114 protein-coding genes, 3 tRNA genes, 2 pseudogenes and 1 riboswitch (2 of these 120 cut by a window edge) are annotated in these 110,033 nt (G+C 64.8%); of the genes and pseudogenes, 63 read left to right on the forward strand and 56 right to left on the reverse strand.

The window, feature by feature from the left end; translation table 11 throughout:
* From pheT to Q0330_RS03850, 14 genes are all read right to left on the reverse strand, one after another.
* Positions 1–111: the 5' portion of a phenylalanine--tRNA ligase subunit beta gene (gene pheT, locus Q0330_RS03785; RefSeq protein WP_299474693.1), read on the reverse strand. It extends 2,295 nt beyond the left edge of the window; 111 of the gene's 2,406 nt are visible here — the first part of the coding sequence; it begins with the start codon at positions 109–111; the stop codon falls past the left edge of the window.
* A 93-nt stretch (positions 112–204) separates the two neighbouring features.
* Positions 205–690, reverse strand: coding sequence for a hypothetical protein (locus Q0330_RS03790; protein WP_299474696.1), 486 nt, complete (start codon positions 688–690; stop codon positions 205–207).
* Positions 691–818: 128 nt separating this feature from the next.
* The gene (locus Q0330_RS03795; RefSeq protein ID WP_299474699.1) at positions 819–1,253 is read right to left on the reverse strand and encodes a DUF6173 family protein; all 435 of its coding nucleotides are present in this window, start codon (positions 1,251–1,253) and stop codon (positions 819–821) included.
* A gap of 189 nt (positions 1,254–1,442) precedes the next feature.
* Positions 1,443–2,936 (reverse strand): PQQ-dependent sugar dehydrogenase, encoded by a 1,494-nt coding sequence (locus Q0330_RS03800; protein WP_299474702.1) that lies wholly within the window; start codon positions 2,934–2,936, stop codon positions 1,443–1,445.
* A 215-nt stretch (positions 2,937–3,151) separates the two neighbouring features.
* Positions 3,152–4,969, reverse strand: a complete 1,818-nt coding sequence (locus Q0330_RS03805) for an ABC transporter transmembrane domain-containing protein (protein WP_299474705.1) — start codon at positions 4,967–4,969, stop codon at positions 3,152–3,154.
* A 57-nt stretch (positions 4,970–5,026) separates the two neighbouring features.
* Positions 5,027–5,665 (reverse strand): 5'-methylthioadenosine/S-adenosylhomocysteine nucleosidase, encoded by a 639-nt coding sequence (locus Q0330_RS03810; RefSeq protein ID WP_299474708.1) that lies wholly within the window; start codon positions 5,663–5,665, stop codon positions 5,027–5,029.
* A gap of 13 nt (positions 5,666–5,678) precedes the next feature.
* Positions 5,679–5,764, reverse strand: a tRNA-Leu gene (locus Q0330_RS03815).
* A gap of 99 nt (positions 5,765–5,863) precedes the next feature.
* Positions 5,864–6,847, reverse strand: coding sequence for an ABC transporter substrate-binding protein (locus Q0330_RS03820; protein ID WP_299474711.1), 984 nt, complete (start codon positions 6,845–6,847; stop codon positions 5,864–5,866).
* Between the two features lie 3 nt (positions 6,848–6,850).
* Complete coding sequence (locus tag Q0330_RS03825) at positions 6,851–7,588, reverse strand: ABC transporter ATP-binding protein (protein ID WP_299474714.1); 738 nt, start codon at positions 7,586–7,588, stop codon at positions 6,851–6,853.
* The gene (locus Q0330_RS03830) at positions 7,585–8,340 is read right to left on the reverse strand and encodes an ABC transporter permease (RefSeq protein WP_299474717.1); all 756 of its coding nucleotides are present in this window, start codon (positions 8,338–8,340) and stop codon (positions 7,585–7,587) included. The genes Q0330_RS03825 and Q0330_RS03830 overlap by 4 nt, the downstream gene beginning before the upstream one ends.
* 37 nt (positions 8,341–8,377) lie before the next feature.
* The gene (locus Q0330_RS03835) at positions 8,378–8,989 is read right to left on the reverse strand and encodes a YkoF family thiamine/hydroxymethylpyrimidine-binding protein (RefSeq protein ID WP_299474720.1); all 612 of its coding nucleotides are present in this window, start codon (positions 8,987–8,989) and stop codon (positions 8,378–8,380) included.
* A riboswitch (TPP riboswitch) is annotated at positions 8,982–9,092 on the reverse strand. Its footprint overlaps the gene before it by 8 nt.
* 71 nt (positions 9,093–9,163) lie before the next feature.
* A complete protein-coding gene (locus tag Q0330_RS03840; protein WP_299474723.1) occupies positions 9,164–10,786 on the reverse strand; it encodes an FGGY-family carbohydrate kinase in 1,623 nt (540 codons plus the stop codon).
* A 121-nt stretch (positions 10,787–10,907) separates the two neighbouring features.
* Positions 10,908–14,042 carry an efflux RND transporter permease subunit gene (locus Q0330_RS03845; protein WP_299474725.1) on the reverse strand — a complete coding sequence of 1,045 codons (3,135 nt, stop codon included), beginning with the start codon at positions 14,040–14,042 and terminating at the stop codon, positions 10,908–10,910.
* A gap of 23 nt (positions 14,043–14,065) precedes the next feature.
* Complete coding sequence (locus tag Q0330_RS03850) at positions 14,066–15,214, reverse strand: efflux RND transporter periplasmic adaptor subunit (RefSeq protein ID WP_299474728.1); 1,149 nt, start codon at positions 15,212–15,214, stop codon at positions 14,066–14,068.
* Positions 15,215–15,775: 561 nt separating this feature from the next.
* Here Q0330_RS03850 and Q0330_RS03855 point away from each other — a divergent pair.
* The 4 genes and pseudogenes from Q0330_RS03855 to Q0330_RS03870 all read left to right on the forward strand — a co-directional run.
* Entirely contained in the window at positions 15,776–16,753 is a 978-nt protein-coding gene (locus Q0330_RS03855) for a GSCFA domain-containing protein (RefSeq protein WP_299474730.1), read from the forward strand.
* A gap of 8 nt (positions 16,754–16,761) precedes the next feature.
* Positions 16,762–17,562: a hypothetical protein gene (locus Q0330_RS03860; protein WP_299474732.1), complete on the forward strand. Its 801-nt coding sequence runs from the start codon at positions 16,762–16,764 to the stop codon at positions 17,560–17,562.
* 221 nt (positions 17,563–17,783) lie between these two features.
* Positions 17,784–18,044 (forward strand): transposase, encoded by a 261-nt coding sequence (locus Q0330_RS03865; protein ID WP_299474734.1) that lies wholly within the window; start codon positions 17,784–17,786, stop codon positions 18,042–18,044.
* Positions 18,045–18,125: 81 nt separating this feature from the next.
* A pseudogene (locus tag Q0330_RS03870) lies at positions 18,126–18,266 on the forward strand (transposase); the annotation flags it as partial.
* Positions 18,267–18,402: 136 nt separating this feature from the next.
* Here Q0330_RS03870 and Q0330_RS03875 read toward each other — a convergent pair.
* From Q0330_RS03875 to def (Q0330_RS03895), 5 genes are all read right to left on the reverse strand, one after another.
* A complete protein-coding gene (locus Q0330_RS03875) occupies positions 18,403–19,821 on the reverse strand; it encodes a tyrosine-type recombinase/integrase (protein ID WP_299474736.1) in 1,419 nt (472 codons plus the stop codon).
* 87 nt (positions 19,822–19,908) lie between these two features.
* Positions 19,909–19,982 (reverse strand) — tRNA-Gly (locus Q0330_RS03880).
* Positions 19,983–20,022: 40 nt separating this feature from the next.
* On the reverse strand, positions 20,023–20,916 hold the full coding sequence (gene fmt, locus Q0330_RS03885) for a methionyl-tRNA formyltransferase (protein WP_299474738.1): 894 nt from the start codon (positions 20,914–20,916) through the stop codon (positions 20,023–20,025).
* Positions 20,917–20,925: 9 nt separating this feature from the next.
* Positions 20,926–21,429, reverse strand: coding sequence for a peptide deformylase (gene def / locus Q0330_RS03890; RefSeq protein WP_299474740.1), 504 nt, complete (start codon positions 21,427–21,429; stop codon positions 20,926–20,928).
* Positions 21,429–21,956: a peptide deformylase gene (gene def, locus Q0330_RS03895; RefSeq protein WP_299474742.1), complete on the reverse strand. Its 528-nt coding sequence runs from the start codon at positions 21,954–21,956 to the stop codon at positions 21,429–21,431. The genes def (Q0330_RS03890) and def (Q0330_RS03895) overlap by 1 nt, the downstream gene beginning before the upstream one ends.
* A gap of 71 nt (positions 21,957–22,027) precedes the next feature.
* Here def (Q0330_RS03895) and Q0330_RS03900 point away from each other — a divergent pair, with 71 nt between their 5' ends.
* The 8 genes from Q0330_RS03900 to Q0330_RS03935 all read left to right on the forward strand — a co-directional run bounded on the left by Q0330_RS03900 (position 22,028) and on the right by Q0330_RS03935 (position 27,728).
* Complete coding sequence (locus tag Q0330_RS03900) at positions 22,028–23,209, forward strand: MalY/PatB family protein (protein ID WP_299474744.1); 1,182 nt, start codon at positions 22,028–22,030, stop codon at positions 23,207–23,209.
* A 9-nt stretch (positions 23,210–23,218) separates the two neighbouring features.
* A complete protein-coding gene (locus Q0330_RS03905) occupies positions 23,219–23,791 on the forward strand; it encodes a L,D-transpeptidase family protein (RefSeq protein ID WP_299474746.1) in 573 nt (190 codons plus the stop codon).
* Between the two features lie 195 nt (positions 23,792–23,986).
* Positions 23,987–24,610, forward strand: coding sequence for a CDP-diacylglycerol--glycerol-3-phosphate 3-phosphatidyltransferase (gene pgsA / locus Q0330_RS03910; RefSeq protein WP_299474749.1), 624 nt, complete (start codon positions 23,987–23,989; stop codon positions 24,608–24,610).
* A 2-nt stretch (positions 24,611–24,612) separates the two neighbouring features.
* Positions 24,613–24,858 (forward strand): molybdopterin converting factor subunit 1, encoded by a 246-nt coding sequence (gene moaD, locus Q0330_RS03915; RefSeq protein ID WP_299475265.1) that lies wholly within the window; start codon positions 24,613–24,615, stop codon positions 24,856–24,858.
* Positions 24,858–25,295 carry a molybdenum cofactor biosynthesis protein MoaE gene (locus tag Q0330_RS03920; protein WP_299474751.1) on the forward strand — a complete coding sequence of 146 codons (438 nt, stop codon included), beginning with the start codon at positions 24,858–24,860 and terminating at the stop codon, positions 25,293–25,295. Before moaD ends, Q0330_RS03920 begins: the two co-directional genes overlap by 1 nt.
* Positions 25,286–25,798, forward strand: a complete 513-nt coding sequence (locus tag Q0330_RS03925; protein WP_299474753.1) for a hypothetical protein — start codon at positions 25,286–25,288, stop codon at positions 25,796–25,798. The genes Q0330_RS03920 and Q0330_RS03925 overlap by 10 nt, the downstream gene beginning before the upstream one ends.
* A gap of 51 nt (positions 25,799–25,849) precedes the next feature.
* Positions 25,850–27,220, forward strand: coding sequence for a glutamate--cysteine ligase (locus Q0330_RS03930; protein ID WP_299474755.1), 1,371 nt, complete (start codon positions 25,850–25,852; stop codon positions 27,218–27,220).
* 7 nt (positions 27,221–27,227) lie between these two features.
* Complete coding sequence (locus tag Q0330_RS03935; protein ID WP_299474757.1) at positions 27,228–27,728, forward strand: hypothetical protein; 501 nt, start codon at positions 27,228–27,230, stop codon at positions 27,726–27,728.
* Here the strand turns inward: Q0330_RS03935 and Q0330_RS03940 are convergent.
* A complete protein-coding gene (locus Q0330_RS03940; protein WP_299474759.1) occupies positions 27,725–28,540 on the reverse strand; it encodes a uracil-DNA glycosylase in 816 nt (271 codons plus the stop codon). The two genes, Q0330_RS03935 and Q0330_RS03940, sit on opposite strands and share 4 nt — an antisense overlap.
* A 101-nt stretch (positions 28,541–28,641) precedes the next feature.
* On the opposite strand from Q0330_RS03940, the gene Q0330_RS03945 reads away from it, so the two are divergent.
* The 7 genes from Q0330_RS03945 to Q0330_RS03975 all read left to right on the forward strand — a co-directional run bounded on the left by Q0330_RS03945 (position 28,642) and on the right by Q0330_RS03975 (position 34,391).
* Positions 28,642–29,607 carry an aspartate carbamoyltransferase catalytic subunit gene (locus Q0330_RS03945; RefSeq protein WP_299474762.1) on the forward strand — a complete coding sequence of 322 codons (966 nt, stop codon included), beginning with the start codon at positions 28,642–28,644 and terminating at the stop codon, positions 29,605–29,607.
* Positions 29,600–30,169: an aspartate carbamoyltransferase catalytic subunit gene (locus tag Q0330_RS03950; RefSeq protein ID WP_299474765.1), complete on the forward strand. Its 570-nt coding sequence runs from the start codon at positions 29,600–29,602 to the stop codon at positions 30,167–30,169. Before Q0330_RS03945 ends, Q0330_RS03950 begins: the two co-directional genes overlap by 8 nt.
* A gap of 97 nt (positions 30,170–30,266) precedes the next feature.
* Complete coding sequence (gene pyrC / locus Q0330_RS03955) at positions 30,267–31,529, forward strand: dihydroorotase (RefSeq protein ID WP_299474767.1); 1,263 nt, start codon at positions 30,267–30,269, stop codon at positions 31,527–31,529.
* Positions 31,526–32,110 carry a glycerol-3-phosphate 1-O-acyltransferase PlsY gene (gene plsY / locus Q0330_RS03960; protein WP_299474768.1) on the forward strand — a complete coding sequence of 195 codons (585 nt, stop codon included), beginning with the start codon at positions 31,526–31,528 and terminating at the stop codon, positions 32,108–32,110. Before pyrC ends, plsY begins: the two co-directional genes overlap by 4 nt.
* A 63-nt stretch (positions 32,111–32,173) precedes the next feature.
* Positions 32,174–32,908, forward strand: coding sequence for an alpha/beta fold hydrolase (locus tag Q0330_RS03965; RefSeq protein WP_299474770.1), 735 nt, complete (start codon positions 32,174–32,176; stop codon positions 32,906–32,908).
* A gap of 129 nt (positions 32,909–33,037) precedes the next feature.
* A complete protein-coding gene (locus tag Q0330_RS03970; RefSeq protein WP_299474772.1) occupies positions 33,038–33,805 on the forward strand; it encodes a VacJ family lipoprotein in 768 nt (255 codons plus the stop codon).
* Positions 33,795–34,391, forward strand: a complete 597-nt coding sequence (locus Q0330_RS03975) for a phospholipid-binding protein MlaC (RefSeq protein WP_299474774.1) — start codon at positions 33,795–33,797, stop codon at positions 34,389–34,391. The genes Q0330_RS03970 and Q0330_RS03975 overlap by 11 nt, the downstream gene beginning before the upstream one ends.
* A gap of 81 nt (positions 34,392–34,472) precedes the next feature.
* Here the strand turns inward: Q0330_RS03975 and Q0330_RS03980 are convergent, their stop codons facing one another.
* Complete coding sequence (locus Q0330_RS03980) at positions 34,473–36,830, reverse strand: transglycosylase domain-containing protein (RefSeq protein WP_299474776.1); 2,358 nt, start codon at positions 36,828–36,830, stop codon at positions 34,473–34,475.
* A 266-nt stretch (positions 36,831–37,096) separates the two neighbouring features.
* On the opposite strand from Q0330_RS03980, the gene amt reads away from it, so the two are divergent.
* Positions 37,097–38,434 (forward strand): ammonium transporter, encoded by a 1,338-nt coding sequence (gene amt / locus Q0330_RS03985; RefSeq protein WP_299474778.1) that lies wholly within the window; start codon positions 37,097–37,099, stop codon positions 38,432–38,434.
* A 73-nt stretch (positions 38,435–38,507) separates the two neighbouring features.
* Here amt and Q0330_RS03990 read toward each other — a convergent pair whose 3' ends face one another.
* Positions 38,508–39,506: a polyprenyl synthetase family protein gene (locus Q0330_RS03990; RefSeq protein WP_299474780.1), complete on the reverse strand. Its 999-nt coding sequence runs from the start codon at positions 39,504–39,506 to the stop codon at positions 38,508–38,510.
* Positions 39,507–39,578: 72 nt separating this feature from the next.
* Between Q0330_RS03990 and Q0330_RS03995 the strand changes: the two genes are divergently transcribed.
* The 3 genes from Q0330_RS03995 (at position 39,579) to Q0330_RS04005 (ending at position 40,763) form a co-directional block, all read left to right on the forward strand.
* The gene (locus tag Q0330_RS03995; protein WP_299474782.1) at positions 39,579–39,788 is read left to right on the forward strand and encodes a DUF2007 domain-containing protein; all 210 of its coding nucleotides are present in this window, start codon (positions 39,579–39,581) and stop codon (positions 39,786–39,788) included.
* Complete coding sequence (locus Q0330_RS04000; RefSeq protein WP_299474784.1) at positions 39,781–40,533, forward strand: methyltransferase; 753 nt, start codon at positions 39,781–39,783, stop codon at positions 40,531–40,533. The genes Q0330_RS03995 and Q0330_RS04000 overlap by 8 nt, the downstream gene beginning before the upstream one ends.
* Positions 40,534–40,598: 65 nt before the next feature.
* Positions 40,599–40,763 carry a YdcH family protein gene (locus tag Q0330_RS04005; protein ID WP_299474786.1) on the forward strand — a complete coding sequence of 55 codons (165 nt, stop codon included), beginning with the start codon at positions 40,599–40,601 and terminating at the stop codon, positions 40,761–40,763.
* 90 nt (positions 40,764–40,853) lie between these two features.
* Here the strand turns inward: Q0330_RS04005 and gcvA are convergent, their stop codons facing one another.
* From gcvA to Q0330_RS04025, 4 genes are all read right to left on the reverse strand, one after another.
* Complete coding sequence (gcvA, locus tag Q0330_RS04010) at positions 40,854–41,783, reverse strand: transcriptional regulator GcvA (protein ID WP_299474788.1); 930 nt, start codon at positions 41,781–41,783, stop codon at positions 40,854–40,856.
* A gap of 261 nt (positions 41,784–42,044) precedes the next feature.
* Positions 42,045–42,770: an acetoacetyl-CoA reductase gene (phbB, locus tag Q0330_RS04015; RefSeq protein WP_299474790.1), complete on the reverse strand. Its 726-nt coding sequence runs from the start codon at positions 42,768–42,770 to the stop codon at positions 42,045–42,047.
* Between the two features lie 89 nt (positions 42,771–42,859).
* Positions 42,860–44,032 carry an acetyl-CoA C-acetyltransferase gene (locus tag Q0330_RS04020; protein WP_299474792.1) on the reverse strand — a complete coding sequence of 391 codons (1,173 nt, stop codon included), beginning with the start codon at positions 44,030–44,032 and terminating at the stop codon, positions 42,860–42,862.
* Positions 44,033–44,221: 189 nt separating this feature from the next.
* The gene (locus Q0330_RS04025) at positions 44,222–45,040 is read right to left on the reverse strand and encodes an EAL domain-containing protein (RefSeq protein ID WP_299475268.1); all 819 of its coding nucleotides are present in this window, start codon (positions 45,038–45,040) and stop codon (positions 44,222–44,224) included.
* Positions 45,041–45,134: 94 nt separating this feature from the next.
* On the opposite strand from Q0330_RS04025, the gene Q0330_RS04030 reads away from it, so the two are divergent.
* The gene (locus Q0330_RS04030) at positions 45,135–45,710 is read left to right on the forward strand and encodes a DNA-3-methyladenine glycosylase I (protein WP_299474794.1); all 576 of its coding nucleotides are present in this window, start codon (positions 45,135–45,137) and stop codon (positions 45,708–45,710) included.
* Here Q0330_RS04030 and Q0330_RS04035 read toward each other — a convergent pair.
* Entirely contained in the window at positions 45,688–46,230 is a 543-nt protein-coding gene (locus Q0330_RS04035; protein ID WP_366518298.1) for a TlpA disulfide reductase family protein, read from the reverse strand. The two genes, Q0330_RS04030 and Q0330_RS04035, sit on opposite strands and share 23 nt — an antisense overlap.
* A gap of 24 nt (positions 46,231–46,254) precedes the next feature.
* Here Q0330_RS04035 and argH point away from each other — a divergent pair, with 24 nt between their 5' ends.
* The 6 genes from argH to mscL all read left to right on the forward strand — a co-directional run bounded on the left by argH (position 46,255) and on the right by mscL (position 52,414).
* On the forward strand, positions 46,255–47,658 hold the full coding sequence (gene argH / locus Q0330_RS04040) for an argininosuccinate lyase (protein WP_299474797.1): 1,404 nt from the start codon (positions 46,255–46,257) through the stop codon (positions 47,656–47,658).
* Complete coding sequence (locus Q0330_RS04045; RefSeq protein ID WP_299474800.1) at positions 47,655–47,801, forward strand: hypothetical protein; 147 nt, start codon at positions 47,655–47,657, stop codon at positions 47,799–47,801. The genes argH and Q0330_RS04045 overlap by 4 nt, the downstream gene beginning before the upstream one ends.
* Positions 47,791–48,042, forward strand: coding sequence for a DUF2834 domain-containing protein (locus Q0330_RS04050; protein ID WP_299474803.1), 252 nt, complete (start codon positions 47,791–47,793; stop codon positions 48,040–48,042). Before Q0330_RS04045 ends, Q0330_RS04050 begins: the two co-directional genes overlap by 11 nt.
* Positions 48,042–49,310: a diaminopimelate decarboxylase gene (gene lysA / locus Q0330_RS04055; RefSeq protein ID WP_299474806.1), complete on the forward strand. Its 1,269-nt coding sequence runs from the start codon at positions 48,042–48,044 to the stop codon at positions 49,308–49,310. Before Q0330_RS04050 ends, lysA begins: the two co-directional genes overlap by 1 nt.
* A gap of 65 nt (positions 49,311–49,375) precedes the next feature.
* Positions 49,376–51,853 (forward strand): DUF4175 family protein, encoded by a 2,478-nt coding sequence (locus Q0330_RS04060; RefSeq protein ID WP_299474809.1) that lies wholly within the window; start codon positions 49,376–49,378, stop codon positions 51,851–51,853.
* A gap of 150 nt (positions 51,854–52,003) precedes the next feature.
* The gene (mscL, locus tag Q0330_RS04065; protein ID WP_299475274.1) at positions 52,004–52,414 is read left to right on the forward strand and encodes a large-conductance mechanosensitive channel protein MscL; all 411 of its coding nucleotides are present in this window, start codon (positions 52,004–52,006) and stop codon (positions 52,412–52,414) included.
* Positions 52,415–52,498: 84 nt separating this feature from the next.
* Here the strand turns inward: mscL and ald are convergent, their stop codons facing one another.
* Positions 52,499–53,614: an alanine dehydrogenase gene (ald, locus tag Q0330_RS04070; protein ID WP_299474812.1), complete on the reverse strand. Its 1,116-nt coding sequence runs from the start codon at positions 53,612–53,614 to the stop codon at positions 52,499–52,501.
* Between the two features lie 154 nt (positions 53,615–53,768).
* Here ald and Q0330_RS04075 point away from each other — a divergent pair, with 154 nt between their 5' ends.
* Complete coding sequence (locus Q0330_RS04075; protein WP_299475277.1) at positions 53,769–54,227, forward strand: Lrp/AsnC family transcriptional regulator; 459 nt, start codon at positions 53,769–53,771, stop codon at positions 54,225–54,227.
* 1 nt (position 54,228) lies between these two features.
* Here the strand turns inward: Q0330_RS04075 and Q0330_RS04080 are convergent, their stop codons facing one another.
* Positions 54,229–54,729 carry an META domain-containing protein gene (locus Q0330_RS04080; RefSeq protein WP_299474816.1) on the reverse strand — a complete coding sequence of 167 codons (501 nt, stop codon included), beginning with the start codon at positions 54,727–54,729 and terminating at the stop codon, positions 54,229–54,231.
* A 302-nt stretch (positions 54,730–55,031) separates the two neighbouring features.
* On the opposite strand from Q0330_RS04080, the gene Q0330_RS04085 reads away from it, so the two are divergent.
* Genes Q0330_RS04085 through rnr form a run of 4 tightly spaced genes read left to right on the forward strand, consistent with a single transcriptional unit; the run spans position 55,032 to position 59,696 of the window.
* Entirely contained in the window at positions 55,032–55,805 is a 774-nt protein-coding gene (locus Q0330_RS04085) for a sulfite exporter TauE/SafE family protein (protein ID WP_299474819.1), read from the forward strand.
* A 24-nt stretch (positions 55,806–55,829) separates the two neighbouring features.
* Entirely contained in the window at positions 55,830–56,972 is a 1,143-nt protein-coding gene (gene dapE, locus Q0330_RS04090) for a succinyl-diaminopimelate desuccinylase (RefSeq protein ID WP_299474822.1), read from the forward strand.
* Positions 56,969–57,382 carry a GNAT family N-acetyltransferase gene (locus Q0330_RS04095; RefSeq protein WP_299474825.1) on the forward strand — a complete coding sequence of 138 codons (414 nt, stop codon included), beginning with the start codon at positions 56,969–56,971 and terminating at the stop codon, positions 57,380–57,382. The genes dapE and Q0330_RS04095 overlap by 4 nt, the downstream gene beginning before the upstream one ends.
* Before the next feature lie 58 nt (positions 57,383–57,440).
* Positions 57,441–59,696, forward strand: a complete 2,256-nt coding sequence (gene rnr, locus Q0330_RS04100) for a ribonuclease R (protein WP_299474829.1) — start codon at positions 57,441–57,443, stop codon at positions 59,694–59,696.
* Here the strand turns inward: rnr and Q0330_RS04105 are convergent.
* Both Q0330_RS04105 and Q0330_RS04110 read right to left on the reverse strand, forming a co-directional pair.
* Entirely contained in the window at positions 59,693–60,016 is a 324-nt protein-coding gene (locus Q0330_RS04105) for a VOC family protein (RefSeq protein WP_299474832.1), read from the reverse strand. The genes rnr and Q0330_RS04105 overlap by 4 nt on opposite strands.
* Before the next feature lie 46 nt (positions 60,017–60,062).
* Entirely contained in the window at positions 60,063–60,467 is a 405-nt protein-coding gene (locus Q0330_RS04110; protein WP_299474835.1) for a group III truncated hemoglobin, read from the reverse strand.
* Between the two features lie 79 nt (positions 60,468–60,546).
* Between Q0330_RS04110 and Q0330_RS04115 the strand changes: the two genes are divergently transcribed.
* Positions 60,547–61,536, forward strand: a complete 990-nt coding sequence (locus Q0330_RS04115) for a hypothetical protein (RefSeq protein ID WP_299474838.1) — start codon at positions 60,547–60,549, stop codon at positions 61,534–61,536.
* Here Q0330_RS04115 and Q0330_RS04120 read toward each other — a convergent pair.
* Entirely contained in the window at positions 61,487–62,371 is an 885-nt protein-coding gene (locus Q0330_RS04120) for a DMT family transporter (protein ID WP_299474841.1), read from the reverse strand. The two genes, Q0330_RS04115 and Q0330_RS04120, sit on opposite strands and share 50 nt — an antisense overlap.
* A gap of 148 nt (positions 62,372–62,519) precedes the next feature.
* Here Q0330_RS04120 and queF point away from each other — a divergent pair, with 148 nt between their 5' ends.
* Complete coding sequence (gene queF / locus Q0330_RS04125) at positions 62,520–62,981, forward strand: preQ(1) synthase (RefSeq protein WP_299474844.1); 462 nt, start codon at positions 62,520–62,522, stop codon at positions 62,979–62,981.
* Here the strand turns inward: queF and Q0330_RS04130 are convergent.
* Positions 62,978–63,808 (reverse strand): DUF6635 family protein, encoded by an 831-nt coding sequence (locus Q0330_RS04130; protein WP_299474847.1) that lies wholly within the window; start codon positions 63,806–63,808, stop codon positions 62,978–62,980. The genes queF and Q0330_RS04130 overlap by 4 nt on opposite strands.
* A 225-nt stretch (positions 63,809–64,033) precedes the next feature.
* Between Q0330_RS04130 and ileS the strand changes: the two genes are divergently transcribed.
* A complete protein-coding gene (gene ileS / locus Q0330_RS04135) occupies positions 64,034–66,934 on the forward strand; it encodes an isoleucine--tRNA ligase (protein ID WP_299474850.1) in 2,901 nt (966 codons plus the stop codon).
* Positions 66,935–66,985: 51 nt separating this feature from the next.
* Here the strand turns inward: ileS and Q0330_RS04140 are convergent, their stop codons facing one another.
* Entirely contained in the window at positions 66,986–67,930 is a 945-nt protein-coding gene (locus tag Q0330_RS04140) for a hypothetical protein (RefSeq protein ID WP_299474853.1), read from the reverse strand.
* Between the two features lie 78 nt (positions 67,931–68,008).
* Between Q0330_RS04140 and Q0330_RS04145 the strand changes: the two genes are divergently transcribed.
* Positions 68,009–68,218, forward strand: coding sequence for a hypothetical protein (locus tag Q0330_RS04145; RefSeq protein ID WP_299474856.1), 210 nt, complete (start codon positions 68,009–68,011; stop codon positions 68,216–68,218).
* A gap of 177 nt (positions 68,219–68,395) precedes the next feature.
* Here the strand turns inward: Q0330_RS04145 and Q0330_RS04150 are convergent.
* Positions 68,396–68,479 (reverse strand) — tRNA-Tyr (locus Q0330_RS04150).
* A 132-nt stretch (positions 68,480–68,611) separates the two neighbouring features.
* On the opposite strand from Q0330_RS04150, the gene rlmB reads away from it, so the two are divergent.
* The 3 genes from rlmB to Q0330_RS04165 all read left to right on the forward strand — a co-directional run bounded on the left by rlmB (position 68,612) and on the right by Q0330_RS04165 (position 70,514).
* A complete protein-coding gene (rlmB, locus tag Q0330_RS04155) occupies positions 68,612–69,412 on the forward strand; it encodes a 23S rRNA (guanosine(2251)-2'-O)-methyltransferase RlmB (RefSeq protein ID WP_299474859.1) in 801 nt (266 codons plus the stop codon).
* 41 nt (positions 69,413–69,453) lie between these two features.
* Positions 69,454–69,909 (forward strand): YHS domain-containing (seleno)protein, encoded by a 456-nt coding sequence (locus Q0330_RS04160; protein WP_299474862.1) that lies wholly within the window; start codon positions 69,454–69,456, stop codon positions 69,907–69,909.
* A 185-nt stretch (positions 69,910–70,094) separates the two neighbouring features.
* Positions 70,095–70,514: a CoA-binding protein gene (locus Q0330_RS04165; RefSeq protein ID WP_299474865.1), complete on the forward strand. Its 420-nt coding sequence runs from the start codon at positions 70,095–70,097 to the stop codon at positions 70,512–70,514.
* On the opposite strand, the gene Q0330_RS04170 is transcribed toward Q0330_RS04165, so the two are convergent.
* The 4 genes from Q0330_RS04170 to Q0330_RS04185 are packed head-to-tail and all read right to left on the reverse strand — an operon-like array spanning position 70,515 to position 74,526.
* Positions 70,515–71,825 (reverse strand): FAD-binding oxidoreductase, encoded by a 1,311-nt coding sequence (locus tag Q0330_RS04170; protein WP_299474868.1) that lies wholly within the window; start codon positions 71,823–71,825, stop codon positions 70,515–70,517.
* A 39-nt stretch (positions 71,826–71,864) separates the two neighbouring features.
* Positions 71,865–73,226 (reverse strand): glutamine synthetase family protein, encoded by a 1,362-nt coding sequence (locus Q0330_RS04175; protein ID WP_299474871.1) that lies wholly within the window; start codon positions 73,224–73,226, stop codon positions 71,865–71,867.
* Positions 73,223–73,828, reverse strand: a complete 606-nt coding sequence (locus Q0330_RS04180; RefSeq protein WP_299474874.1) for an FMN-binding negative transcriptional regulator — start codon at positions 73,826–73,828, stop codon at positions 73,223–73,225. Before Q0330_RS04180 ends, Q0330_RS04175 begins: the two co-directional genes overlap by 4 nt.
* On the reverse strand, positions 73,828–74,526 hold the full coding sequence (locus tag Q0330_RS04185; protein WP_299474877.1) for a type 1 glutamine amidotransferase: 699 nt from the start codon (positions 74,524–74,526) through the stop codon (positions 73,828–73,830). Before Q0330_RS04185 ends, Q0330_RS04180 begins: the two co-directional genes overlap by 1 nt.
* A 90-nt stretch (positions 74,527–74,616) precedes the next feature.
* Here Q0330_RS04185 and Q0330_RS04190 point away from each other — a divergent pair, with 90 nt between their 5' ends.
* The 11 genes from Q0330_RS04190 to Q0330_RS04240 all read left to right on the forward strand — a co-directional run bounded on the left by Q0330_RS04190 (position 74,617) and on the right by Q0330_RS04240 (position 83,848).
* Entirely contained in the window at positions 74,617–75,396 is a 780-nt protein-coding gene (locus Q0330_RS04190) for an ATP-binding cassette domain-containing protein (protein WP_299474880.1), read from the forward strand.
* A gap of 22 nt (positions 75,397–75,418) precedes the next feature.
* Entirely contained in the window at positions 75,419–76,198 is a 780-nt protein-coding gene (locus Q0330_RS04195) for a transporter substrate-binding domain-containing protein (protein WP_299474883.1), read from the forward strand.
* A gap of 47 nt (positions 76,199–76,245) precedes the next feature.
* Positions 76,246–77,124 (forward strand): ABC transporter permease subunit, encoded by an 879-nt coding sequence (locus Q0330_RS04200; protein ID WP_299474886.1) that lies wholly within the window; start codon positions 76,246–76,248, stop codon positions 77,122–77,124.
* Positions 77,121–77,945, forward strand: coding sequence for an ABC transporter permease subunit (locus Q0330_RS04205; protein WP_299474889.1), 825 nt, complete (start codon positions 77,121–77,123; stop codon positions 77,943–77,945). Before Q0330_RS04200 ends, Q0330_RS04205 begins: the two co-directional genes overlap by 4 nt.
* On the forward strand, positions 77,946–79,280 hold the full coding sequence (locus tag Q0330_RS04210) for a glutamine synthetase family protein (RefSeq protein WP_299474892.1): 1,335 nt from the start codon (positions 77,946–77,948) through the stop codon (positions 79,278–79,280).
* A 107-nt stretch (positions 79,281–79,387) separates the two neighbouring features.
* Entirely contained in the window at positions 79,388–80,401 is a 1,014-nt protein-coding gene (dusA, locus tag Q0330_RS04215) for a tRNA dihydrouridine(20/20a) synthase DusA (protein WP_299474895.1), read from the forward strand.
* Positions 80,398–81,204, forward strand: coding sequence for a sulfite exporter TauE/SafE family protein (locus Q0330_RS04220; RefSeq protein WP_299474898.1), 807 nt, complete (start codon positions 80,398–80,400; stop codon positions 81,202–81,204). Before dusA ends, Q0330_RS04220 begins: the two co-directional genes overlap by 4 nt.
* A 10-nt stretch (positions 81,205–81,214) precedes the next feature.
* On the forward strand, positions 81,215–82,546 hold the full coding sequence (gene aroA / locus Q0330_RS04225; RefSeq protein ID WP_299474901.1) for a 3-phosphoshikimate 1-carboxyvinyltransferase: 1,332 nt from the start codon (positions 81,215–81,217) through the stop codon (positions 82,544–82,546).
* Positions 82,547–82,613: 67 nt separating this feature from the next.
* The gene (locus Q0330_RS04230) at positions 82,614–82,991 is read left to right on the forward strand and encodes an NADH:ubiquinone oxidoreductase subunit NDUFA12 (RefSeq protein WP_299474904.1); all 378 of its coding nucleotides are present in this window, start codon (positions 82,614–82,616) and stop codon (positions 82,989–82,991) included.
* Between the two features lie 27 nt (positions 82,992–83,018).
* Complete coding sequence (locus tag Q0330_RS04235) at positions 83,019–83,471, forward strand: outer membrane lipid asymmetry maintenance protein MlaD (protein ID WP_299474907.1); 453 nt, start codon at positions 83,019–83,021, stop codon at positions 83,469–83,471.
* Positions 83,468–83,848, forward strand: coding sequence for a DUF2155 domain-containing protein (locus Q0330_RS04240; protein WP_299474910.1), 381 nt, complete (start codon positions 83,468–83,470; stop codon positions 83,846–83,848). Before Q0330_RS04235 ends, Q0330_RS04240 begins: the two co-directional genes overlap by 4 nt.
* Here the strand turns inward: Q0330_RS04240 and aat are convergent.
* From aat to hisA, 7 genes are all read right to left on the reverse strand, one after another.
* Entirely contained in the window at positions 83,812–84,441 is a 630-nt protein-coding gene (gene aat / locus Q0330_RS04245) for a leucyl/phenylalanyl-tRNA--protein transferase (protein WP_299474913.1), read from the reverse strand. The genes Q0330_RS04240 and aat overlap by 37 nt on opposite strands.
* Positions 84,438–85,787, reverse strand: a complete 1,350-nt coding sequence (gene accC / locus Q0330_RS04250; RefSeq protein WP_299474916.1) for an acetyl-CoA carboxylase biotin carboxylase subunit — start codon at positions 85,785–85,787, stop codon at positions 84,438–84,440. Before accC ends, aat begins: the two co-directional genes overlap by 4 nt.
* Positions 85,788–85,794: 7 nt before the next feature.
* Positions 85,795–86,319: an acetyl-CoA carboxylase biotin carboxyl carrier protein gene (gene accB / locus Q0330_RS04255; RefSeq protein WP_299474919.1), complete on the reverse strand. Its 525-nt coding sequence runs from the start codon at positions 86,317–86,319 to the stop codon at positions 85,795–85,797.
* Positions 86,320–86,537: 218 nt separating this feature from the next.
* Complete coding sequence (locus Q0330_RS04260; protein ID WP_299474922.1) at positions 86,538–86,861, reverse strand: phosphoribosyl-ATP diphosphatase; 324 nt, start codon at positions 86,859–86,861, stop codon at positions 86,538–86,540.
* Positions 86,858–87,619 carry an imidazole glycerol phosphate synthase subunit HisF gene (hisF, locus tag Q0330_RS04265; protein WP_299474925.1) on the reverse strand — a complete coding sequence of 254 codons (762 nt, stop codon included), beginning with the start codon at positions 87,617–87,619 and terminating at the stop codon, positions 86,858–86,860. Before hisF ends, Q0330_RS04260 begins: the two co-directional genes overlap by 4 nt.
* Positions 87,620–87,658: 39 nt before the next feature.
* A complete protein-coding gene (locus Q0330_RS04270) occupies positions 87,659–87,844 on the reverse strand; it encodes a hypothetical protein (protein ID WP_299474928.1) in 186 nt (61 codons plus the stop codon).
* Between the two features lie 16 nt (positions 87,845–87,860).
* Positions 87,861–88,580, reverse strand: coding sequence for a 1-(5-phosphoribosyl)-5-[(5-phosphoribosylamino)methylideneamino]imidazole-4-carboxamide isomerase (hisA, locus tag Q0330_RS04275; RefSeq protein ID WP_299474931.1), 720 nt, complete (start codon positions 88,578–88,580; stop codon positions 87,861–87,863).
* Between the two features lie 161 nt (positions 88,581–88,741).
* Between hisA and Q0330_RS04280 the strand changes: the two genes are divergently transcribed.
* The gene (locus tag Q0330_RS04280) at positions 88,742–89,125 is read left to right on the forward strand and encodes a DUF2147 domain-containing protein (protein WP_299474934.1); all 384 of its coding nucleotides are present in this window, start codon (positions 88,742–88,744) and stop codon (positions 89,123–89,125) included.
* 36 nt (positions 89,126–89,161) lie between these two features.
* Here the strand turns inward: Q0330_RS04280 and hisH are convergent, their stop codons facing one another.
* Genes hisH through Q0330_RS04300 form a run of 4 tightly spaced genes read right to left on the reverse strand, consistent with a single transcriptional unit; the run spans position 89,162 to position 92,453 of the window.
* The gene (hisH, locus tag Q0330_RS04285) at positions 89,162–89,797 is read right to left on the reverse strand and encodes an imidazole glycerol phosphate synthase subunit HisH (RefSeq protein WP_299474937.1); all 636 of its coding nucleotides are present in this window, start codon (positions 89,795–89,797) and stop codon (positions 89,162–89,164) included.
* Complete coding sequence (hisB, locus tag Q0330_RS04290) at positions 89,797–90,381, reverse strand: imidazoleglycerol-phosphate dehydratase HisB (RefSeq protein ID WP_299474940.1); 585 nt, start codon at positions 90,379–90,381, stop codon at positions 89,797–89,799. The genes hisH and hisB overlap by 1 nt, the downstream gene beginning before the upstream one ends.
* A gap of 45 nt (positions 90,382–90,426) precedes the next feature.
* Entirely contained in the window at positions 90,427–91,782 is a 1,356-nt protein-coding gene (locus Q0330_RS04295) for a potassium transporter TrkG (protein WP_366518299.1), read from the reverse strand.
* Between the two features lie 17 nt (positions 91,783–91,799).
* Entirely contained in the window at positions 91,800–92,453 is a 654-nt protein-coding gene (locus tag Q0330_RS04300) for a TrkA family potassium uptake protein (RefSeq protein ID WP_299474943.1), read from the reverse strand.
* A 194-nt stretch (positions 92,454–92,647) separates the two neighbouring features.
* Here Q0330_RS04300 and Q0330_RS04305 point away from each other — a divergent pair, with 194 nt between their 5' ends.
* From Q0330_RS04305 to Q0330_RS04315, 3 genes are all read left to right on the forward strand, one after another.
* Positions 92,648–94,381, forward strand: coding sequence for a BCCT family transporter (locus Q0330_RS04305; RefSeq protein ID WP_299474946.1), 1,734 nt, complete (start codon positions 92,648–92,650; stop codon positions 94,379–94,381).
* Positions 94,382–94,493: 112 nt separating this feature from the next.
* Positions 94,494–94,955, forward strand: coding sequence for a hypothetical protein (locus tag Q0330_RS04310; RefSeq protein WP_299474949.1), 462 nt, complete (start codon positions 94,494–94,496; stop codon positions 94,953–94,955).
* A 17-nt stretch (positions 94,956–94,972) separates the two neighbouring features.
* Positions 94,973–95,326, forward strand: coding sequence for a cell division protein ZapA (locus Q0330_RS04315; protein ID WP_299474952.1), 354 nt, complete (start codon positions 94,973–94,975; stop codon positions 95,324–95,326).
* 19 nt (positions 95,327–95,345) lie between these two features.
* On the opposite strand, the gene purF is transcribed toward Q0330_RS04315, so the two are convergent.
* The 3 genes from purF to radA form a co-directional block, all read right to left on the reverse strand.
* Complete coding sequence (gene purF, locus Q0330_RS04320) at positions 95,346–96,833, reverse strand: amidophosphoribosyltransferase (protein ID WP_299474955.1); 1,488 nt, start codon at positions 96,831–96,833, stop codon at positions 95,346–95,348.
* Between the two features lie 125 nt (positions 96,834–96,958).
* The gene (locus tag Q0330_RS04325) at positions 96,959–97,573 is read right to left on the reverse strand and encodes a CvpA family protein (protein WP_299474958.1); all 615 of its coding nucleotides are present in this window, start codon (positions 97,571–97,573) and stop codon (positions 96,959–96,961) included.
* Positions 97,574–97,615: 42 nt separating this feature from the next.
* Positions 97,616–98,980 carry a DNA repair protein RadA gene (gene radA, locus Q0330_RS04330; RefSeq protein ID WP_299474961.1) on the reverse strand — a complete coding sequence of 455 codons (1,365 nt, stop codon included), beginning with the start codon at positions 98,978–98,980 and terminating at the stop codon, positions 97,616–97,618.
* A 182-nt stretch (positions 98,981–99,162) separates the two neighbouring features.
* On the opposite strand from radA, the gene Q0330_RS04335 reads away from it, so the two are divergent.
* On the forward strand, positions 99,163–100,476 hold the full coding sequence (locus Q0330_RS04335; protein ID WP_299474964.1) for a lipoprotein-releasing ABC transporter permease subunit: 1,314 nt from the start codon (positions 99,163–99,165) through the stop codon (positions 100,474–100,476).
* On the forward strand, positions 100,469–101,149 hold the full coding sequence (locus tag Q0330_RS04340; protein WP_299474967.1) for an ABC transporter ATP-binding protein: 681 nt from the start codon (positions 100,469–100,471) through the stop codon (positions 101,147–101,149). The genes Q0330_RS04335 and Q0330_RS04340 overlap by 8 nt, the downstream gene beginning before the upstream one ends.
* On the opposite strand, the gene Q0330_RS04345 is transcribed toward Q0330_RS04340, so the two are convergent.
* Complete coding sequence (locus Q0330_RS04345; protein WP_299474970.1) at positions 101,146–102,888, reverse strand: chloride channel protein; 1,743 nt, start codon at positions 102,886–102,888, stop codon at positions 101,146–101,148. The two genes, Q0330_RS04340 and Q0330_RS04345, sit on opposite strands and share 4 nt — an antisense overlap.
* Positions 102,889–102,915: 27 nt before the next feature.
* Here Q0330_RS04345 and Q0330_RS04350 point away from each other — a divergent pair, with 27 nt between their 5' ends.
* The 4 genes from Q0330_RS04350 (at position 102,916) to aspS (ending at position 107,733) form a co-directional block, all read left to right on the forward strand.
* The gene (locus Q0330_RS04350; protein ID WP_299474973.1) at positions 102,916–104,295 is read left to right on the forward strand and encodes an FAD-linked oxidase C-terminal domain-containing protein; all 1,380 of its coding nucleotides are present in this window, start codon (positions 102,916–102,918) and stop codon (positions 104,293–104,295) included.
* 140 nt (positions 104,296–104,435) lie between these two features.
* Entirely contained in the window at positions 104,436–105,227 is a 792-nt protein-coding gene (locus tag Q0330_RS04355) for a GH25 family lysozyme (protein ID WP_299474976.1), read from the forward strand.
* On the forward strand, positions 105,200–105,898 hold the full coding sequence (locus Q0330_RS04360; RefSeq protein ID WP_299474979.1) for a CPBP family intramembrane glutamic endopeptidase: 699 nt from the start codon (positions 105,200–105,202) through the stop codon (positions 105,896–105,898). Before Q0330_RS04355 ends, Q0330_RS04360 begins: the two co-directional genes overlap by 28 nt.
* Before the next feature lie 59 nt (positions 105,899–105,957).
* Positions 105,958–107,733 (forward strand): aspartate--tRNA ligase, encoded by a 1,776-nt coding sequence (aspS, locus tag Q0330_RS04365; protein ID WP_299474982.1) that lies wholly within the window; start codon positions 105,958–105,960, stop codon positions 107,731–107,733.
* 572 nt (positions 107,734–108,305) lie between these two features.
* Here aspS and Q0330_RS04370 read toward each other — a convergent pair.
* A pseudogene (locus tag Q0330_RS04370) lies at positions 108,306–108,446 on the reverse strand (IS5/IS1182 family transposase); the annotation flags it as partial.
* Between the two features lie 39 nt (positions 108,447–108,485).
* Positions 108,486–110,033, reverse strand: the end of a protein-coding gene (locus Q0330_RS04375) for a YDG domain-containing protein (protein ID WP_299474985.1). It continues 6,516 nt past the right edge of the window; the window shows 1,548 of its 8,064 coding nt (coding positions 6,517–8,064); the start codon falls outside the window, past its right edge; the stop codon is at positions 108,486–108,488.

Raw genomic sequence — 110,033 nt, forward strand, 5'->3', positions numbered from 1 at the left:
ATCGACGATCTCTTCGATCTCAAGACCGAGATCGGTCAGGACCCGCCCGATTTCCTCGACAGAGGCATCGGTGTCCAGATGGTCCTTCAGCCAGGACAGAGTGAATTTCATGTCTCGATTCCCATGCGTTTCGCGCCGGCGGCGGTTGCCGGTCCCTTAACCCATGGCAAAGCGGAATGGTAGGGCCGCGACCGGTTTTGGCGATCAGGTAAACAGGCCGATGGTGGCAAAAATGGCCACGGCAACCAGCCAGACCGGCTTGTTCTGCCGCGCCGCCGCCCCGATACCCAGGCAGGGCACGGCCAGGAACCAGGGCCAGTGATGCGCCATCGCCGCCGCCGCACCCGCCGTCTGCGCCGGCGCGATCAGCGCCAGGACATAGCTGATCAGCGCCAGCCCCCCGAAATAGCAGGCCGCCCCGATACCCAGATCCAGCACCTGACGCTCAACCTTCGGGGTGTTCCAGCGGTAATTGCCGCGCAGATGGGTCCGGGTCAGCGTGATCAGCGTCACCACCAGAAAGCAGCCCGCCGAGATCCCGAGGATCGGCAGCAGAAAGGCCCGCGTGACCGAGATCGCCGCAGTGGCGTCACGCCCCGCCGAGACCGCATCGACCAGCCCGAACAGGCTGATCGCGGTCATGAAGGCGATCGCATAGAGGGTCAGCGTCAAGGATCTGGTATCGGTCATGCGGGCTCCTGTTCGCGCAAGGGCTGGCTCGGTTCGGGGCAGAATAGCGATGTGCCGCGCGGCTGTCATCTGCCGCCAAGCCATTGCGGCAAAACCCTTTGTGATCTGCCCGGCAAAGCAGCAGGGCGTCAGATATCGGCACCGAAGCCGATGCGATAGGGTTCCTGTTCGGCCACCGGCGGCACCGCCAGCAGCATGAAGTTCAGCTGCGAGACATGCTGGACCACGGCCACCTGCTTGTCGCCATCGAGAAGCCCGTAAAATTCGATGATATTCGGATTGCGATAGCCCATGCCACGCACATGGACCGCACTGTCGCCGCCGAAATTGCCGAGACGCATCCCGAGTTCGTAATCCTCCGGCAGCGTCGACTGGAAATCCTTCACCCGCAGAAGCAGGTGGTTGAACACCTCCTCTGCGGCATGAAGCGAGGCCTGATCGGCCTCGTCCCCCTGCGGCCAGAGATCTTCGGCAATGGCCGGAACCGGAATCATCTGCACGGGCGACGGCGCTGCTTCGGGCGGGGCGGGTTGCTTCGTGTTCTTCCTGGGTTTCTTGCTCATCATGTCCTGCGCTTGTGTCCGTTCATGAGGATGCACATAAGCGGCGCCGGAATTGAAGGGCGGAATGGCAGTCGTGCGGTGATCGCCCTGTTTGCCGCCAATGCCGGGGCCCGGCATCCTCCTCAAACGCAGGGCATGGAACCGGAATTGACTCCGCAGGTCATGGCATGATCTCCACGCCGCAGGCGCTTAGCGCAGCAAGGGCAGCAGACCCATCAGTTCAGCGATTTGCTCGTCTGCCAGATCCTGATCGGGCATGGCGGTGCCGGGCGCGAAATCCTGGGGCGAGCGCAGGAATTTCTCCAGCGAATCGAGGTCCCAGGTGCTGCCCTGCTTCTCCATCAGCGCAGAACTGTATCGTGCGTAATCGCTGGCCGAAGCGATCGGGCGACCGACGATCCCATGCAGATAGGGTGCGTCTGCGGTCGAGGTCGGGCTGTTCACATTATGGCAGGAACCGCATTCCGACAAAGCGGTCATGTTCGTCACCAGCCCGGTCTCCGAACGCGCCATTTCAAGGTCGTCGATCGGGTTCAGCAGGATGATCTTGCCACTGTCGGTCAGCAGAACCATCTCCTTGCCGATAATGTCGAGATCGCGGATGCGGTCACCGATATAGATCGGCTCGACATAATCGCCGCCGTCCCATTTGCGCACCCGCAGCAGCGTCCGTGCCCGCAGCGAGGAGACCATCAGGTCGCCGTCCCAGGCCGGGTGGAAATCGTGGATGTGGATCAGCGCACTGACGCCGGGATTGGGCATGAAGGCGATCAGCGGCGGGGTGTATCCACCATGGACCGCGCCCGGATCTATCGGCTGCTGGGGGAAGGTATAAGCGCCGTATTTCGTGCCCATCGAGACATAGGGCCAGCCGTAATTCCTGCCATCCTCGATCAGGTTGAGCTCATCCCCGCCTTTCGGGCCGTGTTCGGTGGCAATGATCTCTCCATCGGGGGAAATCGAAAGGCCCTGCGGGTTGCGATGCCCGGTCGAGACGATGCGGCTTTCGCCGGTCTGCATATTGACGCGCAGGATCTTGCCCAGGTCGGAATCGGGGTCCTGGGCGGGGGGAATCGGCCCCTCGAACACATTGCTGATGCCGTTCAGGCTGTAATCGCCAATGGTGACGATCAGATCGCCGGTTGCCGGATCATAGGCCATGGCGCCGCCGCCTGAGCGCATTGAATGACCGTTGCGCAACGTGAAGCTGGTCGAGCGGAAGAACGGCTCGTCGATCCGCAGCAGCGGGTCCGGGCCCGGCTCCTTCGGCGGGGTGAAACGGCTGATCACCAGGGCCTTGTTATAGCCGGTGCGGTCTTCCTGCCCGTAAGAGACGAACCATTGGCGCGTCCCGTCGATGTCCACCGAAAGCAGGTCATAGCTGTCATCGAGGGCGGTTCCGTCCGGCCGGACCAACCGGCCGACCTGCTGCAGGCAGTCGGGCGAATCGCAGCTGTCGGTGTCGATGCGGAACAGGGTTCCGTTCTCGGTCAGAATCACCGCCTCGGAGCCGCCGTCGCTGGCGATGGCCAGCAGCGGCATCGGCTTGCCATTGGCGTCGGTCACCAGCACTTCGCGTTGATGCAGCGGCAGGATGGTCGAATCCAGAAGCGTCCTGTCGGACATGTCGAGATTCAGGGTCGGGGCGGTCTCGACAGGATCGTCAGGCGTCAGCAGACGCACGGTTTTAACGATTCCTTCGAAAATGAAATTCTTCCTCAAACCGGAATAGAGGCCGACGGAAAAGCTAATGGAAAATGTCAGAAAAAGGACGATTGCGATGACTAGATAACGGCGCATGACACAGAGACCTCGGATTACACTGGAACCCGCCAATCATTACGCAAAATAATAAATAAATCAAATTTTGTATCTATTACAGTATGTTGTATGATTTATCATATATTGGCAGCGATCTTGTCATCCCCTGCCGAAATCGTGCCATCGGTGAATTGCAGCCGGGCCAGTCGGGCGTAAAGACCGCCATGCGCGACCAGTTCATCATGGGTGCCCTGGGCGACGACGCGGCCCTCGTCGAAGACGACGATACGGTCGGCCTTCTTCACCGTGGCCAGCCGGTGCGCGACGATGACCGTGGTGCGGTCCAGGGCCAGTTGGTCCACGGCCTGTTGCACCGCATGTTCGGATTCGGCATCCAGCGCCGAGGTCGCCTCGTCCAGCAGCAGCACCGGGGCGTCGCGCAGGATGGCGCGGGCGATGGCGATACGCTGCTTCTGGCCGCCCGACAGCATCACCCCACGCTCGCCGACCTGGCTGTCGTAACCTTCGGGCAGGGCCATCAGGAATTCATGGGCATGGGCGGCGCGGGCGGCGGCCTCGACCTCGGCATCGCTGGCCTCGGGGCGGCCGAAGCGGATATTCTCGCGCGCGGTGGTGGCGAAGATCACCGGGTCCTGCGGGACAAGTGCGATGGCGTCGCGGAAATCGGCGCGGGCCATGTCGCGCAGGTCGATCCCGTCCAGCGTGACCTCGCCTGATTTCGGGTCCCAGAAGCGCTGGATCAGTTGGATCACCGTGGTCTTGCCGGCACCCGAGGGGCCGACCAGGGCCACCGTTTCGCCGGGGCGGATGTCCAGATCGACATCGCGCATCGCCGATTGATCGGGGCGCGAGGGATAGTTGAAGCTGACATTCTTCAGCGCAACCGCGCCCTTGACCGGGCGGGGCAGGGCCTTGGGCCGGGCCGGATCGGCGATGGCATCGCCTGCGGCCAGCAATTCGGCCAGCCGCTCGGTCGCGCCGGCGGCGCGTTGCAATTCGCCCCAGATCTCGGACAGGGCGCCGACGGCACCCGCAACTAGCACCGCGTAGATGACAAATTGCACCAACTCGCCCACCGTCATCAGCCCGGCCTGCACGTCGCGCGCGCCGATCCACAACACCCCGATCACGCCCGAGAAGATCAGGAAGATCACGATTACGGTCAGCACCGCCCGGGTGCCGATGCGCTTGCGGGCCGAGATGAAGCTTTCCTCGGTCACGCGGGCGAAATCGGCGCGGGTCGCGGCCTCATGGGTGAAGGCCTGCACCGTCTGCGCCGATTGCAGCGCCTCGGCGGCCATGCCGGAAGATGCCGCGATCCAGTCCTGGTTTTCGCGCGCCAGCACCCGCAGCCGCCGGCCCAGCCCGATGATCGGGACCAGGATCACCGGCACCAGCAGCAGCACCAGCCCGGTCAGCTTGGCCGAGGTCAGAAACAGCATGACCAGCCCGCCGAACATCAGCAGCACATTGCGCAGCGCCACCGAGACCGAGGAGCCAATGACCGAGAGGATCACCGTGGTGTCGGTGGTGATCCGGCTGACGATCTCGCCGGTCATGACGCGCTCGAAGAATGCCGGCGACAGGCCGATCACGCGGTCGAAGACGGCCTTGCGGATATCGGCCACGACCCGCTCGCCCAGCCGGGTCACGAGGTAATAGCGCAGCCCCGTCCCCACAGCGAGCGCGGCGACAATGGCCATGGCGGCGCCGAAATATTCGTCCAGCAGCAGCGAGCCCATGTCGAAGCCATCGACCACCCGGCGCACGGCCAATGGCAGGATCAGGCTGATCCCGGCGGTCAGGATCAGCGCGCCGAGCGCGGCGATAGCCATGCCGCGATAGGGCCGAACGAAGGGCCAGAGCGCCGAGAGCGCCCCCATGCGTCTGCTTCCGGGGCGGTCGTTCTGGGTGGAAATGGGTGCGCGCGCCATGCCTGCCTGTCCTTGCGTTGCCTTCGCTTTAGGCGCGAAGCGGCGGGCCGGCAACCGTCAAAGCCCGACCGCCCCAGAGGACAAATGGTCGCGCAACAGGTCCACGGCATCGGCCAGCCGCCCGTCGATCACGTCGAGATAGCGTGTCCAGTCGCCGATATGGGCCAGTTCCTCGGCCCCGTCCGAAATCCCGCGCAGGGCGACAAGCGGCAGGCCGAATTGCTGGCAGGCGCGCTGCACGGCAAAGCTTTCCATATCGACCATATCCTCGGCGATATCGGCATAGGCCGCGCCCGAAACGACATTGCCGCCGGTCGACAGGCTGGCGGTCGGGATATCGGGGATGCGGATCGGCAAAGACAGCGTCGCTGGCAGGTCGAGAAGCGGCGTGATGCCCTTCTCGAAGCCGAGCGGCGAGGCGTCGATATCGCGCCAGCTGACCGATGCCGCCTGATAGATCGCCCCCTGTTCCAGCCGTGCCGATCCAGCCGAACCCAGCGAGACGACAAGGCGCGGTAAGCGCCCCTCGGTCTGCAGGCGGGTCAGCGCCATGCCCATGGCCAGTGCCGCCTCGATCGGGCCGATCCCGGTCATCAGCGGGGTGAAACGCGATTTCAGCGCCGGGCCGTATTCGGCCTCGGCGGCCATGACGAACAGCGTCGGCACGCCGCCCAGATCTGTGACGAGATCGGTCATGGCCGGTCCTGACTGGTGCGGGCCGCGGGACTCGAACCCGCACGGCCTTGCGGCCCAGAGATTTTAAGTCTCATGCGTCTACCATTCCGCCACGCCCGCAACCATCTGAAAAGGCGATAAATTCCACCTTAACGCCGGCGAATCTAGCATGTCGGGCGGCAAGGGCAAGGCGAAGTGCTGTCTTTTCCGCGCCCGCGCCTATCGTGCCAGATATTCGTTGCTGAACCAGCCCGAGACATCGGGCGCTTCCGTCAGCGCCGCGCCGGAGGCGTCGCGCAGCGCGCCGGCGTCGAACAGGAAGGCCGCCAGTTCGGCCAGCAATGCGCCATCGACCAGCCCGATGGGCTCTCCGGGCTGGTGCAGGTATTCGCCCTCGACAAGAACTTCCATCGAGGCATGGACCAGTTCGGCATTGGACAGCATCCCGCCCGTGGCTGCGATCAGCAGATCCGCCGCCTCGGCCGGATTTTCATTGGCGAAGGCATAGCCGCGCTGCACCGCCTGCACAAAGGCGGCGGCGGCTTCGGGATGGGCGGCAAGCCAGCTTTCATTGCCGGCCAGCAGCGTGGTCTGCTGGTCGGGGATGCCGTAATCGGCATAGGCGAAGGCACCTTGCGGGCGGCCTTCCAGTTCCGCCTGGACGCCTTCCCAGGGATAGATCTCCAGCGTGAAATCGACCTGACCGTTTGCCAAGGCCTCATAGGCCGAGGTGCCGAGCGTGACGCTGTCATATTCGCCCTTGCCGCCGGCATTGCGGATCATGGTGCCGACAAGCGCGCCCTCCCAGGCGCCGCCGAAGCCGGCATAGATCTTGCCATCCAGATCGGCGGGGCTGACGATGTCGTCGCGCCGGCCATCGAAGACCAGCCAGCCGGTTTCCTTCTGCACCACCGCATAGACCAGTTGCAGATCGGCCCCCGCCGCGCGTTGCTGGCTGAAGCTGACGGTGCCGACAATGCCGAACTGGGCCACCCCCGCCGCCACCAGCGTGCCCGCCGAGGTATCGGCATAGGGCAGGATATCGACATCCAGCCCGGCCTGATCGAACCAGCCCTTTGCCTCGGCCACATAAAGCCCGACATGGTTGGTATTCGGCGTCCAGTCGAGGGCGACGGACAGCTTTTCCGCGGCTGCTGCGGGCAGGGCGGCAAGGATGAAGGCGGCGGGCAGGAAGTGGCGCATGGGTCAGTCTCCGGAAGTGGCGAAAATCGTGTCGAGGATCTGTTGTTCGATGGCCTGTGCCGCCTCGGGCAGGGGGCGGCCAAGGCGGGGCCGGGGGGCGGTCACGGCGAATTCGGCGATGACGCGGGCCGGGCGCGGCGACAGCACATAGATGCGATCCGACAGTGCCACCGCCTCGCGCACATCGTGGGTGACGAGCAGCGTGGTCCAGCCCGCCGCTTGCCAGCGCTGCTCGAACCAGAGCTGGATGCGACTGCGGGTCAGCGCGTCTAGCGCGCCGAAGGGTTCATCCAGCAATTGCACCGGGCGGCCCTGGATGACGGTGCGCAAAAGCGCCGCGCGCTGGCGCATACCGCCGGAAAGCTGCGCGGGAAGGTGGCGCTCGAAGCCCTCAAGGCCGAATTCCACCATCATCGGTGCGGCCTTGGCGCGGGCCTCTCGGCGCGGCAACCCTTCGATTTCCAGCCCAAGGGTGACATTGTCGATGATCCGCCGCCAGGGCAGCAGCGCATCGCGCTGCGGCATGAAGGCGAAGGCCCCGGACTTGGCGTCGGGATGCTCGATCAGGCCCCGGTCGGGGGCGATCTCTCCGATCAGCAGCCGCAAGAGCGTGGACTTGCCGCAACCCGAGGGGCCGAGGATCGACACGAATTCGCCCGACCTCACCGAGAGCGACAGCCGGTCCAGCACCGGCACCCCGTCGAGGCTGAGCGAGAGGTCCTCGATACGCAGCCCGCTCATCTTGCGGTTCCCGCATGTTGCCAGCCAAGCGCGGCGCGCTGCAGCGCCACGACCAGCCCGAAAAGCAGCAGCGTCAGCGCCGAGCTGACGGCGACGGCGGCCAGCATCAGGTCGGGCCGGAAGCTGTTCTTGGCGTTCAGGATGACGATGCCGATCCCGGCCCGCGCCCCGGCATATTCGGCGAAGATCGCGGCGACGACGGCATAGGTGACGGAGATACGCAGCCCGGCAAAGAAAAAGGGCAGGGCCGAGGGCAGGCGGGCGCGGCGAAACACGCCCGCGCGCGTGGCACCCATCGAGCGCAGGAGCGCCTCGATCTCACCCTCGGTCGAGGCATAGCCGTCCACGAGCGCCACCAGCATCGGGAAGAAGGTGACAAGCGCCACCAGCAGGATCTTCGGCGTCAGATCGAAGCCGAACCACAGCACCATCAGCGGCGCGATGGCCACCAGCGGCAGGGTCTGACTGACCACGAAGACCGGAAACAGCGCCCGGCGCAGGCGCGGCGCGAAATCCAGCACCACCGACAGAATGAATGCCGTGGCGATGGAGACGGCAAAGCCCAGAAGCGTGGCGCGCAGCGTCGGCAGCAGGTTCTGCCACAGCAGCGACCGGTTCGCCGCGATCTGCTGGGCCACCCGAGAAGGCGCCGGCAGCACCAGCGGCGAGATCCCGGAAAGCCGGACGTAAGCTTCCCAGAGGGCGAGGGCGGCAGCAATGCTGAGACATGCGGGCAAGGCGCGCGCCAGCATCCCACCGCCTGCCTGCGGCAAGGGGGCGGGCATCGGATCAGCCCGAGGTCGAGGGGCTGTTGGCCGAGACGGTCAGGTCCAGCGTGACATGGCCTTCGGGCGGGCCGAAGCGACAGAAGGCCTGCTCCAGCGTGGCGAAGACCGGGCCGGCATCGCCGCCGATCCGGGTGCAGAAATTCTTCGCCCGGTCGAAGCAGCCGCTGGCCTTCAGGAACTCGATGCAGCCGTTGATCTCGGTCATATGCGCGCCCATGCCGAGCACATAGAGCGAGAATTGCGCCCGTGCCGCCTCGCCGGTGCGGCGGGCCTTGCGCACCGCTTCCAGCGCCGCCTGCTGGCGATGCGCCAATGGCTCGTTCGGTGCGGAAAGCGCGGCGGTCTGGCAGATCGGATCGTCCGGTTCGCCCGGGCAGCCGCGCGACAGCGTGCAGCGCAGCACGACATGATGGCCCGAGGCCGCGGCGGAAATATAGACTTCGCGCAGGGCGGGAAACAGCGTTTCGGGAGGGCCGACGATCAGGGTCGAGACATCATCGGTTTCGATCCTGAGCAGCTTGCGCCAGGGGTCAAGTGCCTTCAGCGAGGACAGGATGACGGGAACGAAAGCGTCCGTCATCGGATAAAGGGATACCTGTGCGCCGACGAACATTTCGCCTCCTTGCTCCGCTGGCATGATCCAGATCAGCTTGAGGGTCCGAAGGCATGCGCCCCCATCTCAGCCGCGGCATTACGCGACACCCCTGGAATGGTGGCCTATCGACCACAGGGCGGCGGGGCTGTCAATCCGTGCCGGTCCCGCAGCGGCGATTTTCGCGCCCCGCGTTCAGACCCGGCTGGCGGCGCGGGCGGTGTTCTGCAGGGCTTCCCAGATGCGATAGCGCGCCTCGTGGCGGGCGGCCACCTCGCCGCCCTTCGGCGGGTAAAGTCGCGACAGCCGCGACATCGCCCCCATCGCCGTCGGCAGGTCGGGATAGACCCCGCCCGCCACCGCGCCCAGCATGGCGGTGCCCAGAAGGACCGGCTCCTCGCTTTCGGTGCCGGCGAATTCGATGCCCGAGGAATCGGCCAGAAGCTGGCGGATCATGTCCGAGCGCCCGGCACCGCCGCTGATGACCACGCGCCCGACCGGGGCACCGGCACGGGTCTGGGCCTCGACGATCTGGCGCAACCCGTAACCGATGCCGCAGATCCCGGCGACGTAAAGCGCAATCAGGCTGTCCAGCCCGCGCTCGACACCCAGACCTGCAATCACCGCCCGCGTGTCCGGGTCGGCATGGGGCGAGCGGTTGCCCATGAATTCCGGCACCACATGCAGCCCGCGCGCCAGATCGACCGGATCGCCGGTCGCGGCACGCGCCTCGGCCTCGGCCTCGGTCGCCAGCCAGGCCGGCAGCGACAGGCCGGCGGTGCGGGCCATGGCCTCGGCCTCGGGCGAAAAGGGATGCAGGCCGATCAACTGGTCGATGGCCGCGCCTGCCGCCGATTGCCCGCCCTCGTTCAGCCACATGCCCGGCACCATGCCCGAGAAATAGGGGCCCCAGACGCCGGGCACGAAGACCGGCTCGCGGGTCGAGGTCATCATGCAGGAGGAGGTGCCGAAGACATAGCCAAGCGTCGGCTCCGCGCCGCCGCCGCCTTCGGCGCCGACGGTGCCAAGGCCGCCGGCATGGGCGTCGATCAGCCCGGTGCCGACCGGGGTTCCCGGTGCCAGCCCCAGATCCGCCGCCGCTGCCTCGGTCAGCCCCCGCCCAAGCGGCGCGCCGGCCTCGCGCACTGCCGTGCCGATGCGCGCAAAGCCCTCATCGGCCAGTTCCCCCAATCCGATCTGCCGGAAATAGCTGGCATCCCAGCCGCCATCATGGCCGAGATAGGTCCATTTGCAGGTCACCGTGCAGATCGAGCGCGCCAGATCGCCCGAGGCCTTCCAGGTCAGGAAATCGGTCAGGTCCATGAATTGCCAGGCCCGGGCGAAGATCTCGGGCCGGTTTTCCTTCAGCCAGAGCAGCTTCGGCGTCTCCATCTCGGGCGAGATGCGACCGCCGACGAAATCCAACACCCGATGGCCCAGACGGTTGATCCGCGCCGCCTGCTCGCGGGCGCGATGATCCATCCAGACCATGATATTGCGCTCGGGATGGGTCGGATCGCCGACCGGCAGGGGCGCGCCACCCTCGCCCAGCACCACCAGCGAGCAGGTGGCGTCGAAACTGATCCCGCGGATCTGGCCGGCCGCGATCCCGGCTTCGGCCACCGCACCCCGCGTTGCGGCCGAGACGGCGCGCCAGATATCCTCGCCCGATTGCTCGACGATGCTGCCGGCGTCGCGATGGGTGGCAATGTCCTGCTTCGCGGTGCCCAGCAGGACGCCCTGCCGGTCGAAGACCCCGGCCCGCGCGCTGCCGGTGCCGACATCGACGCCGAGAAGATAGTCGCTGCGCTCCGCCATCGCATCCCTCCTGCGCTGCCCGCCGGGATTGTCTAGCACGGGCCCGGCGGGCTGCGCCACATCCCCCGGGGCAGTTCGCTTAACGCGCATTCCCTGATCGATTGCGCCGCCGGATGGCCGGTCAGATCACCGGCGGGGTGCGGCCCTTGTGGAACTTCTCGCGCAGCCCCTGGATCAGCTTGAAGAAGACCGGCCCGAAGATCGACCCGGCAAGCGCCGCCGCGATGGAGCCGCCGAAGACCGCAAGCCCCAGCGACACCCGGCTGGCCGAGCCAGCGCCCGAGGCGATGACCAGCGGATAGACCCCGATGGCGAAGGCCAGCACGGTCATCATCACCGGGCGGAAGCGCAGCCTGGCGGATTGCATCGCCGCCTCGTGCAGGTCCAGTTCTTCCGCTTCGCGCTGCTGCTTGCCGAATTCGACGATCAGGATCGCGGTCTTGGCCGCCAGTGCGATCAGCATCAACAGCCCGATCTGGCCGTAAAGGCTCAACGGCTCGCCGGCCAGCGTCAGCGAGATCAGCGCCCCCAGCACCGCGAAAGGCACGGTCAAGAGCACCGCGAGGGGCGTCAGAAAGCTTTCATACAATGCGGCGAGGAACAGGAAGGTGATGACCAGGCTCAGCCCGAGCGCGATGGGGACGGCATTGCCGGACCTGCGTTCCTCCAGCGACGAGCCGGTCCATTCATAGCGGAAGCCTTCCGGCATGGTCGCCATCGCCACGTCTTCCAGCCGGGTCATGGCATCGCCGGAACTGAAGCCGCCGCCGGTATTCGGCACCCCGGTGATGGTGGCGGAATTATAGGTATTATAGCGATACATGACATCCGGCCCCAGCGTCGGCTTCGGCGTGATCAGCGCCGACAGCGGCACCAGCTCGGCCTTGTCGTTGCGCACATAAAGCGTGTCGAAGGCGCGTTCGTCCTGGCGGAACCCGGCATCGGCCTGCAGCATGACCTTGTAGGTCTGGCCGAACATGTTGAAGTCGTTCACGTAAAGCTGGCCAAGCTGGGCCTGCAGCGCCAGGAAGATATCCGAGATCCTGACCCCCAGCGTCTTCGCCCGCACCCGGTCGATTTCAAGGTCCAGCTGCGGCGAATCGGCCTTGAAGCTGGAATAGGCAAGCGTCAGCTCGTCGGTCTGGTTGGCGGCAGGCAGGACCGACGCCAGTGCATCGGTCATCGCCTGCGGGCCGCGTCCCTGGGTGTCTTCCAGCACGAAGGACAGGCCCGCGACGACGCCGAGGCCGGGAATGGCGGGTGCGCCGAAAACGATGGTCTGAGCCTCGGGATAGGCGGCGAATTCCTGGGTGAATTTCTTCTCCAGATAGGCCTGCTCGGATTCCGGGGTCTTGCGTTCCTCCCACGGCTTAAGCTTGACGATGATCATCCCGGCATTGGATTGCAGCGCGTTGTTGATGATCGAGAAGCCGTTGACGGACAGCACGTTTTCCACCGCCTCGTCCTTGCCGATGGTTTCGGTGATGCGGTCCATGATCTTCTCGGTCCGGGTCAGCGAGGCACCGCTGGGCAGTTGCACGTCGACCATGAAGAAGCCCTTGTCCTCGGTCGGCACGAAGCTGGTCGGGACGGTGGTGAACAGCCAGAACATGCTGGCAAACAGCGCCGCAACCACGGTAATGGCGATCAGCGCGTGGCGGCACAGGAAATCGACCAGCGTCACATAGCGCGCGGTGATCCAGCCGAAGCCCGCGTTGAAGCCCCGGATCAGCAGGTTCGGATGCATCCCCGGCTTCATCAGCACCGATGCCAGCGCCGGGCTGAGCGTCAGCGCATTCACCATCGAGATCAGCACCGAGACCGTCAGCGTCGCCCCGAACTGGCTGAACATGCGCCCGGTCAGCCCGGGCAGCAGCAGCGTCGGCCCGAACACCGCCGCCAGCACCAGCGAGGTGGCGACGATGGGGCCGGTGACCTCGGTCATCGCCTTCTGCGTGGCCTCGCGCGGACTCAGTTCCGGGTTTTCGTGCAGGATGCGCTCGACATTCTCGACCACGATGATGGCGTCGTCGACGACGATGGCGATGGCGAGGATCAGCGCGAACAGCGTCACCGTGTTGATGGTCATGCCGAAGGCGTAAAGCACCGCCAGCGTCCCGATGATCGAGACCGGCACCGCGATGGTCGGGATCAGCGTCGCCCGGACCGAGCCGAGAAACATATAGGTCACCGCGATCACCAGGGCGATGGTGAACAGCATGGTGATGACGGTTTCTTCCAGCGAGGCCTGAATGAACAGCGTCGAATCGTGGCCGATGACGTAATCGAGCCCTTCGGGGAAGAAGGCTTTCAGCTCCTCCATCTTGTCGCGCACCGATTTCGCCACCTCCAGCGAATTCGCATCGCTCAGCTTGTAGATCGCCATCAGCACGCCCGGCGCGTTGTTGAATTCGCCGTAACCCTTGTAGGCGAAGGCGCCAAGCTCGATCCGGGCGACATCGCGCAGGCGCACGACCGACCCGGCCTCGCTGGCGAGAAGGACGATGTTGCCGAACTCCTCCTCGCTCGCCACCCGGCCCTTGGTGGTCAGGACATATTGGAACTCGGTCGTCTCGGGGTTCGGGGGCGCGCCCAACTGGCCGACCGCTGCCTGCACGTTCTGTTCCTTGATCGCGGCGATGACGTCGTTGACGGTCAGGTTGTGATTGGCCAGTTGCACCGGGTCCAGCCAGGCGCGCAGCCCGTAATCCAGCGCGCCGATATTTTCCGCCGCGCCGATGCCGGGCAGGCGGCCAAGCTCGCCCTCGACATTGATGGTGGCGTAATTGGACAGGAACAGCCCGTCGAAACGCCCGTCGGGCGAGATCAGGTTCACCACCATCAGGATATCCGGGTTGCGCTTGCGCACCCGGATGCCGCGCTGGCGCACCTCGGCCGGCAGCGCGGGTTCGGCAAGCGCGACACGGTTCTGCACATCCACCTGGGCCAGATCCGCATCGACGCCGACCGCGAAGGTGACGGTCAGCATGTAGCTGCCGTCGCTCGCGGCCTTGGATTCCATATAGACCATGCCCTCGGTGCCGTTGACCTGATCCTCGATGGGGGCGGCCACGGCGTCGATCACCGTCTGCGCATCGGCGCCGGGATAGTTAGCCCGGACCACGATCTTCGGGGCCGAGATGTCGGGATACTGGTCGATGGGCATGACCAGAAGGGTCAGCAACCCGGCCAGCGTGATCAGGGTCGAGATCACGAAGGCGAATTTCGGTCGGCGGATGAAGAATGCGGGTCCCATGGGCGTCTCCGTCTTCCGGCCTGTCAGCCTTCAAAGGGTTGCGGTGTCACCACGATGCCGGGCCGCATCTTCTGCAGCCCCTCGACAACCACCTGTTCGCCGCCCTCCAGCCCCTCCGAGACGGTCCAGTTCAGCCCATCGCGGATGCCCACGACGATATTGCGCCGCTCCACCGCGCCGTCGGCGCCGACGATCCAGACGTAATGGCCCTGCTGGTCCAGGCTGACTGCGCGCTGCGGCACCAGCGGTGCCTCGACCGGCTGGATGACCTGCCCGCGCAGGGTAACGTTCTGGCCCGGCAGCAGCACCCCGTCGGGATTTTGGAACAGCACCCGCCCGGCAATGGTGCCGGTGCTGGCGGCGGCGGTATTGTCCCAGTTCTCGAAGGTGCCGCGATGTTCATAGACGGCACCGCCGGGCAGGATGATCTCCAGTTCCAGCGGCGGGATTTCCGCGCCCGAAGCCTCAATCGGCAGGCGGCGGGCGAGGAAGCTGAAATAGAAGGCCTGATCGACCAGCCCGGTCGCATAGATCGGATCGAGCGAGACGATGGTGGCGATGAAGCCCGGCTGTGTCGGATCGCCCGGCGCGAAAAGATCGCCGACCGCATATTCCGGCGCCGAGATCCGGCCATCGAACGGGGCATAGACCTTGGCGTCCAGCAGATCGGCCTTGGCCTGGTCGATATGCGCCTTGGCGATATCCACCTGAGCATGGGCGACATCGGATTGGGCGCGGGCATATTCGACCTCGCGCGCCGAGACGGTGTTCTTCGCGGCAAGCTGCTCGGCCCGGTCGAGATCGAGATCGGCCTTCAGCGCCGTCGCCTCGGCCTGTTTCAGATTGGCTTCTGCCTGTGCCAGCGCGATCCGGTAATCGGTATCGTCCATCTCGACCAGCAGATCGCCCTTCTCGACGATGTCGCCGGCGGTGATGTGAAGCGCGGTGATCTGCGCCCGCAGCGTCGGCCGCAGCGACGCGGTATTGATCGCCTCGATCCGGGCCGGATGGGTGAAGGAGGGGCGGATGCTATCGATCTTGACTGCCTGAACCAGCGCAACCGGGCCGGGTGCGGTCCCGTCAGCCTGCTGAGCGGTCGCGCCGGGGCTTCCAATGGCGCCGAAAGCGAGAAACGTGGCGATAAAGATGATTATTTTGGGGTCAAGACGCATTGCCGCCTCGCTGCAATATGCGAAAAACATACTGATCAGTATAGCAAAAATGTGCCGAAGAACCGAGTCCTTTTGGCGGACTGGTGTCTTGTACCTAAAGCCGTTGAGGCATTATTCTTGCATCTTTCGCGATCAAATTATACAAAAGACCTTGAAAAAAAATCAATTCAAGGTTGATTTTCTTGGGTGCGTGATTGGTTGCTCGTAGACCTTGGATTGTGGCTGAAGAGCGATGCGTATGGGCGCTACGCAAAGATCAGCCTCGGGCCATGGTGAAGACGTGGCATCAACGCCTTCCAGAGATAGGGGGCTTACCCGGGATTCGCCTGATCGCGGAGGGGGGCGATGCTGACTGTGGATGAAATCGAGAAGATCAGCCATGTGCGTGGTGTGCTTGCCGTGCTAGCGCCGGGCGAATGCTGTCCAAGTCATATCAGCCTATGGCGAAAAATGCGTCAGGCTGATAGGCCAATTTACGTGTAGATTACTTCTGCGGGCTGAACAACAATCATGACCTCTCCGTATACGAGTCTTGCCGCCAGAGCATTCTGGAAGACTGCCGTGACCGAACGCGCGCCCCTTGATCCCGGCGACCTCTACCAGCCGAAATTCCCGATTCCTCCGAAAGCGTGGATCATGACTGCTGGAAGTTGTTTTGCCCAGCATATCGGTCGTGCGCTACGTGGCGCGAATATGAAGATCATGGATGCCGAAGCGCTACCTCGATTCGTTCCCGACGAGGTGGCGGAGACATACGGATATCGCCAATATTCCGCGCGTTACGGGAATATTTATACCGCCCGACAACTGGCTCAACTGCTGGCAGAGGCGAGGGGCGATTTTTCTCCAGCCGATCCGGTCTGGGAAAAGAACGGCCGCTATTTCGACTCGCAGCGCCCATCCGTCGAGCCTGACGGCCTAGAATCTCCCGATGAGGTACTGAGGCACCGCCAACATCATCTCAATCAGGTCGCCACGGCGATTCGGCGAACCGGCTTGTTCATCTTTACATTCGGCCTGACCGAAGCTTGGACCCATCGCGAATCCGGGACGGTCTATCCAACCGCACCCGGAACGCAGTGCGGAACCTACAATCCAGACCAACACGCCTTCGTGAATTTCGGATATCAGGAGATCATGAACGACTTCCTGACGGCTCGGCGGATCCTCAAACGCAGCAACAAGCGCATGCGGTTCATAATTACGGTCTCACCCGTCCCGTTGACCGCAACGGCCACGGGAAAGCACATCGAGGTAGCAAACAGCTATTCCAAATCCGTCCTTCGCGCTGTCTGCGGCCGGCTCGCCGACGATCACGACGACATCGACTACTTCCCCTCCTATGAGATCATTACTTCGCTTAACAACCGGGGCATCTACTATGCTGCCAACAAAAGGAACGTCACGCCAGAAGGGGTAACCCGAGCGATGGAGATGTTTCTGCACGCTCACGGTCTTTCGCAGCAAGCCGGACATTCCGACGACGAACAGCATGATCCGCATTGCGATGACGCTCTGTTGGAGGCGTTTGCAGGATGAGGCGCATATTGATCGTCGGCAACTCCCATGTAGGTGCTATCAAGCTCGGATGGGAAGCGGCTCCGCGTGACGACGTTGACGTCCGTTTCTTTGCCGCGCCACAGCGGACCTTTATCAGTCTGCGCCTGTCAGACGAGTTGCAGTTGGCGCTGCCGGACGAGATCAAGGATCGTCCTCGGCTTCCACATCGCAAAATCCTGACAGAGTTGAACGGGACCAACTCGGCCAACCTGGCAGAGTTCGATGACGTCATGCTGGTCGGCTGGCCATCCGGAGCGGATCAGCTTGCCGCGCTTGCTGTTTCCTGTCGGCTCGACGCATCGAATACATCACAACCCCGCAATACGCTGCTGTCCACTCCGGCGCGCAAGGCAATCCTCGAACGATTGGCACAGTCTCTGCGTCCGGCGGCTGAATTCGAGAAAATCGATTCTCCTCGACTCTACCTGCTGCCTCGCCCGACCCTCGCAGAGACCGCTCTTGCCTCTGATTACTGGGCCTATCGCAACTGGCGCACCCTGCAAAGGGAAGAAGCCTCGCTCCTTTCGCTGATCGAAGAGTTCGACGGTATTCGTCGCGAGGATCTTGGATCGGTCGGGATTTCCTACCTTGGTCAGCCGCCCGAAACGCGGATTCAACTGGGCGGAACGGCCGCCCAATTCCTTGCGCCTGACGCGGGGTATATCGATCCCAAGAAGCCCTCGCTGCGCGGCGATCACATCCACATGAACGCCACATATGGGCGCATTTGCCTTGATCGATTCTGGCAAGCTCTCGGATTGGAGGGCGAGCGCGCTCCTGCCGCTTGAAAATCAGCCAGTCCCAGCGCTCTTCGTCAAGATATCGACCCGACCCCGAGAACCTTCCGTAGGGCCTCATTGACCGGGACGTTCTTGCTGTCCTGAGTATCAAGCGAGGCGACCATATCAGGATCAATCATGAAATTCCTTTGTACCTTGCGACCGAAGTCGCCTAGGGATTGTGGGGATTCAGGATTTCCATTTTGGCGGAGATGTGATTCATACTTTGGATGGAACGCTTTGTCTTGACCGATGCCCAATGGGCGAAGATGGAGCCGCACTGCTTGGGTAAGGCGACGGACCCGGGTCGAAGCGGCAGGAACAACCGGCTTTTTGTGGAGGCGGTGTTGTGGATTGTGCGAACGGGCAGTCCATGGCGCGATCTGCCAGCGATGTTCGGTAACTGGAGCACGGCGTTCCGGCGCTTCCGCGATTGGCGAGAAGCTGATGTTTTCAAGCGAATTTTCGATGCCCTGTCGGAAGAACCGTAAGCGTTGTCTGGCGATCACCTTCTGCTGACGGGATAGATTTGCGACTTGGCTTCTGCGGGATTGCAGGAGGTGAGTTTCTCCATGGATGATACGAGAGAGTTTCTCCCCGGGTTTGAAGGGGAGATACCGGCTTCGGGACGGCGTCGGTGGCCGGATGCAGTGAAGGCGCGGATTGTGGCTGAAACCCTTCTGCCGGGGGCGAGCGTGAACAGCGTTGCGCGGCATTACGATTTACCGTCTTGGTCGATCACGCGGATGGCGTTGGTGTTGCCCGAGGGGCGGATGAAGGGTGGGCTGCATGGGACTGCCTGTCCGACGCCCGATCAACCGCCCCTGCGGATCACCTGCCAATGGCCGTCTATTCGTCGTCAGGTGGGCGGATGCCCAGCGCCTTGCTCAATGCCCTTGTCGTCTGGCGCAGCTTGCGCATCTCCCCGCCATATACTGCATCCCCCACGCCTTCGATGGCATGGCCGAGGATGAGGTTCTGATCCAGGGATGAAACCTCCGCTTCCACAAGAAGGTCTTTCATGTGGTGGCGGAGCGAATGGACAACGTGCTTGGGATCGGGCGTCACCCTGCGAACATGCTTCATCAGGGCAGCGGAAGCCGCGTCAGAGCCACGCTTGCGGCCATAGGACGGGAACAGCATCGGCCCCTCCTTGACCGACAGCAGCGCCTCCCGAGCGGCTTCCAGCGCATCCCCCACAAGCGGGACGACACGGCGCGAGGCATCGGTTTTCAGGGGTCGCACCGCATTGGGTTCAATCCTGACATGCGGGAACCGGGATGAAATATCCACGTCCGTGACCAGCAGGCCAGTTACCTCAGCGATCCTTGCCCCGGTCCCTTCGAGGATGCGCCATATCAGGGCCAGTTCCGGGCTGGCCAGCGACAGAACCCGGCCACGAACCTGCGTGAGAACCTGATCCGGCAGCGGATCACGTTTGTCCTCGCGCTTCTCCCGCGTGCCCTTGGCCGATCTGGCCACGGGAAGCTTGTTGAACGGGTTCAGGAACGCATCGGACAGGCTGAACTCGGTCTTGGCGTAATTGACCACAGCGGAAATGATGGACAACTCACGGGAAACCGTTGCAGGACTGACCTTCTCCCCGATGCCCCGCCCGGTTTCCTTTACCCGGTCAAGCATGTGATCCCTGACCTTCCGGGCATCCTCGCGTGTCAGCGTGGTCAGGATCGGATCGCGCCCGAGGGCGTCTATGGCCGAGCCTATGACCCGGTTGGCAAGCCCCACAACCCGGCTGTCCGTCTCTGCGTCATGTTCCCGCAGATGCTCCCTGCGGTAAAGCAGAAGGGCATCGTTCAGGGTGGGTGCGGGTGGCTTGTGGATGTCTGGCCCATTGCGCAGAAGGTTGACCGTGTGACGGTCCACAGGAAGAACGCCATACGGCATTCCCCCGGCATCGGGATAGTGGTCAAGGATCAGGTCGGCAGCGATGGAAAGCCCTTCCTCATCCGTCCCCGCAGCGATCATCTCGGCACGACGACGCAGGGCCTCCGCATAGGCTTCCCGCTCGGAGACGGTGCCTGACGACGCCCCTTCCATAAGAAGCAACCTTCTCCGGGCAGCCTCGATCTCCCGTTCCACGGTGGCATGATACTGGGGCCAAGCGGCGAGGGCCTCTTTCTCGGATACGCCCAGCTTCCGCTTGAACTCGCGCTTGGCGATGATGCCCGAAACGTCCTTCGGAACCCTTCTGCGGTATTGAAAGCTGCCCGTGCTCGTCCGTTCAATGTGCTTCAAGATCAGTCCCATGTGTGCCCCGTGTGTGTGGGGATGTGTGCCTGAACGGGGCGGATTGCACTGAAGTTATTGAAAAACTTGGCTGACCGGGTGGTCAATTGGAGCGGGTGATGGGAATCGAACCCACGTATTCAGCTTGGAAGGCTGCTGCTCTACCATTGAGCTACACCCGCGACGCCGACCCTTTTAGGGGTTGGCGGGGCCTCGCGCAAGTCAGTCCAGACGGGGCGGCAGGGTCAATCCGCGCAGAATCTCGGCGGCGGGCATCGGGCGCTTGCCGGCGCGCTGCGCTTCCAGCACTTCGATGACGCCCTGACCGCAGGCGATGCGGAAGCCGTCCAGCACCTCGCCGGGGCGTCCGGCACCGTCCACGCGTCGAGAGCGCAGCAGCTTCACCCGCTCGCCCGCGATCTCGCACCAGGCACCGGGAAACGGGGACAGGCCGCGGATCTGGCGGTCGATCTCCTCGGCCAGACGGGTCCAGTCGATGCGGGCCTCGGCTTTGTCGATCTTGCTGGCATAGGTGACGCCGGCCTCGGGCTGAGGAATGGCGGGCAGGGGCAGACGGGCCAGCACATCCACGATCAGGTCCGCCCCCATCGCGGCCAGCCGGTCATGCAGGTCGGCGGTGGTATCTGCTGCGTCGATATGGGTGCGCGTCTCGGCCAGCACCGGGCCGGTATCGAGGCCGGCTTCCATCTGCATGATGGCGATCCCGGTTTCGGCGTCGCCGGCCATGATGGCGCGATGGATCGGGGCCGCGCCCCGCCAGCGCGGCAGGATCGAGGCGTGGATATTCAGGCAGCCGAGGCGCGGCGCATCCAGCACCGGCTGCGGCAGGATCAGCCCGTAAGCCACGACCACGGCGAGATCGGCATTCAGCGCGGCGAATGCCGCCTGTTCCTCGGTGCCTTTCAGGCTGCGGGGGTGGCGGATCTCGATCCCCAGTTCTTCGGCGGCGGCCTGCACCGGAGAGGGGCGGGGCTTCTGCCCGCGCCCGGCCTCGCGCGGGGGTTGGGTATAGGCGCAGACGACCTCGTGCTGCGCGGCGACGGCTTGCAGGGCCGGGACCGAGAAATCCGGCGTTCCCATGAAGATGACGCGCATATCCGCCCCCTATCCGCGTTTCGCCAGCTTGGCCGATTTCGTCACCAGCATCTTGCGCCGCAAGGGCGTCAGGTGGTCGACATAAAGCCTGCCGTTCAGGTGGTCGATCTGATGCTGGACCGAGGTCGCCCAGAGGCCGACGAAGTCCCGGTCCTCGATCTCGCCCTGATCGTTCAGGAACCGCACCGTCACCGCGCGCGGCCGGCTGATCCGGGCCGAGACGCCGGGCAGGTTCGGACTGGCTTCTTCATAATCGCGGAACTGGACCGAGGCATGCAGAACCTCGGGGTTCGCCATGCGCACCGCTTGGCCGCGTTTTTCGGACGCATCGACCACGGCCAGCCGCAACATGATCCCGATCTGCGGCGCGGCAAGGCCGACGCCCGGCATCGCCTCCATCGTGTCGATCATGTCGTCCCAGATCATGCGGATCGATTCCGTCACCGCCTCGACCGGCTGGGCCGCGATATGCAGGCGGCGGTCGGCATAGAGCAGGAAGGGGCGGATGCTCATCAGGCCTGATCGCGGGCGCGTTCGCGCTTCAGCTTGACCATCTTGCGGGTGATCATCTGGCGGCGCATGGCGCTGATATGGTCGATGAACAGCACGCCATCGAGGTGGTCGATCTCGTGCTGGGCGCAGGTCGCCCAGAGCCCGTCGAATTCTTCCTGATGCTGCTTTCCGTCGAGGCCAAGCCAGCTGACCTTGACTGAGGCCGGGCGCGTCACCTCGGCATAATGGTCGGGGATCGACAGGCAGCCTTCCTCGTAGACGTTCTGGTCCTCGGATTCCCAGGTGATTTCCGGGTTGATCAGCGCCATCGGGCGCGGCTCGGCCTCGGGGTCGCGCTGCGCGTCCATGACGAACAGCCGGCTGAGCACGCCAACCTGCGGCGCGGCCAGCCCGACGCCGGGCGCGTCATACATGGTGGCCAGCATGTCGGCGGCCAGTTTCTCGATCTCGGGGGTGATGCGGGCCACGGGTTCGCAGACCTTCTTCAGGCGCGGATCGGGATGGAGGAGGATCGGGCGAATTGTCATGTTCGTGATCTAGGGCAAGGCTTGGCGCGGCGCAATAAGCGGCCTATCCATATGCGCATAAGGAGACCCACATGACCCTACCCGATTTCGACGAGATCATCGAACGCCGCGGCACCAATTGCAACAAATGGGACGACATGGAGGCGATCTATGGCGTGCCGGTGCAGGACGGGCTGGCAATGTGGGTCGCCGACATGGATTTCCGCCCGCCGGCGGCGGTGCAGGCGGCGCTGGAAGGGCTGATCGCCCATGGCGTCTATGGCTACCCGTCGCAGAACCCCGATTACCTGCCGGCGATCCGGTGGTGGATGCAGAACCGCCACGGATGGGAAGTCGATCCCGACTGGATCGTCACTGCGCTCGGGCTGGTGAACGGGACCGCGCTGGCGGTTTCGGCCTTCACCGATCCGGGGGATCGGGTGGTCCTGATGACCCCGGTCTATCACGCCTTCGCCCGCGTCATCCGCGCGCAGGGCCGCGAGGTGGCGGAATTCCCGCTTGCCGTCGAGGAGGGGCGTCATGTCTTCGACTGGCCGGCATGGGAAAAGCTGCTGACCGGGCGCGAGAAGATGCTGATCCTGTGCAGCCCGCATAATCCGGGTGGTCGCGTCTGGACCCGGCAGGAATTGCGCGAGGTCGCAGATTTCTGCAAGGCCCATGGCCTGCTTCTGGTCAGCGACGAGATCCATCACGATCTGGTCATGCCCGGCCACACGCATACCGTCATGGCCAAGGCCGCGCCCGAGATCGCCGACCGGCTGATCACGCTGACGGCGGCGACCAAGACCTTCAACCTCGCCGGAGCCCATGTCGGCAATGCGATCATCGCCGATCCGAAGCTGCGCGCCGCCTACAAGGCGCAGATGGCCGGGCTCGGCCTGTCCACCGGCATGTTCGGCACCGATATGGTCGCCGCCGCCTATTCGCCGGAAGGCGCGGCCTGGGTCGATGCGCTGATCCCCTATCTCGATGCCAATCGGCGGCTGTTCGACGCGGGCGTGAACGCGATCCCCGGGCTGCGCTCGATGCCGCTGGAGGCGACCTATCTGTCATGGGTCGATTTCTCGGGTACTGGCATGGCGCCGGATGAGGTGAAGGCACGGCTTGCAAAGGGTGCGAAGATCGCTGCGAATGCGGGCGAGACCTTCGGGCTGGGGGGCGAGGGCCATATGCGCTTCAACCTCGCCACGCCCCGCGCCAATGTCGAGGATGCGGTAACGCGGCTGCAATCCGCCTTCGCCGATCTGCAATAGAGGCGGGTCTTGCTGCGGTTTCTGTTCCTGCTGCTGATCGGCTGGCTGCTTTGGGCCATGTTCGGCCCGGCGCTGATGAACCGGCCCATCGGCCCCGATCCGACGCCGCCGATGGCGCGGCCGGAACGGCCGGTCACGCCCGATCTGAACCTGCCTCTGCAGGGTGATATAGACCGCATCCTGATCGAGAAGGGCGCGCGCCGGCTCAGCGTCTATCAGCAGGGCAATCTGGTGCGCGAATACCGCATCGCGCTTGGCTTCGCGCCGGATGGAGACAAGGTCCGGCAGGGCGACGGCAAGACCCCCGAGGGTGTCTTCAAGGTCGACCGCCGCAACGACCGCAGCCAGTTCCACCTGTCGCTCGGCCTCGATTACCCGCAGCCCGAGGACCGCAGGCGTGCCAGCGTGGGCGGCTATAATCCCGGCGGCGACATCTTCATCCACGGCCAGCCGAACCACATCGCCGAAGGTTACCGCGTCAAGGGCGACTGGACCGAGGGCTGCATCGCAATCGACAACCACCAGATCGACGAGCTTTTCGCCGCGACCCGCATCGGCACCGAGGTCGAGATCCGGCCATGAACATGCCGCCCGAGGGGATCGACATGACCGCTGTCATATTGCGTCCCGCGACGGATGACGACGCATGGGCCATGGCGGCGGTGCAGAACGCAACCCTCTGGGCGCGCTTTCGTGCGCCACCCTGTCCGCGCGCGGGAACATTGTCTTGATCTGTAGCCCCTTCCCGGCGCGCGGCTTAACCACTAGGTTATCGCCATGACCTGGACCGTGCCGAATATCCTGACCATCCTGCGGCTGCTGGCCGCGCCCGGCGTGCCGGTGATGTTTCTCTATTTCCATCGCCCCTGGGCCGATTGGGCGGCGCTGGCGCTGTTCCTGCTGGCGGCGATCACCGACTGGTTCGACGGCTATCTGGCCCGCGCCTGGAACCAGCAAAGCCGCTTTGGCGCGGCCATGGACCCGATTGCCGACAAGGCCATGGTGGTGATCGCGCTTGTCGTCATCACCGGCTATTCGGGCATGAACCCCTGGCTGATCCTGCCCGCGACGGTGATCCTGTTCCGCGAGGTCTTCGTCTCGGGCCTGCGCGAATCGCTTGGCGACAAGGCCACGCAACTGGCCGTCACCAAGATCGCCAAGTGGAAGACGACGACGCAGATGGTGGCGATCTCGGTCCTGTTTCTGGGCACCGGGCTGGCCTATGTCGAACATGGCCGCGCGCCGATGGTGGGCGAGGCCGAATTGCCCGGCGGCATGACCTGGTCGGCGGTCGCGACCTTTCTGGGCCTGATCCTGATCTGGATCGCCGCCGGGCTGACCGCCTGGACCGGCTGGGATTACTTCCGCAAGGCCATGCCCTTCCTGAGGGGACCGAAATGAAGCTGGATATCCTCTATTTCGCCTGGATCCGCGAACGCATCGGCGAGCCGAAGGAGCGCGTCGAGACCGGCGCCAGCACCGTGCGCGGGCTGGTCAACCAGTTGATCGCGCGGAATGAACGCTATGCGGCGGCGCTGTCCGACCTGAACTCCTACCGCGTCGCCGTCGATCAGGAACTGGTCGATTTCGACCACAGGATCGAACATGCGCGCGAGATCGCCTTCTTCCCGCCCATGACCGGCGGCTGATGCTGATCCGCATCCAGCCCGAGCCGTTCGAGATGTCCTCCGTGCTGGACGGGTTCGGGCAGGGCGCGGGGGCCATCGTCACCTTTTCCGGCCTCGTGCGCGACGATACCGGCCAGATGGTCGCGCTGGAACTGGAACATTACCCCGGCATGACCGAAAAGGCGGTGACCGGGATCGCCAGCCGCGCCGCCGCGCGCTGGAACCTGATCGACCTCGCCGTCATCCACCGCCACGGCCGTCTGAGCGTGGGTGCGCCGATCATGGCCGTCGCCACCGCCGCCCGCCACCGGGCCGAGGCCTTCGCCGCCGCCGAATACCTGATGGATTACCTGAAATCCCGCGCCCCCTTCTGGAAGCGAGAGATCGGCCCGAACGGCCCCGGCGCATGGGTTGCGGCGAAATCCGACGATGAGGATGCGTTGGCGCGATGGGACTGATCCGCCCGGAACTCGCCCGCTGGCTGGAACCGCGCCGGGAATTTCTGGCTGCCATCCTCTGCATGGCGCTGGCGGGCTGGGTCGGATCGCGGGGCGGCTGGTTCTTCGCGCTTCTGGGTTTCGCAGGCTTCGCGCTTTCTGCCGGCTGGCTTCTGGGAAGCTGGCGCCGCCTTGCCTTCCATCGCGAAATCGCCGCCCCCGGCGTCGTCGAGGTGGTGGAGGGCGAGATCCGCTATTTCGGCGCCCGCGCCATCGGCGGCACATTGGCCTTGCGCGAGCTCAGCGAAATCAGGCTGCTGCGCCTGAACGGCCACGACCACTGGCGGTTGAAGACACGCGGCGGCGAGGCGCTGCTGATCCCGGTCGAGGCGAAAGGCGCCGACCGGCTGGCCGATGCCTTCGCGGCGCTGCCGGGGTTGGATCTCGGGCGGGTCTCCGCCGCCCTGGCGCAGAAGGCTGGGCCGTCCTTGCGGATCGTCTGGGAAGCGCCCAAGTCGGGTTGACTTGGCCGGCTTGCCGCGCCACCTGTCACGAGAAGCAAACGAGGGTCCGAGATGTCCATTCCCCAGCAGGGCGGCGGCCCGATCGAACGGCGCGAACAGCTTGCCGAATATATCGCCTCGGGCGAGAAGCCGCGCGAGGACTGGCGTATCGGCACCGAGCACGAGAAATTCGGCTATTGCACCGACAGCCTGTTGCCCTTGCCCTATGACGGCCCGCGCTCGATCAAGGCGATGCTGGAAGGGCTGCAGCAGCGCTTCGGCTGGGAGCCGGTGCTGGAACAGGACAAGATCATCGGGCTGCAAAGGGGTGGCGCCAATGTCAGCCTGGAACCGGGCGGGCAGCTGGAGCTGTCCGGCGCGGCGCTGGAAACCATCCACCAGACCTGCGACGAAGTGAACCAGCACCTTGCCGAGGTCCGCGAGGTGGCCGAGAAGATCGGTGCCGGTTTCATCGGCCTCGGTGCCGCGCCGATCTGGCGTGCCGATCAGATGCCGATGATGCCGAAGGGGCGTTATGCGCTGATGACCCCCTATATGAAGACGGTCGGCACGCTTGGCACCGACATGATGTATCGGACCTGCACGGTGCAGGTGAACCTCGATTTCGCCTCGGAAGCGGACATGGTCCAGAAGCTGCGGGTGTCGCTGGCCTTGCAGCCGGTGGCGACGGCGCTGTTCGCGAATTCGCCCTTCCTCGATGGCAAGCCCAACGGCTATAAAAGCTGGCGTGGGCATATCTGGCAGAACCTCGATGCGGCGCGGACCGGGATGCTGCCCTTCGTCTTCGAGGACGGCTTCGGTTACGACCGATGGGTCGATTACGTCCTCGATGTGCCGATGTATTTCGTCTATCGCGACGGCAAGTATATCAACGCGCTCGGCCAGAATTTCCGCGATTTCCTGAAGGGCGAACTGCCGGCGCTGCCGGGCGAGTTGCCGACGCTGTCGGACTGGGCCGATCACATGACCACCGTCTTCCCCGAGGCGCGGGTGAAGAAATATATCGAGATGCGCGGTGCCGATGGCGGTCCGTGGCGCCGTCTTTGCGCGCTGCCGGCGCTGTGGGTCGGGCTGCTTTACGATCAATCCTCGCTGGATGCGGCCTGGGATCTGGTCAAGGGGCTGGACGCCGAAACCCGCGAAGGCCTGCGCCGCGCTGCTGCCAAGGACGGGCTTCAGGGCGAGGCGGGCGGCGTGAAGCTGCACGACCTGGCGCGCGAGGCGGTCAATATCGCCGAGGCCGGGCTGCGCGCCCGCGCCCGTCCCGGTGCCGGCGGGCTGGTGCCTGACGAGACCCATTTCCTGAACGCGTTGAAGGAAAGCGTCGAGACCGGGCAGGCACCTGCGGATGAGCTCCTCGCGAAATATCACGGCGAATGGCACGGAGATTTGACTCGCATCTACGGCGCGTATTCGTACTGATCGCGGCATGAGACTGAATATCCGATACCGCCTGATCCAGATCGTTGAATTCCTGCTTTGGCTGGGGGCCGCCGCCGGCCTTGGTCAGATCGCCTCGCGGCTGTGGAACATGCGCGATCAGGGCTGGCGGGCGATGCTGGATGTGGCCGTGCCGGGTCTTCTGGGCATCGGCGCGGGCATGGCGGGGCTGATCGTGCTGATCGGCATCTATCACAATACCCGCCGTAACGCCGATGCGATGGAGCGCCTTGCCAAGCAGGGGGCGGGCACCATGCGCCGCCTGCCCGGTGCCGCCCGGGCCGAGGTTGCAGCCGCCGCCGCGCAACCCGTCCAGCCCGTTCCCGTGACCCGCGCCGCCGTGCCGGTGGCACCGCCGGAACCGGCGCCGGTCATTCCCGATGTCGTGCCGGAACCCTTGCCCGAGCCTGTCATGCCACAAACCGCCGCACCAAGCGCATCTGCGCCGGTTCTGCGCGGCAATACCCGCAGGCTCGGTCCCGCTTCCTAAAGCTTAAGGCGATCCGCCAGCGACAGCAGGTCCGCCCAGGCTTCGCGCTTGGCGATGGGGTTGCGCAGCAGATAGGCCGGATGGGTCATCGGCAAAGCCGGGCGGCCAAAGGCTTCGGTCCAGTTGCCGCGCAGGCGCAGGATGCCTTCGCGGTTCAGGGCGGCGGCACAGGGCGTATTGCCCATCAGCAGGATGATCTCGGGATCGGCCAGTTCGACCTGCCGGCGCAGGAAGGGCAGGGACAGCGCGATTTCCTCGGGCGTCGGGCGACGGTTGCCGGGCGGGCGCCATTTCAGCACATTGCCGATATAGACCGCGCGCGTCGCATCCGGCACATCGCGGCCCATGCCGATGGCGCCCAGCATCCGGTCCAGCAATTGCCCGGCGCGCCCGACGAAGGGGCGGCCCTGCGCGTCCTCTTCCTCGCCCGGGGCCTCGCCGATGATCATCACCCGCGCCGCCGGATTGCCATCCGCGAAAACGAAGTTCCGCGCGCCCCGTTTCAGCGCCAACCCGTCATAGCGCGCCTGCGCCTCGGCCAGCATGTCGAGGCTTTGCGCCGCCTGTGCCAGCGCCTCTGCTTCGGCGATCAGCTCGCTGTCATCGGTGCGGGGCGCGACCGCCGGTTGCTGCGCGGTCGGGGTTGCGGCCGGCATGATCGGTGCGGGCTTCGGCGGCGGCGGCAGGTCCATGCGGTCGAGGGCCGCATCCAGCATCGGCTCGTCCACGCCAAATTCACGCTGCCATTCCAGCAGCGCAAGCGCCGTGGGGCCGTCGATCTCGACGCCGCGCCATGTCAGACCCGATTCCATGGCCCGAAACTAGGGCGCGACCCGTCCCGCCACAAGCCCGGCTCTTGCCGCGACCCGCCCGGTTTGCGATAGAGGATTGCAAGATCGCATAAGGGGTCCCGATGACATTCCGCGCCCGCCACCTGCTGGGGATCGAGCCCCTGTCGCCGCCCGAAATCACCTCCGTTCTCGATCTGGCCGAGACCTATGTCGATCTGAACCGGCGCACGATCAAACGCTCGGACGCGCTGGAGGGGATGACCCAGATCAACCTCTTCTTCGAGAATTCGACCCGCACCCAGTCCAGTTTCGAGCTGGCCGGCAAGCGGCTCGGGGCCGATGTGATGAACATGTCGGTGGCCCAGTCCAGCGTGAAAAAGGGCGAGACGCTGATCGACACGGCGCTGACGCTGAACGCCATGCATCCCGATCTGCTGGTCGTGCGCCATTCCCAGTCGGGCGCCGTCAACCTGCTGGCCGAAAAGGTGAATTGCGCGGTGCTGAACGCGGGCGACGGACGGCACGAGCATCCGACGCAGGCGCTTCTGGACGCGCTGACCATCCGCCGCGCCAAGGGCCGGCTGCACCGGCTGACCGTGGCGATCTGCGGCGATATCGCGCACAGCCGGGTCGCGCGCTCGAACCTGATCCTTTTGGGCAAGATGGAAAGCCGCATCCGGCTGGTCGGGCCGGCCACGCTGATGCCTTCGGGTGTCGCCGAATTCGGCTGCGAGGTCTATGAGGACATGCGCGAAGGCCTTGCCGATGCCGATGTGGTCATGATGCTGCGCCTGCAGAAGGAGCGCATGGATGGCGGCTTCATCCCCTCCGAGCGGGAATATTACCACCGCTGGGGGCTGGATGCCGAGAAGCTGGCCCATGCCAAACCCGACGCCATCGTCATGCATCCCGGCCCGATGAATCGCGGTGTCGAGATCGACGGCACCATTGCCGACGACATCAATCGCAGCGTGATCCAGGATCAGGTCGAGATGGGCGTGGCCGTGCGCATGGCGGCGATGGACCTTCTGGCGCGCAACCTGCGGGCCGAGCGTGGCCGCGCCCTGGCCGAGGGTGGCCATGCCTGATCCGCAGGATGCCCAATCCCTGCCCGAGACCAGCCGCCATCCCGGCTGGCAGGGCATTCTGGACGCGGATGAGCAGATCCTCTGGCAGGGTCAGCCCGACCGCCGCATCCGCATCGAATTCGACAATCTGCGCAATATCATGCCCGGCCTGTTCGCGGTCTGCTTCTCGCTGATCTGGATGTATCTGGCGGCGCAGGCCAGCATCGTCTTCGCGATGTTCGGCCTGATCTTCCTGTTCGCCGGTCTGCGTCAATTGTTCGGGCAGCTTCTCTGGAAGGCCTTTCTGCGCTCGCGCAGCTGGTACACGCTGACCGACCGCCGGGTGATCATCGCGACCGACGTGCCCTCGAAGGGGCGGCGGTTGGTCAGCTATCCGCTCGACCGTAATACGCTGGTGGAATTCGTGGCCGGCGACCCGCCCTCGATCCTGTTCGGCCCGGAAGGCGGTCGGCGTTTCGAGCGACCGGGTTTCCGCCATATCGCCGATGCCGAGACGGTGATGCCGCTGATCCGCCGGGTTCAGCAAAGCGGCCAGCCCCCGGTGGAGGAGGCCGGCGCGTGAAGATCGAGGAACCCGCCACTTATCGCCAGGTTTTCGAGGCCATCGTGGACGCGCCCGAGGTCTATGAACTGCTTCAACGCATCCAGAAGGACGTCGCATGATCCTGCATTTCACCAATGCCCGTCTGATCGACCCCGAAGCGGGAACCGACGCCAATGGCACGCTGACGATCGAGGCCGGCAAGATTGCCGCCCGCGACGGCGCGCCGCCCGAAGGGGCGAAGGTGATCGACTGTGCTGGCCGCTGTCTGGCCCCCGGCATTGTCGATTGGGGCGTGAAGGTGGGCGAGCCGGGCGAGCGGCACAAGGAATCCTATGCCAGCGCCGGGCGCGCGGCGGCGGCGGGCGGGGTCACGACCATGGTGGTGCGCCCCGATACACGCCCGCCGGTGGACAGCCCCGAAAGCCTCGATTTCGTGGCCAAGCGCAGCGCCGATTCCATCGTCCGGGTGCGGCACATGTCGGCGCTGACCAAGGCGCGCGAAGGCCGCGAGATGGTCGAAATGGCTTTCCTGCGCGATATCGGCGCCGTGGCCTTTACCGATGGCGTGCATGTGGTGGCCGATAACAAGCTGCTGAACCGCTGCATGACCTATGCGCGGGGCTTGGGCGCGCTGATCGTCGGCCATCCGCAGGATCCCGGCCTGTCGAAAGGGGCTGCGGCGACCAAGGGCAAGTTCGCGTCGCTTTACGGCATCCCCGATGTCTCTCCCCTGGCCGAACGGATGGGGCTGGAGCGCGACCTGACGCTGGTGGCGATGACCGGCGCCCGCTATCACGCCGACCAGATCACCACGGGTGAGGCGCTGCCGGCGCTGAAACGCGCGCGAAAGGCCGGGCTGGACGTGTCGGCGGGGATCTCGATCCATCACCTGACGTTGAACGAGTTCGATGTCGGCGATTACCGCACCTTCTTTCGCTTCACCCCGCCCCTGCGGGCCGAGAAGGACCGGCTGGCCATGGTTCAGGCGGTCGCCGATGGCGAGATCGACGTGATCGCCAGCTTCCACACCCCGCAGGACGAGGAATCGAAGCGCCTGCCCTTCGCCGAGGCCGCGCCGGGCGCGGTGGGCCTGCAGACATTGCTGCCGGCGGCGCTGCGTCTTTACCATCAGGGTGGGCTCAGCCTGCCGCAACTGTTCCGGGCCATGTCGCTGAACCCGGCCCGGCGGCTGGGGCTGGACGGGGGCCGGCTGGCAGCGGGTGCGCCGGCGGATCTGGTCCTTTTCGATGCCGATGCGCCTTTCTTGCTGGATCGTTTCGCGCTGGCTTCGAAATCGAAGAACACGCCCTTCGACGGTGCCCGGATGCAGGGCCGTGTCCTGGGCACATGGGTCGGCGGCGAGAGGGTCTTCGGATGAGTGCGGTGCTTTGGATCGTCATCGGCTATCTGATCGGCTCGATCCCCTTCGGGGTTGTCATCACCCGGGCGCTTGGCCTTGGCGATCTGCGCAGTATCGGTTCGGGTAATATCGGCGCCACCAATGTGCTGCGCACCGGCCATAAGGGCGCGGCACTGGCGACGCTGCTGCTCGATAGCGGCAAGGGGGCCATGGCGGTGCTGCTGGCGCGATATTTCGGCGGCGAGACCGCCGGGATTCTCGCGGGTGCTGCCGCCTTCCTGGGCCATTGCTTCCCGGTCTGGCTGGGCTTTCGGGGCGGCAAGGGCGTGGCCACCTTCCTTGGCACGCTGATCGCGATGCATTGGCCGGTCGGGCTGGCCGCTTGTGCGATCTGGCTGGCGGTCGCGGCGATCTCGCGGATCAGTTCGCTTTCGGCGCTTGTCGCGGCGGCCTCGGCACCGGTTCTGGCGCTACTGCTCGGGCGCGGGCAGGTGGCCTTGGCGGCGCTGTTCATGGCGGCGCTGATCTTCCAGCGCCATCACGCAAATATTACCCGGCTTTTGGGCGGAACAGAGCCTAAGATCGGTCGCAAGGGCTGAGGCAAGGGTATCCCGTTTGCGTCTCGCCCGCTTTTAACGATCCAGGCGAAGGAAGATGCGACGATGAAACATGTTCTGACGACGGCGATTATTGCGGCAGCGGCCCCGGCATTCGCGGGTGAGGCAGTCGATTACGCTTCAGGCGACCGGGAATTCGAAGGCTATCTGGCCAAGGCGGAAAGTCCAAAGGGATCGGTGGTGTTGATCCATGACTGGGACGGGCTGACCGATTACGAAAGACAGCGCGCCGATATGCTGGCCGAGCTGGGCTATAACGCTTTCGCCATCGACCTTTACGGCAAGGGCGTTCGCCCCGACACGCCGGACGGGAACCGGGCCGAGACCGAAAAACTCTATGGCGACCGCGAGCTAATGCGCACCTTGTTGAGTGCCGGGCTTGAGGCCGCGGCGGCAAACGATATTTCAACGCCGGTTGTCGCCGGCTATTGCTTCGGCGGGGCGGCGGCGCTGGAAATGGCGCGGATGCAGCCCGAAGGCGTGACCGGCTATGCGAGTTTCCATGGTGGGCTGGAGACGCCCGAGGGTCAGGATTACAGTGCCGCGAAAGCACCGATCCGGGTCTATCAGGGCGGCGCCGATCAGAGCCCGGACCTGGCCACATTCGCAGCCTTCCTGACCGAGCTGGAGACCGCCGGCACCCCCTATGAGGCCGAGGTCTATGCCGGCGCGCCCCATGCCTTCACAGTCTTCGGCTCGGACCGCTATCGCGAGGATGCGGACCAGAAAAGCTGGGCGAATTTCCTGACCTTCCTGGGCGAAGTCAATCCCGGCCCCTGAGCCGGGCTGGCCTGGCCATCGCAGGTGGGGACCTGTTCCATTACCCGGAACGGCCCCGATTCTGTCGCCCGACTTGTCGGCGCGGAGATCAGGGGCTATTCCGCCTTGAACCGTCACGAAGGCGGAAGAATGAGACAGGCCGATCCCGAAGGTGGCAATGAAATGCGAGCGAGACATGTCTTACCGGCGGTGCTGCTGCCTCTGTTTCTTGCAGGCTGCGCCTCGGCCCCGCCGGGCGAGGTCAACGACCCTTACGAGGCTGCCAATCGGCGGGTTCACGCCTTCAACAAGGGCTTTGACAGCAATGTCGTGAAGCCGCTGACCTCGCATGGCGGCGATGACGAGAGCAATGGCGAAAGCGCGATGCTACTGGTGACCAATGTCGGCGGCAATCTGGCGCTGCCGGGCAAGGTGGTTAACGGGCTTCTGCAGGGGCGACCGGCGCGCGCGGCGCAGAATGCCGGGCGGTTCATCGTCAATACCACCCTTGGCCTTGGCGGGTTGCACGACCCGGCCGGACAGGAATTCGGCCTGAACGAGGTCGATACCGATTTCGGCGAGACGCTGCATGTCTGGGGCGTGCCGGAAGGGGCCTATGTCGAATTGCCGCTGCTCGGCCCCTCGACCCAGCGGGATGCGGTCGGGAAGGTCGTCGATCTGGTCATCGACCCGGTCTATAACATAGCTGGCGAGCCAGAGGTCTATTACGCCTTCGGCCTTCGCGTCGGATCAAAAGCCGGTGAGCGGGCGCGTTTCGGGGATACGGTCGATTCGGTTTTGTATGACAGTGCGGACAGCTATGCACAGACGCGGCTGCTTTACCTGCAGCACCGCCGATACGAACTCGGAATGGAAGGCGAGGCTTATGACCCTTACGAAGACCCCTATGCAGACTAGCAGCCGGCGCGGTTTCCTGGGCCTTCTCGGTGCCGGTGCGGTCCTGATGGCGGCACCGGCCTGGGCGCTGAACACGGATCAGGCGCGCGCGCTTGTCCAGCAATCGCTGAACGAGGTCTATGCGGTGATCAATTCCGGCCGCCCGCCGGCACAGATGTACAAGGATTTCGAGGCGATCTTCGCCCGCTATGCCGATGTCGACGTGATCGCGCGTTCGGCGCTCGGCCCCAAGGCGCGGCAGGTCAGCGGACAGCAATTCGCCGCCTACAAGCAGGCCTTCCAGGGCTATATCGGGCGCAAATACGGGGCGCGGTTCCGCGAATTCATCGGCTCCAGGATCGAGGTGACCGGGGCGCGACCGATGAAATCCTTCTTCGCCGTGACCTCGATCGCCAAGCTGAACGGGCGGGCGCCGATGACGGTGGAATGGCATGTCTCCGACAAGTCGGGGCAAAGCAAGTATTTCAACATCATCATCGAAGGCGTGAACATGCTGGCCTCGGAACGGGCCGAGATTTCCGCCATGCTGGCTGCCAATGGCGGTGATATCGGTGCTTTGACGGCGGCCTTGCAGCGCGCAGGCTGAGTCGTCGCGAAGCTGCCCAGGGTTATGAATAGGCGCGCCCGATGGGGCGCGCCTATTGCTTTGTGCGCTGAGATGGCAGGCTCAATTCACCCCCTCGATGCCACGCAAGACATCAGCCAATGGATCGGCCCCGGCGCTTTCCGGGGCATTGGTGACGCCGCGACGACCTTCGGTCGTGCCAGCCGGGACCTGTTCGGAACGCGATTGCCCTGCCGGCTGAGAGGCCGTGACGGGCGTCACCTGTCCCAAGGCGGCGCTGAGCGCGTCGGCCAGCGGTTCCCCCGAACCCTGCACGACCGGCTGGCCGGCGGGTGCGGCGGGGCTGTCCCTCGCCATGTCGTTCAGCGCCGCGCTGAGCGCATTGGCAAGCGCATCGTCGCCGCGCACCGAGGGCGCCACACCGTCGCCGATCCGCGAACCCTCGTCGCCGACGAAGCGGCCGAGCGGCTCGTTCGGCAGACCCTCGTGGATTTCGGTCATCACCGCCTGCCAGATTTCAGCCGGCAGACCGCCGCCGGTCACGCCTTTCAGCGGGGTGTTGTCGTCATAACCCATCCAGACGCCGGTCACATATTGATCGGTGAAGCCGATGAACCAGGCGTCGCGATAGGACGAGGTGGTGCCGGTCTTGCCCGCCGCCTGGCGTTCGCCCAGCTTCGCGCGCCCGCCGGTGCCGTTCTGGATCACCTGCTGCATCATCGCGATCAGGTTGGCCGCCGCCTGCTGGGAAATGACCCGCTGCCCCATGCCGCCGCTCTGGGCGATCATCGGGCTGTCCTCGCCACGGATGCGCAGCTCGACCACGCCATAGGGGCGCACGGCGCGGCCACCGTTGCGGATGCCCGCATAGGCGCCGGTCATTTCCAGCAGCGTCGAATCGAAAACGCCGAGACCGAGCGAAGGCACGTTCGGCAGGTCGCTGCCGACGCCGAATTCCTCGGCGATGCGGATCACCGAATCCCGCCCGGCCTTTTCCTGCAGCCGGATCGTCGCCGTGTTCAGCGATTGCGACAGTGCCCGGGTCAGCGTCACATCGCCCGAATAGCGCCGGGTATAGTTCTGCGGCGACCAGTTGCGGATGGTCAGCGGGCCGTCATGGACGATGCTGTCGGCGGTCATCCCCTGATCGAGCGCGGCAGCAAAGACAAATGGCTTGAAGCTGGAGCCGGTCTGCCGCTTGGCCTGGGTGGCGCGGTTGAAGACGCCCTGAACGACGGTATCGCGCCCGCCGACCATGGCCCGCACCGCGCCATCGGCCGATAGCACGACCACGGCGGCCTCGGCCTTCGAGCCGTCGCGCACCTTTTCGTCGAAGATGCGTTTCATCGCCCGTTCGGCCGCCTGCTGCACCTTCTGGTCGAATGTGGTCAGGATGGTCACGTCTTCGGTGGTTTCGGTGGTCAGGAAGCCGGGGCCGGATTCCATCAGCCAATCGGCGAAATAGCCGCCGGCGCGGGCCTGGGCGGCCTGCGACAGCACCGCCGGATTGGCCTTGGCCTGTTCGAATTCCGCATCGGTGATCCGGTCCTGTTCGTGCATCAGGTTCAGCACGACACTGGCGCGGTCCTGTGCCCGCTGGATGTTCGAGGTCGGGGCGAAATAGCTCGGCGCCTTCAGCAGCCCGGCCAGCATCGCCGATTCGGCCACGGTGACGTCGCTGGCATGTTTGCCGAAATAACGCTCGGACGCCGCTTCGAAACCGCGCGCGCCGCCGCCCAGATAGGAACGGTTCATGTAGATGCCGAGGATCTCGTCCTTGGAATACTTGAGCTCCATGGCGAAGGAATAGGGGACTTCCTTGACCTTGCGCCACAGGCTCGATGTCCGGCACTCGGCCTCATAGGCGGCTTCGTCCTTCCAGCGGGTCGGATCGAAGGTTTCGCCAAGGCAGAGCAGTTTCGAGACCTGCTGGGTGATGGTCGAGCCGCCATTGCCCTCCAGCGGGCCGCGCCCCTCGGCCATGTTGATCTTGATGGCGCTGGCAATGCCGCGCGGGTCGATGCCGAGATGGCCGTAGAAGCGCTTGTCTTCGGTCGCGACCACGGCATTGCGCAGCGATGGCGCGATCTGGTCGGGGGCGGTGGTGCCATAGGTTTCGCCCCGCCAGGCAAAGACCTTGCCCTCGCGGTCGAGCATGGTGACACCGCCGCGCGCGCGCCCGTCGAAAAGCGCCGAGGCCTCGGGCAGTTGCGAATAATAATAGAAGGTCGCCAGTGCCACGATCAGGAAGACGGCCAGGACCGAGAACCAGACGGTGCGCCAGATCGCCTTCCAGATCAGCGAGATGAAGCCGGTGACCCCCCTCGTGATGGCGTTGCCGCGCCGCACGGGTGCGCGACGACCGGATTTGCCGCGCGGCGTCGTGCCGGAGGGTTTGGTCGGATTCGAATAACGCCGTTCGGCCACCACGGGGCGGCTCTTGCGGGGAGGTTGTGCCATGCCTGTATTCCTGCGCGACCGGCTTCCCCCGGCCTGATTGGCTGGCAGCATACACGAAGCAGGTAGGGATGCGAAGGCCCATGACCCGTATGTGATCTGCGCGTTTTTCGGGCAATCACACCGCAAATCGCCTGTTTTCTGGACGCTTATCGTTTCCGGGCCCCCGGCATACTGCTGAAGGCTTGAGCAGTTCGGCAATGATCCGCCTTTTTGGTGGCGAGAGCTGCCCGCTGCGGCGGTGGACCAGAACGAAAAGGTGAAGCCGAATGAGAAAGATCTTCCCCCTCGCAATTGCACTGGCGGTTGCTGCAGGTGCCGCACAGGCCCAGGATGCGGCGGCGACCGCCGCCGCTGCCGCGCCGCCGGCGGTCAGCGCAGATGTCGCCTATATCTTCAATACCCTTCTCTTCCTGATTGGCGGCTTCCTGGTCATGTGGATGGCCGCAGGCTTTGCCATGCTGGAAGCCGGTCTGGTGCGCTCGAAGAACGTCACCACGCAGCTGTTCAAGAACATCTCGCTTTTCGCCATTGCCGGACTCATGTTCTGGGTGGTCGGCTATAACCTGATGTATCCGGGCGATGCCTGGACGGTGCCGAATGTCATCGGCCAACTCTTCTCGCCCAAGTCCATCGACCCTGTCGGTGCCGGGAATGTCGAAGACGGCTATGCGGCGGGTTCGGACTTCTTCTTCCAGCTGATGTTCTGCGCCACCACGGCCTCGATCGTCTCGGGGACCCTGGCGGAACGTGTGAAGCTGTGGCCGTTCATGATCTTCACGGTCATCCTGACGGCCTTCATCTACCCGATCGAAGCATCGTGGGAGTGGGGTGCCGGCTGGCTGGACCAGCGTGGGTTCTCGGATTTCGCGGGCTCGACGCTGGTTCACGCCGCCGGTGGTTTTGCCGCCCTTGCCGGTGCCATTGTGCTGGGGCCGCGCCTTGGCAAGTATCGCGCCGATGGCCGGATGCAGCCGATGCCCGGTTCGAACCTGGCGCTGGCAACGCTTGGCACCTTTATCCTGTGGCTGGGCTGGTTCGGGTTCAACGGCGGCTCGCAACTGGCGCTTGGCAGCGTGAATGATGCCGCCGATGTCAGCCGGATCTTCGTGAACACCAATGCTGCCGCCTCGGCCGGGGTGATCGCCGCGATCATCACCACGCAGGTGATGTTCGGCAAGATCGACCTGACCATGGTGCTGAACGGCGCACTTGCCGGTCTGGTTGCCATCACCGCCGAACCTCTGACCCCTTCGATCTTCGCCGCGCTTCTGATCGGTGCCGTGGGCGGTGTCATCGCCGTGGTCGTGGTGCCGCTGCTCGACAAGCTGAAAATCGATGATGTGGTCGGTGCCATTCCGGTTCACCTCTGCGCCGGGATCTGGGGCACGCTGGTCGTGCCGGCGACCAACAGCGATGCGAGCTATGGGGTGCAGGCCCTTGGCGTCATCTCCATCGGTGCTTTCGTCTTCATCATCAGCTACGCCGCCTGGATGATCCTGAAGATGACCATGGGCATCCGCGTCGACCAGGAATCCGAGATCACCGGTCTCGATGTCAGCGAGATGGGTATGGAAGCCTATCCGGACTTCGTCCAAGCCAAGTAACCGGCCGGACCAGAACAGGAAAAAGCGCCGCAACCAAGGTTGCGGCGCTTTTTATTGTCAGAGAGGTTTTCGCTCAGGCGATTCGGGCGACGACGAAATCGGCCAGATCTTCCAGCATGTCGCGGATCGGATGCGCGGGCAGGGGGGCGAGTGCTGCGCGTGCCTTCGCCGCCCAACCGAGCGCATCCTCGCGCGCCGCCATCAGCGTGCCGTGCCGGGTCATGATCGACAGCGCCTGCTCAAGGTCGCCGTCGCGCTGATCGCCCTTCTCGATGGTGCGCTGCCAGAAGGCACGCTCCTCGGGGTTGGCCAGTGCCACCGCCTTGATGACCGGCAGGGTCAGCTTGCGCTCGCGGAAATCGTCGCCGGTATTCTTGCCGATCACCGCGCTCGATCCGCCGTAATCCAGCAGGTCGTCGGCGATCTGGAAGGCGATGCCAAGCGCGTCGCCGTAATCGAACAGCGCGCGCACCTGCGCCTCGGTTGCGCTTGCGATCACGCCGCCGACCTCGGTCGCGGCAGAAAACAGCGCTGCGGTCTTGCCGCGCACGACCTGCAGATAGATGCCTTCATCCGTCGCCAGATCCTGCGCGGCGGTCAGTTGCAGCACCTCGCCCTCGGATATCGTGGCCGAGGCGTTCGACAGGATCTCCAGCACGCGCATGACGCCGGTATCGGTCATCAGCTGGAAGGCGCGGGCCAGCAGGTAATCGCCCACGAGCACGCTGGACTTGTTGTCCCAAAGCAGGTTCGCCGTCGGCCGCCCGCGCCGTTGCAGGCTTTCGTCGACCACGTCGTCATGCAGCAGCGTCGCGGTATGGATGAACTCCACCGTTGCGGCCAGATGGACGTGATAGGGGCCGCCATAGCCGCAGAGCTTCGCCGCCGCCAGCGTCAGCATCGGCCGCAGCCGTTTGCCGCCGGCCTCGACCAGGTGCGCGGTGACCTCGGGGATGCGCGGCGCGTGGCGCGAGGCCATGCGTTCGCGGATCAGATCGTTGACCGCCGCCATTTCCGGCGCAAGCTCGCGCGACAGGCGGTCCATCGGGGTATCGGCAACGGCAGCGTCCATGGCAAATTCCTTTCCGTCACTGCACTTGCCACGCGATGGACAGCCGTGCAACTGCCCGCTAGCTTTTGGCGCATGAAAGAACTGCTCAGAACCACCGATCCGCTGCGCCTGATCCGGGCGCAGGACGTGCTGCGTGCCGATGGAATCGAAACCTACGCGCTCGACCAGCATATGAGCATTCTGGAAGGGTCGCTGGGAATTCTGCCGCGTCGGCTGATGGTCGCGGATCGCGATCATTTCATGGCCCAGTCCATCCTGCGAGAGCATGGTCTGAATGACTGAGACGCGGATCGACGATTTTCTGGGTGGCCGGTTGCGGATCGAGCAGCCGGCGAACGGCTATCGCGCCGGTGCCGATGCGGTCATGCTCGGCGCAGCCTGCCCGGCGGTGCCGGGGCAGACGGTGCTGGAACTGGGCTGCGGTGCCGGCGTGGCCTCGCTTTGCCTGGCCGCGCGGGTGCAGGACCTGCGCCTGACGGGGATCGAGCGCGACCCTGTTGCCGCCGCGCTTGCCCGCGCCAATGCCGCGCGAAACGGCATCGTCATGGAGGTTGTCGAGGCCGATCTGGCCGCCATGCCCGCCGGGCTGCGCGCGCAAGGCTTCGATCAGGTGATCATGAACCCGCCTTTCTTCGCCGCCGGCACCCGCTCGGCCAACAGCGCCCGCGCGGATGCACGGCACGAGGAGACCCCGCTTGCCGGCTGGATCGACGCCGGCCTGCGTCGTTTGCGTCCCGGTGGGCGGCTGACGATCATCCATCTGGCGGAACGACTCGATGCGATTCTTGGCGGCTTCGCGGGCCGCGCGGGCGATGTCGCAATCCTGCCGATCGCGGCGCGGCAAGGTCGTGAGGCCGGGCGGGTGATTCTCTCGGCGCGCAAGGGTGCGCGCGGTCCGCTACGTCTTTTGGCGCCCTTCATCATGCATGAAGGTGCGGCTCATATGGGTGATGCCGAAAATCTTACCGAGAATGCGCAGGCAATCTTGCGCCATGCCGCTGCATTGGTCCTGAAACCCGCTGAATGAGGGTGACAGATGCGAAGTTCTGTGATGCAATCGAGCTGTCAGAAAAGCGTTACAGGAGGACGATAATGACTGTCGATGCTCACATCGAGAGGCTCCGTGAGAGGCATGACAAGATCTCCAAGGCGGTCGAACAGGCGCAGCGTGCGCCGGGTGCGACGGATTTCGAGATCGCCGAGATGAAGAAGGAAAAGCTGCGCCTCAAGGAAGAGATTGCACGCCTGAACGCCTGAAGAATTCACCCCTTGTGGGACATCCGAACGAAGAAAGGCCCGCGTCTGGCGCGGGCCTTTTTCATTGGCACGGCTTCCCGACGCCGGATCTCACCAGTCGTCAAGGAATATTCGGCCTTCATGCATCGGATCCATCTGCGCGATCTCGGCATCCAGCCAGTCGCGGAAGGCGCGGATATGGGGCCGATCCTCCTGCCCCGAGCGACACAGGAAGCGGAAGGCGGCATTGCCGGTCAGCGACAGCGGAAAGGGCGCGACCAGCCGGCCTGCCGCCAGATGGTCATGGCTGACCGACCAGCGACCGATGATGATCCCGGCACCACCCACCGCCGCGTCGATGGCATGGTCGTGATGCGAGAAAGCAGCGCCGCCGGGCGGCGGTTTTCCCAGCCCGGCGGCGCGAAACCAGCCCGGCCAATCCGGCGTCGGCTTGATGAAGTCCAGGTCATGCATGTGCAGAAGCGGCGCGTCGTGCAGGCTTTCCGGGGTCGGAAAGCGTTCTGCCATCTCGGGCGACATCATCGGGGCGTGCCAGTCATGCGGCATCAGATCGTGGCAGACCTGCCCCTGCCCACCTGGCAATCCATAGCGGATGGCGATGTCGATGCCGTCGCGCTCCAGGTCCATCAGGCGCAGGCTGGCGACCAGGCGCAGTTCGATCTCGGGATGGGCGCGGGCGAAGCCGAACAATCGGGGCGACAGCCATTTCGAGGTGAAGGCAGGTCCCGCCGTCAGTACCAACCGCGTCGCCGAGAGGCTACGCTGTGCCTCGTGCCAGGCTGCTGCGATCTGCTCGAACCCGGCCCTTATGCCCGGCAGCAGGGTCTGGCCAAGCGGTGTCAGCGACAGGCTGCGATGCGCGCGCTGAAAGACCGGCTGTCCCAGATGCGCCTCAAGCTGCTTGATCTGAAAGGACAGCGCAGCCGGGGTCACATGCAGTTCTTCCGCCGCGCGGCTGAAGGAAAGGTGGCGGGCGGCGGCCTCGAAGGCGCGCAGGGCGGTCAGGGGCGGTTGGTCCATTGGCTCAAGATTTTCTTGAATGTTGGTGCAGAATATCTCGTTTGTCCGGGATAATCAAAGGCGCATAGAGTCAGGGCAGAAGAAATACTTGTTTGAAAGGCTTCCGTCATGCTTCAGATCCCGACCTCCCCCCGCCAGAAGCTGGCCTTTGACGAGGCTCACCGTCTGCGCCGCGAAGCCTTCGCCGCGCTGATCCATGCGGTCACGAGAAAGGCCGGCCCCCGTCCGGAGGCCGGCCCGAAACTGCCACGCCTTTGCGCGTCAGGAGAAGTATTGCGCCCCGTTTGCAGAGATTGTTGAGCCGGTGATGAAGCCGGCATCGTCCGAGGCGAGGAAGACGACGCAGCGCGCGATTTCCTCGGGCTCGCCCAGGCGGCCGACGGGGATCTGCGGGATGATGCGTTCGTTCAGCACCTTTTCCGGGATAGCGCGGACCATCTCGGTGCCGATATAGCCGGGCGCGATGGCGTTGATGGTGATCCCGGCCCGTGCGCCCTCCTGCGCCAGTGCGCGGGTGAAGCCGATATCGCCGGCCTTGGCGGCGGAATAGTTCGCCTGACCCGCCTGTCCCTTCTGCCCGTTGATCGAGCTGATGTTCACGATCCGCCCGAACTTTCGGTCGCGCATTCCGCCCCAGACCCCGTGGGTCATGTTGAACAACCCGGTCAGGTTGGTGTCGATGACCTCTTTCCACTGCTGGGGGGTCATCTTGTGGAACATGGCATCGCGGGTGATGCCGGCATTGTTGATCAGCACGTCGACCGGGCCGAGTTCGGCTTCGACCTGCTGGATGCCTGCCGCGCAGGCGTCGTAATCGGCCACATCCCATTTGTAGGTCTTGATGCCGGTTTCCGCCGTGAAGGCCTTGGCGGCGTCGTCATTGCCGGCATAGCTGGCCGCGACGCTGTAGCCCGCGTCTTTCAGTGCCTTGGAAATGGCCGCGCCGATCCCGCGCGAACCCCCGGTTACGATAGCTGTCCTGGACATGGTTCCCCCCTCCGTCGAATGAAGTCGTTGAAATATTGCTAACGTCTTGGTTAACAGCGCGCAAGATCATTGCGCGCCGCTTGGCGTTATCAGCGCTCGATGCAGAGGGCGACGCCCATGCCGCCGCCGATGCAGAGCGTGGCCAGACCCTTCTTGGCGTCGCGGCGGCCCATCTCGAACAGCAGGGTGTTCAGAATGCGCGCGCCCGATGCGCCGATCGGGTGGCCGATGGCGATGGCGCCGCCGTTCACGTTCACGATGGACGGATCCCAGCCCATGTCCTTGTTGACGGCCAGGGCCTGGGCGGCGAAGGCCTCGTTCGCCTCGACCAGATCGAGATCGCCGACCTTCCAGCCGGCTTTTTCCAGCGCCCGGCGGCTGGCCGGGATCGGGCCGGTGCCCATGATCGCCGGGTCGAGCCCCGCCGTCGCGTAGGAGGCGATGCGGGCCAGCGGCGTCAGGCCGCGACGCGCGGCCTCGTCTTCGGTCATGACCATGACGGCGGCAGCGCCGTCGTTCAGGCCCGAGGCATTGCCGGCCGTGACCGTGCCCTCCTTGGTGAAGGCCGGGCGCAGCTTCTGCATGGCCTCGATGGTGGCGCCGTCGCGGATATATTCATCCTCTTCGATCACCACATCGCCCTTGCGGCCCTTGACGGTGAAGGGAACGATCTCGTCCTTGAACTTGCCTGCCTTCTTCGCGGCCTCGGCCTTGTTCTGGCTGGCGACGGCGAATTCGTCCTGGGCGTCGCGGGTGATGCCCCATTGTTCGGCCACGTTTTCGGCGGTCTGGCCCATGTGGTAGTTGTTGAAGGCGTCCCAGAGGCCGTCCTTGATCATGGTGTCGATCATCTTCATGTCGCCCATCTTCTGCCCGCTGCGCAGATAGGCCGCGTGACCCGAAAGCGACATTGATTCCTGGCCGCCCGCCAGCACCACCTGCGCATCGCCGAGCATGACCTGCTGGGCGGCAAGGGCCACAGCGCGCAGCCCCGAGCCGCAGACCTGGTTCAGCAGCCAGGCCGGCGCTTCCTTGGGCAGGCCGGCATTGATATGGGCCTGGCGACCGGGGTTCTGGCCCTGGCCGGCGGTCAGGACCTGACCGAGGATGGTCTCGCTGACCTCGCCCGGGTCGATGCCGGCGCGCTTGACGACCTCTGCCAGAACCGCTGCCCCGAGATCATGCGCCGGGATATTGGCAAAAGATCCGAGGAAGCTGCCCACGGGTGTGCGGGCTGCGGAAACGATTACGGCTTTGGTCATGGATTTTCCCTCCGGTGAGCCTGGCTGGCAGGTGATATGCAGTCCACCTAACCATGCCCAAGTGAGACCCAGCGTCAAGGCGCGACCTGCATCACGCTGAAGGACCTTCCGTCGACAATGGGGGCGGTCAGCGCGGATGGCGGGGGTGAAACGGCGGCGCGTGCTGCCGTCGCAACGCGCGTCGTCCCGTCAGCGGCGCACGGCGTTCGGTGTCTTCCAGGGCGGTGTGATCGTCGGTGCGCCGAAATAATAGCCCTGCAGGCAATCGATCCCCATGCCGATCAGGTAGGCAGCGTCGTCTGCGGTTTCGACCGATTCGGCGACGGTGAACATGTCGAAGTGATGGGCAATCGCCTGCAATGCGGCGGTCAGAATCTGATTGTCCGGCTTGTCGGCGATGTTTCGAATGAACTGGCCGTCGATCTTGATCATGTCGAAATTGAATTCGCGCAGATAGCGGAAGGAGGTATGCCCGGCACCGAAATCATCCAGCGCAAAACTGACGCCGCGCCCCTGCAGGTCGCGCATGAAGGGGATCACCAGTTGCGGCATGTCCATGGCCGAGCTTTCCGTGACTTCGAGAATCAGACGCTCTGCAATTCGTTCGTCTTCGGCGAGGCCACGGCGCAATGTCTCCATCCAGACCGGATGCCCGATCGAGCGCGCCGACATGTTCACCGACAGCCGCAGCGTCGGATCCTGATGCAGCCCATGCAGGCCCAGCGCGATTGAGGCGCAATCGATCCGGCGACCAAGGTCGGTCGCCTCTGCCCCGGGCATGAAATCGCGCAGCGGCACGAAGCGACCGGAATCGTCGATGATCCGGATCAGCCCCTCGTGAAAGGCGATCAGGGCCGGTCGGTCTGCCTGTACGATCGGTTGATAGGCCAGAACGGCATCCCCCCGCGCCAGTGCATTTTGCACCGTGTCCAGCGTCAATCGCGTCTTGTAGTCGATCACATATTCAAGCGCCGAGCCTGCCACGTCGTTTTCCTGTCCTGCATCCATCATGACCGAGTCCTTGCTGTCTTCGTGCATCATGACCATGATGTCTTAACCCGGGGTGAAACCCGAACATTTTTCGCATAAAGGGTTAATATCAATGGTCGAACGCTGCGGTTGGTGCGGAACAGAGCCTCTCTATGTCGATTACCACGACAACGAATGGGGCGTGCCCGAGCGTGACCCGCGCGCACTCTGGGAAAAGCTGGTTCTGGACGGCTTTCAGGCGGGCTTGAGCTGGATCACCATCCTGCGCAAACGCGACAGCTTCCGCGAGGTTTTCGAGGGCTTCGACCCCGAGCGCGTCGCGGCCTGGGGTGAAAAAGATGTTGAAAATGCCCTGCAAAACCCCGGTATCATTCGCCATCGCGGCAAGATCGAGGCGACGGTGAAGGGCGCCCGGCTGTTTCTGGAGATCGAATCGGACAAGGGCTTCACGCCCTGGCTCTGGGGCTTCGTCGATGGGGCGCCGGTCCAGAACCGCTGGACCAGCCTGCCGGAAGTGCCGGCCTCGACCGATCAGTCGGTGGAGATGTCGAAGGCGCTCAAGAAGCGCGGCTTCAATTTCTGCGGACCGGTGATCTGCTATGCCTTCATGCAGGCGGTGGGCATGGTTAACGACCACATCACCACCTGCCATTGCCACGACAGGGTCAGGGCGCTGTCAGCTGGTTGACCACGGCCTTCGCCGTGTCGGATGCCCAGTCGGCCGGGCCCATCATGCGCGCGGCCTCGTTCCCGTCGCGGTCGATCAGGATCGTGGCGGGCATGGCGACGACGCCGAATTCGCGGGCCAGTTTCTGGCGCGGGTCCAGCAGAACCGGTAGCGCATCGATCTCGGCCTCGGTGAAGAACTTGTCGATTGCGGGCTGCGGGTTGCGTCCCGTGGCGATGGTGACGACCTGAAAATCCTCGCCCCCCAACTCCTTCTGCAGGCTGTTCAGCGCCGGCATTTCCTCTCGGCAGGGGGCGCACCAGGTGGCCCAGAAGTTCAGCAACACGACCTGTCCGGCATAATCGGCCAGGCTATGCTCGCCGCCCTCGGGGTCGGTGAATACGGTGCCCGAGACCGGCTCGCCATTGCCGGCGGCAAGCTCCAGCCCGCCGGCCTTGGCGGCGTCGAAGTCGATCTCGGCTGCGACACCCATGTTTGCACCGGCAGCAAGCGCCGTATAAAGGATCAGCAGACGCAGCATGTTCAACCTTTCGGACCAGACCTGATGACCGACGCCAAGACCCCCAAAGACACGGCAAACGCGATGTGGGGCGGGCGCTTTGCCTCTGGTCCCGATGCGATCATGACGGCGATCAACGCCTCCATCGGGTATGACCAGAGGCTTTACGCCCAGGATATCCGGGGCAGCCGGGCCCATGCCGCGATGTTGGCGGCCGAGGGCATCATCAGTCCTAGCGATGCCGAGGCGATCCGGGAAGGGCTGCTCACCGTTTTGTCAGAGATCGAGGGTGGCGATTTCCCCTTCAGCGAGGCGCTGGAGGATATTCACATGAATGTCGAGGCCCGCCTGAAGGAGATCATCGGCGAACCGGCGGGGCGGCTGCACACGGGCCGTTCGCGCAATGACCAGGTGGCGACGGATTTCCGGCTCTGGGTGCGCGATCAATGCGATGCGGCGATTGCCGGGCTGCGGGCGCTGATCGGCGCGGCGCTCGGTCAGGCTGAGGCCGGGGCGGATTGGGTGATGCCGGGCTTCACCCATCTGCAGACCGCGCAGCCGGTGACCTGGGGTCATCACATGATGGCCTATGTCGAGATGTTCGGCCGCGACCTGTCGCGTTTTCAGGATGCCCGCAAGCGGATGAACGAATCGCCCCTGGGTGCGGCGGCGCTTGCCGGCACCGGCTATCCCATCGACCGCCACGCGACGGCTGCGGCGCTGGATTTCGACCGGCCGATGGCCAATTCGCTGGATGCCGTCAGCGACCGCGATTTCGCGCTGGAATTCCTGTCCGCCGCGAGCATCTGCGCCGTCCACCTGTCGCGGCTGGCGGAAGAGCTGGTGATCTGGTCCTCGGCCCAGTTCCGTTTCGTCTCGATGTCGGACAAGTGGTCGACCGGGTCCTCGATCATGCCGCAGAAGCGCAACCCCGACGCGGCAGAGCTGATCCGCGCCAAGATCGGCCGTATCCTCGGCGCGACGGTGGCGCTGTTCACGGTGATGAAGGGCCTGCCCTTGGCCTATTCCAAAGACATGCAGGAGGACAAGGAACAGGTATTCGACGCCGCCGACAACCTGATGCTGGCGCTGGCGGCGATGGCGGGGATGCTCTCTGACCTGTCTGCCAATCGCGAAAAATTGGAGGCCGCGGCCTCGGCCGGGTTCTCGACCGCGACGGATCTGGCCGACTGGCTGGTGCGCGAGGCCGGGCTGCCCTTCCGCGAGGCCCATCACGTCACCGGCTCGCTGGTGGCGATGGCGGAAGACAAGGGCGTCGATCTGCCGGATCTGACCCTGACCGAGATGCAATCGGTCAACGCCGCGATCACCGAGGATGTGTTCAACGTGCTCGGCGTGCATAACTCGGTCGCGTCGCGGCAAAGCTATGGCGGCACGGCACCGGATCAGGTGCGTGCCCAGATTTCCCGCTGGAAGGAAAAGCTATGAAATACCTCGCCCTGATCGCCGCGCTGACGCTGGCCGCTTGCGGCGTCGATGGCGCGCCGCAGCGTCCCGAACAGCCGGCGCCGAAGCCCGGCGTTTCGGTCTCGGGCGATGGCCGCATCGGTGTCCGGGCGGATGGGCTTTGATCTGACGCCACTCAGAACCTGCTGGCTGCTGCTGGCGCTGATCGGCGCGGGCTTCGGACTGCGGATGGAGGCGCCGGACGCGACAGGGATCGTGGCGCTTGTCACGCTGGCCGTCTGGTGCCTGGCCGAGACCACGGTGCGCCGCAACTGGCTGGCCTTCCTGACCCTTCCGGCCATGGCGCTCGGCATCGGCTGTGCGCTGCCGCTTTATCTTTTCCTCCGCTCTCGCAGGATCGCCTGATGGATCACTTCAACTACAAGAATGGCGAGCTTCATGCCGAAGATGTCGCCCTGTCGCGGATCGCGGCAGAGGTCGGCACCCCGGCCTATGTCTATTCCTCGGCCACGCTGACCCGGCATTTCAACGTCTTCGGGCAGGCGTTGGAATGGGCGCCGGATCATCTGATCTGCTATGCGGTGAAGGCGAATTCCAATATCGCCGTGCTGAAATTGCTGGGCGATCTTGGGGCGGGGATGGACGTGGTCTCCATCGGCGAATATGCCCGCGCCCGCACCGCCGGTGTGCCGGGCGACCGCATCGTCTTTTCCGGTGTCGGCAAGACCCGGGACGAGATGCGGCTGGCGCTGGAAGGCGGCATCCGTCAGTTCAACGTCGAATCCGAACCCGAACTGCTGGCGCTGTCCGAGGTCGCATCCGGCATGGGCGGCGTGGCCCCCATCGCCATCCGGGTGAACCCGGATGTGGACGCCAAGACCCATGAGAAGATCGCCACCGGCAAGTCGGAGAACAAGTTCGGCATCCCCATCGCCCGCGCCCGCGAGGTCTATGCCGAGGCTGCCGCGCTTCCGGGGATCGAGGTCATCGGCATCGACATGCATATCGGCAGCCAACTGACCGATCTCGACCCTTACCGGCAGGCCTATGCCAAGATGGCCGACCTGACGCGTGCGCTGCGCACCGATGGCCATGACATCCGCCGGCTGGATATGGGCGGCGGCCTTGGCATCCCCTATCGCCGCGACAACAGCGCCCCGCCCCTGCCCATCGAATACGGGCAGGTGATCCGCGAGGCGGTGGGCGATCTGGGCTGCGAGATCGAGATCGAGCCGGGCCGCAATATCGCCGGCAATGCCGGCATCCTGCTGTCGCAGGTGATCTATGTGAAACAGGGCGAGGGCCGCGATTTCCTGATCCTCGACGCCGCCATGAACGACCTGATCCGCCCGGCCATGTATGGCGCGCATCACGATATCGTGCCGGTGATCGAAGCCGTGCCGGGGGCCGAGGTCTCGGCTTATGACGTGGTCGGGCCGATCTGCGAATCGGGCGATACCTTCCAGAAGGGCACCCAGCTTCCGCCGCCGAAGCCGGGCGATCTGATCGCCTTCCGCTCGGCCGGGGCTTACGGCGCGGTGATGTCCTCGGAATACAATTCCCGGCCGCTGATCCCGGAAGTGCTGGTCGATGGCGACCGCTTCGCCATTATCCGCCCCCGCCCGACGCTGGACGAGATGATCTCGCGCGAAGCCTTGCCGGATTGGTTCTGATCGGCACGAATCCCTTGCCGGCAGGCGTTTCTGGCCGCAGGATGGCGGGATAACAGGGCAGGCCCATGACCAAGGACAAGCAGAACCGGCGTCTTTCCCGCGCCCTGGCGCTGACTGGCGCCGGGCTGTGGTGGGAATCGCTGGCGCGTGCCTTCTGGCCCTTCGCCACGCTGGCGCTGCTGGCGCTTGCCGCGCTCAGCTTCGGGGCGATCGGTGCCCTGCCGGTTGCCGCGCGGCCCTATGCGCTGATCCTGGGCGGGCTGGTTCTGCTGGCTGCACTTGTCTGGGGCGCGTTCCGGTTCCGTCGCCCGGCCCGCGATGCGGCGCTGCGCCGCGTCGATGCGGTGCTGCCGGGGCGTCCGCTGTCGGCGCTTGCCGATGAACCCGTGCTGGGCGGCGATGGCGCGCTCTGGCGGGCGCATCAGGCGCAGATGGCGGAACGTGCGGCACAGGCGCGGGCCGTCGCCCCCGATGCCGGGATGAGCCGGCGCGATCCCTATGGGCTGCGGCTGGTCGGGCTGACCGCACTCGCCATGGCGCTTCTGTTCGGCAGCGCCGGGCAACTCGGGCAGGGCCTTGCCGCCCTTGCGCCACAGCGCGCGGCGGGGCCGGAGCCCGAGGCCGTTCCGGACGGGCTGGGCTGGGAGGGCTGGGCCGAGCCGCCACCCTATACCCGCAAGCCCACGATCTATCTCAACAATCTGCCCGAGGGCGAGGTGCTGGACCTGCCCGAAGGCAGCACGATCAGCCTGCGCCTTTACGGCGAGGATGGCGAGATCGGTCAGGATATCGGCACTGCCCTGCCGGCCAAGGATCCGCGCAGCCCTCAATTCCGGGTCGAGCGGAGCGGCGATCTGAACATCGGCGCGCGCCGGATCGGGGTCACCGTCCAGCCTGACGATCCGCCCAGCATCGCGCTCGGCCCGGCTGCCGAACGCCGTGCCGATGGCAAGCTGATCCAGCCCTTCAGCGCCAGCGACGATTTCGGCGTGACCGAGGGCGAGGCGGTCATCACGCTGGATCTGGCGAAGATCGACCGCAGTCACGGCCTTGCCATGGAGCCCGAAACCCGAGAGCCGATCCAGATCAAGCTGCCGCTGCGCAGCGTCCGGCCCGCGCTTGAGGGCCAGCTGAGCGCCGATCTGATGAAACACGCCTGGGCCAATCTGCCGGTCCAGATCCGCCTGAACGCCCGCGACGGCATCGGCCAGCAGGCACAGTCGCAGCCGCTGGCGATGGACCTGCCGGGGCGGCGCTTCTTCGACCCATTCGCCGCCGCCCTGATCGAGCTGCGCCGCGATCTCCTCTGGAACCGGCTGAATGCCGGGAATTCGGCCCAGCTTCTGCGCGCCATCACCTGGCAGCCGGAAGGTTTCGTCGAAGCCCCGATGCTGGGAGAGTTGCGCGCCGTCATTGCCGGCATGGAAACCGCCGATCTGACCGATGCGCAGCGCGATGCCCTGGCCGAGGCGCTGTGGCGCACCGCCATTCAGCTTGAGGATGGCGGGCTGGCCGATGCGCTGGAACGGATGCGCCGGGCGCAGGACAAGCTGGCCTCGGCAATGCGGCGCGGCGCCTCGCCCGACGAAATCAGCCGGCTGATGGAAGAACTGCGCCAGGCCACCGACGATTACCTCGACCGGCTGGCCGAGCAGGGCGAGAACGATCCGTCCGACCGCTTCAATCGCGGCCCGGTCCAGATGATGTCGGGCGACCAGATCCAGCAGATGATGGACGAAATCCAGCGCCTGATGAACGAAGGCCGCATGGCCGAGGCGCAGGCCCTGCTGGAGCAGTTCAACCGGATGATGGAGAACATGCAGGTGCGCCGCACCGAGGGCGAAGGGCAGGGCAGCGGGCGCGGCTCCTCCGGGCGCATGGCCGAAACCCTGCGCGAACAGCAGGATCTGGCCGACGAGGCGTTCCGCCAGATGCAGGACGAATGGCTGGGCCTTGGCGAACCGCAGGGGCAGGGCGAAGGTGAGGGCGAAAATGGCCAGGACCTCGCCGATCGGCAGCAACAGTTGCGCGACGATCTGGGGATGCAGCGCAGCCTGCTTCCCGAACGCGGCTCGCCCGACGGGCAGGATGCCGGCGATGCCATGGACCGTGCCGGTCGGGCGATGGAACAGGCCGAACAGGCCCTGCGCGAGGGGGATACCGCCGGCGCGCTCGACCGGCAGGCCGAGGCGATCGAGGCGCTGCGCGACGGCATCCGGGCGCTCGACCGGGGTGAGAATGCCGGCCAGCAGGGTCAGCAGGGCGAAAACGGGGCCCAGGCCCAGGGCGAAGATGGCCAGAACGGCGTGGGCGAGAATCAGGGAACCGCGCAGCGCGGCCTGGCCACACCACGCCGCGACCCGCTCGGTCGGGCTCCCGGCGGCTCTGGCAGCGGTCTTTCGACCGATGCGCCCCTGGCCGAGGGCGAGGATGGCAACAGCCGCGCCCGCGAATTGCAGGACGAAATCCGCCGCCGCCTCGGTCAGCGCGACCGGCCCGAGGGCGAACGCGACTATCTTGACCGATTGATCGACCTGTTCTGATGGAGGGTTCGCATCCTTCTTGCGGCGATGTTGCGATTGTCCCGCAAGGTCGAACAGTCTGGCGGTGGCTGGCACGGTGTCATGTCGTGCTTGATTTATTCGAGAAATACGCTAATGCGCCACATCCATGCGCGCGAACGAGGAAAGGTTATACGCATGATTAAAGAGTTCAAGGAATTCATTGCCAAGGGCAATGTCATGGACATGGCCGTCGGTATCATCATCGGCGCCGCCTTCACTGCCATCGTGACCTCTCTGGTTGACGACCTCATCAATCCCATCATCAGCCTGTTCACCGGCGGTATTGACTTCTCGTCGTTGAAACTCGCGCTTGGTGAGGGCGATAATGCCGCGACCTTCAATTATGGCAATTTCATCATGGCGGTGATCAACTTCCTGATCGTGGCCTGGGTGGTGTTCCTGCTGGTCAAGGCGGTGAACCGGGCGAAGACAGTCGCCATGGGCGAGCCGGAAGCGGCAGAAGAAGCCCCGGCTGGCCCGACGACGGAAGACCTTCTGGTCCAGATCCGCGACGAGCTGCGCAACCGCCCGAACGCCTGATCGGCACCCTGCAAAATGCGAAAGGCGCGCCGGAAACGGGCGCGCCTTTCTTGTTTCGACCAGCCTCTGCGGGTCTTCCCGAGTTCAGGCGATGACCGCCTCGGGCGTGACCGAGGGAATGCCAAGTGCCGCGCCGACCGGCGGCGAGGTAAGCTTGCCCTCATGCGTCGAGAGACCCGCGCGCAGATACGGGTCGTCATGGATCGCCTGCCGCCAGCCCTTGTCTGCCAGCGCCAGCACGAAGGGCAGGGTGGCATTGCCAAGCGCCTGCGTCGATGTGCGCGGCACCGCGCCGGGCATATTGGCGACGCAGTAATGCACGATCCCGTCGACCTCGTAGATCGGGTCCTGATGGGTCGTGGGATGCGATGTCTCGAAGCAACCGCCCTGGTCGATGGCCACATCGACCAGAACCGCGCCCGGTTTCATCGTTGCCAGTTGCGCGCGGCTGACCAGCTTCGGTGCCGCCGCACCCGGGATCAGGACCGCGCCGATCACCATATCGGCGCTTGGCAGCAGTTCCGCCGTGCCGGCAGCGGTGGCGTATTGGGTGGTCAACCGGCCCATGAAGATGTCGTCGAGATAGGACAGACGCGGAATCGACCGGTCGAGCACGGTGACATTCGCCCCCATCCCCGTCGCCACCCGTGCGGCGGCCGTGCCGACGACGCCACCACCGATGACAATGACATTTGCGGGCCGAACGCCGGGCACACCGCCCAGCAACACGCCTTCACCGCCATTGGCCTTCTGCAGCGCCCAGGCCCCGGCCTGCGGCGCCAGACGGCCCGCGACCTCGGACATCGGCGCCAGCAGCGGCAAACCGCCGCGCGCATCAGTCACGGTTTCATAGGCAATGGCGGTGACGCCGGAATTGAGCAGATCGCGGGTCTGATCGGGGTCGGGTGCGAGGTGAAGATAGGTGAACAGCACCTGTCCCCGGCGCAGCATGGCGCGTTCCAGTGCCTGCGGTTCCTTCACCTTCACGATCATGTCGGCGCGCGCGAAGACCGTCTGCGCATCCGGGGCGATCTCGGCCCCGGCCTCTACATAGGTGGCATCGGGATAGCCCGAGCCAAGCCCGGCGCCTGATTGGATCAGCACCTCGTGACCATGGGCGCGCGCCTCGCGCACAGCGTCGGGACGCATGCCGACGCGGAATTCCTGCGGTTTGATTTCTGTTGGGATACCTATCAGCATCATTACCTCCGGTTGTGGGCGGCCATCTGCGGGCCTTGGCTTCAGGCTGACACGATAGCGATGGAATTTCCTGCCTAACTTGTCCCGCGCAGATAAGTTTCTTTCAAAGAATCTTGCGTAATTTGTCAAAAACAACGAAGATTATTCTGTCATGATGGATATGGACGCGACAGACCGCCGGATTCTGGGGATTATTCAGAAGGAAGGCCGAATCACCAATGCCGAGCTGGCGGCACGGGTGAACCTGTCGGCATCCGCCTGTCACCGGCGCTTGCAGCGCCTTGAGCAGGACGGGGTGATAAGGGGATATGCGGCGCTTCTGGATCGCCGGAAACTGGCCGTGCCGACCACGGTGTTTGTCGAGATCACGCTGTCCGGTCAGGCGACCGAGTTGCTGGAGGCCTTCGAGCGCGCGGTCCGATTGATCCCGGATGTGCTGGAATGTCACCTGATGGCTGGGACGGCGGATTACCTGCTGAAACTGGCCGTCGCCGATACGGATGATTTTGCCCGCATCCACCGGGAATATCTGGCCCGCCTTCCCGGCGTGGCTCAGATGCATTCTTCCTTCGCGCTCAGGACCGTGGCCGAGACCACGGCCCTGCCGCTTTAGCTTATTGCGCCGCTGAAACGACGGGCGAGGCGGCTGCCGTCTGCGCCGGCTGCGAGTTCGGGTTCAGGTTGCGACCGATCGGGCCTTCTGCCGAGGCCAGGCGGCCATATTCGAAGGTCAGCGTGTCGGGACCGCCGGCGATGCGCAGCACACCGTCCTCATAGGTGATCCGGTTGGCGACACGCAGGGCGTTGAAGAACTTGGTTTCCTGATTGCTCCAGCGGCAGGTCTGGCCGGAAGTCTGGATCTCGCCGACGACGATGGTCGGCGGCGTGCCGGTGATCGGGGCGGCGAAGCTGTTGCAACCGGTGCGACCGGTGATCATGGTGGGGGCAAGCTGCATGGTGGTGTGGCGCACGCTCAGCACCTCGCCACCGATATTGAACAGCACGTAATCTCCGGTCGGTACGGTCGAATAGGGTTCGTCGGGCGTGACGGTCGTAGGCTCGCAAGCGGCAAGCGCGAGCGTCGCCAGCGCGGCAGCGGTCAATTGGCGAAACATGGCAGCGTCTCCGGGTTTTGAATCATTACGCATTGCAGCCGGGATTGCACCGGCACTTGCAATGGTCAACTCACTGATATGTCAGCCAAGACCGGCCAAGGCAATGCGATTCGGGCGCAAACCTGCCCCTCCTGCCGCATATTCAAGGGGCTGGACCGGTTAACGCGCTGATTTGACGCGCCGGGGCAGAAGGAGCGATGTCGAAGATCGTTACCGTCCTGTTGCATGGCTGCCACGTTTTCCGCCCCTGCCGCGCTGCTTTTGCCATTGCGGCGATCCGGCGCCGCGCTACTCTCCGCGCCATGTTCGGACTTGATCCCACGATATTCTGGTTCGTCTTCCTGGTGACGATCTTCGCCGGCTTCGTGAAGGGGGCGGTGGGCTTTGCCATGCCGATGATCATGATGTCGGCCTTCGCTTCGGTCCTGCGGCCCGAACAGGCGCTGGCGGCGCTGATCCTGCCGACGCTGGTGACCAATGTGCTGCAGGCCGGTCGGCAGGGCATTGGCGCGGCCTGGGGCTCGGTGAAGCGCTATCGCTGGCATATTGGCATGGTGGCGCTGTTCATCCTGGTCTCGGCCCCGCTGGTCAGGGTGGTGCCGCAGGGGCTGATGTATCTGCTGCTCGGGGTGCCGATCACCGGCTTCGCGCTCTGGCAATTGTCGGGCCGGCCGATGAAGCTGGATGTCCGGCACGAACGCCGCTTCGAGATCGTGACCGGCATCATCGGCGGGCTATATGGCGGGATGTCGGGGATATGGGGGCCGCCGCTGATCGTCTATCTGCTGTCCATCGGCGCCTCGAAGCAGGACCAGATGCGGGTGCAGGGCGTGGTTTTCCTGCTGGGTGCGGTGATCCTGACCGGGGCGCATCTGGCCTCTGGCGTGCTCAATCCGCAGACCCTGCCGCTTTCGGCGCTGCTGGTTCTGCCGGGCCTTTCCGGGATGCTGGCGGGCCTTTGGGTGCATGACCGGCTGAATGTCGCCCAGTTTCGCCGCTGGACGCTGGTGCTGCTGGCGCTGAGCGGGCTCAATCTGGTGCGGCGCGGGCTGGAAATCCTCATCGCCGACCGCTAGGCCTTATCCAAACGGGAGCCCGCCATGACCGACGCCGCCAAGCTGACCGCCGACCTGATCCGCTGCCCCTCGGTGACCCCGCAGGAGGGTGGCGCGCTGACGCTTCTGGCCAGCCTGCTGACAGCCGGCGGTTTCGAGTGCCATCGCATCGACCGCAACGGCACGCCGAACCTCTTTGCCCGCTGGGGCGAAAAGGGGGCCGAGAAGACCTTCGGCTTCAACGGCCATACCGATGTCGTCCCGCCCGGCGATGCCTCAAGCTGGACCCATCCGCCCTTTTCCGGCCATATCGACGAAGACGGCACGATCTGGGGCCGGGGCGCCACCGACATGAAATCCGGCGTTGCGGCCTTTGCCGCCGCCGCCGTGGATTTCGTGGCCCATACTCCGCCCGAAGGCGCCATCGTCATCACCGTGACCGGCGACGAGGAAGGCCCGGCCCGCGACGGCACCACCGCCATTCTCGACTGGATGGCCGAGGCCGGCGAAGCCATGTCGGTCTGTATCGTGGGCGAGCCCTCGAATCCCGAGACATTCGGCGAGATGATGAAGATCGGCCGGCGCGGATCGGTGACCTATCGCGTCACCGCGCGCGGCGTGCAGGGCCATGTCGCCTATCCGCATCGGGTGCGCAATCCCCTTCATGCGCTGTGCTGGTTTCTCGACGGGCTGGCCTCGACCCCGCTGGACGAAGGGTCAGATCATTTCGGACCGTCGACGCTACAGGTGACCACCGTCGATTGTGGCAATCCGGCCAGCAACGTCGTGCCGGAAACCGCACATGCCAGCTTCAACATCCGCTTCAACGACCTGCATACGCCCGAAAGCCTGGATGCCGAGATGCAGCGCCGCGCCGCCGCCATCAGCGCCGAAACCGGCGTGGCCATCCTGCTGACCCCGGATGTCGGCGCCGAAAGCTTCGTGACCGCGCCCGGCCCCTTCGTCGACATGGTCCGCCGTGTGGTCACGGACCAGACCGGGATCGAGCCGGAACTGTCGACCACGGGCGGCACCTCCGATGCGCGTTTCGTCAAGGACCATTGCCCGGTGGTCGAATTCGGCCTTGTCGGTCGCTTCATGCATGAGGTGGACGAGCGCGTCCCGGCAGAGCAGGTCCGCGCATTGCAGCGCGTCTATGCCGCGATCCTGAAGGAATATTTCGCATGAGGATCGAGGAGACCGAGGACCTGGCCTTGTGCCACGCGCTACGCCGAGCCGTCTTCATCGAGGAACAGGGGGTTTCCGAGGCCGAGGAGATGGACGATCTCGACCCTCAGGCGATCCATTTCCTGGGCTGGATCGACGGCAGGCCCGTCGCCACCGCCCGCATCTTCGTCGAGGGCGAGACCGGCAAGATCGGTCGCGTCTGCGTTCTGGCCGAGGCGCGCGGCACCGGCGCGGGCCTTGCGCTCATGCGGGCCACCATCGCCGCGCTGCGGGAACGTGGGGCGAAGACGGCCAAGCTGTCATCGCAGACACATGCGATGCCTTTCTATGAAAAGCTGGGTTTCGTGGCTTACGGGTCCGAATATCCCGATGCCGGCATTCCGCATCGCGACATGGTTCTGGAACTGTAACGCTGCCCGCGTATTGTTCCTGCAGATAGCCGGCTGAGCGGTCGGGGAAAGGACCGTCATGGCATTGCCGACGAAACAGCAGATCCTCGATTGGGTGGCCGAACATCCCGACGCGGCGTCGAAGCGCGACATCTCCAAGGCCTTCAACGTCAAGGGGCAGGAGAAGATCGAACTCAAGCGCCTGTTGAAGGAACTGGCCGGGGAAGGCCGGCTGGAACGTCGCCGCAAATCCTATCGCGATGCCGAACACCTGCCGCCGGTGACGGTGGTGCAACTGCTCGCCCCCGATGCCAGCGGCGACATGTTCGCGCGACCGCTGGAATATCGCGGCGACGGCCCGCAGCCCCGCATCCTGTTCCGCGCACGAGAGGCCGACCCGGCGCTTGGCGAAGGCGACCGCTTCCTGGCCCGGCTGATCGAAGAACGCGGCGAGGATCACGATTATATCGCCCGCCTGATCCGCCGCATCGGCGAGGCCAAGCACAAGATCGTCGGCATTTACCGCAAATCCGCCGAGGGCGGTCGTATCCTGCCCATCGACAAGGGCGCCGACCGCGAATGGCGCGTCCGCGAGGCCGACAGTCAGGGCGCGCAGGATGGCGAGCTGGTCGAGGCCGAGCAATCCGGTCCCAAGGGCCGGCTTGGTCTGCCGCAGGCGCGCGTCACCGACAGGCTCGGCGATCCCTCTGCGCCCAAGGCGGTCAGCCTGATCGCCATTCACCAGCACGGTATCCCCGACGACTTCCCCGATGCGGTGATCGCCGAGGCCGACGCCCAAAAACCCGCGACGATGAAAGGCCGCGACGACCTGCGCGACCTGCCGCTGCTGACCATCGACCCGGTCGATGCCCGCGACCGCGACGATGCCGTAGCCGCCATGCCCGATACCGATCCGAAAAACCCTGGAGGCATGGTCCTGTGGGTCGCCATCGCCGATGTCGCCCATTACGTCACCCCCGCCAGCCAGCTGGACCGAGAGGCGCGCAAGCGCGGCAATTCCACCTATTTCCCGGATCGCGTCGTGCCGATGCTGCCCGATGTGCTCTCGGGCGATCTGTGCAGCCTGCATGAAGGCGTCGATCGCGCCGTGATCGCGGTCCGGATGCGGATCGACGCGCAGGGCAACAAGATCGGCCAGAACTTCCATCGCGGCATGATGCGCTCGCGGGCCAGCCTGAATTACGAACAGGCGCAGGCCGCCATCGACGGCAGGCCGGACGAGATGACCGCACCGCTGCTGGACGGGGCGCTGAAACCGCTCTGGCAGGCCTACGATCTGCTGAAGGGCGCGCGGGCCCGGCGGCAGCCCCTGGATCTCGACCTGCCCGAACGCCAGATCGTGTTGGGGGATGACGGGCGGGTGCGCTCGGTCAATTTCAAGGAGCGTTTCGACGCCCACAAGCTGATCGAGGAATTCATGGTGCTGGCCAATGTCGCCGCCGCCGAGGAACTGACCCGCCTGAAACGCCCGCTGCTGTTTCGCGTCCACGAGGAGCCGAGCGCCGAGAAGCTGGATGCCCTGCGCGAGGTGGCGCAGGCCTCGGGCTTCGTGCTGGCCAAGGGGCAGGTGCTGCATACCAGCCATCTGAACCGCCTGCTGGCGCAGGCCGAGGGCACGGATTTCGACGAACTCATCAATATTTCGACGCTCAGGTCGATGACGCAGGCCTATTACAACCCGGAAAACTACGGCCATTTCGGGCTGGCTTTGAAGAATTACGCGCATTTCACCTCGCCCATCCGGCGCTATTCCGACCTGATCGTGCATCGGGCGCTGATCGCTGGCCATGGCTGGGGCAAGGACGGGCTGTCGGACTGGGATGTCGAGAACCTCTCGGACACCGCCACCCAGATCTCGAATACCGAGCGTCGTTCGATGGAGGCCGAGCGCGATACCACCGACCGTTATCTGGCCGCCTATCTGGCCGAGCGGGTGGGAAGCGAGATCACCGGCCGGATCAGCGGCGTGCAGAAATTCGGCGCTTTCGTGAAGCTGGACGGCACCGGCGCTGACGGGCTGATCCCGATCCGCGAGATCGGCCATGAATATTTCCATTACGACCGCGACGCGCAGATGCTGATCGGTGCCGATACCGGGGTCGAGATCGGCATCGGTCAGCGCGTCACCGTGCGCCTGGCCGAGGCCAGCCCGCTGACCGGCGGGCTGATCCTGGAACTGCTGGAACTCGACGGCGCGCCGGTCGCGCAGGGGCCGAAAGGCAAGCGCGGGCGGCCCGTGCGCCGCCGCCCGGCCTCGGTCAAGGCGAAAGCGAAGGCTGCGGCGAAGAAAGCGAAGCGCCAGCGGCGGGGTTAGGTTTCCGACCAGACCGCCATGGCGCTGCCGCCGGGTTCCAGGAATTCGAAGCGGCGGCCGCCGGGGAAAGCGTAGATCTCGCGCGTGATCCTGGCGCCGGCGGCGCTGACCTTGGCGAAGGCGGCTTCGAGGTCATCGGTTTTCAGGATCACCAGCGGCGGCGCCAGCGGTCCCGCCGCGATCCCGCCCGAGATGCCGGCATCGGCGAGTTCCTGATATTCGGGCCCGTAATCGTTGAAGGACCAGCCGAAGGCATCCGCGAAGAAGGTTTTGGTGTCCTCGATCTTCGGCGACGAAAATTCGATATAGTCGATCTGCATGGCGAATCCCCTGATGTTCGCCTTTTGTTTTGCGCCGCTTCGGCGCCTAACGCAAGACCGGCGGGCCGGGCTGGCGTTCGCGCAGATCCTCGACCCCCATGCGCAACCCGGCGCCGATGCGATGGGCAAGGGCCGACCAGGCGGCGGCCAGATCCTCGGGCAGGGTGCGGCGCAGGGTCTCGTCAAACAGCATCAGCCAGGGCGCGAAATGTTCGGCCCGAACGTCGCCCGCCTGCATATGGGTGCGCATCGGATTGCCGTCATAGCTGCGCTCGAACAGGATCGCATTGCGCCAGAAGCGGGCGATCTTTTCCTCATGCTCGGGCCAGTCGGCGACATGGCCGGCGAAGACCGGGCCAAGCACCTCGTGCCGGCGGATGGCGGCATAGAAGACCGCGACGACGCGGTCGATCTGCTCAGGCGTGACATCGAAACGGGGCGGAATGGTCATTCGGGTTAGATGGCCTTGTCCGGTCGATGGCGCAAGGGTAGGTTTTGTCGCATCCTGTTTCAGAGTTGCGGTTGTATTGATGATTGAATCTTCGCCGGCGAAATCTGTGGTGCTTCGATTGCTGCTGGCGATGCTGGTGACGGTGTTCTACGGCTTGGCGATCTATGTTCTGATCTGGGTGACACAAGCCGGAGTGATGGTCCTGATCTCGGGGGCGCTGCTGCTGTCCATGGGGATCGGCAGCCTGTTGACTGTGTTGTTCGACCCGCAGGCGAAGCTCTCGACCTCTGACATCGTGGTGCCGGCGCTGATCACGCTGCTGTTGATCTGCCTGCTGACTGTCATTTTCTTTGCCGAGGGAATCGTCTGCCTGATCATGGCAGTCCCGATCCTGGTGCCGGGGCTGCTTCTCGGGGTGTCCGTGACGCGTGGCACGATCCGCTGGTGGCAGAACCGGCGTGGGGCAATGATGGTGGTGGCGCTGCCTTTGCTGGTCCTGCCGCTGGAAATCCGCATGGACTGGCCCGACTATCACGGCTTCGTCTCGACCGAGGTGATCATCGCCGCGCCCGCCGATATCGTCTGGACCAATACGGTCGAGATCCGCGATATCGACCCCGACACGCTGCGCTTTACCCCCAGCCACAACCTGATGTTCTTCCCGCGCCCGCTGGATGCGCGGCTGGATTTCCATGGCGAGGGCGCGACACGCTTTCTGAGCTGGACCAAGGGCATCCATTTCCGCGAAAACATCACCGAATGGGAGCAGGACCGCCGTCTCGGCTGGACCTTCGGCTTCGACCCCGACTCGATCCCGGCCGAGATCGACAGCCATCTGCGCCCGGACAGCGAGGCGTCGGAACTGCTGCGGGGCGAATATGTGCTGGAACCCCTGCCGGATGGCCGCACGAAGCTGGTGCTGACCACGCATTACAAGGTCTCGCTGCCATGGAACGGCTATGGTCGCTGGTGGGCGAACCGGCTGCTCAGCGACTTCCACGGCGTCGTTCTGGATGTGGTCAAGCGGCGGGCCGAGGCGGCCGCATCACCATCAGCCCCGCAGTCGTGATGGCGGCGATGCCGATCCAGCCGGGAATGCCGGGCAGGGTGGAAAACAGCGCGAAATCGAAGATCACCGCCCAGATCAGCCCGGTGAAATCGAAGGGTGCCAGAACCGAGACCGGCGTCCGTGCTACCGCTTCGGTCGCGGCGATATGCGCGAGCCCGCCCAGCAGGCCGGCCCCGACCAGCACGGCGGTTGCGTAAAGATCGAGGCTGTTCCAGCCGAAGGGAATCGTCGCCAGCCCGACGCAGGTGGTGAACAGCGCGAAATAGAACGAGATCGTGGCGGCGCTTTCGGTTCGGGTCATGGTCTTCACATAGACTCGATAGACCGCGATCAGCCCGGCAAAGCCCAGCCCCGCCGCGACGCCGATCAGCGCGCCCTCGCCCGGCATGGTCAGCCCCTGCCAGAGCATGGCGATGACCCCCAGAAAGCCGATGGTGACGGCACCGATCAGCCAGGGCGAGATGGTTTCCTTCAGGAAGATCGCCGCGACCGGCAGGACCAGCACCGGGCCAAGGAATCCCAGCGCCTCGGCATAGGCGACCGGCAGGTATTTCAGCGAGATGAAGGAGAGCCCCATTGCCAGCGCGCCAAGTGCGCCGCGCAGGAAATGCGCCCCCGATCGGCGGGTCTTCAACGCGCCCGGGAAATCGCCGCGCAGCGCCATGTAGATGCAGATCGGGACGATGGCTACGGCCGAGCGCCAGAAGATGATCTGCCCGAGTGTGGCCTTGTCCGATGCCTCCCGGATCAGGGCCGACATGGCGGTGATCAGAAAGGCCGCCGCCAGCCGCAGCCAGATGCCGTCATTCGGATTCTGCGCCGGCACCGTGTTCATATCGATCTCTCCAAGCCCATGATTGCTGTATTGTTATCGCTAACAGGCCATCCGATCAACCCCCGCCTGCACCTTTGACCTCCGCTGTCCCGGCTGCTATCGCCGCCCCAGCCGGTCGCAGCCCACCCGGACAAAACAGGAGCCTCCCATGTCTCATTACACCGACGGCCTGACCCAGCTTGGCCAGTCCACCTCCCTGCCGCAGAACCCCGACGAGGCGGTGCTGGAACGCGTCCCCAACCCGCAACCGGGCGAGGGCTATGTCGTGCGTTTCACCCAGCCGGAATTTACCAGCCTTTGCCCGATGACCGGCCAGCCCGATTTCGCGCATCTGGTCATCGACTATGTGCCCGGCGACTGGCTGGTGGAATCGAAGTCGCTGAAACTGTTCTTGGGCAGCTTCCGCAATCACGGCGCCTTTCACGAGGATTGCACGGTGACCATTGGCAAGCGGCTGGTCGAAACCCTCGATCCGCGCTGGCTGCGGATCGGCGGCTACTGGTATCCGCGCGGGGGCATGCCCATTGACGTTTTCTGGCAGACCGGGCCGGTGCCGGAAGGTGTCTGGCTGCCCGACCACGGCGTCGCCAGCTATCGCGGGCGCGGCTAGCGCCAGTGACGCCACAGGCTCAGCGCCGCGTCGGACAGATCGCCCATGCGGGCCAGGATATGCTCGCGCTCCAGCCCGGTTAAGGGCTGTGCATCGGCACGGTCCAGCCGTGCCAGCATCCGCATGAGCCGCCGCTTGTGGGTGCCGGTGGCCAGTTGCAGCGGATCGGCGATCAGCCCGGCGAAGGTCGTCACCAACGAGGCCGTCACGGCCAGTGCCGCCCCGGTCAGGATCACCTGCCAGGGCGACAGTTCGACCGGGAAGGCCCAATACCAGGCCCGGCCCATCCGGTCGCCCAGCCAGAAATCCTGCACGGCGGAACCATGGGCGCGGAACTCGGCCAGCGGACCGGCCAGCGAGATGATGCCGGGCGTGGCCCGGTTGAACAGGAAGAACCCCGCCACCATCACCACCAGCGAGGTGGCGATCTCGGCCACGGCATTGCGGGTCTCGGCATGGGTGCGGATCGCCTCTCGTACGGTCTCGGGCGGGGCCTTCGGGCCGACGCCGCGCGCGTCGAGCCGGCCCATCAGGTCGGCCAGATCCGCCTCGATCCGGCGCGCCACGTCCGAGGTCAGAAAGACCTGCCGTCCGGCCAGCCAGCTTGCCGCGCGTTTCGCGCCCAGAAGCGACATCAGCTTGCCCATGATCCGCACCAGCAGGAAGACGGGCGACAGGGCCACGTTCAGCGGCGCGCGCAGCAGGTCCCAGCCAAGCGCCGCGCGGTGCAGGCGCAATGTGCCGCGCAGCCCATAACGGTCGGACAGGAAGCGGTCCAGTTCGAACTCGCGGGCGGTATCGAAACGGGCGGGGCGGGCGTCGGTCATGGCCTCGGTTTTTGGCGGCGGTCCCCATGCAGATAAGCCCGCGCGGCGTCCCGGCAAAGGGAAATTCGCCATCATGTCCGCTTGCGGCCCCGGCGCGCGCTTTTTATACAGCCGGCAAGATGTTCAGAACCGGCCGGATCATACGAATTATCCGCCCGGCGGCGTAGGGGTTCCGCGCCGCCGGGATTTCGTATGCCTGACCTCTCCCCCGAAGGATTCCCGCCGATGAGCGATACCCCCGACTACCGCGACACCGTTTTCCTGCCCGAGACCGATTTTCCCATGCGCGCCGGCCTGCCGCAGCGCGAGCCGGAATGGCTGGATCGCTGGGCGCGGCTGAACATCTATGACCGGCTGCGCGACCGCGCCGAGGGCCGCAAGCCCTTCATCCTGCATGACGGGCCCCCCTATGCGAATGGCAACCTCCATATCGGCCACGCGCTGAACAAGGTGCTGAAGGATTTCATCACCCGCTCGCAGCAGATGATGGGCCGCGATGCGCGCTATGTTCCCGGCTGGGACTGCCACGGTTTGCCCATCGAATGGAAGATCGAGGAACAATATCGCCAGAAGGGCCTCGACAAGGATACCGTCGATACGGTCGAGTTCCGCCAGGAATGCCGCCGCTTCGCCGAGCACTGGGTCGATATCCAGCGCGAGGAGTTCAAGCGCCTTGGCGTCACCGGCAAATGGGACGACCCCTATCTGACCATGAACTTCCACGCCGAGGCGGTCATCGCCGAGGAGTTCATGAAACTGCTGATGAACGGCTCGCTTTATCAGGGCTCGAAGCCGGTGATGTGGTCTCCGGTCGAGAAGACCGCGCTTGCGGAAGCCGAGGTCGAATATCACGACCATACCAGCCATACGATCTGGGTGCGGTTCGCGCCGGTGGATGGTGCGCTTGACGGGGCATCGGTGGTGATCTGGACCACGACGCCTTGGACCATCCCGCAGAACCGCGCGGTGGCGTTCAATCCGGGTATTTCCTACGGCCTCTATGAGGTTGGCGAGGTAGCAGAGAATGCGACAGCGCAACCGGGCGAAAAGCTGGTGCTGGCCGATGCGCTTGCCGAAGGCGTGATGCAGTCGGCCAAGGTCGAAAGCCACAAGCGGTTGCGCGATGTCGCGGCTGATGAGCTTGAGCGCCTGACCCTCGCCCATCCCCTTCGCGGAGTCGAAGGCGGCAATGGTGAATGGGATTACGATGTCCCCATGCTGCCCGGCGATCACGTCACCGATGACGCGGGCACGGGCTTTGTCCATACGGCCCCCAGCCACGGCGATGACGACTATCAGCTCGGCCTGAAATACAGCCTGCCGATGACCTATAATGTCGAACCCGACGGCTCCTATCGCAAGGACCTGCCGATCTTCGGGGGCGAGGCGATCATCCTGCCCGATGGCAAGGACGGGTCCGCGAATGTCAGCGTCATCAAGAACCTCGCCTGGGCCGGCGCGTTGCTGGCCAAGGGCAAGATCAAGCACAGCTATCCGCATAGCTGGCGCTCCAAGGCGCCGCTGATCTATCGCAACACGCCGCAATGGTTTGCCGCCATCGACAAGGATCTCGACGATGGCATGGGCGAATATGGCCGCACGATCCGCCAGCGCGCCCTGACCTCGATCGACCAGCTGGTGAAATGGACGCCGCAGACCGGGCGGAACCGCATTTTCAGCATGGTGGAGAACCGTCCCGACTGGGTGCTGTCGCGTCAGCGCGCCTGGGGCGTGCCGTTGACCAGTTTTGTCAGGAAGGGCGCCAGGCCCACCGATGCCGATTTCCTGCTGCGCGACCCGGCGGTCAACGCGCGTATCGTCGAGGCGTTCGAGGCGGAAGGCGCCGATATCTGGTATCGCGACGGCTTCAAGGCGCAGGTGCTGGACGGGATCGTGAACCCTGAGGATTACGATCAGGTCATGGACGTGCTGGACGTGTGGTTCGATTCCGGCTCGACCCATGCTTTCGTGATCCGCGACCGCGAAGACGGCGCGCCGGACGGGATCGCGGACCTCTATCTGGAAGGCACCGACCAGCATCGCGGCTGGTTCCATAGCTCGCTTCTGCAGGCCTGCGCGACCAGGGGCCGGGCGCCTTACCGGGGCGTGCTGACCCATGGGTTCACGCTGGACGAGAAGGGCATGAAAATGTCCAAATCGCTTGGCAATACCATCGTGCCGGCCGAGGTCATCAAGCAATATGGCGCCGATATCCTGCGGCTCTGGGTGGCGCAGGTCGATTACACCGCCGATCAGCGCATCGGGCCGGAAATCCTGAAAGGCACCGCCGACAGCTATCGCCGGCTGCGCAATACCTTGCGGTTCATGCTGGGCAATCTCGACGGGTTCACCGATGCCGAACGCGTCGCGCCCGAGGATATGCCGGAGCTGGAACAATGGGTGCTGCACCGCCTTGCCCAACTGGATCATAGGGTCCGGCAGGGCTACGACGCCTATGATTTCCAGGGCGTGTTCCAGGCGCTGTTCCAGTTCGCGACGGTGGACCTGTCCTCGTTCTATTTCGACATCCGCAAGGACGCGCTTTACTGCGACGGGCCGGACAGTATCCGCCGGCGTTCTGCGCGGACGGTGCTGGACCTGCTGTTCCATCGCCTTGTGACCTGGCTCGCGCCGATCCTGCCTTTCACCATGGAAGATGTCTGGCTGTCGCGCTTCCCCAGCGACGATGACAGCGTGCATCTGCACGACTTCCCGGCCACCCCCGCCGACTGGCTGAACGAGCCCTTGGCCGCGAAATGGGACGGCGTGCGCCGCGCCCGCCGTGCGGTGACAGCGGCGCTGGAGGTGAAGCGGGCCGACAAGACCATCGGTGCCAGCCTTGAAGCGGCCCCGGTCGTCCACGTCCGCGACGAGGCGATGCTGAAGGCGCTGAAATCGGTCGATTTCGCCGATATCTGCATCACCTCGGGCCTGTCGCTGACCGCCGACCCGATCCCCGCCGAGGCCTTCCGTCTGCCCGATATCGAAGGGGTCGGCGTGGTCTTCGAACTGGCGGAAGGCGAGAAATGCCAGCGCTGCTGGAAGATCCTGCCCGATGTCGGCAATCACGCCCATCCCGGAACCTGCGCCCGCTGCGACGCGGTGCTGAGCGCTGCCGGAAAATAACCGAAAGGCCCCGCATATGCGGGGCCTTGCCTCATGCCTTGTGCTGCGGGACTAGACCACCCACCAACCGGCCTGCTTGATCTGCTTGCGCAGCGGCTGTTCCCGGTGCGGCAATCTCTTTCGGTCGATGGTGGGGCGCAGCGCATTCCGGCCATGCCCCTGATAGATCAACCGCAGGGCCGGTTCCCAGCCGCGCAGCAGGGCCTGGATGTCGGGGGCGGTGGCAGCGCGCTCCAACGCCTCGACCGCAATATCGCTTTCGCGCGCATAAAGCAGCGGCAGCTTGCGCCAATGGCAACTGATCGGGCCATCCAGCCCGTCCAATTCCGGCCCCGGGCGTCCGCCGCCAAGGCTGTGGATCACCAATGGCAGGATGATCTGATCGAGCCAGGGGTCAAGCTCTTGCGAGGCAAGGGCATCGCCGGGATCGTCCCTGACGGCGATGGCCCAATCAAGGAAGCGCTGCCCAAATTCAGCCGGATCGCTGCCGAAGAACCAGCCAGCATTGAAGTAAAGATACCGCTCCCAATGCTCGTCCGGTTGGCTGAGGTCGGTTGAGCTCTCGAAATCCAGCCCGAACCGTTCGTAAAGCGCTTTCCAGATGTCGCTGTAATCCGGGCCGTAAAGCGGTGGCTGCGGCCAGCTTCCCTCTCGGCGCATCGAGGCGGCGGGCCGGCTGAAGTCGATGCCCATCTGCTCGATCGGGCCGGTAATCAGCGTGTCGCTGTCGAAGAACATGAAATCATGTCCGGCAGGCAAGGTCTGAAGCGCCTCGATCTTGTTGCCATAGGGATAGCTGGCGCCGAAGTGCTGGGCTGTGAAGGGGATGATTTCGGCACCGCGTCCTTCAAGGATCGTGCGTGCGGCAGCCGAAATGCCAATGGTATGACCGGCCCAAGCGCCTTCGGGCCGGGGTTCGGCAAGGATCAGGCGACCCTGCCAACCGGGTGCGTTCTGACGCAGCGATTCGACAAAAAGCGCGGCCTCGCATTCCAACCGCCCGCCCTGCACGACAAGCAGGATGTTGAAATGCTCTGGATTGATCGGAAATTTGTTCGAAATGCCGGCGGGTGAATGAAACGGGACGATCTGAGGGGAAATTTCGGCAAAGGGCGCAACGATAGCATCAGTTTCAGCAGGTTTTCGGCTTTTCCCGGGTGGTTTCTGCTTTTGAGGCGGCTTTCCCTTCTTGGCCTTGCGGGCCTCCTTTGCGGCGGCATTCGCTTCGCGCCGGGCACGGTTCGCAGCGTTGCGTGCACGACGCTCGGCCTTTTCTGCCTCTGACTGCTCATTCTGTTTCGAACGGTCTTTTGCCATCACTTCCGCCGCTTCTGTGCTGGTTCGTGCGTTCAGCTAGGATAAAAAAGCCGGCCAAGCGACGCCAGCCCCTACAGAGACTAACTACCGCTATGCATGGAGGCCTAGTCGAAAGTCTGTAGAACTCTACAAATGGGGATAGGATGGTGGGCGACCCTGGAATCGAACCAGGCATGGGTCTCCCCGGCGGAGTTACAGTCCGCTGCCGCACCTTGCAGCACGTCGCCCGCCGAGCCTTCGGCGTGGGGCGTGGAATAAGCGGGCATGGCGGGGGCGTCAAGCGGGAATTCGGCCCTTTCGGCAATGGGCTTGCGCGATCGGGGCCGGATGGCGCAGAAGGGCGGACGAAAGGGGATCTCCATGGCCGAACGCAAGAACCGCAAACCGGATTGGGTCATCGCGAAGGAACGCGCGAAGAAGGCCTCGGCGGCCGAAACGATCTGGCTGTTCGGCCTGCATGCGGTGCGGGACGCGCTTGCCAACCCGGCGCGCGAGAGGCTGCGTCTGGTGGTGACGCAGAACGCGCTCGACCGGCTGGGCGATGTCGCGGGGATGGAGCCCGAGATCACCGATGCCCGTGTCTTCGACAAGGTCGTGGGCCTGCCGCCGGACAGCGTGCATCAGGGCTGCGCGCTGGAGGTGCGGCCGCTTGGCTGGGCCAGCCTGACCGAGATTGCCGTGACCGGGCAGGGCCTGCCCCTGGTGGTGGCGCTCGACCGGGTGACGGATCCGCATAATGTCGGCGCCATCCTGCGTTCGGCCGAGGTTTTCGGCGCCCGCGCGGTGATCGCGCCCGCCCGTCATGCCGCGCCCGAAACCGGGGCGCTGGCCAAGACCGCCTCGGGCGCGCTGGAACGCCAGCCCTATCTGCGCATCGGCAATCTGGCCGAGGCGCTGGAGCAGTTGAAACAGGCCGGTTTCACCGTCATCGGGCTGACCGGCGAAGCCGAGGCACCTCTGGAAAGCGTGCTCGACACGGTCGGGACTCGGCCCATCTGTCTGGTCCTCGGTGCCGAAGGGCCGGGCCTGCGCGAGAAGACCCGCGAAACCTGCGATCATCTGGCGAAGATCCCCTTCGCCGGTGCGTTCGGTTCGCTCAATGTGTCGAATGCGGCGGCGATTTCGCTTTACGCGACCGCAAACCGTTTCACATCGCCTTGAGATAGCCCGCCGAATCATGGACAGCCCGGCGGTGCGATGCCATGTCTGATCCTCAACTGCTCCATGGTTCGACCGTGCAACGCCTTACGACGCTGATCTTCGCGACTGCCCTCGCCCTGCCTATTGCGGCGGTGGCGCAGCAATGGGCGCTCGGCGGTTATGACCCGGTGACCTATGTGACCCAGAATGCGGCGCTGGAAGGACAGGGCGATATCTCGACCAGCTGGCGCGGCAAGCAATATCACTTCACCTCCGAGGAAAACCGGGCGCTGTTCGAGGCCAATCCGCGCGCCTATACGCCGGGTTTCGATGGGCTCTGTGTGGTGGCCCTGTCCGAAGGACGCTCTGAGCCGGGCGATCCGCGCATGTTCGTGACCATCGGCCAGCGGGTCTATCTGGTCGGCTCGGACATGCGCCGGCGCGAGTTGATGGCCCATCCGCGCGAATTGCTGATGAAGGCCAAGACCATGTGGCTGCGACTCAGTGCGGGTGGTTGACAGCGCCAATTCACGAATCCGCGAGAGCCCTTGGATTCTTCGAATCATGTCCCATATTGGTCACACGGGCACGATGCCACGGAACGGCCGCGCCCAGATCACTGTCCCTCGTTCCGCGACTTGCGCCCGGCCTTATGGACCGGGCGCTTTTTCTATGAAAAGCTGCGCGCGCAAGGGGGGGAAACATGACCGAAGCCGAAATCATCCGCCAGATCAGGGACCGGACCCGCACCATTGCCGTGGTCGGCCTGTCGCCGAAACAGGACCGCCCGAGCTGGGGCGTCGCACGGTTTTTGCAGGCGCGGGGCTATCGGATCATTCCGGTCAATCCGGGTCATGCGGGTGCAAAGATATTGGGCGAGACGGTTTATGCAGACCTCTCCTCCGTCCCGGCAGATGCGGGCGTCGATATGGTCGATATCTTCCGCCGTTCCGAGGCCGTGCCCGAGATCGTCGACGAGGCGCTGCGGGTGCTGCCGGATCTGAAGACGATCTGGATGCAACTCGGCGTCAGCCATCCCGAGGCGGCGGCGAAAGCCGAGGCTGCCGGGATGGTGGTAATTCAGGATCGCTGTCCGAAGATCGAATTTCCGCGCCTCGATTGACTACCTGCCCAACCGGTCGCGCAGCGCATACCAGCCCATGCCGGCGACCAGAAGCGGCCAACGCAGGAAGTGGCCGCCCGGGAATCGGGCCGTGGGCAGGGCAGCCATGGTGTCGAAGCCCTGGGCCTGCCCGGCTATGGCATCGGCCATCTGCTTGCCTGCCAATGTCGCCAGTGCCACCCCGTGACCCGAGAAACCGCTGGCCGACAGCGCATTGGGTGCCGGGCGCATGAAGCAGGGCATGCGGTTCATGGTGATGGCCAGCGTGCCGCCCCAGCAATGGGTAAAGGGAATATCGGCGAGTCCGGGATAGATCTGCGCCAAGGGCTTGCGCACCTTGGCACCGATATCCTTCGGAAAGCGATAGCTGACATTCTCGCCACCCCCGAAGATCAGCCGGCCTTCGTCATCCAGCCGCCAGTAATTGACTACGAACTTCGTGTCGTGAACGGCGATGCTCCGGGTCAGGACCTCGGCCGCGCGGGGGCCGAGCGGGGCGGTCGCGGCGATGAAGTTGTTGATCGGCATGACCCTGGCCGCGACCTTCGGCACCAGATCGCCGAGATAGCCATTCGCGGCCAGCACGACATGATCGCAAGTGACCTGGCCTTGTGCCGTTCGAACGGTTGATTTCGAGGTCGCGTCGCGGGCGAAGTCGATGGCCTCGACATGGCTCGCCTCGTGAATGCGCGCGCCGGCCGCCTGTGCCAGCCGCGCCATGCCGAGCGCAAGTGCCAGCGGGTTCAGATGGCCCGCGCCCCGATCCAGCTCGCCGCCGCGATAGGCGTCCGAGGGCAGGATGGCGTGGAAGGAGGCGGGGTCGTGAATCTCGATGCGGTCATAATCGTAATGTCGCGCCAGATGCTCGGCCTCGCGCCGGGCATGGTCCAATTCCTCCGGTTTGCGGAAGGCATGGGCCACGCCGTCATGGACCGACACGCCCGCGCGCGATGCCAGATCGCGGGTCAGGCGCTTGGCCGCTTCGGCCATGTCCCAGAGGATGCGGGCGCGGTCGCGTCCGGCCATCCGCTCCAGCTCCTCGACCCCGAGGCGCTGGCCGGAGCCGATCTGCCCGCCATTGCGCCCCGAAGCGCCGAAGCCGACGCGATGGGCCTCAAGCAGAACCACGTCGAAGCCCGCCTGCGCCAGATGCAGCGCGGCGGACAGCCCGGTATAGCCGGCCCCGACCACACAGACATCCGCCCGCACCTTGCCCGTCAGCGCGGGGAAGGGCGGCAGCGGCGCGACCTGATCGGCATAAAGCGAGGGCGGGTATTCGCCACGGCGGTCATTCGAGAAGAGCAGGTTCATCCGGCCTCCTTCAGCGGCACGCCGCGCGGTTGCCGCAGGTCAGACATTCAACAGCAGATGTTCCCGCTCCCACGGCGAGATCACTTGCAGGAATTCCTTGTATTCGTTGCGCTTTACCGATTCGTAGACATCGACGAATTCGGAACCCAGCACCTCGCGCATGGGGGCGCTCTCGCTCATGATATCCAGCGCGTCGCCAAGGGTCAGCGGCAACTCGTCTTCCGAGATATAGGCGTCGCCAAGGCATTCCGGGCGCGGCTCCTTCGCCTCGATCAGGCCCAGATAACCGCAGGCGAGGCTGGCGGCGATACCCAGATAGGGGTTGCAATCCATCCCCGCGAGGCGGTTTTCCACCCGCCGCGCCTCGGGGCCGGAGATCGGGACGCGCAGGCCCGTGGTCCGGTTGTCGCGGCCCCATTCGAGGTTGATGGGTGCGGCGAAATCCGGGACATAGCGGCGATAGGAGTTCACGTAAGGCGCCAGCAGCGCCACGGCGGCGGGCAGGTGATTCTGCATCCCGGCGATGAAATGCAGGAATTGCCGGGCTTCGGCGCCTTTGGCATCGGAAAAAATGTTCTGCCCGCTGGCGATGTCGATCACCGAATGGTGGATATGCATGGCCGAGCCGGGCTCGCCCTCGATCGGCTTGGCCATGAAGGTCGCATAGCAGTCGTGGCGCAGCGCGGCCTCGCGGATCAGGCGCTTGAAGAAGAAGATCTCGTCGGCCAGCCGCACCGGGTCGCCATGGGCGAGGTTGATCTCGATCTGGCCGGCGCCGCCTTCCTGCAGGATGCCGTCGATCTCGAAGCCCTGCGCTTCGGCGAAATCGTAGATGTCGTCGATGACCTTGCCGTATTCGTCCACCGCCGACAGCGAGTAAGCCTGTTTCGCCGCCGCCCGCCTGCCGGAACGGCCCATGGGCGGGATGATCGGCTGATTCGGGTCGGTATTGCGGGCGACGAGGAAGAACTCCATCTCGGGTGCGACGATGGGCCGCCAGCCCTGTGCCTCGAACAGTCCGACGACGCGCCTCAGCACGTTGCGCGGCGCCACCGGCACCGGCTGGCCCTGCTGGTCATAGACATCGTGGATGACCTGCAAGGTGAAATCCGCCGTCCAGGGCGCGGCGGTGGTGGTCGAATAGTCCGGGGTCAGGATCATGTCGGGTTCGGTAAAGGCACCCGAAGGGTTGTCGGCCCATTCGCCGGTGATGGTCTGCAGGAAGATCGAGTTCGGCAGATAGAATTTCTCCTGCCGGGCGAATTTCGAGGCCGGCATGGCCTTGCCACGCGCCACGCCGGCCATGTCGGCGACGATGCATTCGATCTCGTCCAGTCGGCGACCGTCGACATAATCCTGCGCCGCCTGCGGGGTCTGTTCCAGCCAGTCGGGACTGTTCATTTTGCCCCCGATGCCACAGCGGCAAGAGCAGGGTGGCTGCTGGCGAGCGCTGCGGCAAGGCCCGCGCGATCCGCCTCGATCCGGTTCTGGCCGGCCTTCCATTTGCCCTGCATCTCGCTCACCTCGATTTCCAGCCCGACGATGCCGCGCAATTGCGAGGCGACGAATGTTTCGGGCGCATCGGACACGGCCCATGGCTCGGGCCGGTCGCTTTCCATCTGGTCGGTCAGCGCGTCGATCTGGGTGCGCAACCAATCTGCATCGGCCATCAGCCGTGCCGTCCCGCGCGCCTGCACCATCAGGTAGTTCCAGGTCGGCACAACCTTCCCGGTCTGCCGCTTGGTCGCATACCAGCTTGGCGTGACATAGCTCTGCTCGCCCTGAAAGACGACGAGGACCGGGTTGCCGGCCTCGATCTCGGCCAGTTGCGGATTGGCACGGGCGAGATGGGCGCGCAGGGTCTTGCCGATCAGTTCGAACGGCAGCGCATTGGCGGTGGGGCCGGATGCGCCTGCCGTAATCAGCAGGCCCAGAGGGTTGGCGCGGATCAGCGCCGCCAGAATCTCGGGCCGGTCCTCGGCGAAGGCGGGCGGGCAATACATCAGGCGGCCCCCTGCCGGTCGGCCACGGCCTCGCGGAAGAAGGCGGCGATGCGGGCCGCGATCGCGTCGCTGTCGCGCTTGCCGCCCATGCCGGCGCGGGCCCGGTCCAGAAGCGGGGTCGGCACGACGCCGATGGCGCGGGTCTCGATCAGGCCCTGAACGAAACTGTCGGTGAATTCCGGGTGCGGCTGCACGGTGAAGGCCCGGCCCGGATAAAGCAGCGCCGCATTGGCGCAGAAATCGTTCTGCCCGACCACGCGCGCGCCCTCGGGCAATTGCGTCACCTGATCCTGATGCCAGGCGTTCAGGGTCAGGGTCTCGCCCTCGAAATCGTATTCCTTGGCGCCGACCGACCAGCCTTCGGCATATTTCTCGACCTTGCCGCCAAGGGCTTGGGCGATGATCTGGTGACCGAAGCAGATGCCGACCATGGGCACGGCCTCGGCATAGGCCTCGCGGATGAAGTCTTCCAGCGGCGGGATGAAGTCATGCGCCTCATAGGCGCCGTGGCGCGCGCCGGTCAGCAGCCAGCCATCCGCGTCATGGACCGAGGCCGGAAACTCCATCCCCTCGACATGGTAATTGCGGAAGGTGAAACCGGATTCGGCCAGCAGCCGGATGAACATGTCCGGGTAATCGCCTGCCTGATCTTTCAGCGCTTCGGGCGCCTGCCCGCATTGTAGGATGCCGATTTGCATTTTCTTGCCATCTCGTTGCGTCGCCACCAGATTAGGCGGCGCATGAAGGCGTTGCAATCCGGCACGAAATCGCGCCAGATACCCCTCAGCATGAGTGACACGAACGTACCCGTTATCGAGATCCGCGACCTCTACAAGGCCTATGGCCAGTTGGAGGTGCTGAAAGGCGTGTCGCTGAGCGCGCCGCGCGGCCATGTCGTCAGCCTGATCGGCTCCTCCGGTTCGGGCAAATCGACGCTGCTGCGGTGCTGCAACCTGCTGGAAAACAGCCAGAAGGGCGAGATCCTGTTCTCGGGCGAGCCAGTGGCCTGGAAGGGCGATGGGCTGGCCCGCACACCCGGCGACCGCGCGCAGGTCACCCGCATCCGCACCCAGCTTTCCATGGTCTTCCAGCAGTTCAACCTTTGGTCGCACATGACCATCCTGCAGAATGTGATGGAATGCCCGGTCACGGTGCTGGGCCAGCCGAAGGACGAGGTCGAGGCCCGCGCCCGCAAGCTACTGGACAAGGTCGGCATCGGCGACAAGGCCGAGGCCTGGCCGGCCATGCTGTCGGGCGGCCAGCAGCAGCGCGCGGCAATCGCACGGGCACTGTGCATGGAACCCAAGGCGCTGCTCTTCGACGAGCCGACAAGCGCGCTCGACCCTGAATTGCAGCAGGAGGTGGTGCGCGTCATCAAGGACCTCGCCGCCGAACATCGCACCATGATCATCGTGACGCATGACATGCGGCTGGCCGCCGATGTCAGCGATCATGTCGTCTTCCTGCATCAGGGACGGATCGAAGAAGAAGGTCCGCCCGATCAGGTCTTCGGCGCGCCGAAATCCGAGCGGCTGCGCCAGTTCCTCAGCGCCACCATGGCGGTGTGATTTACCAACAGGAGAGAAAATAGTGAAAAAACTGATGCTTGCTGCAGCGACCCTGGCTCTCACCGCCGGTCTTGCCGCCGCCGCCCCGGTCCGTATCGCCTCCGAGGGCGCCTATCCTCCCTTCAACCTCGTCAACGACAAGGGCGATCTCGACGGGTTTGACATCGCCGTAGGCAACGAGATCTGCAAGCGGGCAGAACTGGAATGTGTCTGGGTCAAGAATGACTGGGATTCGATCCTGCCGAACCTGAAATCGTCGAATTACGATGCCATCATGGCCGGCATGTCGATCACCGATGAGCGGAAACAGGAAATCGACTTTACCCAGAACTACTTCCCGCCCACGGCCTCTGCCTATGCCGCGCTGTCGGCTGACGCCAATATCGGCGATGGCGCCGTCGTCGCAGCCCAGACGGCGACCATCCAGGCCAGCTATGTCGCCGAATCGGGGGCCACGCTGCTGGAATTTGCCACCCCTGACGAGACCGTCGCAGCGGTCCGCAATGGCGAGGCCGATGCGGTCTTCGCCGACAAGGACTTCCTTGAGCCCGCCGTGGTCGAATCGAATGGCGAACTGTCATGGGTTGGCGAGAATGTGCCGCTTGGCGGCGGCATCGGCGTCGGTGTGCGCCAGTCCGATACCGAATTGCGTGACAAGATGGATGCCGCCATTGCCTCGATGAAGGAAGATGGCACGCTGAACGGTATTATCGACGCATGGTTTGGCGAGGGCGCGCTGTATTACGGCGCCGATGGTCAGGCGGTCGGCAAGGCCGACGCCAAGATCACCCCGGTAAACTGACGATGGCGCCCCGCCGCCCGCGACGGGCTGGCGGGGCGTGACCCGTGATGTTCGAGTATTGCGCCGATCCCAAATCGCTTGAGGGCCTGCAATGGCTGTCCTGCTACCTGACGACAGGCACGCATCTGCGCTTCTATGCCAGTTTTGGTACCGTGCTGATGCTTCTGGCGATCACCGCGCCCATCGCGTTGCTGTTCGGCTTCGGCGGGGCGTTGGCGTCGCGTTCGCTGATCGCGCCGGTCCGGTGGTTCGGCAAGATTTATACATCGATGGTGCGGGGCGTGCCCGACATCGTCTTCTTCATGTTCGTGCCCATCGCGCTCGATCAACTGTTCGAATATCTGCGCTCACGAGTCTATTGCGACGCCTCGGTGCCGGTCCGGCAAGGCAATGATTTCGTTGTCTGCGCGGCGGCGAAACTGCCGCGAGCGGATGCCGCCGCCTGGGTCTTCGATGTCTATGGCATGTTTCTGGCGGTGCTGGCCTTCGCGCTTGTCTTCGGGGCCTTCGCCTCGAACGTGCTTTACGGCGCCATGCAGTCGGTGCCCCGCGCCCAGCTTGAAACCGCCGAGGCTTACGGCATGACCCAACGTCAGGTCACCCGCCGGGTGCTGATCCCGCAGATGTGGGTTTACGCCGTGCCGGGCCTGTCGAACCTGTGGATGATCCTGATCAAGGCCACGCCGCTTCTGTTCCTGCTCGGGGTCGAGGATATCGTCTATTGGGCGCGCGAGCTTGGCGGCTCGAAAACCCAGTCCTATGCCTATCCGCATCCCGACTGGCGGCTTTACTATTTCCTCGTCATCCTGGCCTTCTACCTGCTGATGACGGCGGTGTCCGAGCGTGTGCTGGCCCGTGTCTCGCGCCGGCTTTCGCTGGGTCAGGCGACGATGGCCGGCGAGGCGATGCGAAAGGCCGCGACATGAGCTGCGTCCAGACCATCGCCGATTACGGCCTGCGCTCCATCGGGATCGGCGAACGCCTGCTGCCGCGTGGCGATTTCGATCTGTGCACGCAGGTGACGCTGATCGGCTCGGGCATGTTGTGGAACCTATACTTCGGCACGCTCTCGGTGATTTTCGGCTTTTTCATCGCCAATGGCCTGGCGCTGGCCAAGGCGTCCGAAAACCCCTGGCTGCGCAAGCCCGCCGACGGGTTCATCTTCCTTTTCCGGGGCAGTCCGCTGTTCATCCAGTTCTTCCTCGGCTACCAGCTTTTCGTGCTGCTGCCGCGCGCGGGCATCGAACTGTTCGGCATCACCGTCGCCACCGGCTGGCTGACCAAGGCCTGGGCCGGGGCGCTGATCGTGCTGATCCTGAACACCGCCGCCTATTCGGCGCAGATCTTCCACGGCGCGCTGCAATCGGTCCCGAAGGGCGATATCGAGGCTGCCGACGCATACGGCCTGACCGGCTGGAAGAAGTTCCGCCGCGTGGTCTGGCCAACGATGATGCGCCTCGCCTGGCCGTCCTATACCAATGAGGCGATCTTTCTCTTTCACGCCACGACGCTGGTCTTCTTCTCCAGCTTTCCGGCTTTCGCCCAGCAGGGAGATTCGCTCTATTACGCGAATTACCTTGCCGACAAGACCTTCAATCCTTTCGTCGCCTATCCGATCGTCGCGGCTTATTTCATCCTGCTGACATTGTCGCTGATCGCGATCTTCGGGATCGTCAACCGACGCCTGAACCGCCATCTTCCCGGGGCCACGCAAAAGATAAGATACCGCCCCAAACTGATCAGGTGAATGATGAACTGGCTGGCCGAACACCCCGAAGTGCGCACGATCCGTGTCGCCGCTGCCGATCTGAACGGCGTGCCGCGCGGCAAGCGCGTGCCGGCGCGTTTCGCCGAAAAGCTGCTCAGCGAGGGGACAAAATTCCCCTATTCGGTGCTCAACATGGATATCTGGGGCGAGGATATCGAGGGCAGCCCGCTGGTCTTCGAATCCGGCGACCCCGATGGGCTCTTGATGCCGACCGAGCGCGGCTTCATGCCGATGCCCTGGCTCGACGCGCCCTCCGCGCTGCTGCCGATCTGGATGTTCCACCCCGATGGCCGCCCCTATGAGGGCGATCCCCGTCAGGCGCTGGCGCGCGTCGTCGAGCGTTACAAGGCGGCGGGCCTCACCCCGGTTGTGGCGACCGAGATGGAATTTTTCATCATCGACGATTCCGGCAAGACCCTGCGGGTGCCGCCCTCGCCCCGTTCGGGCAAAAGGCGCACCGGGGCGGAAACCCTCAGCCTGCGGGCGCTGGATGCGTTCGATCAGTTCTTCACCCAGCTTTACGATGCCTGCGAGGCGATGGACATTCCCGCCGATACCGCGATCTCGGAAGCTGCGCTCGGCCAGTTCGAGATCAACATGATGCATCAGCCGGACCCGCTGAAGGCGGCGGACGATGCCTGGTTCTTCAAGATGCTGACCAAGGGCGTCGCCCGCCAGTTCGGTTTCGCCGCCAGCTTCATGGCCAAGCCCTATGATGTCTGGTCCGGTTCCGGCCTGCACATGCATTTCTCGCTGCTCGATGCCGAAGGGCGGAACCTTTTCGACGACGGGACCGAAAAGGGTTCGGCGATGATGCGCCATGCGGTCGCGGGGATGCTGCGCGCCATGCCCGGCTCGACCCTGGTCTTCGCGCCGCATGAGAACAGCTATGACCGGCTGGTCCCGAACGCCCATGCCCCGACCGGCATCGGCTGGGCCTATGAGAACCGGACCGCCGCGATCCGCATCCCGGCCTCCGGCCCCAAGGCCCGCCGGATCGAGCATCGCGTGGCGGGCGGCGACGTGAACCCCTATCTGATGATCGCCGCCGTCCTTGGCGCTGCGCTGAACGGGATCGAGGACGCGCTGGAACCGCCCGCGCCCTTCGAGGGCAATGCCTATGACAAGGACCTCGCCCAGCTTCCCGGCACCTGGTCCGAAGCCATCGAAACCTTCGCCGCCTGCGACGAAACCAAGCGCATCTTCCCCCAGCACCTGATCGACAACCTGGTCATGACCAAGCGGCAGGAGTTGCACTACATGGCCGAACTGACCGATGAGGAAACCGTCGAGTTGTATCTCGATACGGTGTGATTGATCCGCCGATATGTTCGTGATCGGGACGCCGCCTTTGACGGGTCGAAATCCGGGATGAACGAGCGTATGGGGTCAGTTGGCGACAACGGCTGAGCGACGCGTGAATGACGGGCAATAGAAAAGTGGACAATTTTCCACCACATAGAGTTTCCGTCGCGCCGATGATGGACTGGACGGATCGTTACTGCCGCGGATTTCACCGCGTCCTGACACGGAATGCGCTGCTTTATACCGAGATGGTCACCGCGCCCGCGATCATCCACGGACCGCGCGACCGGCTGCTGGGGCGCGATGGCGGCGAAAGCCTGACCGCGCTTCAGATCGGCGGTTCCGACCCCGAGGAATTGCGCCGCGCCACCGCCCTTGCGGCACCTTACGACTATGACGAGATCAACCTGAATGTCGGCTGCCCCTCGGACCGGGTGCAGTCGGGCTGTTTCGGGGCGGTGCTGATGAAGACGCCCGATCTGGTCGCCGATTGCGTTGCCGCCATGATCGCCGAAAGCCCGGTCGAGGTGACGGTGAAATGCCGGATCGGCGTCGACGATCAGGACCCCGAGGCAGTGTTGCCCGATTTCCTGTCGCGCATTCGGAATGCCGGGGTCAAGCGCGTGACGATCCATGCCCGCAAGGCCTGGCTGGAGGGGCTGTCCCCCAAGGACAACCGAGAGATCCCGCCGCTCGACTATCCGTTGGTGCATCGGATGGTAGCGCTTTTCCCCGATATGAGCATCTCGATCAATGGCGGCATCACGGCTGACATGATCGCGGATCAGTTGCAGGTCATGGATGGCGTCATGATCGGTCGTGCCGCCTATCATCAGCCCTGGGACAGCCTCGGCGCGGCGGATGCGCTTTGGGGCGATACCCCTCCCTTCGACGATCCTGTCGATGCGGCTTTGGCCATGCGCCCGCAGATCGCGCGCTGGCTGGAGGAAGGCGCGCGGATCCACAATATCAGCCGCCACATGCTCGGCCTCTTCCATGGCCGGCCCGGTGCGCGACTGTGGCGGCGGACCCTCAGCGAGGGCGCCTCGAAGGCCCAGAGCCCGGCCGAGGGGCTTGCACTTTACGCCGCCGCATTGGATCAGGTGCAGGACGCGATGGAGGCCTCATGACCGACCTGATCCTGCCCGCCCTGACCCTTGCCGTCGTCGGTGCCTTTGCCGGCGTGCTGGCCGGGCTTCTGGGCGTGGGCGGGGGCATCGTGCTGGTGCCGGCCTTCCTCTATCTGTTCAGCACCTCCGGCTATGGCTCGGACGACCTGATGCAGATCTGCCTGGCGACCTCGCTGGCGACGATCATCGTCACCTCGGCACGGTCGGTCATGGCCCATAACCGCAAGGGGGCGGTCGACTGGCAGGTGCTGAAGGACTGGGCGCCGGGCATCATGTTCGGGGCGGCGGTCGGGGTGATGCTGGTCTCGTCGCTGCGCACCCATACCCTGCAGATCATCTTCGGCGTGCTGGTGGTGGTGATCGCCACCTATATGATGATCGGCAAGAGCAGCTGGCGCCTGGCCGAGGACATGCCGCAGGGGCCGGTCAAATATGTCATGGCCGGGCTGACCGGCTTCGTCTCGGTGCTGCTGGGGATTGGCGGCGGCTCCATCGGGGTGCCGATCATGACGCTGCATGGCCGGCCGATCCACCGTGCCGTGGCCACGGCGGCGGGTTTTGGGGCGCTGATCGCGCTGCCCTCGGCGCTGCTGTTCCTGTTCACCCCGACCGAGAACGCGCCCCCCGGCACCATCGGCGCGGTGAATATACCGGCCTTCCTGATCGTCATCGCCATGACGCTTCTGACCGCACCGCTTGGCGCCGCGCTGGCGCATCGGCTGGATGCGAAGATGCTGAAGAAGGTCTTCGCCGTTTTCCTGATGCTCGTGGCGCTGAATATGCTACGCAAGGCCCTGTTCTGAAGGAGGCACCATGTCGAATGCGCCCGCTCAACCGATGTCCGCGCGCCGCTCTGGCGCGCTGTCGGGCACGGCCCTGATCCCCGGCGACAAGTCGATCAGCCACCGCGCGCTGATCCTTGGCGCGCTGGCGGTGGGCCGGACCCATGTCACCGGTCTGCTGGAAGGGCAGGACGTGCTGGATACGGCCAAGGCCATGCAGGCCTTCGGCGCGACGGTGGAACGGCTCGGTCCCGGCGAATGGATTGTCGATGGCGTCGGCGTCGGTGGCTTTGCCGAGCCTGCGGGGGTGATAGATTGCGGCAATTCCGGCACCGGCGTGCGACTGATCATGGGGGCGATGGCGACGACGCCGATCACCGCCACCTTCACCGGCGATGCCAGCCTGTCGAAGCGCCCGATGCGGCGCATCACCGACCCGATCAGCCTGTTCGGGGCCGAGATCACATCGCGCGAGGGCGGGCTTCTGCCGGTCACCATCAAGGGCGCAGAGGAAGCCGTGCCGGTCACCTATCGCACCCCCGTCGCCTCGGCCCAGATCAAGTCGGCCGTGCTGCTGGCGGGGCTGAACGCGCCCGGTCATACCGTGGTGATCGAGGCCGAACCCACGCGCGACCATTCCGAACGGATGCTGGCGGGCTTCGGGGCCAGCATTACCACCGAAACAACCGATGAAGGCCGTGTCATCACCCTGACTGGCCAGCCGGAACTGCGCGCGCAAAGCGTTGCCGTGCCGCGCGACCCCTCCTCGGCTGCCTTTCCGGTTGCCGCAGCGCTGATCGTGCCGGGATCCGAGATCCGGGTGAACGGCATCAGCCGCAACCCGACCCGCGACGGGCTTTATGTCACGCTGGCCGAAATGGGCGCCGATCTGACCTGGGAAAACGACCGCGAGGAAGGCGGCGAGCCGGTGGCCGATCTGGTGGTGCGTCACTCGGCCCTGAAGGGCGTGACCGTCCCGGCGGAACGCGCCGCCAGCATGATCGACGAATTCCCGATCCTTTCGGTGATCGCGGCGATGGCCGAAGGCGACACGGTGATGAACGGCGTGGCCGAGCTTCGGGTGAAGGAATCCGACCGTATCGACGCCATGGCCAAGGGGCTGCGCCTGAACGGGGTCGAGGTCGAGGAGACCCGCGACAGCATGACCGTCCGTGGCCAAGGCCGCATTCCCGGCGGCGGCGCGCCGGTCGAAACCCATCTCGATCACCGCATCGCCATGTCCTTCCTTGTCGCCGGTCTGGCGGCGGAAGCGCCGGTCACGGTCGATGACGGGGCGGCGATTGCCACCTCTTTCCCGGATTTCGTGGCGCTGATGCAGGGGCTCGGTGCCGACCTGCGCTAATCGCGCCACTGGACCAGAGCCGCGCTTTGCGGCATAGACAGATCGAGAGACCCGAAGGAGTGCGCCCATGTGGATCGTCGACCGTATCCTGACCTGGTGGAGAGGTCAGACCCTGAACACTCAGGTGTGGACCGCGCTTTACGGCGAGAAGGTCGGCGAGGACGAGCAGGGTAATATCTATTACCAGTCCAAGAAGGGCGACCGCCGCTGGGTGATCTTCAACGGCGAATCCGAGGCAAGCCGGGTGCCGGTCGAATGGCATGGCTGGCTGCACCACACCTTCAAGGAACCGCCGACCAAGGACCCCTTGCCGCGCCGCGACTGGGAACTTCCCAGCCAGATGAACATGACCGGCACCGCGCAGGCTTACCGGCCGCAATCCTCGGTCTATCGGGCCGAGCCGGCACCGCGCAGCGATTACGACGCTTGGCAACCGGATCAATGATCCCGCAGCGATCCGGGGCGCACCAGCATGAGTGACGACAGCCGGGCCGAACTGTTTGCCGGCGGCATCGTGCTGGCGGTGGCGGCGGGGTTTCTGCTGCTGGCCGCCGGTCCCCGGCTGATGCCGGGCGGCGGCTATGACCTGATCGCCGCCTTCCCCAATGTCGAAGGTATCGAGACCGGGTCCGAGATCCGCATGGCTGGTGTCCCGGTCGGTCGCGTCACCGAGATCAGCCTGAACCCCGAAACCTACCTGGCCGAAGCGAAGCTGCGCCTGCGCGACGGTGTCGTGCTGCCCACCGATTCGGCGGCGGTGATCCAGTCCGACGGCCTGCTGGGCGGCGCCTATCTGGAGCTTCAGGCGGGCGGCAGTCTGGACAACCTTGCCCCCGGCGACGAGATCGAGGATGTGCAGGGCGCGGTCAGTCTTCTGTCGCTGATGATGAAATTCGTCGATTCGCAAGCGAGTAACACCGAATGAAACCCGTCTTCGTCCCCCTCGCCGCCGCCCTTCTGGCCGCGCAGGCCGTTGCCGTTCTGGCCCAGCCCGCGGGCGTCCAGACCACGCACGGCAATGGTGCCGTGCTGCGCGCGCTCGACAAGGTTTCCAGCAATATCACCGATCTTCAGCTTGCCCCCGGCGAAGCGGCCGAGGTCGGTCGGCTGACGGTCCGGCTGGGCGAATGCCGCTACCCGACCGAGGACCCCAATTCCGACGCCTATGCGCAGATGGTCATCACCGACCGCAGCAGCGGCGCGACCCTGTTCGACGGCTGGATGATCGCCTCGTCGCCGGCGCTCTCGGCCCTGGACGATGCGCGCTACGATGTCTGGGTGCTCGGCTGCCAGAGGGCCTGAGCCTCGGGCAGAGGGCGCGAGCGGATATCGACATCCTGCCGGATCGCCCGTGACAGCCGGCGCAGATAATCCGCGCGCGGGATGGTCTGGCCGCCCATGCTGGCCAGATGCTCGGTCGGATATTGGGTGTCGAACAGCGTGAAGCCGCAGCCCGCCAGATGCGCCGACAGCCAGATCAGCGCCGCTTTCGAGCCATTGCGCCGGGCCGAGAACATGCTTTCCCCGAAAAACGCCCCGCCGAGGCTCAGCCCGAAAATGCCGCCGACGATCCGGTCGCCGTCGCGGATTTCCATCGAATGCGCGTGGCCGATGGCGTGAAGCTCAAGGTACAGCGCGGTCAGGGGCGCATTGATCCAGGTGTCGCCGGGCCGGGCGCAGCCTTGGACAACGGCCATGAAGTCGCAGTTCAGCGTCGCGTGCCAGCCGCTTTGCCGCAGGTGCCGGCGCATACTGCGCGAGACATGAACCCCGCCGACCGGCATGATGCCGCGCTCGACCGGGTCGAACCAGTGCAATTCGGGGTCTTCGGCGGCGGCGGCCATGGGGAAGATGCCATTGGCATATCCCCACAGCATTTCGCGCGCGGTGATCAAGCCGGGGCGTTCTCGCTCAGCCAGCGTTCCAGCCAGTGAATCGAGTAGTTGCCCGACTGGATGTCAGGCTCCTGCAGCAGGGCCTGGAACAGCGGCATGGTGGTATCGACACCGTCCACGATCAGCTCGGACAGGGCGCGGCTCAGGCGCGCAAGCGCCTCGTTGCGGTCGCGGCCATGCACGATCAGCTTGCCGATCAGGCTGTCATAATAGGGCGGAATGACATAGCCGTCATAGATCGCGCTGTCCATCCGCACACCCAGCCCGCCCGGGGCGTGGAACTGGGTGATCTTGCCGGGCGAGGGGCTGAAATTCGGCAGCTTCTCGGCGTTGATGCGGACTTCGATGGCATGGCCGTTGATGTCGAGCTTGTCCTGATCCAGTTCCATCGGCTCGTCGGCGGCGACGCGGATCTGTTCGCGCACCAGGTCGATGCCATAGATCGCCTCGGTCACCGGATGCTCGACCTGAAGACGGGTGTTCATCTCGATGAAATAGAACTCTCCGTCCTCATAGAGGAATTCGATGGTGCCGGCACCGATATAGCCCAGCTTCTTCATCGCATCGGCGCAGATATTGCCGATACGCTCGCGTTCTTCGGGCGTGATCGAGGGGCCGGGGGCCTCTTCCAGAACCTTCTGGTGGCGGCGCTGCAGCGAGCAGTCGCGCTCGCCCAGATAGACCGCATTGCCTTTGCCGTCGCCGAAGACCTGAATCTCGATATGGCGCGGCTTTTGCAGGTATTTCTCGATATAGACATCGGGGTTGCCGAAGGCGGCCTTGGCTTCCGAACGCGCGGTGCGGAAGGCGACCTCAAGCCCCTTTTCGTCATGGGCGACCTTCATCCCGCGCCCGCCGCCGCCGGCGGTAGCCTTGATGATGACCGGATAGCCGATCTCGCCGGCGACCTTCTTGGCCTCGTCGACATCGTTCACGCCGCCGTCAGAGCCGGGAACGACCGGAATGCCCAGATGTTTCGCGGTGTCCTTGGCGGTGATCTTGTCGCCCATGATGCGGATATGTTCCGCCTTGGGGCCGATAAAGGTGATGTCGTGATCTTCCAGCATCTGCGCGAAGGCGGCGTTTTCCGACAGGAAGCCATAGCCGGGATGGACGGCCTGGGCGCCGGTGATCTCGCAGGCGGCGATGATCGCGGCCGGGTTGAGATAGCTTTCCGAGGATGGATTCGGCCCGATACAGACCGATTCGTCGGCCATGCGCACATGCATGGCATTGGTATCGGCGGTCGAATGGACGGCGACGGTCTGGATGCCCATTTCCCGGGCGGCACGGATCACGCGCAGCGCGATCTCGCCCCGGTTGGCGATCAGGATCTTGTCGAACATCCGGGCCTCATTCCACGACCATCAGGGGCGCGCCATATTCGACCGGCGTGCCGTCATCGACGAGAATGCGCTTCACCGTGCCGGATTTGGGCGAAGGGATGTGGTTCATGGTCTTCATCGCCTCGACGATCAGCAGGGTGTCGCCCTCGCTGACCTGCTGGCCGATGGTGACGAAGGGCGCGGCCCCCGGTTCCGCCGAAAGATAGGCGGTGCCGACCATGGGCGAGGTGACCGCGCCGGGCAGGTTCGCCGGATCGTCCGAGGTGGCGCCGGGCGTTGCCGTCGGCGTGGCCGGGCTTTGCGGGGCGGCGGCCGGCGCGGCATGGGCCATCGGCGCATGGGCCGGGGCTGCGGATTGCACCACCACCTGCTTGCCATGCTTGGACAGGCTGACGGTCAGCCGGTCATGTTCGCCATATTCGCGCTTGACCGACAGTTCGGACAGTTCGCTGCTGTTCAGAAGCTCGGCCAGAGATTCGATGAAAGCGACATCGCCCTCGTGGTTCTTGCCGGATTTACCGAATGCGGTCATGAGGATCCTCTGCCTTGTGTATTCCGCGTCTGCCGCGCGGTCGATTTGAACGGCTTATACCAAGGAACCCTGGGTAAGGAAAAGCAATTTGGTTCCTCGCCTTGCGTCTGGACTTAGAAATCTCTGGCATGAATATCAAGAACATGACGGCAAAACGCCGCGTTGCATCGCGCCGGTAGCCTGCGGGTCGGCTTTGCGGTGCCTGCGGGACAGGGTTCTCAGCCGCCGCGGCTGGCCTTCTCTGCGATGCCAGAGCGGCCTTCGCGCCGGGCCAGTTCGGCGGCCACATCGGCAAGGCTCAGGTCCCGTGCGGCCAGCATGACAGCAAGGTGAAAGACCGCATCCGCCGCTTCCGAGGTCAGCTTCTCGCGGTCGCCTTTCACCGCCTCGATGATGGCTTCGACGGCTTCCTCGCCGAATTTCTCGGCGCATTTTTCCGGCCCCTTGGCCAGCAGCTTCGCCGTCCAGCTGGACTCGGGATCGGCTTCCTTGCGGGTGGAGATGGTGGCGTCCAGCCGGGCGAAGGCGTCGTAATCGCTCATGTCAGCCTCACGGGGATGCCGGCGGCGGCCAGATGGGCCTTGGCCTCGCCCACGGTGAAGGTGCCGAAATGGAAGATCGAGGCGGCCAGCAATGCGCTCGCATGGCCCTCGGTCACGCCTTCGACCAGATGTTCCAGCATCCCGACCCCGCCCGAGGCGATCACCGGAATATCCACCGCATCGGCCACGGCGCGGGTCAGGGGCAGGTTGAAACCGGCCTTGGTGCCGTCCCGGTCCATCGAGGTCAGCAGGATCTCTCCTGCCCCCTTTTCCGCAACCAGCCGGGCGAATTCGACCGCGTCGATGCCGGTGGGCTTGCGGCCGCCATGGGTAAAGATCTCCCATTTGCCGGGCGAGACGGTCTTGGCGTCGATGGCGCAGACGATGCATTGCGAACCGAAACGGTCGGCGGCCTCGGCGATGACATTCGGATCGGCCACGGCGGCGGAATTGAAGGACACCTTGTCGGCCCCGGCCAGCAGCAGGGCCCGGACATCGTGATGCGTCCTGACCCCCCCGCCCACGGTCAGCGGCACGAAGCACTGTTCGGCGGTGCGGGTGACCACGTCGAACATGGTGCCGCGATTTTCGTGGGTGGCATGAATGTCGAGAAAGCAGATCTCGTCGGCGCCGGCGGCGTCATAGGCTTTTGCGGCCTCGACCGGGTCGCCCGCGTCCACGAGGTCGACGAAATTCACGCCTTTCACGACCCGGCCATCGGCCACGTCAAGGCAGGGGATGATGCGTGTCTTCAGCATGAGCGACAGATAACCCGCGCGCGGGGTCAGGGGAAGGGGTCAGCGCTTGTCGGGGCCGCGCATGATCAATGCATGGAACAGCACCGCCCCCGCCGCGCCAAAGACGATTGCCCAGAACAGGTTGCCATTTGCCATTTCGAACATCGCCCAGCCGAAGGGCAGGGCGACACAAAGGATGCGCACCCAGAGCTTGCGGAAAAACGGATGATTGGGATCGACCAGCATGTTCCGCCCTTTCTGCCTAAGCCTTCAATGCCGTCAGCGCCGCGCCCAGATCCAGCGCCCCGTCATAAAGCGCCCTCCCCGAGATCGCCCCGGCAATAGTGCCGGTATCGCGCAGCCGGATCAGGTCAGCCATGGACGAGACCCCGCCCGAGGCGATGACCGGGATCGAGACGGCGCGGGCAAGCGCCTCGGTCGCCTCGACATTGGGGCCGGCCATGGCGCCGTCGCGGTCGATATCGGTATAGATGATGGCGGCGACGCCGGCATCCTCGAAGCTGCGGGCGAGGTCGGTGGCCTGGACCGTGGTTTCCTCGGCCCAGCCCTTTGTGGCGACAAAGCCCTTGCGGGCGTCGATGCCGACGGCGACCTGTCCGGGGAAGGCGGCGGCGGCCTTGCGAACGAGATCGGGATTTTCGACCGCGACGGTGCCGAGGATGACTCGTTTCAGGCCCTTTTGCAGCCACATCTCGATGGTGGCCATGTCGCGGATGCCGCCGCCGAGCTGGGCGGGGATGTCGGTCGCGGCCAGGATCGCCTCGACCGCCGCCGCATTCACCGGCTGGCCGGCGAAGGCGCCGTTCAGATCGACCAGATGCAGCCATTCGGCCCCGGCATCCTGAAAGGCGCGGGCCTGGGCTGCGGGATCGGTGCCGAAGACGGTCGCGGCCTCCATGTCGCCGCGCAAAAGGCGCACGCAATTGCCGTCCTTGAGGTCGATGGCGGGGTAAAGGATCATCGGCGCGCTCCGCTCTGGTTCAGCGCGGCTTTGCCATATGCGGGGGCCGGGGGCAAGCAAGGCGGAAGCCGCGTCATGCGAGGTGGCGACCCCACGTCAATCTTGCGGGAATCGCCGCGCTGTCTTCTGATCCGTGCAAACGGATCTCTGGGAGGAAGACCATGAAGACATTCGCACTTGCCGCAGCCTTCGGGCTGATCGCTGCCGCCGCATCCGCCGACCCGATCGAGGGGCTGTGGCAGACCCAGGCGGATGAGGGCGCCTTTGCCCATGTCCAGATAACGCCCTGCGGCGGCGCGTTCTGTGGCACCATCACCCGCACCTTCAAGGACAAGACCGAATACCAGTCGCCCAATATCGGCAAGCAAATCGTCATCGACATGGTTCCGCAGGGCGGCGGCGACTACAAGGGCCGCGTCCTGCGCCCCGCCGATAACAAGGTCTATAACGGCAAGGCCACGGTCAGCGGCAATGCCATGGCGCTGTCGGGCTGCGTGGCCGGCGGGTTGATCTGCAAGAAGCAGAGCTGGGCACGGCTGCAATAGGCGGCGGTCCCGGATCGGGCGGCCCGGCCTGAAAGCTCAGGGTCGCCAGTTCAGGAAATTCTCGATGATGCGCAGACCCACGGCCTGCGATTTCTCCGGGTGGAACTGGGTGCCGACGATATTGTCGCGTCCGACGATGGCCGTGACCGAGCCGCCGTAATCGACATCGGCCAGCAGATGCGCCGGATCTTTCGGGTGGAACTGCCAGCTATGGACGAAATAGGCGTGATCGCCGGTCGCAATACCGTCCAGCACCGGGTGGGCGCCGCGCAGCCGCAGATCGTTCCAGCCCATATGCGGCACCTTCAGGCCCGGCTCTGAAGGTCGTATCAGGTCGATCTCGCCCCCGATCCAGCCAAGGCCCGGAGTGTCGCGATATTCATGCCCGATATCGGCCAGCATCTGCATGCCGACGCAGATGCCCATGAAGGGCACGGCGCGGGCTTCCACCGCGTCGCGCAGGACCTCGACCATGCCGGGCACGGCCTCCAACGCGGCCTTGCAGGCCGGGAAAGCGCCGTCGCCGGGCAGGACGATCCGGTCGGCCTTGCGCACGATTTCCGGGTCCGATGTCACCACGACCTCGGCCCCCGCCCTTTGGCCCATCAGGGCGAAGGCCTTTTCCGCCGAATGCAGGTTGCCGCTGTCGTAATCGACAAGCGCCACCCGCATCAGAGCGCCCCCTTGGTCGAGGGCAGGGTATCGTTCCGGGGATCCGGCTCGACCGCTTCGCGCAGGGCGCGGGCGACGGATTTGAAGGCGGCCTCGGCGATGTGGTGCGAATTGATGCCGTGGAGCGCATCGACATGCAGCGTGATGCCGCCATGGGTCGACAGCGCCTGAAAGAATTCGCGCACCAGCTCGGTGTCGAAACTGCCGATCTTCTGGCTTGGGAATTCGACATTCCAGACCAGATAGGGCCGCCCCGACAGATCCAGCGCCGAACGCACGAGTGCATCGTCCATGGCCAGCAGGAAGCTGCCATAGCGCCGGATGCCCTTCTTGTCGCCAAGCGCCTGCACCAGAGCCTGACCGAGCGCGATGCCCACATCCTCGACCGTGTGGTGATCGTCGATATGCAGATCGCCCTTGGCGCGCACGGTCATGTCGATCAGCGAATGCCGCGACAGCTGGTCCAGCATGTGATCGAAGAAGCCGACCCCGGTCTGGTTGTCATAGACCCCGGTCCCGTCGAGGTTCACACGAACCTCGATCCGGGTTTCGGCGGTGTTGCGGGTGATCTCTGCCTGGCGCATCGCTTATCCCTTCATTGCCCGCCGCTTATAGGCCCTGGGCGCGGATCAGCCAAGATGCACCTGTCCCTCGGGGTAACGGACCCGCGGCATGGTCCGGGTGGCAAGGAAGAAGCCCAGCGTCAGCGGCCCGACCCGGCCCAGGAACATGATGACGATGATGACGATCCGGCCGAACGGGGACAGATCGCCGGTATAGTTGCGGCTGAGGCCGGTATTGCTGAAGGCGCTGGCGACCTCGAAGCTGATATCCAGAAACTGGCCGTCATGGGTCGCGGCCATCAGGAAGACGCTGATGAAGTTCAGCATGGCGGCGATGGCGATCAGGGCCATCACCTTCAGCACCTCGTCCAGCCCGATGGAGCGTCCGAAGGCCCAGATCTCGGTCCGGCGGCGGAAGAAGGCCAGCGTTGCCAGCAGCATGACCATCATCGTCGTGACCTTGATCCCGCTCGCCGTCGAGGTCGGGCCGCCGCCGATGGTCATCAGCGCGATGTAAAGCAGCGAGGTCGAATCGTGCAGCCCGCCGATATCGGTGGTGGAAAACCCCGCCGTGCGCGTAGTCACACCCTGAAACCAGGCCACCGTCAGCCGCGAGATGGGCGAGGAGAACTGCGCCAGCGTCTTCGGGTTGTTCCATTCCAGAATGGCGGTCAGCCCGACCCCCAGCACGATCAGCGCCAGCGTTCCGACCAGCATGAGCCGGGTGTGCAGCGTCCAGCCGCGCCAGAATTTCCGGTGCTGGACATCCATCACCACCAGATAGCCGAGCCCGCCGAAGATGAAGAGGGCGGGGATGACGATATTGATGATCGGATTGATCGGATAACGAGTCAGCCCCTCGGAAAAGGTCGAGAAACCGGCATTGTTGAAGGCCGAAATCGAATGGAAGATCGCGTGCCAGCCGCCCCGGATCAGCCCGAATTCCGGCACGAAGACCAGGCAAAGCAGCATCGCCCCGATGATCTCTGCGGCCAGCACGGCACGGAAGATCTCGGCCACCATGGCGGTCAGCTTGTTGAACGAGGTCTGGTTCAGGTCCTCGCGCAGATAGCTTTTATGGGTAAGTCCGATCGGCATCCCGAGCGCCGAGAAGACCAGCACCGCAAAGCTCATCAGCCCGAGCCCGCCGAGCTGCACGAGGATCAGCAGGATCAACTGGCCCCAGAAGGTCAGCACATGCTCGACATCGATCACCGAAAGCCCGGTCACCGTGACCGCCGAGGTCGAGGAGAACAGCGCCTCCAGCATTGTCAGCGGTCGGGTCGCGGCAAAGGGCAGCATCAAGGCCAGCCCGCCCATGACCACAAGCGCCAGATAGGACAGCGCCAACACTGCCGGCGGCGGCATCCGGTTGAGGCGGTGCCGCAGCAGGCGCAGCAGCTTGTTGGACCGATTGCTCAACTTGTTGGACCGATTGCTCAAAACGACTCGCCGAAGGCCAGAAGCTCGGGTTTGCGGCCAAGGATCAGCAGCCGGTCGCCGGTCTTCATGATGGTCTCTGGCGTGGTCGGGACGAATTCCGTGCCACGCATCAATCCCAGCGAGCGCAGGCTGACATCCAGCCGCAGATGCGCCAGCGGATGTTCGTTCAGCCGTTCCGGGACGCGCATATTGACGACATTATAGCCGTTGCCGAGGGCGACGTAATCCTGCACCGCCGGGTTGTTCATCATCTGCGCCGTGTGCTGGCCCATTTCGACATCGGGCAGCAGCACCCGGTCCACGCCCATCTTCGACATGATCCGGTGATGGGTGCGGCTGTCCGCCTTGACCCAGATATTGCCGACGCCGATCATCTTGAGGTTCATCACCGAGAGGATGCCGGCCTCAAGATTGCCTCCCAGAGAGACGAGCGCGGTCTCGTAATTCTGCACCCCGGCCTCGCGCAGCGCATATTCGTCGGTGGCATCCAGGATGGCGACATTGCTCAGGCTATGGGCCAGTTGCGCGACGCGCCGCTCGCTGATGTCGATGCCGAGGACATGGTTGTCATATTGCGCCAGCGTGCTGGCCACGACGCTGCCGAAGCTGCCTAGACCAAGGATGACGAAGCTGTGCTTTTTGCGACCCATGACGACCCCTTAATCACCTGCGCCGAAGGTTGAACACCTAAGTTACTGGACGTCAACAGCCCCGGGCCGCGCCAGCGAAACAGTGGTTTTGTTGCCACTTTGAACCGTCGGGTGGCCATCTTCAAGCAGATGTGACATAAGCCGCACCCTCGTAAGCAAGACCTAATAACAGAAGAAAGAGTGAAAGGATTTTCATGTCCGATCCGAACGATCCGCATCAAGATCAGAAGGGCCATCCGGGCGATCCCGCCTATGAACGCCCGATCCTCGACGGCCATCCCGAAGATGTCCCACACGACACCCCGGAGGAAGACCCGGTGCCGCCGCCCGAAGGCCCGACCGAGGTGATCGAGACCGATTACGAGATCGGCCAGGACAATCTTGCGCACAGCGTCACGCTGGAGATCGACATTCACAAGCCGGTCTTTCCGATTGCGGCGCTGTGTATCATCGCCATTACCCTCGCGGCGCTGATCTTCCAGCAGCAGTTGGAGCCGTTCTTTCAGGGGATGCGCGACTGGCTGACCGGCAATCTGGCATGGTTCTTCCTGCTTGCCGGCAATATCTTCGTGCTGCTCTGCCTTGGGCTGATCGTCTCGCCGCTTGGCCGCGTCCGCCTTGGCGGCCCCGAGGCGACGCCGGATTTCTCGCTGGGAAGCTGGTTCGCCATGCTTTTCGCCGCCGGCATGGGCATCGGGCTGATGTTCTATGGCGTGTCCGAACCGATGAGCCATTTCGACAGCTCGCTGGCCGGAACCGTGGTTGAAAATGGCGCGCGCACCGATTGGGCGCCGCTGCAAGGCGCCGCCGGGGACGAGATGGCCGCCCGCCGGCTGGGCATGGCCGCGACGATCTTCCACTGGGGGCTGCACCCTTGGGCGATCTATGCGGTGGTGGCGCTGGCGCTGGCGCTGTTCTCGTTCAACAAGGGCCTGCCGCTGACCATGCGCTCGGTCTTCTACCCGATCCTGGGTGAACGCATCTGGGGCTGGCCGGGCCATATCATCGACATCCTCGCGGTTTTTGCCACCATCTTCGGTCTGGCAACCTCGCTTGGCTTCGGGGCGCGGCAGGCGACGGCGGGTCTGAACTTCCTGTTCGATGTCCCGGCGTCGAACATGACCATGGTGCTGTTGATCGTGGCGATTACCGCCGTAGCGACGGTGTCGGTCATCACCGGCGTCGACAAGGGCGTGAAGCGCCTGTCCGAGGCGAATATGGTGCTGGCCTTCCTGCTTCTGCTGTTCGTGATCGTGGTCGGGCCGACCATGGCGATCCTGACCGGCTTCTTTGCCAACCTGAAAGCCTATGCGCAGGAACTGTTGCCGCTGTCGAACCCGTTCGGGCGCGACGACGACAACTTCCGCCATGGCTGGACGGCCTTCTACTGGGCCTGGTGGATCAGCTGGTCGCCCTTCGTCGGCATGTTCATCGCGCGGGTTTCGCGCGGGCGGACGGTGCGGCAATTCCTGGTCGCGGTGCTGCTGGTGCCGGCTATCGTCTCGGTCCTGTGGATGACGACCTTCGGCGGCACCGCGATCTCGATCACGCTGGCGGGGTTCAAGGGCATCTCGGAAGCGGCGCTTGAGTTGAAGCTTTTCGTCATGCTGTCGCAACTGCCCTGGACCGGGATTACCAGCTTCATCGGCATCGTGCTGGTCATCGTCTTCTTCATCACCTCGTCGGATTCCGGCTCGCTGGTGATCGATACGATCTCCTCGGGCGGCAAGGTGAACTCGCCCGTGCCGCAGCGGGTGTTCTGGTGCACGGTCGAGGGGCTGGTCGCCATCGCGCTTCTGCTGGCCGGCGGGCTGGAAGCCTTGCAGGCCATGGCGGTTTCGACCGGCTTTCCCTTCACGATCGTGCTGCTCGGCGCCTGCTGGGCCATCGTGAAGGGTCTGATGGGCGAGAGCCGCGAATTGAAGTAAGCGCGACCGCGCTTAGAATTGCCGGGCGGGCGGGGATTTCCCCGCCCGTCCTTGTTTTTCAGGCGCGGTCCTGTAAGAAGGCTTATCACGAAAGACATTCTCGGGACGGGCCATGACCAGCTTTGCGGACAGTGAAAAGCGCCTGATCGCAGCATTCGGTCGCATAGATGCGGCGCTTGATTTGTCCGCAGCCGAGTCGACGTCACATCACAATGGTTCGACCGATGGCGCTGATCCGGGTGACACCGCAGCGCTGAAGGCCGAGATCGGCGCCCTGAAACGCCGTCTGGCCGAGGCGCATGAGGAAGCCGCCCGGCTGGCCCGTGCCAATGACGCCCTCGTGTCGGCCAATGCCGAACTGAGCGCCGGAAGTGCCGATTCCGATTCCGCGCTGAGGGCCGAACTCGACTCCATCAAGGCGGTCCGTCAGGCCGAGATCGGGGCGCTGGACGAGATCATGACCGGGCTGGAAACCCTGATCGCCGAGGCGCCGCGCGCCCCGGACGCGCCCTATGCCGAGGATGTGACCCCGGCGCCGGCCGATATCGTGGCATTCGACCAACGCGAAAGCTGACCGAAGGGGGCTGACAGATGGATGTGACCTTCACCATTGGCCACAAGGAATACACCCTGCAGGCGCAGGACGGCGAAGAGCGGCTTCTGCGCCGCGCCGCCGGGCTGCTGGACGAGGAAGCCGGCAAGATCGTTGAACAAGCCGGACGGATGCCGGAACCGCGCCTGTTGCTGCTGGCCGGGTTGATGCTGGCGGATCGGCTGTCGGCGATGGAAGACCGCGCCCTTTCCGCCGAGCGCGAGGTGTCGCGCACCCGTTCGGCCGCCTCGGGCACCAGCACGGCCGATGTGCTGGAGGCGATGGCCGAACTTGCCGCCCGCGCCGAATCGCTGGCCGACAAGGCCGAGGATCAGAACTCAAGGCAGGGCTGAGCCCGGCCCCGTCAGAACCCTATTCCGCCGCCTGCATCGGTGCGGTTTCAGAGCCGTCTTTCATGCGGAAACCGCGCTCTAACTGGTCGAAGGGTGCCACCGGGTAATCGCCCGAGAAACAGGCGTCGCAATATTGCGGGCAGGACTTGTCGCGGCCATTGGCCTTGCCTGCCGCACGGTAAAGTCCGTCGAGCGAGACGAAGGCCAGGCTGTCGACGCCGATCCATTCGCGCATTTCCTCGACCGACATCTGGGCGGCCAGAAGTTTCTCGCGGTCGGGGGTATCGACGCCGTAGAAGCAGGGCCAGGCGGTCGGCGGGGAAGCGATGCGGAAATGCACCTCGCGGGCGCCGGCATCCAGGATCATGTCCTTGATCTTGCGGCTGGTGGTGCCGCGCACCACGCTGTCATCGACCAGCACCACCCGCTTGCCGGCGATCAGCGAGCGGTTGACGTTCAGCTTGAGCCTGACGCCCATATTGCGGATCTGGTCGGTCGGTTCGATGAAGGTCCGGCCCATATACTGGTTGCGGATGATCCCCATCCCGTAAGGGATGCCGGATTCCTGCGCATAGCCGATGGCCGCCGGCGTGCCCGAATCGGGGACGGGGCAGACCAGATCGGCCTCGACCGGGGCCTCACGCGCCAATTCGACGCCGATCTGGAGCCGGGTTTCATAGACCGAACGCCCACCGATGATCGAATCGGGGCGCGAGAAATACACATGCTCGAAGATGCAGAAGCGTGACGATGTCGGATGGAAGGGGCGAGAGCTTTCGATCTTGCCCTTCGAGATCACCACCATCTCGCCCGGCTCGACCTCGCGGACGAATTCGGCGCCGATGATATCGAGGCCGCAGGTCTCGGATGACAGCGCATAACCGTCATCGCCCAGCTTGCCGATCACCAGCGGGCGAACGCCCAACGGGTCGCGCACGCCGATCAGCTTGGTGCGGGTCATGGCGATGACGCTGAAGGCGCCTTCGATGCGGCGCAGCGCGTCCTTCATTCGCTCGGGGATATTGCGCTGGATGGATCGCGCCATCAGGTGAATGATGCATTCCGAATCGCTTCCCGACTGGAAGATCGAGCCGCGGTCGATCAGCTCGCGCCGCAGCGCGTCGGCATTGGTGATATTGCCGTTATGCGCGACCGCGCAGCCGCCCATGCTGAATTCGCCGAAGAAGGGCTGCACGTCGCGGATATGGGCCGCCTTGGCACCGGCGGTTGAATAGCGGACATGCCCGATGGCCAGCGGCCCGGGCAGGGTTTCCATCAGCGATTGCTTGGTGAAATTGTCGCGGACATAGCCGAAGCGATGGGCGCTGTTGAAGCCGCGTTCGGTGTCGTGGCTGACGATGCCGCCGGCCTCCTGACCGCGATGTTGAAGCGCGTGCAGCCCGAGCGCCACGAAATTCGCCGCCTCGGCGACGCCGATCACACCGAAGACGCCGCATTCCTCATGCAGGCGATCATCGTCGAAAGGATGCGCGAGAAATGGCTGCATGGGGCTGCTCGTCTGACTTGTGGGGCTGCGCCCTAGATAGGGGCTGCGGTGGAAAAAGTCACGCCCCCGGACCGGGGGCGTGACAGGAAAATGACATTGGGGGCGGCAAACCGCGACTTTGGCCGTCAGTTGCTGGTGCCGGTGGTCTCTGTTGCAGGCGCGGTCGCCTCGGTCGGGGTGATCGCTTCGCCCGTGCAGCCGGAGACCAGCTGATTGTAGCGGTTGGTGATCCAGCCCGGCGCGTCCTGCGGGATTTCCGAATCCAGCGTGCCGATCATCCGGTCCAGCACTTTCGCGGTGCGCGAATCGTCCACCATCGGCACCGGCGAGGAAGCCATGACCCGGTCATAGACGATGAAGGCGATGGCCACGAGCAGGATGCCGCGCGCCACCCCGAAGAGGAAGCCCATGCCCTGATCGACCCCGCCAAGGGCCGAGCGCTGCACCACCGAGGAAAACAGCGGCGTGATGATCGAGAACAGCACCAGTGCCAGCGCGAAGGCGGCGGCGAAGGCGGCGATGGTCGCCAATTCGCAGCTTTCGCCAAGGAAGCGATCCAGGAAAGGGATCTGCGCGATCATCGGGCGCAGCGTTCCGGCGAAGATGAAGGCCAGCACCGCCGCCCCGATCCAGCCGAGGATCGCCAGCGATTCGCGCACGAAGCCGCGCGCATAGGCGAGGATCGCCGACAGGATGATGACGGCCGCAACGATGCCGTCGATAATGGTGAAGCCGTCCATTTACCCACCTTTTGCGGCAGATGTGGCCGCTTTGTCCCTGTTCTAGCCGGCCCCGAAAACCTCTCCGACGAAGCTCGTCAGATCGGCCGTCCGGTCCAGCCGCATGTCCCGCGCGCCCTCGATCTTCGAGGCGGCAGGGATGATGGCCTGTGAAAAACCAAGTTTTTGGGCTTCTTTCAACCTGTTTTCCGCCTGAGCGACCGGACGCAGCGCCCCGGAGAGGCTGATTTCGCCAAAAGTGACACAGTCTGCGGGCAGGGCGCTGTCCTCGCGCGCGCTCAGCAGGGCGGCAGCGATGGCAAGATCGGCGGCGGGTTCCAGCACCCGCATGCCCCCGGCAACATTCAGAAAAACATCGAGCCCGGCAAAGGGAATGCCGCAACGCGCCTCCAGCACGGCGAGGATGGTCGAGACCCGTCCCGAATCCAGCCCGACCACGGTTCGGCGGGGACTTGCCAATGTCGAGGGCGCCACCAGGGCCTGAATTTCGGTCAGCACCGGCCGCGTGCCCTCGATGCCGGCGAAAACCGCCGATCCGGGCGAGGGCTGGCCACGTTCGGACAGAAACAGCGCCGAGGGGTTGGCGACCTCGGCCAGTCCGCCGCCGGTCATCTCGAAGACGCCGATCTCGTCCGCCGGGCCGAAGCGGTTCTTCACCGCGCGCAGGATGCGGAACTGGTGGCCGCGCTCGCCCTCGAAATAAAGCACGGTATCGACCATATGCTCGACCACGCGCGGCCCGGCGATCTGGCCGTCCTTGGTGACATGGCCGACGATGATGACGGCGACGCCGCGCTTCTTGGCGAAGGTGACCAGCTCATGCGCCGAGGCGCGGACCTGGCTGACGCTGCCCGGTGCGGCCTCGACCGTGTCCGACCACAGGGTCTGGATGGAATCGACGATGGCAAGATCGGGGCGTTCGGCATCCAGCGTGGTCAGGATGTCGCGCAGCGCGGTCTCGGCCCCCAGCCGCACCGGCGCCTCGGCCAGCCCGAGCCTTTGCGCGCGCATCCTGACCTGGGCGCTGGCTTCCTCGCCCGAGATATAGATCGCATTGGCGCCGCGTCCGGCGAAAGCTGCGGCGGCCTGCAGCAGCAGCGTCGACTTGCCGATCCCCGGATCGCCGCCGACAAGGATCGCCGATCCCGGCACCAGCCCGCCGCCCAGAACCCGGTCGAACTCGGCAATGCCGCTTTCCGCGCGCGGCGGCGGCGGTTCTTCGGTGGACAGCGCGCTCAGCGCCACGGTCCTGCCCTTGGCCGCGCCAAGGCCGCGCCCCGGCCCCTGGCTCAGGGGGGCTTCCTCGACGATGGTGTTCCAGGCCCCGCAGGCATCGCAGCGCCCGGCCCATTTCTTGTGGGTCGCGCCGCAGTCCTGACAGGTGAAGCTGGTAACGGGTCTGGCCATGCCGGCCTTCATGGCAGAGGGGCGATGGGCAGGCAAGCCCGGCATTCCCCGGCACTGAAACAGCCGGGGCACGGGCCGCCGGAAAACGCCCCCCCACGCGGCTCAACAGCCGATCACGGCAATGTCGGCTTGCGCTTTTCGTGCTTTCCGATCACCTTCCCGGCCGACCCAAAGGACCGGACATGGCTCAATCCGCATCGAACCCACGCCCCTTCTCGGGCTTCGAATTCATGATCGCCTGGCGCTATCTGCGTGCTCGCCGGGCCGAGGGCGGCGTTTCCGTCATGACCTGGATCAGCCTGATCGGCATCGCGCTTGGCGTTGCTGCGCTGATCGTGACGCTGGCCGTGCGCACCGGTTTCCGGGCCGAGTTCGTCGATACCATGTTGGGCGCCAACGCCCATACCACCGTCTATATGTCGCCCATCACCTTCACCAACGAACTGACCGGCGAGATCTACATGCAGCCGGGCCGGATCGCCGATTACGATGCCATGGCGGCGCAACTGGCCGAGGTGCCGGGCGTCACCGGCACCGCGCCAGTGGTGAAAGGGCAGGTCATGGCCACTTCGGGCGGTGCCGCCAATGTGGCCGAGGTCTTCGGCATCACGCTGGATGACCTTCGCCAGATGACCCGCATCGCCGACCCCACCACCGCCCTCGGCAATATCGAGGATTTCGACCGCGGCATCGCCATCGGCTCGGGCATCGCGCGCGAGCTTGGCGTGGGCGTCGGCGACCGCATCCGACTGATCGCGCCCGAAGGCGCGCAGACCGCCTTCGGCACCACGCCGCGCGTCAACGCCTATGAGGTCACTTATATCTTCACCGCCGGGCGCTACGACATCGACCGCACCCGGGTCTTCATGCCGCTGACCGAGGCGCAATCCTATTTCAACCGCGAAGGCGTCGCCGACGAGATCGAGATCTATGTCGACGATCCCGACCGCGTCGGCGACTGGACCCTGCCGCTGATGCAGGCGGCGGGCGAGGGCGCGCAGGTCTGGACCTGGAAGGACAGCTCGGCCAGCTTCCTTAAGGCGCTCGACATGGAGGATGACGTGATGTTCATCATCCTCTCGGTGCTGGTGCTGATCGCGACCATGAATATCACCTCGGGGCTGATCATGCTGGTCAAGAACAAGGGCCGCGATATCGGCATCCTGCGCACCATCGGCCTGACCGAGGGCGCGGTGCTGCGGGTCTTCTTCCTCTGCGGTGCCTTCACCGGGATCATCGGCACCATCGTGGGCGTGATCCTTGGGGTGATCGTCTCGCTCAATGTCGATCACATCATCTCGGCGGTGAACTGGTTCACGGGCGGCGGGGCCTGGGATGCCTCGGTGCGGGGTATCTACGAATTGCCGGCGAAGATCCGCGCCGTGGATATCGGCAAGGCGGTGGCGCTGTCGCTGTCGCTCAGCTTTCTGGTCACCATCTTCCCGGCCGCCCGCGCCGCGCGCATGAACCCGGTGGAGGCCCTTCGCTATGAATGACGTGCTGCGCCTCGACGGGATCGAGAAGACCTATAACCGCGACACGCCCGGCCAGATCGACGTGCTGCGCGGGCTGGACCTGACCATCGGCAAGGGCGAGGTCGTGGCCCTTGTCGCCCCCTCGGGCGCGGGCAAGTCGACGCTTCTGCATATCGCCGGGCTGCTGGACACGCCCGACAAGGGCAGGGTGACGCTGAACGGAACCGACCTGACCGGGCAGCGCGACATGACCCGCACCATGGCCCGCAGGCGCGATCTGGGCTTCATCTATCAGTTCCACCACCTGCTGCCCGAATTCACCGCCGCCGAGAATATCCTGCTGCCGCAACTGGCGAACGGAACCGGCGACCGCGCCGCGCGCGAGCGGGCGGCGAAGCTGCTGGAGCATGTCGGGCTGAAGGATCGCGCCGGTCACCGTCCGGCGGAACTTTCCGGTGGAGAGCAGCAGCGCGTCGCCTTCTGCCGCGCGCTTGCCAATGCGCCCTCGCTGCTGCTGGCGGACGAGCCGACCGGGAACCTCGACCCCGGGACCTCGGACCGGGTCTTCGACGTGCTGATGTCGCTGGTGCGCGAGACCGGGCTTTCGGCGCTGATCGCGACCCATAACCTCGACCTCGCGGCGCGGATGGACCGGGTGGTGCGGCTGGAACAGGGCCGGGTGATCGGGGTCTAGGCGTGCTCCTCGGCCGCTGTGGCCGACAGGGCCTGATTCAGCGCCTGCAAGGCATCCACATGATAGAGCGTGCCGATAATCTCGGGCGGCGGCGCCGGACCTATGGCCTCGGGCGGGCGCGGCGCGACTGGCCGGATGACCGGCAGAAAGGCCGCACCGGTGCGGCGGAACTCGGCCAGGGCGCGGTCCAGCGTCGCGCCATCGACCAGGGCCCGACCCGAGAGCGCCAGCTTGCGCACCAGATCCGGGGCGGGCGCATTCTCGGCTTCCGGCGTTCGCATCAGCGAGTTGATGCGCATCTTGCGTGGCAGCCAGACCTGCGGCCCCTCGGCGATATGAACGCCGCGCAACTCAAGCTGGGTCAGGAAGAAGGACCGGTGCAGCAGCCGCGATGCCAGCGCCGATGACAGCGAGACCGCCGCCATGACCGCGATCCCGGTCTGATAGTCGCCGGTCATCTCGAAGACGATCAGCGCGGTCGAGATCGGCGCCCCCAGCACGGCGGCGGCGACCGCGCCCATGCCGGCCATGGCGTAGATCGTGGTGCTGCCCGACAGGCCCGGCAGGGCGGCGGTGGCGATCATGCCGAAGGCCAGACCGGTCAGCGCGCCCAGAACGAGCGCAGGCGAAAAAATGCCCCCGCCCATGCGCCCGCCAAGCGTCAGCGCCACGGCGAAGACCTTGACCACGGCGAAGAGCATCACCTCCTGCAGGCCGAAGGCGCCGCGCAGGGCGGCGAATGTGGTCTGATAGCCGATGCCGATGATATGTGGAAACGGGATCGCCATCAGCCCCAGCAGCGTGCCCGCGAGCATCGGCCTGATCCAGCGCGGCCAGCCGGTGCGGGCGAAAAGCGCATTGCCGGCGGCATCGGCGCGCAGCACCGCCCAGACCAGCGACGCCGCGACAAGCGCCGAGACCAGGCCGAGCATCATGAAGGCCGGCAATTCGACATAGAAGGACAGGTTCGGCTGTCCGGGCAGATTGAACTCGGTCACGCCGCCGAAGGCCTGCCGGTTGATGATCGCACCGGCGACCGAGGCGATGGCGATGGGGGCGAAGGCATGGGCGGCGAAATGGCGCAGGATCACCTCATGCGCGAAAAGCGCGCCGGCGATGGGGGCGTTGAAGCTGGCCGAGACCGCGCCGGCGACGGCGCAGCCAAGAAGCTCTCGACCCGCCATCGGGCTGGCATTGATGCGGGTCGCGAACCAGGTCGAGACGACGCCGGCCAGGTGCACCACCGGTCCCTCGCGCCCCGACGAGCCGCCCATGCCGAGCGTCAGCAGCGAGGCCGCGGCCGAGGCCAGCCCCTCGCGCATGTTCACCCGGCCGCCTTCCAGCGCCGCATCCTCGATCACGTCGGCCACGGTCGTGGCGCGACCGGCGGCGGTGAAGCGGTCGAGGATCAGTCCGACGATCAGCCCGCCCACGGTCGGCACCAGGATCAGCCACCACCAGGGCATCCGCGCGGCCTCGTTGGTCAGGGCCTGATCGTCGATGCCGTAAAAGGTCCGCATCAATGCGGTGATGCCAAAGCGGAAGAACAGTGCCGCCAGCCCTGCGCCAACCCCGATCAGCAGCGCCAGCAGCCAGAACTGCACCTGGCTTGGTCCGCGCTTGCGAATGATGTGCCAGGCGTGCAGAAGCCGCCGGCGCAACTGCCTTGGCCCGCCGGCCAGCCAGCGGCCGGAATCGGCAATGATACTGGGCTTTCGCTGCGGGTCCGGTTCGGTCATGTTGGCATCAAAGAAGAGGGGGAAGCGATGGTCAACCACAGCCACGCATTTGACGAAATTCGCGCCGTGATTGGGGATCGCCTGTCACAGCGTCAGGCCGACCGCGACGAGCACGGCCAGTCCGAGACATGGCACCGCGCGCCGCCGCCCGATGCCGTGGCCTGGCCCGAATCGACCGAGGAGGTCAGCCGGATTCTGGCCATCTGCAACCGCCACGGCTGCCCGGTGATCGGCTGGGGCACCGGCACTTCGCTGGAGGGGCACGCCCTTGCCACCCATGGCGGGCTGGTTCTCGACATGATGCGCATGGACCGGGTGCTGGACATCCGGCCCGAGGACATGCTGGCCGTGGTTCAGCCCGGCGTGACGCGCGAGGCGCTGAACACCGATCTGCGCGCGACCGGGTTGTTCTTCCCCATCGACCCCGGCGCCAATGCCTCGCTCGGCGGGATGGCGGCGACGCGGGCCTCGGGCACGATGGCGGTGCGTTACGGCACCATGCGCGACGCGGTTCTTGCGCTGGAGGTCGTGCTGGCCGATGGCACCGTCATCCGCACCGGCACCCGGGCGGCGAAATCCAGCGCCGGATACGATCTGACGGCGCTGATGGTGGGCTCGGAAGGGACGCTTGGCATCATTACCGAGCTGACCCTGCGCCTGCATGGCCAACCCGAGGATGTGGCGGCGGCGGTCTGCGCCTTCCCCTCGCTGGACGATGCCGTGAACTGCGTTGCCATGACCATGCAGATGGGCATTCCCATGGCCCGGATCGAGTTCATGGACCCGATCGCCATGCGCGCCGTGAACCTGCATTCCGGCACCGACTATCCCGAGAAGCCGCATCTGATGATCGAATTCAACGGCTCGCCCGAATCGGTGCGCGCCAATGCCGAATCCTTCGGCGAAATCGCCGGCGATTGCGGTGGCGAGGGGTTCCAATGGGCCGCCTCTCCCGAGGATCGCAAGAAGCTGTGGGAGGCGCGCCATGCCGCCTATTGGGCGACGCTGAAGCTGCGCCCCGGCGCGACGGGGGTCGTCACCGATGTCTGCGTGCCGATGTCGGAACTGCCGGGTGCCGTCGGCGCAGCGGCGGCCGACATGGCCGAGGCGGGGATCCTGGGAAATATCGTCGGCCATGTCGGCGACGGGAATTTCCACACGCTGCTGCTGATCGAGCCCGACAATGCCGAGGAACTGGCCCGCGCCAAGAAGGTCGCCAATGCCATGTCGCGGCGCGCCATCGCCGTCGGCGGCACCGTTTCGGGCGAGCATGGGATCGGCCTTGGCAAGCGCGGCTTGATGGAGGAACAGCACGGTCCCGCCTGGGCGGTGATGGGCACGCTGAAAGCGGCGCTCGATCCGAAGAACATCCTCAATCCCGGCAAGGTGGTGGCCGACCGCGACTGAAAGGCAGGATTAGCTCACCGGACTGCCCTTGCGCGGCGGGTCTTCGCCCAGCCGAGCACTGACGGATTCGTGAGCGATTTGGTGTCGTGACTTTATCCACAGGCGCTGCGATAACGAGGAAAACACGTTTGAGGGGCACCATGTCGCGCATTGTTACCGTTTTCTCGGCCCTTGTTATCCTGCTGCTTGCCGCCTGCGGCGGCGGACAGCGCAGCGTTTCCAGCGGTGGCGGATGGGTTGGCGGCGCGGTGCCGCAACTGGGCGACAACGCCCCGCATCAATGGGTCGGCGGGCATCCCTATGACCTGCCCGTCCACGGCATCGACATCTCGCGCTGGCAAGGCAATATCGACTGGGGTCGCGCCCGGACATCCGGGATCAGCTTCGCCTTCCTGAAAGCGACCGAGGGCGCCGATCATTCCGATCCCGAATTCCCCCGCTATTGGCGCGAGGCAGGCAATGCCCGTATCCCGCGCGGCGCCTATCACTATTATTACTTCTGTCGCTCGGGCGCCGAGCAGGCCCGCTGGTTCATCCGCAATGTCCCGCGCGAGCGTGGGTCCCTGCCGCCGGTGCTGGACATCGAATGGACCCATTCGAAGACCTGCCCACGCCGCCCCGGCTCGGCCGAGATCCTGCGCGAGGCATCGACCTTCATGTCGATCCTCGAACGGCATTACGGTCAGCGTCCGATCGTCTATACCACGGTCGATTTCTATCGTGACACCGGGATCGGCCGGCTGAATGCCGAATTCTGGCTGCGCTCGGTTGCCGGCCACCCGCGTCAGGTCTATCCCGGCCAACGCTGGACCTTCTGGCAATATACCGGCACCGGCAGCGTGCCGGGCATCCGGGGCAATGTCGACATCAACGCCTTCGCCGGCAGCGTCGGAGACTGGAGCGCATGGCTGAGCCGACGCCTGGTGCGCTGAACCAGCAACGCTTCATCTGGGCGCGTCCGGGCCAAGGTGGCCTGGGCGCGCTCTGGGCGGAATTCGCGCTGCTCTTTGTTGCGGTTCCGGTCGCCATCGCGCTGTTCCTGCCGCCACGGCAGATGTTCAGCGCGCTTTTCGCCTTTTCGCTTGTCGGGCTGATCCTGCTCTGGCGGACTGGGGGCTTTCACTGGCGCGACCTGCGGCGCGGCTGGGGGCGGTTCGACTGGCGGCTGTTCGCGGCCTTCGCCGGGCTGACCTTTTTGGCCTGTGTGACCGTCCTTTACCTGACCCGGCCAGACGCGCTTTTCGCCTTCCTGCGCCGCGATCCGCGCTTCCTGCTGGTGATCTGGGCGCTTTACCCGCTGCTTTCCGCCCTGCCGCAGGAACTGATCTTCCGCGTCCTGTTCTTCCACCGCTACGGCCCGCTTTTCGCCGGGCCGGGCCAGGCAGTGCTGGTCAATGCGGCGCTCTTCAGCCTTGCGCATCTGATGTACTGGAACTGGATCGTCGCCGTCTTCACCTTCTTCGGCGGGCTGGCCTTCGCCATTGGCTATCTGCGGCGCGGGCTGCCATGGGCCTGGGCGCTGCATGCGATTGCCGGAAATATCCTCTTTGCGGTCGGCATGGGGGTCTATTTCTACTCTGGCAATGTCGTCCGGCCCTTCTGAGCGGTTGACTTCCGCCCCCTCGCGCTGTTCATGCGGTTGCTGAACGAAAGAGGTCCGCCATGCACGCTTACCGCAGCCATACCTGCGCCGATCTGACCGCCGCCAATGCCGGCGAAACCATCCGCCTGTCGGGCTGGGTCCACCGGGTCCGCGACCATGGTGGCGTGCTGTTTGTCGATCTGCGCGATCATTACGGCATGACCCAGGTGCTGGCCGACAGCGACAGCCCGGCCTTTGCCGCCATGGAAAAGCTGCGCGCCGAGACCGTGATCCGTGTCGACGGACGGGTGAAGCCGCGCGACGCGAGCCTCGTGAACCCGAAACTGCCCACCGGCGAGATCGAGGTCTATGCGACCGAGATCGAGGTTCTCGGCCCCGCTGACGAGCTGCCCCTGCCGGTCTTCGGCGATCAGGACTATCCCGAGGAAACGCGCCTGACCTATCGCTTCCTCGACCTGCGTCGCGAGTCGCTGCACGACAATATCATGCTGCGCTCCAAGGTCGTGCGGTCCTTGCGCAACCGCATGTGGGACGAGGGTTTCACCGAGTTCCAGACCCCGATCATCACCGCTTCCAGCCCCGAAGGGGCGCGCGACTTTCTGGTCCCCTCGCGCCTCCATCCCGGCAAGTTCTATGCGCTGCCGCAGGCGCCCCAGCAGTTCAAGCAGCTGATCATGGTCGCGGGCTTCGACCGCTATTTCCAGATCGCCCCCTGCTTCCGCGACGAGGACCCGCGTGCCGACCGCTCGCCCACCGATTTCTACCAGCTCGATATCGAGATGTCCTTTATCGAGCAGGAAGACGTGTTTGCCACCGTCCAGCCGGTCATCCAGGGCCTGTTCGAGGAGTTCGGCGGCGGCCGCCCGGTCGATGCCAACTGGCCGCGCATCCCCTATGCCGAGGCGCTGTTGAAATACGGCAGCGACAAGCCCGACCTGCGCAACCCGATCGAGATGCAGGTGGTCAGCGACCATTTCCGCGGCTCGGGCTTCGCCATCTTCGCCAAGCTGCTGGAACAGGACGGCACCGAAGTCCGCGCCATTCCCGCGCCCACCGGCGGCAGCCGCAAGTTTGCCGACCGCATGAACGCCTTCGCGCAGAAGGAAGGCCTGCCGGGCATGGGTTACATCTTCTGGCGCAAGGCCGATGACGGCTCGACCGAGGCCGCCGGCCCCATCGCCAAGAATATCGGCCCCGAACGGACCGAGGCGATCCGCCTGCAACTGGGTCTGGGCGAGGGCGACGCGGCCTTCTTCCTCGGCGGCAAGCCCGAGACCTTCGAGGCCGTCGCTGGCCGCGCCCGCAACGAGATCGGGCGCGAACTTGGCCTGACCGAGGAAAACCAGTTCAAATTCGCCTGGATCGTCGACTTCCCGATGTATGAGAAGACCGATGACGGCAAGATCGACTTCTCGCATAACCCCTTCTCGATGCCGCAGGGCGGGATCGAGGCGCTGAACGGCGATCCGCTGAAGGTGCTGGGCTATCAATACGATCTGGCCTGCAACGGCTATGAGCTGGTCTCGGGCGCGATCCGCAACCACAAGCCCGAGATCATGTTCAAGGCCTTCGAACTGGCGGGCTATCCGGCCTCCGAGGTGGAAAAGCGCTTCGGCGGCATGGTCAAGGCCTTCCGCTATGGCGCCCCGCCCCACGGCGGTTGCGCGGCGGGCATCGACCGCATCGTCATGCTGCTGGCGGATGAGCAGAATATCCGCGAGGTCATCATGTTCCCGATGAACCAGCGTGCCGAAGACCTGATGATGGGCGCCCCGTCCGAGCCGACCAACGAACAGCTTCGCGATCTGCGTCTGCGCGTGCTGCCGAAGGAATAAGCCTCGCCGGTCGAAACCCGCGTTGCTATCGGGCCTCGCATCGCCCCAGCACGCCGCTGTTGCGGCGTGTTGCGTCCCGCGAGAGCGGAATGGTTGTGTTGGCTGGACGTGACGTTTTGCCTTCCCCTGCCGCAGGGCCGGGCGCACAACATCACTCTGGATGGCGGCATCTGCGCCGCGGGCGGTAATGGCGCCGTTGACAGGCACCGTGGCATTTGCGCGTGTCATTGGCACCGTAGTGCGGTCTTCAAATGTGCAGCATAGGCGTTTGGGGTAAGGGGCGACTACATCTAGGTTCTGACCTATGCACAAACCTAAACGTTTTACAGTCAAACGACTGAATATTGATTATATTGAGGCATGACCTACACGACTTCGTTCCGTTGTCATGTCCTTGCGGTCAAAGAGCGTGAGGGGCTGACATTTGCCGAAGCTTCTGAGCGGTTTTCCGTCGGCATAGCCAGCCTTGTGCACTGGAGCGGGAAACTTAAGCCCAAGGTTTACCGCCACCGGCGGGGACTGAAGATCGACCTTGAGAAACTGGCGCAGGATGTTCGCGACCAAGGCTGCAGGCGGCCGCCCCTGCCGGTCGGCGCAGCCACCCAGATCACCTCCGGCTCGAACCAAATGGTCAGCGCGCCTCGACGGTTGAGCGATTCATCGCAGGTCTGCCGGTTTCTGGTCCTGTAGGACGGGTGCGTCGGTATGATCATCCCTCGCTGTTACCACTCTGGATTCACAAGATGAATCCTTCACGGGATATGTGCAACAGAACCCTGAGTCATCTCCAACTGGATCTCTTTTCCGTCGGCGCTAATGATGATTTCGACGGGAAACGCGTCTGGCGGCACCTGTTTCAGTTCGAATGCTCCGCGTGCGGGATCGAATTTCAGCCATTCGGGCAACGGACCACCATTGACAAGACCTATTGTAAGGGCTTTCGCCTGCGCAACATGCCCGGTCAATTCCTCTGGCAGCGTGAAGCTGAATTCCGAGTTGTCCTTGAGAAGTTCCGAGGAAAACGCCACCCTCAGCTTGGATATCCGCCCTTGACCGAGGCCAGTAACAAGTTCGATCCGAATGGCGTCGGACGGCGCCGCACCTTTTACATCCGCTGCTGAGCCGGTCGGCATGACGCCGTTCACAGCGATTTTTTGGGGCATTGTACGGCTGATCAGCAACTCTGCGAAGCCGTGTGTGGTGTCTTGCCCAGCCGCGACCTCGCGCTTGATCTTATCGGACGCTATGCCGTCGGTGTGACCCATAATCGATACGGAACCGCCGTCGATAGACAGGCTGCCGCCAATCTCATTGTCGGGCCGCATCAGATCGACCACGCCATTGGCGCTGATAAAGCTGGGCCCCGTCGCGACGGTCAGGCTGCCACCGGTCTGGAGAATATCGCCGCCCCTGCTCCATAGTTTCACCCGGTCGGCAGAGACCGCTCCCGCCAGTTCGAGGGAACCGCCGGCGGTTGCGCCAAGCGCACCTGAGGCATGAACGCGCCCGAGGGTAAGCTGGTTGATGTCGGACAGTGTAATATTGGCGCCCGAGGCCTGGACCATGCCACCGAAATCATTACCAGTCGCGCCAAGCGTGATATCCGCTGGCCCGGTGCCCCTCATTGCAGCCAGCGTCGTACTGCCGTCGATCTTGATCGTGCTACCGCCAGATTGCTGGATAGGGCCATCGGTGCTGGAGACGGAAAGGTCGCCTTCTACGCTCAAGTTGCCAAGAACCGTGCCGCCGATACTGTCGGTAATCTCAGCATTCCCGGACACGGATACCGAGCCGCCCCTTGACTGGCTGAAGCCATCGGTCACCACGAAACTTGCCCCGCGATCGGTGGTGAAGCGGCCGTCCGACTGATCGAAATATCCGATGATGACATCGCCGGATGACATGGTGGTGCCGCCCATCTGAGAAAAGCCGGTCAGCGCAATGCCGCCTGTGCCGACATTCAGAGCCCCATCAATTTGGGTTAAGGATCCTTTGCTGCCAATTGAATCGACATTGACTGGACCCGCTTGGGCGGGGGCCACCACATTGCCGCCGAAGGTCACATTGACCCCCTCCGGGATGATCACATTGGCGACATTCGACAGGTCCGGGACCGCCCCGCCTGCCCAGTTCGCCGGATCGAACCAATCGCCAGAGGGGCCGCCGATCCAGCGCACTTCATTGAGACGGTCGATGCTGGCGGTCGTGCCAGCTGTTTCGTTGCGCAAGGCATAGTTGCCTGCGTCTGCGCCGGTCAACGAGATGCCGCTGATGGTGACACTCTTTTCGCTCCCGACATT

This window comes from uncultured Paracoccus sp., from assembly GCF_937873615.1.
In the GTDB taxonomy this organism is placed as follows: Bacteria; Pseudomonadota; Alphaproteobacteria; order Rhodobacterales; family Rhodobacteraceae; genus Paracoccus.

Excerpts from the sequence above, each read along its gene's own strand:
- Q0330_RS03790 (WP_299474696.1), bottom strand. The coding sequence starts at position 690 with ATGACCGATACCAGATCCTTGACGCTGACCCTCTATGCGATCGCCTTC.
- Q0330_RS03795 (WP_299474699.1), bottom strand. The coding sequence starts at position 1,253 with ATGAGCAAGAAACCCAGGAAGAACACGAAGCAACCCGCCCCGCCCGAA.
- Q0330_RS03805 (WP_299474705.1), bottom strand. The coding sequence starts at position 4,969 with ATGGCGCGCGCACCCATTTCCACCCAGAACGACCGCCCCGGAAGCAGA.
- Q0330_RS03810 (WP_299474708.1), bottom strand. The coding sequence starts at position 5,665 with ATGACCGATCTCGTCACAGATCTGGGCGGCGTGCCGACGCTGTTCGTC.
- Q0330_RS03820 (WP_299474711.1), bottom strand. The coding sequence starts at position 6,847 with ATGCGCCACTTCCTGCCCGCCGCCTTCATCCTTGCCGCCCTGCCCGCA.
- Q0330_RS03825 (WP_299474714.1), bottom strand. The coding sequence starts at position 7,588 with ATGAGCGGGCTGCGTATCGAGGACCTCTCGCTCAGCCTCGACGGGGTG.
- Q0330_RS03830 (WP_299474717.1), bottom strand. The coding sequence starts at position 8,340 with ATGCTGGCGCGCGCCTTGCCCGCATGTCTCAGCATTGCTGCCGCCCTC.
- Q0330_RS03835 (WP_299474720.1), bottom strand. The coding sequence starts at position 8,989 with ATGTTCGTCGGCGCACAGGTATCCCTTTATCCGATGACGGACGCTTTC.
- Q0330_RS03840 (WP_299474723.1), bottom strand. The coding sequence starts at position 10,786 with ATGGCGGAGCGCAGCGACTATCTTCTCGGCGTCGATGTCGGCACCGGC.
- Q0330_RS03845 (WP_299474725.1), bottom strand. The coding sequence starts at position 14,042 with ATGGGACCCGCATTCTTCATCCGCCGACCGAAATTCGCCTTCGTGATC.
- Q0330_RS03850 (WP_299474728.1), bottom strand. The coding sequence starts at position 15,214 with ATGCGTCTTGACCCCAAAATAATCATCTTTATCGCCACGTTTCTCGCT.
- Q0330_RS03865 (WP_299474734.1), top strand. The coding sequence starts at position 17,784 with ATGGAACGCTTTGTCTTGACCGATGCCCAATGGGCGAAGATGGAGCCG.
- Q0330_RS03875 (WP_299474736.1), bottom strand. The coding sequence starts at position 19,821 with ATGGGACTGATCTTGAAGCACATTGAACGGACGAGCACGGGCAGCTTT.
- fmt (WP_299474738.1), bottom strand. The coding sequence starts at position 20,916 with ATGCGCGTCATCTTCATGGGAACGCCGGATTTCTCGGTCCCGGCCCTG.
- def (WP_299474740.1), bottom strand. The coding sequence starts at position 21,429 with ATGAGCATCCGCCCCTTCCTGCTCTATGCCGACCGCCGCCTGCATATC.
- def (WP_299474742.1), bottom strand. The coding sequence starts at position 21,956 with ATGACAATTCGCCCGATCCTCCTCCATCCCGATCCGCGCCTGAAGAAG.
- Q0330_RS03900 (WP_299474744.1), top strand. The coding sequence starts at position 22,028 with ATGACCCTACCCGATTTCGACGAGATCATCGAACGCCGCGGCACCAAT.
- pgsA (WP_299474749.1), top strand. The coding sequence starts at position 23,987 with ATGACCTGGACCGTGCCGAATATCCTGACCATCCTGCGGCTGCTGGCC.
- Q0330_RS03920 (WP_299474751.1), top strand. The coding sequence starts at position 24,858 with ATGCTGATCCGCATCCAGCCCGAGCCGTTCGAGATGTCCTCCGTGCTG.
- Q0330_RS03925 (WP_299474753.1), top strand. The coding sequence starts at position 25,286 with ATGGGACTGATCCGCCCGGAACTCGCCCGCTGGCTGGAACCGCGCCGG.
- Q0330_RS03930 (WP_299474755.1), top strand. The coding sequence starts at position 25,850 with ATGTCCATTCCCCAGCAGGGCGGCGGCCCGATCGAACGGCGCGAACAG.
- Q0330_RS03935 (WP_299474757.1), top strand. The coding sequence starts at position 27,228 with ATGAGACTGAATATCCGATACCGCCTGATCCAGATCGTTGAATTCCTG.
- Q0330_RS03940 (WP_299474759.1), bottom strand. The coding sequence starts at position 28,540 with ATGGAATCGGGTCTGACATGGCGCGGCGTCGAGATCGACGGCCCCACG.
- Q0330_RS03945 (WP_299474762.1), top strand. The coding sequence starts at position 28,642 with ATGACATTCCGCGCCCGCCACCTGCTGGGGATCGAGCCCCTGTCGCCG.
- Q0330_RS03950 (WP_299474765.1), top strand. The coding sequence starts at position 29,600 with ATGCCTGATCCGCAGGATGCCCAATCCCTGCCCGAGACCAGCCGCCAT.
- pyrC (WP_299474767.1), top strand. The coding sequence starts at position 30,267 with ATGATCCTGCATTTCACCAATGCCCGTCTGATCGACCCCGAAGCGGGA.
- plsY (WP_299474768.1), top strand. The coding sequence starts at position 31,526 with ATGAGTGCGGTGCTTTGGATCGTCATCGGCTATCTGATCGGCTCGATC.
- Q0330_RS03965 (WP_299474770.1), top strand. The coding sequence starts at position 32,174 with ATGAAACATGTTCTGACGACGGCGATTATTGCGGCAGCGGCCCCGGCA.
- Q0330_RS03970 (WP_299474772.1), top strand. The coding sequence starts at position 33,038 with ATGAGACAGGCCGATCCCGAAGGTGGCAATGAAATGCGAGCGAGACAT.
- Q0330_RS03975 (WP_299474774.1), top strand. The coding sequence starts at position 33,795 with ATGCAGACTAGCAGCCGGCGCGGTTTCCTGGGCCTTCTCGGTGCCGGT.
- Q0330_RS03980 (WP_299474776.1), bottom strand. The coding sequence starts at position 36,830 with ATGGCACAACCTCCCCGCAAGAGCCGCCCCGTGGTGGCCGAACGGCGT.
- amt (WP_299474778.1), top strand. The coding sequence starts at position 37,097 with ATGAGAAAGATCTTCCCCCTCGCAATTGCACTGGCGGTTGCTGCAGGT.
- Q0330_RS03990 (WP_299474780.1), bottom strand. The coding sequence starts at position 39,506 with ATGGACGCTGCCGTTGCCGATACCCCGATGGACCGCCTGTCGCGCGAG.
- Q0330_RS03995 (WP_299474782.1), top strand. The coding sequence starts at position 39,579 with ATGAAAGAACTGCTCAGAACCACCGATCCGCTGCGCCTGATCCGGGCG.
- Q0330_RS04000 (WP_299474784.1), top strand. The coding sequence starts at position 39,781 with ATGACTGAGACGCGGATCGACGATTTTCTGGGTGGCCGGTTGCGGATC.
- Q0330_RS04005 (WP_299474786.1), top strand. The coding sequence starts at position 40,599 with ATGACTGTCGATGCTCACATCGAGAGGCTCCGTGAGAGGCATGACAAG.
- gcvA (WP_299474788.1), bottom strand. The coding sequence starts at position 41,783 with ATGGACCAACCGCCCCTGACCGCCCTGCGCGCCTTCGAGGCCGCCGCC.
- phbB (WP_299474790.1), bottom strand. The coding sequence starts at position 42,770 with ATGTCCAGGACAGCTATCGTAACCGGGGGTTCGCGCGGGATCGGCGCG.
- Q0330_RS04020 (WP_299474792.1), bottom strand. The coding sequence starts at position 44,032 with ATGACCAAAGCCGTAATCGTTTCCGCAGCCCGCACACCCGTGGGCAGC.
- Q0330_RS04025 (WP_299475268.1), bottom strand. The coding sequence starts at position 45,040 with ATGGATGCAGGACAGGAAAACGACGTGGCAGGCTCGGCGCTTGAATAT.
- Q0330_RS04030 (WP_299474794.1), top strand. The coding sequence starts at position 45,135 with ATGGTCGAACGCTGCGGTTGGTGCGGAACAGAGCCTCTCTATGTCGAT.
- Q0330_RS04035 (WP_366518298.1), bottom strand. The coding sequence starts at position 46,230 with ATGCTGCGTCTGCTGATCCTTTATACGGCGCTTGCTGCCGGTGCAAAC.
- argH (WP_299474797.1), top strand. The coding sequence starts at position 46,255 with ATGACCGACGCCAAGACCCCCAAAGACACGGCAAACGCGATGTGGGGC.
- Q0330_RS04045 (WP_299474800.1), top strand. The coding sequence starts at position 47,655 with ATGAAATACCTCGCCCTGATCGCCGCGCTGACGCTGGCCGCTTGCGGC.
- Q0330_RS04050 (WP_299474803.1), top strand. The coding sequence starts at position 47,791 with ATGGGCTTTGATCTGACGCCACTCAGAACCTGCTGGCTGCTGCTGGCG.
- lysA (WP_299474806.1), top strand. The coding sequence starts at position 48,042 with ATGGATCACTTCAACTACAAGAATGGCGAGCTTCATGCCGAAGATGTC.
- Q0330_RS04060 (WP_299474809.1), top strand. The coding sequence starts at position 49,376 with ATGACCAAGGACAAGCAGAACCGGCGTCTTTCCCGCGCCCTGGCGCTG.
- ald (WP_299474812.1), bottom strand. The coding sequence starts at position 53,614 with ATGCTGATAGGTATCCCAACAGAAATCAAACCGCAGGAATTCCGCGTC.
- Q0330_RS04075 (WP_299475277.1), top strand. The coding sequence starts at position 53,769 with ATGGATATGGACGCGACAGACCGCCGGATTCTGGGGATTATTCAGAAG.
- Q0330_RS04080 (WP_299474816.1), bottom strand. The coding sequence starts at position 54,729 with ATGTTTCGCCAATTGACCGCTGCCGCGCTGGCGACGCTCGCGCTTGCC.
- Q0330_RS04085 (WP_299474819.1), top strand. The coding sequence starts at position 55,032 with ATGTTCGGACTTGATCCCACGATATTCTGGTTCGTCTTCCTGGTGACG.
- dapE (WP_299474822.1), top strand. The coding sequence starts at position 55,830 with ATGACCGACGCCGCCAAGCTGACCGCCGACCTGATCCGCTGCCCCTCG.
- Q0330_RS04095 (WP_299474825.1), top strand. The coding sequence starts at position 56,969 with ATGAGGATCGAGGAGACCGAGGACCTGGCCTTGTGCCACGCGCTACGC.
- rnr (WP_299474829.1), top strand. The coding sequence starts at position 57,441 with ATGGCATTGCCGACGAAACAGCAGATCCTCGATTGGGTGGCCGAACAT.
- Q0330_RS04105 (WP_299474832.1), bottom strand. The coding sequence starts at position 60,016 with ATGCAGATCGACTATATCGAATTTTCGTCGCCGAAGATCGAGGACACC.
- Q0330_RS04110 (WP_299474835.1), bottom strand. The coding sequence starts at position 60,467 with ATGACCATTCCGCCCCGTTTCGATGTCACGCCTGAGCAGATCGACCGC.
- Q0330_RS04115 (WP_299474838.1), top strand. The coding sequence starts at position 60,547 with ATGATTGAATCTTCGCCGGCGAAATCTGTGGTGCTTCGATTGCTGCTG.
- Q0330_RS04120 (WP_299474841.1), bottom strand. The coding sequence starts at position 62,371 with ATGAACACGGTGCCGGCGCAGAATCCGAATGACGGCATCTGGCTGCGG.
- queF (WP_299474844.1), top strand. The coding sequence starts at position 62,520 with ATGTCTCATTACACCGACGGCCTGACCCAGCTTGGCCAGTCCACCTCC.
- Q0330_RS04130 (WP_299474847.1), bottom strand. The coding sequence starts at position 63,808 with ATGACCGACGCCCGCCCCGCCCGTTTCGATACCGCCCGCGAGTTCGAA.
- ileS (WP_299474850.1), top strand. The coding sequence starts at position 64,034 with ATGAGCGATACCCCCGACTACCGCGACACCGTTTTCCTGCCCGAGACC.
- Q0330_RS04145 (WP_299474856.1), top strand. The coding sequence starts at position 68,009 with ATGAAACGGGACGATCTGAGGGGAAATTTCGGCAAAGGGCGCAACGAT.
- rlmB (WP_299474859.1), top strand. The coding sequence starts at position 68,612 with ATGGCCGAACGCAAGAACCGCAAACCGGATTGGGTCATCGCGAAGGAA.
- Q0330_RS04160 (WP_299474862.1), top strand. The coding sequence starts at position 69,454 with ATGTCTGATCCTCAACTGCTCCATGGTTCGACCGTGCAACGCCTTACG.
- Q0330_RS04165 (WP_299474865.1), top strand. The coding sequence starts at position 70,095 with ATGACCGAAGCCGAAATCATCCGCCAGATCAGGGACCGGACCCGCACC.
- Q0330_RS04170 (WP_299474868.1), bottom strand. The coding sequence starts at position 71,825 with ATGAACCTGCTCTTCTCGAATGACCGCCGTGGCGAATACCCGCCCTCG.
- Q0330_RS04175 (WP_299474871.1), bottom strand. The coding sequence starts at position 73,226 with ATGAACAGTCCCGACTGGCTGGAACAGACCCCGCAGGCGGCGCAGGAT.
- Q0330_RS04180 (WP_299474874.1), bottom strand. The coding sequence starts at position 73,828 with ATGTATTGCCCGCCCGCCTTCGCCGAGGACCGGCCCGAGATTCTGGCG.
- Q0330_RS04185 (WP_299474877.1), bottom strand. The coding sequence starts at position 74,526 with ATGCAAATCGGCATCCTACAATGCGGGCAGGCGCCCGAAGCGCTGAAA.
- Q0330_RS04190 (WP_299474880.1), top strand. The coding sequence starts at position 74,617 with ATGAGTGACACGAACGTACCCGTTATCGAGATCCGCGACCTCTACAAG.
- Q0330_RS04200 (WP_299474886.1), top strand. The coding sequence starts at position 76,246 with ATGTTCGAGTATTGCGCCGATCCCAAATCGCTTGAGGGCCTGCAATGG.
- Q0330_RS04205 (WP_299474889.1), top strand. The coding sequence starts at position 77,121 with ATGAGCTGCGTCCAGACCATCGCCGATTACGGCCTGCGCTCCATCGGG.
- Q0330_RS04210 (WP_299474892.1), top strand. The coding sequence starts at position 77,946 with ATGATGAACTGGCTGGCCGAACACCCCGAAGTGCGCACGATCCGTGTC.
- dusA (WP_299474895.1), top strand. The coding sequence starts at position 79,388 with ATGACGGGCAATAGAAAAGTGGACAATTTTCCACCACATAGAGTTTCC.
- Q0330_RS04220 (WP_299474898.1), top strand. The coding sequence starts at position 80,398 with ATGACCGACCTGATCCTGCCCGCCCTGACCCTTGCCGTCGTCGGTGCC.
- aroA (WP_299474901.1), top strand. The coding sequence starts at position 81,215 with ATGTCGAATGCGCCCGCTCAACCGATGTCCGCGCGCCGCTCTGGCGCG.
- Q0330_RS04230 (WP_299474904.1), top strand. The coding sequence starts at position 82,614 with ATGTGGATCGTCGACCGTATCCTGACCTGGTGGAGAGGTCAGACCCTG.
- Q0330_RS04235 (WP_299474907.1), top strand. The coding sequence starts at position 83,019 with ATGAGTGACGACAGCCGGGCCGAACTGTTTGCCGGCGGCATCGTGCTG.
- Q0330_RS04240 (WP_299474910.1), top strand. The coding sequence starts at position 83,468 with ATGAAACCCGTCTTCGTCCCCCTCGCCGCCGCCCTTCTGGCCGCGCAG.
- accC (WP_299474916.1), bottom strand. The coding sequence starts at position 85,787 with ATGTTCGACAAGATCCTGATCGCCAACCGGGGCGAGATCGCGCTGCGC.
- accB (WP_299474919.1), bottom strand. The coding sequence starts at position 86,319 with ATGACCGCATTCGGTAAATCCGGCAAGAACCACGAGGGCGATGTCGCT.
- Q0330_RS04260 (WP_299474922.1), bottom strand. The coding sequence starts at position 86,861 with ATGAGCGATTACGACGCCTTCGCCCGGCTGGACGCCACCATCTCCACC.
- hisF (WP_299474925.1), bottom strand. The coding sequence starts at position 87,619 with ATGCTGAAGACACGCATCATCCCCTGCCTTGACGTGGCCGATGGCCGG.
- Q0330_RS04270 (WP_299474928.1), bottom strand. The coding sequence starts at position 87,844 with ATGCTGGTCGATCCCAATCATCCGTTTTTCCGCAAGCTCTGGGTGCGC.
- hisA (WP_299474931.1), bottom strand. The coding sequence starts at position 88,580 with ATGATCCTTTACCCCGCCATCGACCTCAAGGACGGCAATTGCGTGCGC.
- Q0330_RS04280 (WP_299474934.1), top strand. The coding sequence starts at position 88,742 with ATGAAGACATTCGCACTTGCCGCAGCCTTCGGGCTGATCGCTGCCGCC.
- hisH (WP_299474937.1), bottom strand. The coding sequence starts at position 89,797 with ATGCGGGTGGCGCTTGTCGATTACGACAGCGGCAACCTGCATTCGGCG.
- hisB (WP_299474940.1), bottom strand. The coding sequence starts at position 90,381 with ATGCGCCAGGCAGAGATCACCCGCAACACCGCCGAAACCCGGATCGAG.
- Q0330_RS04300 (WP_299474943.1), bottom strand. The coding sequence starts at position 92,453 with ATGGGTCGCAAAAAGCACAGCTTCGTCATCCTTGGTCTAGGCAGCTTC.
- Q0330_RS04305 (WP_299474946.1), top strand. The coding sequence starts at position 92,648 with ATGTCCGATCCGAACGATCCGCATCAAGATCAGAAGGGCCATCCGGGC.
- Q0330_RS04310 (WP_299474949.1), top strand. The coding sequence starts at position 94,494 with ATGACCAGCTTTGCGGACAGTGAAAAGCGCCTGATCGCAGCATTCGGT.
- Q0330_RS04315 (WP_299474952.1), top strand. The coding sequence starts at position 94,973 with ATGGATGTGACCTTCACCATTGGCCACAAGGAATACACCCTGCAGGCG.
- purF (WP_299474955.1), bottom strand. The coding sequence starts at position 96,833 with ATGCAGCCATTTCTCGCGCATCCTTTCGACGATGATCGCCTGCATGAG.
- Q0330_RS04325 (WP_299474958.1), bottom strand. The coding sequence starts at position 97,573 with ATGGACGGCTTCACCATTATCGACGGCATCGTTGCGGCCGTCATCATC.
- radA (WP_299474961.1), bottom strand. The coding sequence starts at position 98,980 with ATGGCCAGACCCGTTACCAGCTTCACCTGTCAGGACTGCGGCGCGACC.
- Q0330_RS04335 (WP_299474964.1), top strand. The coding sequence starts at position 99,163 with ATGGCTCAATCCGCATCGAACCCACGCCCCTTCTCGGGCTTCGAATTC.
- Q0330_RS04340 (WP_299474967.1), top strand. The coding sequence starts at position 100,469 with ATGAATGACGTGCTGCGCCTCGACGGGATCGAGAAGACCTATAACCGC.
- Q0330_RS04345 (WP_299474970.1), bottom strand. The coding sequence starts at position 102,888 with ATGACCGAACCGGACCCGCAGCGAAAGCCCAGTATCATTGCCGATTCC.
- Q0330_RS04350 (WP_299474973.1), top strand. The coding sequence starts at position 102,916 with ATGGTCAACCACAGCCACGCATTTGACGAAATTCGCGCCGTGATTGGG.
- Q0330_RS04355 (WP_299474976.1), top strand. The coding sequence starts at position 104,436 with ATGTCGCGCATTGTTACCGTTTTCTCGGCCCTTGTTATCCTGCTGCTT.
- Q0330_RS04360 (WP_299474979.1), top strand. The coding sequence starts at position 105,200 with ATGGCTGAGCCGACGCCTGGTGCGCTGAACCAGCAACGCTTCATCTGG.
- aspS (WP_299474982.1), top strand. The coding sequence starts at position 105,958 with ATGCACGCTTACCGCAGCCATACCTGCGCCGATCTGACCGCCGCCAAT.